Origin of the sequence: Imperialibacter sp., from assembly GCF_040222385.1 — a bacterium.
Lineage (GTDB): Bacteria > Bacteroidota > Bacteroidia > Cytophagales > Cyclobacteriaceae > Imperialibacter.
This window is the reverse complement of sequence record NZ_JAVKDF010000040.1, coordinates 57,672-173,014: the sequence shown is the minus strand read 5'-3', so window position 1 is coordinate 173,014 and position 115,343 is coordinate 57,672. Positions and strand designations below refer to the sequence as shown.

General features: G+C 44.9%; 93 protein-coding genes and 1 riboswitch (1 of these 94 only partly in view). Of the genes, 51 read left to right on the top strand and 42 right to left on the bottom strand.

Annotation, left to right across the window (positions count from 1 at the left end; all coding sequences use genetic code 11):
• Positions 1 to 193: 193 nt before the first annotated feature.
• Both RIG68_RS21930 and RIG68_RS21925 read right to left on the bottom strand, forming a co-directional pair.
• Positions 194 to 1,213, bottom strand: a complete 1,020-nt coding sequence (locus RIG68_RS21930) for a patatin-like phospholipase family protein (protein ID WP_350127274.1) — start codon at positions 1,211 to 1,213, stop codon at positions 194 to 196.
• An 11-nt stretch (positions 1,214 to 1,224) separates the two neighbouring features.
• Positions 1,225 to 1,890, bottom strand: coding sequence for a C40 family peptidase (locus tag RIG68_RS21925; RefSeq protein WP_350127271.1), 666 nt, complete (start codon positions 1,888 to 1,890; stop codon positions 1,225 to 1,227).
• A 424-nt stretch (positions 1,891 to 2,314) separates the two neighbouring features.
• Here RIG68_RS21925 and RIG68_RS21920 point away from each other — a divergent pair, with 424 nt between their 5' ends.
• Positions 2,315 to 2,710 (top strand): tellurite resistance TerB family protein, encoded by a 396-nt coding sequence (locus RIG68_RS21920; protein WP_350127267.1) that lies wholly within the window; start codon positions 2,315 to 2,317, stop codon positions 2,708 to 2,710.
• 93 nt (positions 2,711 to 2,803) lie between these two features.
• On the opposite strand, the gene RIG68_RS21915 is transcribed toward RIG68_RS21920, so the two are convergent.
• Positions 2,804 to 3,898, bottom strand: coding sequence for a glycosyltransferase family 4 protein (locus RIG68_RS21915; RefSeq protein ID WP_350127264.1), 1,095 nt, complete (start codon positions 3,896 to 3,898; stop codon positions 2,804 to 2,806).
• Positions 3,899 to 4,076: 178 nt separating this feature from the next.
• Between RIG68_RS21915 and RIG68_RS21910 the strand changes: the two genes are divergently transcribed.
• On the top strand, positions 4,077 to 4,940 hold the full coding sequence (locus RIG68_RS21910; RefSeq protein WP_350127261.1) for a hypothetical protein: 864 nt from the start codon (positions 4,077 to 4,079) through the stop codon (positions 4,938 to 4,940).
• Here the strand turns inward: RIG68_RS21910 and RIG68_RS21905 are convergent.
• A complete protein-coding gene (locus tag RIG68_RS21905; protein WP_350127258.1) occupies positions 4,930 to 5,694 on the bottom strand; it encodes an arylamine N-acetyltransferase family protein in 765 nt (254 codons plus the stop codon). The two genes, RIG68_RS21910 and RIG68_RS21905, sit on opposite strands and share 11 nt — an antisense overlap.
• Before the next feature lie 84 nt (positions 5,695 to 5,778).
• Positions 5,779 to 7,098, bottom strand: a complete 1,320-nt coding sequence (locus RIG68_RS21900) for an amidohydrolase (RefSeq protein WP_350127255.1) — start codon at positions 7,096 to 7,098, stop codon at positions 5,779 to 5,781.
• A gap of 170 nt (positions 7,099 to 7,268) precedes the next feature.
• On the opposite strand from RIG68_RS21900, the gene RIG68_RS21895 reads away from it, so the two are divergent.
• Positions 7,269 to 9,665 carry a penicillin acylase family protein gene (locus RIG68_RS21895; protein WP_350127252.1) on the top strand — a complete coding sequence of 799 codons (2,397 nt, stop codon included), beginning with the start codon at positions 7,269 to 7,271 and terminating at the stop codon, positions 9,663 to 9,665.
• 570 nt (positions 9,666 to 10,235) lie between these two features.
• Here the strand turns inward: RIG68_RS21895 and RIG68_RS21890 are convergent.
• On the bottom strand, positions 10,236 to 12,611 hold the full coding sequence (locus tag RIG68_RS21890; protein WP_350127249.1) for an ABC transporter permease: 2,376 nt from the start codon (positions 12,609 to 12,611) through the stop codon (positions 10,236 to 10,238).
• A gap of 152 nt (positions 12,612 to 12,763) precedes the next feature.
• Between RIG68_RS21890 and RIG68_RS21885 the strand changes: the two genes are divergently transcribed.
• A complete protein-coding gene (locus RIG68_RS21885) occupies positions 12,764 to 14,188 on the top strand; it encodes an amidohydrolase (RefSeq protein ID WP_350127246.1) in 1,425 nt (474 codons plus the stop codon).
• A 26-nt stretch (positions 14,189 to 14,214) separates the two neighbouring features.
• Here the strand turns inward: RIG68_RS21885 and RIG68_RS21880 are convergent, their stop codons facing one another.
• The 3 genes from RIG68_RS21880 to RIG68_RS21870 all read right to left on the bottom strand — a co-directional run bounded on the left by RIG68_RS21880 (position 14,215) and on the right by RIG68_RS21870 (position 16,650).
• A complete protein-coding gene (locus RIG68_RS21880) occupies positions 14,215 to 15,192 on the bottom strand; it encodes an alpha/beta fold hydrolase (protein WP_350072798.1) in 978 nt (325 codons plus the stop codon).
• Positions 15,193 to 15,356: 164 nt separating this feature from the next.
• Positions 15,357 to 15,845: a methylated-DNA--[protein]-cysteine S-methyltransferase gene (locus RIG68_RS21875; RefSeq protein WP_152001260.1), complete on the bottom strand. Its 489-nt coding sequence runs from the start codon at positions 15,843 to 15,845 to the stop codon at positions 15,357 to 15,359.
• Between the two features lie 4 nt (positions 15,846 to 15,849).
• Positions 15,850 to 16,650: a hypothetical protein gene (locus RIG68_RS21870; protein WP_350127243.1), complete on the bottom strand. Its 801-nt coding sequence runs from the start codon at positions 16,648 to 16,650 to the stop codon at positions 15,850 to 15,852.
• Between the two features lie 257 nt (positions 16,651 to 16,907).
• Here RIG68_RS21870 and RIG68_RS21865 point away from each other — a divergent pair, with 257 nt between their 5' ends.
• The 4 genes from RIG68_RS21865 to RIG68_RS21850 are packed head-to-tail and all read left to right on the top strand — an operon-like array spanning position 16,908 to position 21,300.
• The gene (locus RIG68_RS21865) at positions 16,908 to 18,446 is read left to right on the top strand and encodes a hypothetical protein (RefSeq protein ID WP_350127240.1); all 1,539 of its coding nucleotides are present in this window, start codon (positions 16,908 to 16,910) and stop codon (positions 18,444 to 18,446) included.
• A gap of 45 nt (positions 18,447 to 18,491) precedes the next feature.
• Positions 18,492 to 19,487: a sensor histidine kinase gene (locus RIG68_RS21860; RefSeq protein ID WP_350127237.1), complete on the top strand. Its 996-nt coding sequence runs from the start codon at positions 18,492 to 18,494 to the stop codon at positions 19,485 to 19,487.
• Positions 19,484 to 20,536 carry a histidine kinase gene (locus tag RIG68_RS21855; RefSeq protein WP_350127234.1) on the top strand — a complete coding sequence of 351 codons (1,053 nt, stop codon included), beginning with the start codon at positions 19,484 to 19,486 and terminating at the stop codon, positions 20,534 to 20,536. The genes RIG68_RS21860 and RIG68_RS21855 overlap by 4 nt, the downstream gene beginning before the upstream one ends.
• Entirely contained in the window at positions 20,533 to 21,300 is a 768-nt protein-coding gene (locus tag RIG68_RS21850; RefSeq protein WP_350127231.1) for a LytR/AlgR family response regulator transcription factor, read from the top strand. The genes RIG68_RS21855 and RIG68_RS21850 overlap by 4 nt, the downstream gene beginning before the upstream one ends.
• A gap of 3 nt (positions 21,301 to 21,303) precedes the next feature.
• Here RIG68_RS21850 and recG read toward each other — a convergent pair whose 3' ends face one another.
• The 5 genes from recG to mutY are packed head-to-tail and all read right to left on the bottom strand — an operon-like array spanning position 21,304 to position 26,958.
• Entirely contained in the window at positions 21,304 to 23,397 is a 2,094-nt protein-coding gene (gene recG, locus RIG68_RS21845; protein WP_350127228.1) for an ATP-dependent DNA helicase RecG, read from the bottom strand.
• A gap of 29 nt (positions 23,398 to 23,426) precedes the next feature.
• Positions 23,427 to 24,008, bottom strand: a complete 582-nt coding sequence (gene gldD / locus RIG68_RS21840) for a gliding motility lipoprotein GldD (RefSeq protein ID WP_350127225.1) — start codon at positions 24,006 to 24,008, stop codon at positions 23,427 to 23,429.
• Positions 24,009 to 24,017: 9 nt separating this feature from the next.
• Positions 24,018 to 25,376 carry a gliding motility-associated protein GldE gene (gene gldE, locus RIG68_RS21835; RefSeq protein ID WP_350122094.1) on the bottom strand — a complete coding sequence of 453 codons (1,359 nt, stop codon included), beginning with the start codon at positions 25,374 to 25,376 and terminating at the stop codon, positions 24,018 to 24,020.
• 26 nt (positions 25,377 to 25,402) lie between these two features.
• Positions 25,403 to 25,834 (bottom strand): single-stranded DNA-binding protein, encoded by a 432-nt coding sequence (locus RIG68_RS21830; RefSeq protein ID WP_350127220.1) that lies wholly within the window; start codon positions 25,832 to 25,834, stop codon positions 25,403 to 25,405.
• 50 nt (positions 25,835 to 25,884) lie between these two features.
• Complete coding sequence (gene mutY, locus RIG68_RS21825) at positions 25,885 to 26,958, bottom strand: A/G-specific adenine glycosylase (protein ID WP_350127217.1); 1,074 nt, start codon at positions 26,956 to 26,958, stop codon at positions 25,885 to 25,887.
• A gap of 137 nt (positions 26,959 to 27,095) precedes the next feature.
• On the opposite strand from mutY, the gene RIG68_RS21820 reads away from it, so the two are divergent.
• The 3 genes from RIG68_RS21820 to RIG68_RS21810 all read left to right on the top strand — a co-directional run bounded on the left by RIG68_RS21820 (position 27,096) and on the right by RIG68_RS21810 (position 29,936).
• Complete coding sequence (locus tag RIG68_RS21820) at positions 27,096 to 27,386, top strand: HU family DNA-binding protein (protein WP_317489087.1); 291 nt, start codon at positions 27,096 to 27,098, stop codon at positions 27,384 to 27,386.
• Positions 27,387 to 27,414: 28 nt separating this feature from the next.
• Positions 27,415 to 28,236 carry a tetratricopeptide repeat protein gene (locus RIG68_RS21815; RefSeq protein ID WP_350127214.1) on the top strand — a complete coding sequence of 274 codons (822 nt, stop codon included), beginning with the start codon at positions 27,415 to 27,417 and terminating at the stop codon, positions 28,234 to 28,236.
• A gap of 146 nt (positions 28,237 to 28,382) precedes the next feature.
• On the top strand, positions 28,383 to 29,936 hold the full coding sequence (locus RIG68_RS21810) for an Rne/Rng family ribonuclease (RefSeq protein ID WP_350072774.1): 1,554 nt from the start codon (positions 28,383 to 28,385) through the stop codon (positions 29,934 to 29,936).
• Here the strand turns inward: RIG68_RS21810 and RIG68_RS21805 are convergent.
• On the bottom strand, positions 29,933 to 30,574 hold the full coding sequence (locus RIG68_RS21805; RefSeq protein WP_350127211.1) for an outer membrane beta-barrel protein: 642 nt from the start codon (positions 30,572 to 30,574) through the stop codon (positions 29,933 to 29,935). The two genes, RIG68_RS21810 and RIG68_RS21805, sit on opposite strands and share 4 nt — an antisense overlap.
• Before the next feature lie 122 nt (positions 30,575 to 30,696).
• Between RIG68_RS21805 and gldB the strand changes: the two genes are divergently transcribed.
• On the top strand, positions 30,697 to 31,686 hold the full coding sequence (gene gldB / locus RIG68_RS21800; protein ID WP_350086349.1) for a gliding motility lipoprotein GldB: 990 nt from the start codon (positions 30,697 to 30,699) through the stop codon (positions 31,684 to 31,686).
• Here gldB and RIG68_RS21795 read toward each other — a convergent pair.
• From RIG68_RS21795 to RIG68_RS21780, 4 genes are read right to left on the bottom strand one after another with little or no spacing between them, the layout of a single operon-like run.
• A complete protein-coding gene (locus RIG68_RS21795) occupies positions 31,683 to 32,843 on the bottom strand; it encodes a glycosyltransferase family 4 protein (protein WP_350127208.1) in 1,161 nt (386 codons plus the stop codon). The two genes, gldB and RIG68_RS21795, sit on opposite strands and share 4 nt — an antisense overlap.
• 3 nt (positions 32,844 to 32,846) lie before the next feature.
• On the bottom strand, positions 32,847 to 33,497 hold the full coding sequence (gene nth, locus RIG68_RS21790) for an endonuclease III (RefSeq protein ID WP_350127205.1): 651 nt from the start codon (positions 33,495 to 33,497) through the stop codon (positions 32,847 to 32,849).
• Positions 33,498 to 33,507: 10 nt separating this feature from the next.
• Positions 33,508 to 33,747, bottom strand: a complete 240-nt coding sequence (locus tag RIG68_RS21785; protein WP_350127202.1) for an anti-sigma factor — start codon at positions 33,745 to 33,747, stop codon at positions 33,508 to 33,510.
• The gene (locus tag RIG68_RS21780; protein ID WP_317489080.1) at positions 33,722 to 34,321 is read right to left on the bottom strand and encodes an RNA polymerase sigma factor; all 600 of its coding nucleotides are present in this window, start codon (positions 34,319 to 34,321) and stop codon (positions 33,722 to 33,724) included. The genes RIG68_RS21785 and RIG68_RS21780 overlap by 26 nt, the downstream gene beginning before the upstream one ends.
• Positions 34,322 to 34,598: 277 nt before the next feature.
• Between RIG68_RS21780 and uvrA the strand changes: the two genes are divergently transcribed.
• The gene (gene uvrA / locus RIG68_RS21775) at positions 34,599 to 37,424 is read left to right on the top strand and encodes an excinuclease ABC subunit UvrA (RefSeq protein ID WP_350127200.1); all 2,826 of its coding nucleotides are present in this window, start codon (positions 34,599 to 34,601) and stop codon (positions 37,422 to 37,424) included.
• Positions 37,425 to 37,430: 6 nt separating this feature from the next.
• Positions 37,431 to 38,477, top strand: a complete 1,047-nt coding sequence (locus RIG68_RS21770; RefSeq protein ID WP_350127197.1) for an alcohol dehydrogenase family protein — start codon at positions 37,431 to 37,433, stop codon at positions 38,475 to 38,477.
• On the opposite strand, the gene RIG68_RS21765 is transcribed toward RIG68_RS21770, so the two are convergent.
• The 3 genes from RIG68_RS21765 to RIG68_RS21755 are packed head-to-tail and all read right to left on the bottom strand — an operon-like array spanning position 38,478 to position 42,357.
• A complete protein-coding gene (locus RIG68_RS21765; RefSeq protein ID WP_350127194.1) occupies positions 38,478 to 38,879 on the bottom strand; it encodes a hypothetical protein in 402 nt (133 codons plus the stop codon).
• 60 nt (positions 38,880 to 38,939) lie between these two features.
• Positions 38,940 to 40,916 carry an FAD-dependent oxidoreductase gene (locus tag RIG68_RS21760; protein WP_350127191.1) on the bottom strand — a complete coding sequence of 659 codons (1,977 nt, stop codon included), beginning with the start codon at positions 40,914 to 40,916 and terminating at the stop codon, positions 38,940 to 38,942.
• A gap of 1 nt (position 40,917) precedes the next feature.
• Positions 40,918 to 42,357, bottom strand: coding sequence for an aldehyde dehydrogenase family protein (locus RIG68_RS21755; RefSeq protein ID WP_350127188.1), 1,440 nt, complete (start codon positions 42,355 to 42,357; stop codon positions 40,918 to 40,920).
• Positions 42,358 to 42,611: 254 nt separating this feature from the next.
• On the opposite strand from RIG68_RS21755, the gene RIG68_RS21750 reads away from it, so the two are divergent.
• Positions 42,612 to 43,433, top strand: a complete 822-nt coding sequence (locus RIG68_RS21750; protein WP_350127185.1) for a hypothetical protein — start codon at positions 42,612 to 42,614, stop codon at positions 43,431 to 43,433.
• A 317-nt stretch (positions 43,434 to 43,750) separates the two neighbouring features.
• Here the strand turns inward: RIG68_RS21750 and RIG68_RS21745 are convergent, their stop codons facing one another.
• The 10 genes from RIG68_RS21745 to tpiA form a co-directional block, all read right to left on the bottom strand.
• On the bottom strand, positions 43,751 to 45,832 hold the full coding sequence (locus RIG68_RS21745) for an OmpA family protein (protein WP_350072753.1): 2,082 nt from the start codon (positions 45,830 to 45,832) through the stop codon (positions 43,751 to 43,753).
• Positions 45,833 to 45,870: 38 nt separating this feature from the next.
• The gene (locus tag RIG68_RS21740; RefSeq protein ID WP_152001286.1) at positions 45,871 to 46,605 is read right to left on the bottom strand and encodes an OmpA family protein; all 735 of its coding nucleotides are present in this window, start codon (positions 46,603 to 46,605) and stop codon (positions 45,871 to 45,873) included.
• Positions 46,606 to 46,673: 68 nt separating this feature from the next.
• Complete coding sequence (locus RIG68_RS21735; RefSeq protein ID WP_350127182.1) at positions 46,674 to 48,965, bottom strand: patatin-like phospholipase family protein; 2,292 nt, start codon at positions 48,963 to 48,965, stop codon at positions 46,674 to 46,676.
• Positions 48,966 to 49,045: 80 nt separating this feature from the next.
• Positions 49,046 to 50,341 carry a peptidoglycan DD-metalloendopeptidase family protein gene (locus RIG68_RS21730; protein ID WP_350127179.1) on the bottom strand — a complete coding sequence of 432 codons (1,296 nt, stop codon included), beginning with the start codon at positions 50,339 to 50,341 and terminating at the stop codon, positions 49,046 to 49,048.
• A gap of 9 nt (positions 50,342 to 50,350) precedes the next feature.
• The gene (locus tag RIG68_RS21725) at positions 50,351 to 52,378 is read right to left on the bottom strand and encodes a protein-disulfide reductase DsbD family protein (RefSeq protein WP_350127176.1); all 2,028 of its coding nucleotides are present in this window, start codon (positions 52,376 to 52,378) and stop codon (positions 50,351 to 50,353) included.
• Between the two features lie 84 nt (positions 52,379 to 52,462).
• Positions 52,463 to 53,845, bottom strand: a complete 1,383-nt coding sequence (locus RIG68_RS21720) for a dipeptidase (RefSeq protein ID WP_350127173.1) — start codon at positions 53,843 to 53,845, stop codon at positions 52,463 to 52,465.
• A 221-nt stretch (positions 53,846 to 54,066) separates the two neighbouring features.
• Complete coding sequence (locus RIG68_RS21715; protein ID WP_350127170.1) at positions 54,067 to 58,833, bottom strand: hypothetical protein; 4,767 nt, start codon at positions 58,831 to 58,833, stop codon at positions 54,067 to 54,069.
• Positions 58,834 to 58,907: 74 nt separating this feature from the next.
• On the bottom strand, positions 58,908 to 59,747 hold the full coding sequence (prmA, locus tag RIG68_RS21710; protein WP_350127167.1) for a 50S ribosomal protein L11 methyltransferase: 840 nt from the start codon (positions 59,745 to 59,747) through the stop codon (positions 58,908 to 58,910).
• A gap of 29 nt (positions 59,748 to 59,776) precedes the next feature.
• Positions 59,777 to 60,121 carry a 7(1) septoil knot domain-containing protein gene (locus RIG68_RS21705; protein ID WP_350127164.1) on the bottom strand — a complete coding sequence of 115 codons (345 nt, stop codon included), beginning with the start codon at positions 60,119 to 60,121 and terminating at the stop codon, positions 59,777 to 59,779.
• The gene (gene tpiA, locus RIG68_RS21700) at positions 60,122 to 60,886 is read right to left on the bottom strand and encodes a triose-phosphate isomerase (protein ID WP_350127161.1); all 765 of its coding nucleotides are present in this window, start codon (positions 60,884 to 60,886) and stop codon (positions 60,122 to 60,124) included.
• Positions 60,887 to 61,094: 208 nt separating this feature from the next.
• A riboswitch (SAM riboswitch) is annotated at positions 61,095 to 61,205 on the top strand.
• A gap of 251 nt (positions 61,206 to 61,456) precedes the next feature.
• Here tpiA and RIG68_RS21695 point away from each other — a divergent pair.
• Both RIG68_RS21695 and RIG68_RS21690 read left to right on the top strand, forming a co-directional pair.
• On the top strand, positions 61,457 to 62,764 hold the full coding sequence (locus RIG68_RS21695; protein ID WP_350127158.1) for an O-acetylhomoserine aminocarboxypropyltransferase/cysteine synthase family protein: 1,308 nt from the start codon (positions 61,457 to 61,459) through the stop codon (positions 62,762 to 62,764).
• Positions 62,765 to 62,863: 99 nt separating this feature from the next.
• Entirely contained in the window at positions 62,864 to 63,901 is a 1,038-nt protein-coding gene (locus tag RIG68_RS21690; protein WP_350122050.1) for a homoserine O-acetyltransferase family protein, read from the top strand.
• Here the strand turns inward: RIG68_RS21690 and RIG68_RS21685 are convergent, their stop codons facing one another.
• The 4 genes from RIG68_RS21685 to RIG68_RS21670 are packed head-to-tail and all read right to left on the bottom strand — an operon-like array spanning position 63,902 to position 66,721.
• Positions 63,902 to 64,357: a PIN domain-containing protein gene (locus RIG68_RS21685; protein WP_350072733.1), complete on the bottom strand. Its 456-nt coding sequence runs from the start codon at positions 64,355 to 64,357 to the stop codon at positions 63,902 to 63,904.
• The gene (locus RIG68_RS21680) at positions 64,350 to 64,571 is read right to left on the bottom strand and encodes a UPF0175 family protein (RefSeq protein ID WP_350072731.1); all 222 of its coding nucleotides are present in this window, start codon (positions 64,569 to 64,571) and stop codon (positions 64,350 to 64,352) included. Before RIG68_RS21680 ends, RIG68_RS21685 begins: the two co-directional genes overlap by 8 nt.
• A 26-nt stretch (positions 64,572 to 64,597) precedes the next feature.
• Positions 64,598 to 66,052, bottom strand: coding sequence for a pyridoxal phosphate-dependent decarboxylase family protein (locus tag RIG68_RS21675; protein ID WP_350127154.1), 1,455 nt, complete (start codon positions 66,050 to 66,052; stop codon positions 64,598 to 64,600).
• A 24-nt stretch (positions 66,053 to 66,076) separates the two neighbouring features.
• Positions 66,077 to 66,721: a DUF4230 domain-containing protein gene (locus RIG68_RS21670; RefSeq protein WP_350127151.1), complete on the bottom strand. Its 645-nt coding sequence runs from the start codon at positions 66,719 to 66,721 to the stop codon at positions 66,077 to 66,079.
• Positions 66,722 to 66,893: 172 nt separating this feature from the next.
• Here RIG68_RS21670 and RIG68_RS21665 point away from each other — a divergent pair, with 172 nt between their 5' ends.
• From RIG68_RS21665 to RIG68_RS21580, 18 genes are all read left to right on the top strand, one after another.
• Positions 66,894 to 69,920: an AsmA family protein gene (locus RIG68_RS21665; protein ID WP_350127148.1), complete on the top strand. Its 3,027-nt coding sequence runs from the start codon at positions 66,894 to 66,896 to the stop codon at positions 69,918 to 69,920.
• 91 nt (positions 69,921 to 70,011) lie between these two features.
• Positions 70,012 to 71,310 (top strand): acetyl-CoA C-acyltransferase, encoded by a 1,299-nt coding sequence (locus tag RIG68_RS21660; RefSeq protein WP_350127145.1) that lies wholly within the window; start codon positions 70,012 to 70,014, stop codon positions 71,308 to 71,310.
• Positions 71,310 to 72,734 (top strand): DUF4403 family protein, encoded by a 1,425-nt coding sequence (locus tag RIG68_RS21655; protein ID WP_350127142.1) that lies wholly within the window; start codon positions 71,310 to 71,312, stop codon positions 72,732 to 72,734. Before RIG68_RS21660 ends, RIG68_RS21655 begins: the two co-directional genes overlap by 1 nt.
• Before the next feature lie 110 nt (positions 72,735 to 72,844).
• Positions 72,845 to 74,980, top strand: coding sequence for a 3-hydroxyacyl-CoA dehydrogenase NAD-binding domain-containing protein (locus RIG68_RS21650; protein WP_350127139.1), 2,136 nt, complete (start codon positions 72,845 to 72,847; stop codon positions 74,978 to 74,980).
• Between the two features lie 190 nt (positions 74,981 to 75,170).
• Positions 75,171 to 75,509, top strand: a complete 339-nt coding sequence (locus RIG68_RS21645; protein WP_350072718.1) for an SCP2 sterol-binding domain-containing protein — start codon at positions 75,171 to 75,173, stop codon at positions 75,507 to 75,509.
• Between the two features lie 96 nt (positions 75,510 to 75,605).
• Positions 75,606 to 76,253 (top strand): hypothetical protein, encoded by a 648-nt coding sequence (locus tag RIG68_RS21640; RefSeq protein ID WP_350127136.1) that lies wholly within the window; start codon positions 75,606 to 75,608, stop codon positions 76,251 to 76,253.
• Between the two features lie 313 nt (positions 76,254 to 76,566).
• Complete coding sequence (locus RIG68_RS21635; protein WP_350127133.1) at positions 76,567 to 77,109, top strand: RNA polymerase sigma factor; 543 nt, start codon at positions 76,567 to 76,569, stop codon at positions 77,107 to 77,109.
• A complete protein-coding gene (locus RIG68_RS21630; protein WP_350127130.1) occupies positions 77,096 to 77,893 on the top strand; it encodes a zf-HC2 domain-containing protein in 798 nt (265 codons plus the stop codon). Before RIG68_RS21635 ends, RIG68_RS21630 begins: the two co-directional genes overlap by 14 nt.
• A 38-nt stretch (positions 77,894 to 77,931) precedes the next feature.
• Entirely contained in the window at positions 77,932 to 78,792 is an 861-nt protein-coding gene (locus RIG68_RS21625; protein WP_350127128.1) for a DUF4097 family beta strand repeat-containing protein, read from the top strand.
• A gap of 7 nt (positions 78,793 to 78,799) precedes the next feature.
• Positions 78,800 to 79,468 carry a DUF4097 family beta strand repeat-containing protein gene (locus tag RIG68_RS21620; protein WP_350127125.1) on the top strand — a complete coding sequence of 223 codons (669 nt, stop codon included), beginning with the start codon at positions 78,800 to 78,802 and terminating at the stop codon, positions 79,466 to 79,468.
• 160 nt (positions 79,469 to 79,628) lie between these two features.
• Entirely contained in the window at positions 79,629 to 80,237 is a 609-nt protein-coding gene (gene cysC / locus RIG68_RS21615; protein ID WP_350127122.1) for an adenylyl-sulfate kinase, read from the top strand.
• Positions 80,237 to 81,142, top strand: coding sequence for a sulfate adenylyltransferase subunit CysD (cysD, locus tag RIG68_RS21610; RefSeq protein WP_350072704.1), 906 nt, complete (start codon positions 80,237 to 80,239; stop codon positions 81,140 to 81,142). Before cysC ends, cysD begins: the two co-directional genes overlap by 1 nt.
• A gap of 10 nt (positions 81,143 to 81,152) precedes the next feature.
• Complete coding sequence (cysN, locus tag RIG68_RS21605; protein WP_152001312.1) at positions 81,153 to 82,415, top strand: sulfate adenylyltransferase subunit CysN; 1,263 nt, start codon at positions 81,153 to 81,155, stop codon at positions 82,413 to 82,415.
• Entirely contained in the window at positions 82,415 to 83,197 is a 783-nt protein-coding gene (gene cysQ / locus RIG68_RS21600) for a 3'(2'),5'-bisphosphate nucleotidase CysQ (RefSeq protein ID WP_350127120.1), read from the top strand. Before cysN ends, cysQ begins: the two co-directional genes overlap by 1 nt.
• 139 nt (positions 83,198 to 83,336) lie before the next feature.
• Positions 83,337 to 85,937: an SLBB domain-containing protein gene (locus RIG68_RS21595; RefSeq protein ID WP_350127117.1), complete on the top strand. Its 2,601-nt coding sequence runs from the start codon at positions 83,337 to 83,339 to the stop codon at positions 85,935 to 85,937.
• A gap of 6 nt (positions 85,938 to 85,943) precedes the next feature.
• Positions 85,944 to 87,014, top strand: a complete 1,071-nt coding sequence (locus RIG68_RS21590; RefSeq protein ID WP_152001314.1) for an exopolysaccharide biosynthesis protein — start codon at positions 85,944 to 85,946, stop codon at positions 87,012 to 87,014.
• Between the two features lie 368 nt (positions 87,015 to 87,382).
• Positions 87,383 to 88,495, top strand: a complete 1,113-nt coding sequence (locus tag RIG68_RS21585) for an O-antigen ligase family protein (RefSeq protein WP_350127114.1) — start codon at positions 87,383 to 87,385, stop codon at positions 88,493 to 88,495.
• Positions 88,492 to 89,433 carry a class I SAM-dependent methyltransferase gene (locus RIG68_RS21580; RefSeq protein WP_350127111.1) on the top strand — a complete coding sequence of 314 codons (942 nt, stop codon included), beginning with the start codon at positions 88,492 to 88,494 and terminating at the stop codon, positions 89,431 to 89,433. The genes RIG68_RS21585 and RIG68_RS21580 overlap by 4 nt, the downstream gene beginning before the upstream one ends.
• Position 89,434: 1 nt before the next feature.
• Here the strand turns inward: RIG68_RS21580 and RIG68_RS21575 are convergent, their stop codons facing one another.
• The 4 genes from RIG68_RS21575 to RIG68_RS21560 are packed head-to-tail and all read right to left on the bottom strand — an operon-like array spanning position 89,435 to position 92,867.
• Entirely contained in the window at positions 89,435 to 90,601 is a 1,167-nt protein-coding gene (locus RIG68_RS21575; protein WP_350127108.1) for a glycosyltransferase family 9 protein, read from the bottom strand.
• Positions 90,582 to 91,724: a glycosyltransferase family 4 protein gene (locus RIG68_RS21570; RefSeq protein ID WP_350127105.1), complete on the bottom strand. Its 1,143-nt coding sequence runs from the start codon at positions 91,722 to 91,724 to the stop codon at positions 90,582 to 90,584. The genes RIG68_RS21575 and RIG68_RS21570 overlap by 20 nt, the downstream gene beginning before the upstream one ends.
• 23 nt (positions 91,725 to 91,747) lie before the next feature.
• The gene (locus RIG68_RS21565; RefSeq protein ID WP_193218024.1) at positions 91,748 to 91,912 is read right to left on the bottom strand and encodes a hypothetical protein; all 165 of its coding nucleotides are present in this window, start codon (positions 91,910 to 91,912) and stop codon (positions 91,748 to 91,750) included.
• Positions 91,905 to 92,867 (bottom strand): glycosyltransferase family 2 protein, encoded by a 963-nt coding sequence (locus tag RIG68_RS21560; RefSeq protein ID WP_350127102.1) that lies wholly within the window; start codon positions 92,865 to 92,867, stop codon positions 91,905 to 91,907. The genes RIG68_RS21565 and RIG68_RS21560 overlap by 8 nt, the downstream gene beginning before the upstream one ends.
• Before the next feature lie 73 nt (positions 92,868 to 92,940).
• Here RIG68_RS21560 and RIG68_RS21555 point away from each other — a divergent pair, with 73 nt between their 5' ends.
• The 3 genes from RIG68_RS21555 to RIG68_RS21545 all read left to right on the top strand — a co-directional run bounded on the left by RIG68_RS21555 (position 92,941) and on the right by RIG68_RS21545 (position 96,660).
• Positions 92,941 to 94,062 carry a glycosyltransferase gene (locus RIG68_RS21555; protein WP_350127099.1) on the top strand — a complete coding sequence of 374 codons (1,122 nt, stop codon included), beginning with the start codon at positions 92,941 to 92,943 and terminating at the stop codon, positions 94,060 to 94,062.
• 41 nt (positions 94,063 to 94,103) lie between these two features.
• Positions 94,104 to 94,718: a hypothetical protein gene (locus RIG68_RS21550; protein ID WP_350127096.1), complete on the top strand. Its 615-nt coding sequence runs from the start codon at positions 94,104 to 94,106 to the stop codon at positions 94,716 to 94,718.
• A gap of 232 nt (positions 94,719 to 94,950) precedes the next feature.
• Positions 94,951 to 96,660, top strand: a complete 1,710-nt coding sequence (locus RIG68_RS21545) for a capsule assembly Wzi family protein (protein ID WP_350127093.1) — start codon at positions 94,951 to 94,953, stop codon at positions 96,658 to 96,660.
• Here RIG68_RS21545 and RIG68_RS21540 read toward each other — a convergent pair.
• Together RIG68_RS21540 and RIG68_RS21535 are read right to left on the bottom strand one after the other, a co-directional pair.
• Positions 96,621 to 97,532, bottom strand: a complete 912-nt coding sequence (locus tag RIG68_RS21540; protein ID WP_350127090.1) for a glycosyltransferase family 2 protein — start codon at positions 97,530 to 97,532, stop codon at positions 96,621 to 96,623. The two genes, RIG68_RS21545 and RIG68_RS21540, sit on opposite strands and share 40 nt — an antisense overlap.
• Positions 97,533 to 97,546: 14 nt before the next feature.
• The gene (locus RIG68_RS21535) at positions 97,547 to 98,977 is read right to left on the bottom strand and encodes a flippase (RefSeq protein WP_350127088.1); all 1,431 of its coding nucleotides are present in this window, start codon (positions 98,975 to 98,977) and stop codon (positions 97,547 to 97,549) included.
• 185 nt (positions 98,978 to 99,162) lie between these two features.
• On the opposite strand from RIG68_RS21535, the gene RIG68_RS21530 reads away from it, so the two are divergent.
• From RIG68_RS21530 to RIG68_RS21470, 13 genes are all read left to right on the top strand, one after another.
• Positions 99,163 to 99,978, top strand: coding sequence for a class I SAM-dependent methyltransferase (locus RIG68_RS21530; RefSeq protein WP_350122022.1), 816 nt, complete (start codon positions 99,163 to 99,165; stop codon positions 99,976 to 99,978).
• 249 nt (positions 99,979 to 100,227) lie between these two features.
• Positions 100,228 to 101,877 carry a capsule assembly Wzi family protein gene (locus RIG68_RS21525; RefSeq protein ID WP_350127085.1) on the top strand — a complete coding sequence of 550 codons (1,650 nt, stop codon included), beginning with the start codon at positions 100,228 to 100,230 and terminating at the stop codon, positions 101,875 to 101,877.
• 197 nt (positions 101,878 to 102,074) lie between these two features.
• On the top strand, positions 102,075 to 104,867 hold the full coding sequence (locus RIG68_RS21520; protein ID WP_350127082.1) for an SLBB domain-containing protein: 2,793 nt from the start codon (positions 102,075 to 102,077) through the stop codon (positions 104,865 to 104,867).
• Between the two features lie 10 nt (positions 104,868 to 104,877).
• The gene (locus RIG68_RS21515) at positions 104,878 to 106,020 is read left to right on the top strand and encodes a GumC domain-containing protein (protein ID WP_350127079.1); all 1,143 of its coding nucleotides are present in this window, start codon (positions 104,878 to 104,880) and stop codon (positions 106,018 to 106,020) included.
• A gap of 373 nt (positions 106,021 to 106,393) precedes the next feature.
• The gene (gene gmd, locus RIG68_RS21510; RefSeq protein ID WP_350127076.1) at positions 106,394 to 107,539 is read left to right on the top strand and encodes a GDP-mannose 4,6-dehydratase; all 1,146 of its coding nucleotides are present in this window, start codon (positions 106,394 to 106,396) and stop codon (positions 107,537 to 107,539) included.
• Entirely contained in the window at positions 107,540 to 108,391 is an 852-nt protein-coding gene (locus tag RIG68_RS21505) for an ABC transporter permease (protein ID WP_350127073.1), read from the top strand.
• A complete protein-coding gene (locus RIG68_RS21500; RefSeq protein WP_350127070.1) occupies positions 108,391 to 109,659 on the top strand; it encodes an ABC transporter ATP-binding protein in 1,269 nt (422 codons plus the stop codon). Before RIG68_RS21505 ends, RIG68_RS21500 begins: the two co-directional genes overlap by 1 nt.
• Positions 109,660 to 109,665: 6 nt before the next feature.
• Positions 109,666 to 110,991: a capsular polysaccharide export protein, LipB/KpsS family gene (locus tag RIG68_RS21495; RefSeq protein ID WP_350127067.1), complete on the top strand. Its 1,326-nt coding sequence runs from the start codon at positions 109,666 to 109,668 to the stop codon at positions 110,989 to 110,991.
• Between the two features lie 11 nt (positions 110,992 to 111,002).
• The gene (pseB, locus tag RIG68_RS21490; RefSeq protein ID WP_350127064.1) at positions 111,003 to 112,013 is read left to right on the top strand and encodes a UDP-N-acetylglucosamine 4,6-dehydratase (inverting); all 1,011 of its coding nucleotides are present in this window, start codon (positions 111,003 to 111,005) and stop codon (positions 112,011 to 112,013) included.
• Position 112,014: 1 nt separating this feature from the next.
• Entirely contained in the window at positions 112,015 to 113,220 is a 1,206-nt protein-coding gene (gene pseC / locus RIG68_RS21485) for a UDP-4-amino-4,6-dideoxy-N-acetyl-beta-L-altrosamine transaminase (RefSeq protein WP_350127061.1), read from the top strand.
• Positions 113,217 to 113,891, top strand: coding sequence for a class I SAM-dependent methyltransferase (locus RIG68_RS21480; protein ID WP_350127058.1), 675 nt, complete (start codon positions 113,217 to 113,219; stop codon positions 113,889 to 113,891). The genes pseC and RIG68_RS21480 overlap by 4 nt, the downstream gene beginning before the upstream one ends.
• Entirely contained in the window at positions 113,875 to 114,750 is an 876-nt protein-coding gene (locus RIG68_RS21475) for an aldo/keto reductase (RefSeq protein ID WP_350127055.1), read from the top strand. Before RIG68_RS21480 ends, RIG68_RS21475 begins: the two co-directional genes overlap by 17 nt.
• Positions 114,741 to 115,343 carry the 5' portion of a cytidylyltransferase domain-containing protein gene (locus tag RIG68_RS21470; RefSeq protein ID WP_350127053.1) on the top strand. Its footprint extends 159 nt past the window's final position, so the window shows 603 of its 762 coding nt (coding positions 1-603); its start codon is at positions 114,741 to 114,743; the stop codon falls past the right edge of the window. Before RIG68_RS21475 ends, RIG68_RS21470 begins: the two co-directional genes overlap by 10 nt.

Below are 115,343 nucleotides of genomic sequence, written 5' to 3'. Positions count from 1 at the left end.
TCTCCCCAACGAGAGCCTGCTCATTTTTAAGATCCTTAGTGCCTCGCAGACGCCTTTCTGGCTCGAATCGAATTGACGCTGGATAAGGTAAAGAATTTCCGGGAGAGAATGATCAGACTTTACGGTAGTGGTTGTGCGTACCTTTTGCTTTAAAAAACAATTAGGAAATGGTATGATGAAGAGAAGCTATCGCTCAAACCACCGGATGATCCTTCCACGGGCTCTCTGCCTTGATAAACCTCCAGTCGAAGTAGTCTTTCACCGCCTTGGTGCCGCTTTTGGTTAGCTCGTCAATTTTGTGGGCAGGCAGGCTGAAATCTGAGGTGCGTACGTCGAGGGTATCGATGAACACCGTTCTGTTCCAGTCCTCGCCCTGGAGGTGGGCTTTGTTGGCGGCTTCCATCATAAAGTCGAGCAGGGCCACGGCGTAGGTTTTCAGGTTTTTGACATCAGCCGGTGGTGTGGCCCAGTCACGTTTCGCATAGGTGATCACGTCTTTACTGTCGAGGCGGAAGCCAAGCGTTTCCATGTTAAGAATGCTTCCGTCCTTACCGGCCAGGGAGTTAACAGGGTTGGAAACGTACTCCGGCTTGTCGAACAGGTTAACAGGGTAGTTATAGCTCACCCCGCCATCTACCATCACGTTGCTGCCATTTTTGAACGCCGCAAAAAACACCGGCAGTGACATCGACATGCGCACGACCCTTCTCACAGGAATCGACTTATGCGCCTCATTTTCATGAGAAAAAACCTCTGCTTTTTGCTCCGACAGGTTGGTCACGGCCATGTAGAGGTATTTGAAGGCCGTGTTCCCGCCTTTGATGGCATCGTCGAGGTCGCCGAACGTGAAGTCTTTGGTGCCGGTCTGCTTTTTCACCACCTCGCCAATCCAGTCCATAAAGTCGTCGCCTTTGTACCAGCCAAACTTATTGAACATGCGGAGGGCGTTGCCAATCAGGCCATTGCCGTCCTGAAAATCGGCGAAGTTGGTGGTGCTGATGAGTTCGCCAACCTGGGCAGGCGTACAACCGAGGGCCAACGTGCAGGCATTGATAGCACCGGCAGAGGTGCCAGCCACCCGCTGCAGGTGATCCAGCATGCCCAGCTTTTGCAGCTCATCGAGCGCTCCGCCATAGGCGATGCCTTTAACGCCGCCGCCTTCAAATACGAGGTTTCTAAAACCAAATGAGGTTGATTTGTTAGTTGTTGCCATGATTAAAAAATTTAGGACTGTAGAAGAGATTCGAGGTAATCTTTGGTTTTTGCGCCATACACGCCGTCAATTTTGAGGAAGCCGCTTTGGCTTTGCACCAGGCGCAGAGCGTCGGCCGTTTTGTCGCCAAAAAAGCCATCGGAAGTGCCGGCATCGAAGCCAGCGATTTTGAGTGCATCCTGCAGCTGTACCACGGCTGCTCCTTTGTTGCCCTTTTTGAGAGGAGGCTTGGGAAGGATGAACTGCTTTTCGGTGGTAAGCCTGCGGTAGCCCAGCACCTTGGAGGAGTCGAAGCCGGAAATGGACACCATATTGGCCTGGTTGCCGCCCAGTGTGTAGCAGCGGCTACCATCGGAAGAGGTGCCCATGTAAATGCCCACATGGCCTTCCCACGATTCGATGGCCTTGCGCCAGTAAACGATGATGTCTCCTGGCTCTGGTTGTGTAATCACCGTGCCGACGGCCAGCCAGCTCCGTGCATTGAGTTTGGTGCTCCGCTTGAGGCCCGCCTTCAGGCAGCACCAGCTCAAAAAGATGCTGCACCAGGCAGTTTCGTCGTCTTTTACGTCCTGGAACCCCGCCTCGCTGGCGTACTGGAGAATGCGTGCATTGTGTGCCTGTCCTGGAATTTCTTTTACTCCAATCTCAGCACAAGCGATTTTTATCAGCTCTTGCATGGTATTGATTTAAAATAGTAACAGAAAATTAATCGTTAGCCAGTGCTCCCTGTATCGGATATCAGGTCAAAAAATTCTCTCGAATCTGGCAAGTCCTTCGCCTTTTTACAGGATGAAGGCTTGCTGCGCTATTCATGGGAAGCACCTCCACAGGTCAGAGAATGAATATACCACAAAAATCAGAATTAGTTAACCAACGCCGTGTGTTTTAGGTGCTTTACTTATGAAAACAAAGGTTTTATGTCAAAAATCAGAATATCTGTTTTATTATTGTAAGAAGAAGAGCGATTAGAGGGCCCAGGTTAACCAGTGCAAATCGATCCTCTACAAACTGAATGTTGTGTACTTCAGGGTTTTTATTTAATTTGAAACAGCATAAAGGCTTACCACTCAAAACAAGTTATTTACGAATCACATTTAATCCATGAGTATCAAAACACACATAAGTGCACTAATCCAACTGGCCTCAGCTGATGACGATTTGGCTGATAAGGAAAGAGAGTTGATTTTTTTAATTGGTGAATCTGGTGGACTAAGCCACAAGCAGATTGAAGAGCTACTGGAAAATCCTTTGGATCTGAATATACCAGACAGCCTTAGCGACGACGACAGATTCGAATTGCTCTACAACGTTGTGCAGCTGATGAAAATCGACAATGAGGTATTCCTGAGTGAGATCAAGTTTTGTGAGGACGTAGCGGAGAAGCTTGGCTTCGCCAGAAAAGTGATTTCTGAGCTTTCTGCCAATATCTATTCTGACCCCGCTATTACGTCTGACAGGGCATTGCTGAGACAAAAGGCAATGAAATACAAGAAATAAACTAAACTAACCTATAGCCAATTAAAAGCCCGTCACTGACCGGGCTTTTTTTGTGCCCAAATAAAGTACAACTGACTAAAAGAAACGCAAAATTCAGCGGGATTGTTTGTTGTCGACGAGGGCGTTGAAAAAACCCTCGTAGTGGTCTATTGTTTTTTGAATCGAGAACGTTTCGAATGCGGTTTTTTTTCCGTTTTGTATCAAAGTATTGCGTAAGGAGTCTTCGTCAAACGTTCTCATTATTTGCCTGGCAAGGCCACTGATATCACCATTTTCAAAAAGAAGCCCATTCACTTCATTTTTAACCACGTCCTTAATCCCGTACGCATTGGTAGCGACCACTGGCACTTCCAGCGCCATCGCTTCCACCAGCACCAGGCCAAAGCCATCCATTGTTGATGCCAGTACATTTACCTGAAACAATTTATAGACGTTCAGTACTTCTGTTCGGTCAAGTAGGCCAGCATAAATGACCTCATTTTTTATGCCATAGGTATCAATCCATTTATCGAGGCTGCCTGGTTTTATTCCGGCAAACACCACCTTGATATCGGATGGCAGCAATGAGAGTGCCTGAATGAGCTGGGGCTGTTCTTTCATTCGGGACACGCAACCAATTACCCTGTCCCCCTTTTTCAAGCCAAACCTCGTTCTCAGCTCCTCCACCTTTTCGGAGTGCACAACATCATATTGACTGGCTGGGGTGCCGTTGTAAATCACTTCGAGGTGATCTGGTGGATATCCGTTTTCGGTAAACACCTTCTTCAGTTCGTCGCCCACCACCACAACTTTATCTGTTCCCTTAACATAAAACCAGTTCTGAATAGATCCGCCCATGCTTCGGGGTCTTTGCCGACGGGTATGAACCACTATCACCTTCTTTGCCAGTAGCCATCGGGTAAAAATGGAGATGTATCTGTCTTTGCTGGACTGTGCATTAATTATGTGAATGTTGTGTTGCTGAACCACCTGCTTTAGAAAAAGAACGTCTTTGAGGCTGAATCTGCCACGAAACTTCATTGGGACTAAGTTGACATCTGAATTTTCAAGAAGGGCGTACAAAAGAGATTCCCTTCTGCACCCTACGTAAACGTTATGCCCTTTTTTGGCCAGGCCAAGTGCCAGAAAGGAAATGGAGTTGGTGGAGCCCGCCATTTTGCCTTCATAGGTAAGTAACAATATGTTCATCACTGACAGAGAATAATATGGACTTTTCCTGCTGCTGCGTATTAGCACAATAACGGAAGCTTTTGCCAGTAAGGTACTGGATGAGAGGCATTGGAGTATAACCGAACGGCATTGTTGACAATCAATTAACAAATGCTTGATTTTGAATCAATAACCGATTCGTTAACTTGTCGTGAATATGGATACCATTGCGTGGAAACCGCTAACCTACCAAAATTTTGAGGCCTTAAGTGTTGCCCGAAAGCAGTTACACCAGGCCGTTCAGCAGGTGTCTGTGGTGGGGCGAATATACCTTCCCAAGGCAAAGGACGACAAACATGCCAATCTTGTGTGGGTGCCGCAATTTCAACGGCTGGCCGGTAATTGGGTGGAGGGTTCAACCAAGTTTCGGGTCTCACTTGACCTGGCGAACCTCACCATTCATTTAGTCGACGATGAGGTAAGGACGATAGGCGAATATGACCTCAAAGGGAAAACCCAGGCGCAGTCGATGGTTTGGCTCGAAGAGCAGTTGGAAGGACTGGGTCTGGACACCGGCCAATTTGCCATCAATCTTCCCTATGAAATTCCAGACTACCCCACGGCACATGGAAAGCCATTTGAGCAAAAGGATGCTGAGGCTTTTGAAGAAATTGCGAGGTATTTTCATAATGCTGACCATATTTTGAGGCCGCTGAAAAGGGAGTTCCCACAGTCCACCGACGTGAGATGCTGGCCTCATCATTTCGACATAGCAGCACTTATCATTCTGAATGACACAGGCGACCCGGAAACGACCAGCAGTATTGGTATAGGTATGTCTCCTGGCGATCAATTCTATGATCAGCCATATTTCTACCTTTCTCCCTGGCCATACCCTTCCAGAGACAAGCTCACACCTATGAGTCATGGTAAATGGCACGAGAAAGACTGGCTGGGCGCAGTGTTAACAGCGGAGTCCCTTTTTGACATCGAAGATCCGGTTCAGCAGCAAAAGAGGGTATATGCATTTTATAAAGAAGGGCTTGATCAGTTGGTAACGCAGCTAAAGCCTAATTTGTAGAGCGGCGAATATTAAAGTGTTCTTCCAGCTTGATGTAAAAATCATCCTGGTTGAGGAGGTAATGCTCAGTTCTTTTCCCTCGACTGTTCACGATCAACATTTTTTCCGTCAGCGTTTTGCGGCCCTCTGGAGTGGCCTGCGTGATCATTTTTCCATTTCTAAAATGACTTTCAGGGTCAGTTTGTTGATAAAGGCAGCGGGGGATAAACTCTATAAGTCTTCTTCTTTTTGGTGAGAAGAGGTATTTTTCCTCAAAGGATTGACCGTCATCCGACTCATCAAGCCACCAGCCCTCGTCGTCTTTCTTCCTGATTCGATAAAATTGGTTGAGGCTCATTTGCATATTCTCTTCCAGCACTTTGAGGGGATAGACGGGCCCTTTGCCATAACCCACGTCGCAAAGAAACACCTCACCGGCCAACTGCACCAAAATACACATGTGCTCGAATTCAGGGGAGAGGTTTCCGTCAGGCTTTGGCATTCTGGCAGAGGCCATGTAGCAGGTAAACCCCAGCTGGGTAAGCAAACTGTAAAAAAGACCGTTGAGCTCGTAGCAGAAACCGCCTCGTTTTTGCTCGATTATCTTTTTATACAACCTTTCAGTGTCAAGCAGAATTTCCTTGCCCCAGTGGATATCAAGGTTCTCGAATGGAATATGTAGTAAATGCTGATAATGAAGGTGCTTGAGGAAACGGGCACCTGGAGCCTCCCTGGCTGAAACGTCTATCCGGTGCAAGTACTTATCAATATCCATTTGAAGAAGCTGTTGTTTCAAAAGAGAAACCTTGTGAGGGAGTCCGGCTGCGGTAGGTTTTTTCCACCGCAGCCGGACTGAAACCTATTTCGGGCTTTCCATGTAGTCAAGCGTTAGAGCGCAAAGAGACTTTATACCCAGCAGCATTCCTTCATCGTCTACATAAAAATCAGGCGTGTGGTGAGAGGCTACTTTTGAAGCGTCCTGCCCCTTTGGCATGCCCCCCAGAAAAATGAAAAAGCCCGGGACTTTCTCCTGAAAGAATGAAAAGTCTTCGGCACCTGTGCTGGCCGCCGACAAAATCACATTTTCTTTGCCAGCCACCTCCTCAAGGCTCGGTAGCATCTTTGCAGTCAGTGCCGGGTCGTTGTAAGTAATGGGATATCCCTTGTCGATCATTACTTCGGCGGTGGCGCCCATTCCTTCGGCAGTATGGGTGGCAATGGAGCGCAATCTCTCGTGAATCTGGTCTCTCATGCCATTGTCCAGTGCCCGGATAGTGCCAACGAGTGTCACTTCTTCAGGAATGATATTGCTTCGAACACCACCATGTATACTGCCAAAGGTGACAACGGCAGCTTCCTTGGTCAGCATCATATTTCGGCTCACGATGGTTTGGGCGTTGTTGATGATCTGAGCGGCGGTTACTATTGGGTCGATGCTGCTCCACGGAGCAGATCCATGTGCCTGACGGCCTTTTACCTTGATGGTGAAGCTGTTGACGCTGGCCAAAGCTCCTCCTGGCTTATAGCGGATGCTGCCCACTTCAGTGGCTGAGTTGATGTGCAACCCAAAGATGGCATCCACTTTTGGGTTTTCCAGCACGCCTTCCTTTACCATCAGTTCGGCGCCACCCTCTTCACCTTCCGGCGCACCTTCCTCGGCTGGTTGAAAGATGAACTTCACAGTGCCTTTTAATTCGCTTTTCATTTGGCTCAGCACTTCGGCAACGCCCATGAGGATGGCTACGTGGGTGTCGTGTCCGCAGGCGTGCATCACGGGAACTGACTGGCCATTATACTCACCCATTACCTTTGATTTCCAGGGAAGGTCATTTCTTTCAGGGACAGGAAGGGCGTCCATGTCGGCCCTGAGAGCGACTACCGGGCCGGGCTTTCCTCCCACCAGTGTTCCCACAACGCCGGTAATAGCCACACCGGTTTTTACCTCCATACCGAGGCTTTTTAGGTGGGCTGCAATTTTTTCGGCAGTTTTAAACTCCCTATTTGATAGTTCGGGGTGCTCATGTATGTCGTGTCTCCAGTCGATGACCTTAGGTTCTACCTTTTCGGCTAGTTGATAGGCCTTTGTTTTCAGTTTCGACCCGGCGGGCACCGGCGAAATCCACGATTGGCAGGTAAGCATTAACAGGGCCAGAAGGCCAGTGTATATAGTTTTTTTCATACATGGGTTGGTTTACTTTTGGAAGATAGACAAAAACGTGGTCGTTTATGCGCTTGAATTTTTTAGCGGAAGTATTATTTGACAGGTAATATAGACCTCTCTTTTCAGCAAATAGTCGGGAGACTGATGGATTAAATTCAAAAACCCTTAAATTTCAAAAAACCACCTGCATGAAAACCATCAAGAGGCTACTAAAAGGCATCCTGGTCTTAATTATTTTACTGATCATCTCCTTATATTTTTATCTGCAGCACATTAAGCCAAAATACAAGGGTGAATTGACCCTAAGCCCGCTTGAAAACAAAGTGGAGGTGTGGTTTGACAGCTATGGCATTCCGCACATTTATGCGGAAAACAAAAGTGATCTCTATACTGCCATGGGCTACCTTCATGCACAGGAGAGGCTGTTTCAAATGGAGCTGGTAAGGAGAATTGCGCCAGGGAGGTTGTCGGAAATACTTGGGAAAGACCTTTTGCCGACGGACAAGTTTTTTCGCACGTTGGGGATACATCTTTCCTCACAAGAAGCTGCGCAGAAGCTACGAACTCAAACAAACAACCCTACGCTGGCTGAAGCAGAAGCCTATCTGAGAGGCATCAATGAATTTTTGGAGAAGGGCCCAACGCCGTTGGAATACGAGCTTCTGGGCATTGAGAAATCGCCTTTTACCCTGGAGGATATTTATAATGCCGTGGGATACATGTCGTTTAGTTTTGCGGCGGCCCATAAAACTGACCCATTAGTGAACTTCATTAATTCAGAGCTTGGGCCTGGCTATCTGAAAGACCTTGGGCTAAAAGCAGACACCACAAGGCAAATGATCCCGAGCTATTTTGGAGACCCCATTAGCTTGAATGAAAGCTCCTCTGCAAAGCTGCTGGAAATACTTAACCACCTACCTGTTTCTCCATTTATAGGCAGCAACGGCTGGGTATTGGGGCCGTCAAAGACAAAGTCAGGAAAAGTGCTTTTTGCCAATGATCCTCACATTGCTTTTTCTCAGCCCTCTGTGTGGTACGAGGCGTACCTGGAAACCCCCGATTTTCAGCTTTATGGTTACCACCTTGCTGGCTATCCCTTCGCAATTTTGGGGCACAATCGTCAGGTGGCGGTCGGCTTGACAATGCTCGAAAACGATGATGTGGACTTTTTCAGAGAGCAGGAAAACGAAGCCGATAGCAATCAGTACCTGTACGAAGGAGAATGGAAAAGCTTCGACTATCGGGACGAAATAATCAAGGTAAAAGACGAGGGAGACATAGTTTTTCAGGTCAAAACGTCGTTTCATGGCCCCGTTATCAATGGAGTATTGGGCGAGATAGTTGGCCCTGATCCGGTAGCCGTGTGGTGGACATATAACAAGCTGCCCAATCAGGTGCTAGACGCCACACGCAAGCTGAACAATGCTCAATCCTCTGCTGATGTTACCGACGCACTTTCGCTTATTCATGCACCCGGCCTTAACGTGATGTATGGAGACGCCAAAGGAAATGTGGCCTGGTGGGCCACCGCACGATTGATAAAAAGACCTGAGCACGTCAACTCTTTCACCATTCTTAATGGAACCAAAGGAGAAGATGACCCGATTGGATACTACGAATTTGCAGAAAACCCTCATTCTGTGAATCCGCCAGCGGGCTATGTATTTTCTGCCAACAACCAGCCTGACAGCGTAAACGGACACTATTATCCGGGTTATTATCTGCCGGAGGACAGGGCCACAAGGATAAAGCAACTGATCGATAGCAAAAATGATTGGGATAGCGAAGATGTAAAAAAAATGCTGATGGATGAGACTTCGCCGGCTGTGGTTCAAAATATCGGCGTGCTGCTATCGGCAATGGAGAACGCATCTTTAGCAGGAAATGATCAAAAAGCGCTAGAACTACTGCAATCCTGGGACGGCAAGTTTGACGGGCAAAGTGCTGCGCCCATTATTTATACCAGATGGCTGTACACCATTTTGGAAAAAGCAATGAAAGATGAGCTTGGCCCGGACAAGTTTGACCTCTTCATGTCGACTGACCTCAGGAAGCGAACCTTTCCACTTTTGATTGCCAATGACAGCTCTTCCTGGTGGTACAATGCGGATAAGAAAGCCGTTGAACCCCGGCAAGAGGTGATTTACGGAGCGCTTGTAAGCGCCGTCACCTCGCTGGAAGGCGACTTGGGGAAGAACATTGACAAATGGAGATGGGAGAATATCCATACACTTACGCATAATCATGCCCTGGGTGTGGTACCAATGCTGGGAAAGGTTTTAAACGTAGGCGATTTTCATGTCTCTTCGGGAGAGGAGGTGATCAATAACTGGGGTTATCCGATCACAAGCGAAAATAGATACCGAATATCTTTTGGGCCCAGCACACGACGAGTTGTCGACTTTTCAGACATAGAAAATTCGGAGAGCATTTTACCTACCGGACAAAGTGGCGTTTTTCACAGCAGGCACTACGACGACCAGGCTCAAATGTATGTGGAGGGGAAATTCAGGAAGATGGCCATTAACAAAAAAGAGCTCACCACTAGTGGCAAGCTCCTTATGCTACTTCCCGACAAAGAATAGCTGCCGGTAACCTATCGGTTTACTTCATTTGAGAGTAAACCTTTGCCTGAGATTGTGGAGTTTCTTTAACATTGATGGCTAAAGACACGATTAGTACTCCTAAAAGAATAGCCACAAGGGCCGAAACATTTTTTCTGGAACCAAACATCTTAATAACTCCCTTCGTCTTCTTATTTCCTGTTGACTGTTGCCAACCATTGTTGTTTAGCGTTGCGCCAAAATTCATAAACACCTCACTCTTAATATTACAATCAATCTAACGAAACAGCACATCGTTTTGTTTCAGTGCAAAATTACTAATACAAACAGAATAATTATAAATAATGTAAGAAATACTCAAAACAATTCATTGCAATCGTTTGCTTCAACTTATGTGAAGCATAGCTGAGACAAAATAATTTATCCACCTCTTTTTCAGAAGGTTGCATAAGACTGGTTAAAGCATGATAATCCTCCGATTTAACGATTTACACCATAAATGATCCAACCAAAGCACCCAGCTCTTGTTGGAATATAAGGTTTGGCCTACAAGGGTCGGTTTAAGGACAACCACCTCCGTAGAGAGTCGGTCTATTCGTACCTCAAACTATCAACGGGGTTTTTCCTTGCCGCAGCAAAAACCCTTAGAAAAGAAGTAGAACCCGCAATACTGAGAATGATAAGAAATGGCACAAGAAAGCTGACCAACCCAATTGGTTTGTAGAACTTAAAAATGGACTCGATCAGCATGTCTGTAAGATAGTAGCCGCCTACAGCGCCCAATGCGCTGGCGACCACCACCATCAAAAGAAAGCTTTTGCTTATGAGCCAAAGAATCTGCGGAATTTCGGCCCCCATCACCTTTCTTATACCTATTTCTTTCACCCGCTTGATCACATTAAGTGATATGAGGGTAAATAGGCCAATCACTGACAGTAACACGCTGACGACGCCAAGAAAAACGAAGATGATGACAATATTTGCATTGACTTCATGGGCTTCTTTGAGAGTATCCTCCTGATAAAAGCCGTTGAAAGGCTTGTCGGGAAACAGGTCCAGCCAGCTTTGTTCCATGGCCTTGTAACTCTCTACAATTTTGTCTCCCGCTACCCGGGCGATGAGAAAGTTGACATTATCTTCCCTGGAAAGCCTGAAGGCATAGGGCTCAATAGGGGAAAAGAAGTTGTCGGAATAGAAATTTTTGATCACGCCAACCACAGTTAAGTGGAGCGTGTCGCTGATGGATACTCTTTGGCCGACAGCCTCCTTCCAACCGAACGCCTCCACAAACTTTTCGTTGACAATGATGGACCCAAGTCTGTCGCTTTCGGCAAGGTCTTTTCCAAAAGGTCTTCCTTCTGCCATCTTTAAATCCATAGTTTCGAAGTACTCGGGCCCAAAGTCCATCATCATTACTTCTCTTTCCACATCACCCGATTTGATTGTTCTGCCGTAGTTCCAAAAACCTATATGACTGGCAGAGCCCGACATGCTAATGACGTCAGGGTTCTTTTCCATCGCCGACCGTAGCGTGGTGTACTCCTGTAGCGAGCTCACCCTGGCGCCCACTACGCTTTCTTTTTCAAATCCCATATCGGCATTCTCCTGAAAAATGGCATTTTGGTAAAACGCCATACTTGCCACCAGGGCCATAATGGTGAAGCCAAATTGCATCATCAACAGCCCTCGTGAAAGAGAACTTGTGGTACCTACTTTCAGGCTGCCTCTCAAGATTTTCACTGGTTCGTAGCGGCTTACATAAATGGATGGATAGGCTCCAGCGATAATCGCTGTCAATATCATAAGGCCAACCAGAAACAGGTAAATCTCGGTGTTTTGAGAGAGATCGAGCTTTAGCGTCATGCCCTCCCACATAGCGCTGTAGGCAGGAACGAGAAAAGAAGCGAGGCCCAGAGCAACTACAATAGCCAATAAGCAGAGAGCAAGGTTTTCAGCCATAAACTGGATGATGAGTTGTTGCCTGTTGCCGCCAATTACTTTTCTGATGCCGATCTCCTTAAGCCGCTTGCTGGAAGTAGCTATGGAGGTGTTGGTAAAATTGAAGCATGCGATGAGAAGTATGAGTGCCGACATTACGATCGGAGCAATGATGGCTGCCGGATGCATCGCCTGCGGAAACCAGTAGGAATAGATATCCCGGCCGGAGAAAGGCATGTCCGGCATGTGCTCCAAGTAAAACGATCCTATCAGCCAATCGGGTCGGGCCTGATTTTGTTCCGGCACGTATTTGGTAAGAAGGGAAGCTACTTCTTCAGGAGCAAAACCATTTTTTGAGAAGAGAAATGTGCCCCCGACAAAGCTAGTCCAGCTATTATTGGCTATTTTGTTGAGATCCAGGAAGTTTTCAAAAACGGTGATGGCGTCAAACTGAAAGGTTGAGTTCTCAGGCATGCTTTCGAGCACTCCACTCACAATAAATTCTCTGTTCTTTTCATCGGATGTTACCAGGGTAATGATTTTACCGGTGGCGCTTTCGTTACCAAAATAGGCAGTAGCCATTTCTTCAGAAAGGAGGAGTTGCGACTTATTGTCAAAATTGTCGAAAGAGCCCTCCTTCATTTTGAAAGAGAAAACGTCGAAGAAGTTGGGGTCTGCAAAAGTGATATGCCTGTTGAAAACCTTCCGATCTACCTTCAAAATGTAAGAGTCACCAGTAACCCTCACCACTTCATCCACCTGGGGGATGTCCTGCGCTATTCTTGGGCCCAAAGCTACAGGTGTGATTCCATAGGGAACTGGCTGCCCTTGTACATCCTTGTTGATTTGCACCTTGTAGATGTTTTCCCTGTTAACATGCTGCTTGTCAAAATCATAGGCAAACCGGGTATTCAGGTAGGCGATAATGCAGCAGGCCATGGAGATTCCGAGCCCTAACACGTTAATGAAAACGTAAAGCTTGTTGCGACGCAGGTTTCGAACGGTAAGTTTGAGGTAATTCTTAAACATGATGAGTCTTTGATGGAAATAAATTAATGACGCCAAAATATGCCCGGGGTTGCATTGGCGCCTTGTATTTATTTTTTTGACCATAGACCAAAGGGCTACTTTTTGGTGCGGCTTTTCCTGCTTATTTTATCCAATCAATTAAACCCATCACTATGAAGAGGATTCTACCAGTCTTTTTTCTTTTGTCGTTAGCCGTAACAGGCTTTGCTCAAAAAGACAAGGATAATATCATGCGCAGCATTGATCAGAAAGAGGATTTATACAGTAAAACTGCTATGGACATCTGGTCGTACGCTGAAGTTGGCTATCAGGAATACAAGAGCTCAGAGGCTTTGCAAAAAGTCTTGGCAGACGCCGGCTTCAAGGTCGAAAGCGATGTAGCTGGCATTCCGACTGCCTTCACGGCTAGTTTCGGAAATGGTAAACCCGTGATAGCCATACTTGGCGAATTTGACGCCCTGCCAGGGCTTAGCCAGGCGGCTGTACCGGAGAAGTCTCCAATAGAGGGAGGAATAGCTGGCCATGCTTGCGGGCATCATTTGTTTGGGGTGGCATCTGCCGCTGCCGCTATTTCTCTTAAGGATTGGCTAGCTTCCTCCAAAACTTCCGGAACCATCAGATTTTATGGTACGCCTGCCGAGGAGGGTGGCTCAGGAAAGGTGTACATGGTGAGAGAAGGCTTATTCAACGATGTGGATGCAGTCATTAACTGGCACCCTGCAAGTGTGAACAGCGCCAGCCCTGGCACATCATTGGCCAATAAAACTGGCAAGTTCAGGTTTTATGGAATTGCCGCTCATGCGGCGGCGGCTCCCGAAAGAGGGCGGTCAGCGTTGGATGCAGTTGAAGCCATGGACATGATGGTGAACATGATGAGAGAGCACATTAAAGAGGACGCAAGGATACATTACGTGATTACCAATGGTGGCACAGCACCGAATGTTGTTCCTGATTTTGCAGAGGCCTACTACTATGTTCGCCATAAAGACAACGATGAGGTGAAGGACATGTGGAGCCGCCTGGAAAACGCCGCTAAAGGGGCTGCTCTTGGCACAGATACGAGGGTCGAAATAGAAGTAACCGGAGGCGTGTACAGCCTGCTGCCCAACGAAACGCTGGCCAAAATAATGCAGACTAACCTGGAAAAAATAGGAGGCTACACTTACTCTGCTGAGGAAAAAGCTTTTGCTGAAAAACTATCTACTACGCTTGGCAAGAGTGCCATGTCGTTGGATTACACGCAAAAAATCATGCCTTACGAGATGAGGGCAGGAAGCGCTTCTACCGATGTAGGCGATGTTAGCTGGAACGTGCCCACTGTAGGCCTTGCCGCTGCTACCTGGGTGCCGGGCACTGCGGCACATAGTTGGCAGGCGGTTGCCAGTGGCGGCACGTCAATCGGTGTTAAAGGAATGATGGTGGCTGCAAAGGCGATGGCCATAACAGGCTACGATTTGTTCAAATCCCCTAAAGTACTTGAGCAGGCGAAAGCAGAATTTAGCGGCAAACGGGGCACTGACTTTGTTTACGACCCTTTGTTGGGTAACAGGCCGCCGGCACTAGACTACAGAAAATAACTTTTTTGAAATGGTAGTTTTTCCTATCAATTATTACCTCTTCTCACTTCCTGAGAATTAGCAAAGATGAAAGGGAAGTGGAATGGAGAATCTTCCTGAAGAAACTGAATGGCGTCGGCTACGGTTTCCTCAGGAATTTCTTCCATAGGAACGTGACCGGCATTCTCGTAGACCTTAACAACTGAATGAGAAATACTTGTGGCAAAGGAATCTGCAACGTTGTACGGAATCCATTTGTCATGCTTTCCCCACTGGATCAACGTTTTCTGCTTTATTTTCGAAAGCTCATCACTTCTATCTATATGCGCAGTATTCATTCTATATATGAATGCCCTGCGATTGCCTTCTCTGCGGCAGAGCGATTGGTATCTTTCCACAAGGTCTTCGTCAATTTTCGAGTCGTCGTAGTACACCTCTTCAAGATTGTTTCTTACCATGAATCTTGGTGTCGAAAACCTCAGAAATGTGTTGAAGCCAGGTGCTTTGGCTAGCCTGAAAATAAATGGCGGGGGAGCATCATTCGGGTAGCCCGCTGCGTCGATCAGAATAAGCTTTTCAACCCTTTCCGGGTAATCTATGGTAAAATTCCACGCAATTTCACCACCCAGGGAGTTACCGGCAATATAGCAGCGGCCTAAGCCAACGGTACTAATGAATTTCTCCAGAAACTCACTGTAGTGCTTCATGGAGTAGTCATTGTCAGGAAATGGGCCAGTTAGTCCAAAGCCAGGGAGATCTATTCGCACCACCTGATAATACTGCGAGAGCTCCTGCGACCACTTATCCCAGGTTTGCAGCGATGAGGCAGTGCCATGAAGAAGAATGATCGGAAATCCTTTTCCTTCCGATTTATAGTGAATAGGCTGGCCATCAATTTTCACGAATCGGGACGTTCTTCCTGCATACTTTATCGATAGGTCTTCAAGCGACAAGTCGGCACGGAAAAGCGCCATGAAAACGCCTATCGTGAATAGTACCAGCGAAACTAAGGTCTTTTTAAACATACCGTGATCCTTTACTTAACCCTTTCTGCACTAATAATGCCAAATTAATTCATTCGAAAACGAATCGCAGGAAGCAGGTAGATTTTCATCAAAAATACTTGAAAACAAGTATAGCTGGTCAAATATTGGTTCAAATGTAATCAAAAATATAATGCTGCTAACGGTTAAAACTTAATCATACCCTGTTTGTACAGGTAATTAGGGTGTTTTTCATGACCTAAAAGCCACTCTTTTCGCCACAGCCCGCCACCAAATCCAACCAATTTTTGATCTGTTCCAATCACCCTATGGCAGGGAATAACGATTGGCAAAGGGTTTTTTCCGTTGGCACTTGCTGCTGCTCTGATACACTTCGCATCTCCCAAAAAAGTAGCTTGCTGAAGATAAGACCAACTGGCACCGTAGGGTATCTTGCCCAATGCCTCCCAAACCCGCAACTGAAAATCAGTTCCGATAGGCTTCAGCGGCAGATCAAAAAACTCAAGCTTACCATTAAAATAGGCTTGAAGCTGCTTAACAGACTCTTTTAACAGAGAATCGGTTGGAAGAGAACAAACCTCCTGCTCATTAATAAAATCAATCCGCAATAGGTAACCCCCAGAAGAAGAAAGCTTTAGTTGACCAACCGGGCTTTGAATGACACAATGATTCAATAAACTACAGGATTATAGGGCTAAACTCAGTGAATGACCCTTCCGGAACAGTTTCCAAAACGCTTATCTCGGTGATTTGCCGCTGACCTCTGTCACCCGACAGAAGAATTTTACCGTAGGGCTTGTAGTTGACCCATGGCAGCACAAAGTTGGGCTCGTCCTGATAGGCATCTTTGTAGTAAGCCCATTGAGTTATAAGGCTTTGTTCCATATCAACATATACTTTGTAGCCGTTGTCGGGCGTCACACCCACACCTTTAAACAGAAGGCTTAGCACATGGGCGTTGCGGCCATCCATTGTTGTGTCTTCGCCAACGTATTGCAGGGTTACCCCGCTGTCTTTTAGTTTAAATGGCATGAAAAGCCAGTAGGAGTCATTGATCCACCAGGACTTGCCTCTCTCAAGATATTTTGAAAGGGAGTCGGGGCTGGTAAACTCCTGGCCTTTCTTCATTACCCGACCTGTCATGGTATTGATGTTCATCAAAATAATCGTGGAGTCTCTCGGCGCCTCAATTCTCACATCGCCAGTTTGCTTGTCCCAAAGGTGCTTGCGGGCACCAAAGAAATTCCAGGCGAGGAATCGGGTGTCGTCCCAGTTGTTTCGCCCTCCCATGCTGGTCATCACATCATCGGCAAGTTTAATGGCAATGGCGTCAGAGTTTTTTTCATCGAAGCCGTCAGCCGGTGGGTTCTCGACAAACTCACTTTGGCCGTCATTGGTCTCTTTTGTTGAAGGAGTGCAGCTGGTAATGTACCCAATTACGACAGCTGAAAATATGGCAAGCTTAATTGTGTTTTTCATTTCGTGACGTGCTTAGTCGGTGGTTCGAATTTGGAATTTTCATTTAAGATAGGCCAAAATCCAATGGCACTGAAAACTTTGATATAAAAATGAATAATCGAATTGAACGGTTGGCTACAAACATTCTCCGGTTGGCTACATCGCCGTTTACTTTCGTCGGTCATTTACCGTTCATTGTATCATCAACTCAAAATGAATTTCCAAGAATTGCTTCCCGTCAAAATTATTGGAGAGGGAAGCTTAAAAAGGACAAGCTTATGAAAACGCTAATGATGAAAACTTTTACAACTGTGGCAGTATTCTGCTTTGCTGTTGTTGCAGCCCAGGCTGGCGGGGAGGATTCCCTCAAAACAAAGACCTACAGAAACGACTTCAAAATTGTTGGGAACGCCTCCAGCCTTGAAATAAAAGTAAGAGGGTCAGTCAAAGTAAATGAAGCTGATACAGAGGTGACGGCCATTACCCCCGGCGGCTATCTAACAATAAGAAAAACAACTTTTGGCAACAAGAAGGAACTCACGATCAGCAGCAACGACGCAGGGCAGCTGTCTTACGAGTTTTATGATAACAGAACCCAAATCAACTTTGAGCCGGAAGGAAGAAAATGGCTGGCCGATGTTCTCCTCGATGTGATTCACTCCACCGGCGTGGCTGCCGAGGATCGGGTAAAGAGGTTCTACAGGAAGGGCGGCGTTGATGCAGTGATTGACGAAATAGAGGAAATCAATAGCTCAAGCGGTAAGGGAGAATACTTTTCGTTCCTGTTAGAAACCAATGGGCTCTCTGAAGCCGGGCTGTCTAAAATTGCGCTTGCCATTGGCAGAGATATTCCCTCCAGTTCAACCCGTGGCGAGTTACTTAGGGAGTATGACTACAAGTTTTTTTCGAACAGCAAAAGTGCCGCGGCCTATTTCGAGGCAGTGAACAATATTCCGTCGAGCTCAGAATCGGCCTACACTTTGCGCCATGCGCTACAGAAGCATCAATTGGAGACCTCAACTAAAATCGCACTGCTGGATGCGGTGGATCATATCCCTTCGAGTTCCGAGCGGGGCTCTGTGTTGAGGTTATACAACAGGCAGTTTGATAAAGATCAGCGCATACAGGATAAATACTTTGACGTTGTCGATAATATTCCTTCGAGCTCCGAAAGGGGAAATGTTTTGAGAGACTTGATGAAGGACGAGAACCTGGAAGCTTATACTTTTAGCAAAGTGTTGTCATCTGTCAGGCATATCCCTTCCAGCTCCGAACAGGGAGAAGTGCTTAAATACGCTATTGATAATTCCAGCCAACTTTCAAATGAGCTGTTTGGTGAACTCGCTTCTACCATCAGCCGAATTGCCAGCAGCTCCACACAGGGCGAAGTTTTGAAGTTCGCCATCATCGAAAAAGAACCAACACCGTCGCAGCTGGTGCCATTGATCAAAGCAGTGCAGAGTATTGCCAGCAGTTCTACTCAGGGTGAGGTTCTGAGAGCGGCGTCAGCCAAAATGCGCAACGACCCCCAGCTCAGCGATCTTGTTTTTGAAACAGTCACAAGGATACCAAGCTCTTCGGAACAAGGAAATGTTTTGCTAACTTTCATGAAAGACGGTAACGTACATCCTGATTTTCTTATGAGAGTAATTGACGCTTCTGAGCATATCGCTTCCTCGTCATCAAGGGGAGACGTGCTGGTTAAAGTAGCTGAAGTTATGCCAAGAAATGACACATTCAGAAAAGCTGTGTCGGAAGCTGCCTCTAAAATACCTTCGAGCAGCGAGTACCGCAGGGTGATGGAGAAACTTTATTAAGCCCCAGAGCCACCCATGAGAAAATGGTTGTTGAAATCATCAGGAATGGCATTTATCGCAGTAGGGATATTCAACTATCTCTACTACGGTAAAACCGGAGAGCTTCCCGACCTTGCTGGCCACCTTGGTGCGTATTTGTTGGTAGTGGCCATGGGTGCTGTAGCTGGCATTTCAATAGTCTACTCCAACATCAGGTTAAATGCAGTCATTTCCTGGAGGAAGTCGCTGGGCGTCCGGTTTCTTGCTGGATCGCTTGTGCAGGCTGCAATATTGGCTGGCATTGTTCTCCTGGGCCTTGAACTGTCCAAAGGACTTTTTCCAGAAGCGGTTTCTTTCGAAACGCTGAAGCCTGAAATGATCAAATTAGCGCTGCTTCTTTTTGTTCTGATCATCGTTAATGGAGTATTTGACCTGTCGTACTTTAGTTTCAGCGAATACTCTAAAGGCCGACTCAACCAGCTCAAGCACGAAAGAGAGCAGCTTGAGCTTCAGTATGAACTCCTGAAAACACAGCTTAGTCCCCACTACCTGTTCAACAGTCTCAACACCATCTCCTCTCTGCTTGACGACTCTTCAGAGCAAGCCGAGCAGTTCATTCGACGGCTGGTTCAGTCTTACCAGTATCTTATTGCGTCTCAGGACAAAAAGCTGGTAACTGTGGAGGAGGAGCTGGCTTTTGTAAGAGCCTATCTTTTTCTCCAAAAGGTAAGATTCGGCAATGCTCTTACCCACACAATTTCAATCGGGGCCAATAAATTTTCTGCCAACATACCGCCGCTTACAATACAGCTACTGGTAGAAAACGCCATTAAGCACAACGACTTCTCGGAGCTGGATCCGATGGAGATAGTGATTCAGGAAGAGGAGGGTAACTATATCTGTGTGACCAATGAAAACCGGGGCATAGTGGATGAGGCAGAGTCGCTACAGGTGGGTTTGGCCAATATCCAAAAACGATATGTTTTTTTTACCGATTTACCTGTTCGGATTGTAAACGACAAGCTGTTTAGCGTCTCCGTTCCTTTACTTCCTCATTTATGAAGCGTAAACTTTTTTATAATCACTTGATATCACGGTTGTTTGCCCCTCTCCCATTGGGTATGCTCATTTACATGCTTGTGCTGCTTGTGTTTGATAACCTGGGCTCACTTGGTGAGGTGTTTTTCGAAAAGGAAGCTTTGTTGTGTATAGGAACCACCTATTTGGTTGCTGAATTGCTGCGGGCCATTGTCAATGGCTTTGTGCCACGAATAGAAAGCAGTGACTTTATTAAGCTCTCGTTTGGCTTGTTGTTCCTTGCAGGGTTGCTGGTGACCCTGCTTGTGGTGTTCGCTAGCATAAGTGCTTACCTGGTGTGGGAGATAGGCTATAGCTTTGGCACCTTCACCACCGAATTGTCTACCTTTCTGTCCATCTACGGATTTATTTATATCCTCTACTTTATAGTGCTCGCCTCCGTCATTTTGTTCACGCTTGAAACAAACAGGGCGTTAGACAAAGAAGGAGTGCTGAAAAAGAATATAGACTTGAAGCTGAGGATTTTTAGCAGGGTAATTAATCCGGAGTTTCTTTATAAGTCGCTCGAAACCCTGATTTCTATTCTTTACAAAAAGGATAAAGCGGCTGACAAGTTCATCCAGAAGCTTTCGCATGTGTACAGAAGTGTGCTCGACAGCCGGCACGAAGATCTTTCGGAGATGAAGTCTGAATTGACGATCGCTGAAAGCATAGTGTATCTTTACAACCAGCAGTACGATGGGAACATTCATTGGCTGCCAGAAAGCGAAGCTATTGAAGAAGAGGCGTACCTTTTGCCCGGAAGTATGATGATTGTGATGGAGTGGGTCATCGCTTCGAACATGATCAACCAAAGCCGACCGTTGAAAATAATTGTCAGAAGAGAGGAGGACTATTTGACCATTGAATACTCCCTGTGGGAAAGGTTAATGCCGACGGTGGAGGGCAAGGAAAAGATGATGGAGTTGCTCCAGTCGTTTGAACATTTCACCGAACGACCCCTGCTGATAGTGAAAGCTGACAGTAAGGGATTTGTAAAACTACCTCTTCTAAAACTCGAGAAAGCAGCATGAAAACCATCCTTATAGAAGACGAAAAGCCGGCATCCGATAAGCTGAAGAAAATATTGGCCGAAATCGCACCTGAAATTGAGCTGATAGGTGAAGCGACAACAGTGGTGGCAATGTTGGAATTGCTGGAAAGCAAGGGAGACGAGATAGAACTGATACTGACGGATATTAAGTTGAAAGACGGACTAAGTCTGGAGGCTTTCAAACAGCATCCCGTCAACGTGCCGGTGATTTTCATTACTGCCTACGATAATTATGCTTTGGAAGCATTTCGGTCGAACGGAGTAGACTACCTTCTCAAGCCCATCGACAGAGATGCAGTGGAGCAAAGCATAGAGAAGCTAAGGCTCCTGAAGAAAGGAGCCACCGTACAACCTGCGAATGCCATTGAAAACGTACTCAAAAGCTACCTTCAAAAAGACTTCAAAAACAGGTTTATGGTGAAGGTTGGCGAACATATCCGTTCTGTGAAAACCGAAGACGTGGCCTTCTTTTACGCCGAGGGGAGAAATGGCTTCATTGTCACCAATACGAAAGCGAGGTATGTGATAGATTATAAAATGGAGACCTTGGAGGAGATACTTAACCCGAAATCCTTCTTCAGGGTCAACAGGACTTACATCATCAACATCGATGCGATCAAAGATGTGCTGATCTACTCAGTTACAAGGCTTAGAATAGTGCCGACGGTGGATTGGCCAGAAGAGATTGTGGTGAGCCGGGAGAAGGTAAGTGCGTTCAAAGACTGGTTCAATGATGCGGGCTGATTGCTAGCTGATCCGGCTCCAGTTCGTCACTGACTTTTTGAGCGAAGAAATGTGTGACTTGATCACCCGGTGCTTGTCCAGTGTTAGCTTGGGGTCGTTGTCAATGATTTGTTGGGCTTCTTCCCTCGCTGCCTGAAGTATTTTCCCGTCTTGCACCAGGTCGGCAACCAAAAGATCCATTACACCACTTTGTTGGGTGCCCATCAAGTCGCCCGGCCCTCTTAGTTTTAAATCGACCCGGGCAATTTCAAACCCGTCGTTGGTGCCCACCATGGTTTGAATACGGGTTCTGGCCTCCTGGCTTAGCTTGTCTTTTGTCATCAGAATGCAATACGACTGGTCGGCACCCCGGCCTACTCTGCCCCTGAGCTGATGCAGCTGGGCCAGCCCAAATCTCTCCGCATTTTCTATCACCATCATACTGGCATTGGGCACGTTGATGCCTACCTCAATCACAGTTGTTGCCACCATTATATGTGTAACGCCCTCCACAAACCGCTGCATCTCAAAGTCTTTGGCCTCGGGTTTCATTTTGCCGTGCACAATGCTGAGCTGGAAGTCAGGAAAAGCCCTTGCGATGCTTTCATAGCCATCCATCAGATCCTTGAGGTCGAGCGACGCCGACTCCTCTATAAGCGGATAAACAATGTAGGCCTGTCGACCCAACTGAATTTGTTCTCTGATGAACCCAAACACTTGCAGCCTGGCAGCATCGGTTCTATGAATCGTTTTGATGGGCTTCCGGCCGGCTGGCATTTCATCGATCGTGCTGGTATCCAGGTCACCGTATACAGTCATGGCCAGCGTGCGGGGAATGGGGGTGGCCGTCATCACCAGCACGTGAGGATAGAACTCTTCGTTTTTCTGCCAAAGCTGGGCCCGTTGTGCTACGCCAAAGCGATGTTGCTCATCAGTGATGGCCAGTCCGAGGCTTCTGAATTGCACGGGCTCTTCCAGTAACGCATGAGTGCCCACCAATATGTGAATATCACCGGAAAGCAGTTCTGCCAGAATCCTTGTCCTCTCCTTCTTTTTGGTGGACCCGGTAAGTTTGGCAATGCTCAAACCCATTTTGTCGGCGTACTCTTTGAGCCCGGTGTAGTGCTGACCGGCCAGAATTTCAGTCGGTGCCATGAGGGTAGCCTGGCTGCCGCTGCCTATAGCCAGCAGCATGCAAATAAAGGCCACCATGGTTTTTCCACTTCCCACATCGCCCTGCAAAAGGCGGTTCATTTGCTTACCCGATCTCATGTCGAGGTAAATTTCCCTGATCACCCTTTTTTGGGCGCCAGTCAGCTCAAACGGCAAATGGTCATTGTAAAAAGTGGTGAGCAGAGAGGTGTCGGCCAGCACCAGGCCTTTGTACAAGTCTTTTCGGGAGCCCTTAAGGCTTACTAACCTGAGTTGAATGTAGAAAAGCTCTTCAAACTTCAACCGCTTTCTCGCCCTTTCTAACCATTCGCCACTCTTCGGAAAGTGGGCATTTACCATCGCCTCTTTTTTGCTCACCAGGGCAAATTTCTGCAGCAAAAAGTCGGGAAGCGTTTCGTGGATATACGGCAAAGCAACCAGCAGTAGCTGCTCCTGAAACTTCGAGATCACTTTGCTGTCGATAAAGCGGGCCTTGAGCTTTTCGCTGGTGTGGTAAATGGGTTGCAGATACCCGCCTTTTCTGTTATCAACCGTCAGTGGTTCAATTTCCGGGTGAGCGATGTTGAACTTGCTGCTAAAAGCGGAAGGCTTGCCATACACAAGGTAGGGGGTATTTACCCGAAGCTTCTTAGAAATCCAGGCAGCTCCCTGGAACCAAACCAACTCCATTTCTCCGGTTTCGTCATAGAAATGAGCCACAAGCCTCTTCTTCCCGCCAATACCAACAGTTTCCATTGATCGGATTTTCCCCATCACCTGCACAAAGGATTCCTCGTCTCTTATGTCTTTGATTTTGTGAAAGGTTGTGCGGTCTTCGTACCTGAACGGATAGTGCTGGAGTAGGTCGCCGTAGGTAAAAATAGACAGCTCTTTGTTTAGCAGCTCCGCTCTTTGAGGGCCAACGCCTTTCAGGAACTCTATTCTGGTTTCAAAAAAGCCGGACATGCGATGGGTAATGGTTCTCTACTGTATGCCTATTTCCACTCAAGGGTGTTGAGCATGTGGATGATATCGAACTTAATGTACTCAATAACCGGCTTTAAAGAATCGTTTTTTGTGGAAGTCTCAAAATAGAGTGCTCCACGAATGAAGTGATTGGCAGAATCAGTGGCGTGAAACTGAAATTGGCTGGGCACTTCTCCGGTCAGCTCCGACACTACGGCCCACCCACCATTTGGTATAACCAAGTCCATCTGCTCAATGGAATACGCTTTAATATTGTGCTTGGAAGTGAGTTTGTAGGAGTCTTCAAAATACTCTCTGAGCAAGGTGGTATCATGTTTCACAGGCTTATAAGTAACCTGCACCAATGCTTCCATCGTGGGGTAGTACAAATCAATCCAATACCTTTCGGCCATCCACGAAGAGTCCTTCAGCAGCTTTGCATGGGCAGAGTACTGGAACTGATAAGGAAATGAGTCTGGCAGAGCAACATACTCACTAGGCGGAAGGTCGATACGATTGTATCCCTTGGGCTTTGGCAAATAAGTGCTTTCGCAAGCAACACTCAAAGCAAGAATGACCGGGAAGAAAAAAAGAAAGAATTTAAGCTTCATGCCTTTAAATTACTTATCCTTTTGGAGACTTTCCGCCTGGAACGAGGGGTTTATGAAAACCCGCACTCTTTTGATCCGCTTGTTATCTGCCGACACTACCGTGAAAACAAATCTCTCAAAGCGAATTTTCTCTCCAACATTGGGAAGCTTAGAATTGATCTCTAGAATCAGCCCTCCAAGGGATTCGCTGTCGCCTCTCACTGTGTCAAAGATGTTGCCTTCCACACTCACTACTTTGCAAAAGTCGTTCAGCGAAATCTTGCCTTCAAACACGTAAGTATTGCTGTCGAGTTTGTTGTAAGCGATCTCGTCTTCGTTGTCAAACTCATCGTTGATCTCCCCAACGATTTCTTCGATCAAGTCTTCCAGGGTCACAAGCCCGGAGGTGCCACCATATTCGTCGACAACGATGGCCATATGTACCCGCTTCTCCTGAAAGTCTTTAAATAGCGCATCAACTCTTTTGCTTTCGGGAACAAAAAACGCCGGACGCATCAGGTTCTGCCACAGAAAGTTCTCGTCTTTGTCCACAAAAGGAAGCAGGTCTTTGATATAAAGCACCCCTTCTATTTTGTCGACCGTTTCCTTATATATAGGGATTCTGGAGTAACCCGTCTTATTGATCTGATCCATCAGCTCATGGAAGTCGGTCTCAAAATCAATTGCCGTGATGTCTACCCTGGATCGCATTACCTGAGTCACGGTGAGTGTGCCAAAATTTACGATCCCCTTTAATATGCCTTTTTCTTCCTCCGTGGCTTCAGTTTCGGCGGTTAGCTCCAGCGCATGATTGAGCTCATCAATCGACACGTTATAGCCCTTTCTTTCTACCCTCTTCTCAACTATTGAACTGATCGACAGCAGCAACCACGACACAGGCCAGAAAACAGTATCGGCTACATTCAGCAAGCCCGAGGTGCTTCTGGCGAAGCTAAGGTTGTTTTGATTGGCATATACTTTTGGTACCACCTCTCCAAAAAAGACAATAGCCAGCGTTGTGATCACAGTCAGCACAGCCACAATGTATCCGTCGGCCGATTTCGAACCAACTATTTCCCAGGTGACATAGGTCGCCAATGTCACAATCGTGATGTTGACCAGGTTGTTCATGATCAAAATGGTAGCCAAAAGCCGCTGCGGCCCCTGAAGCAGGCTCATAATTCGCTTATCCTGAGAGCTGGCTGAGGTTCGGCACGTGGCAAGGTCGCCATGACTCAGCGAAAAGAAAGCTACTTCCGACCCTGAAATAAGGGCCGAAAGGTAGAGCAGCAACGCAAATAGAACGCCGCTAAAAATGTAAAAGGAGACATAAGTGATACCTAAGTCTCCAATTAATGTCAAATATATACTGGGGTACGGGTCTTCCATTGATGGATAAAAGCTGCAATATAGTGCTAAAACGGCAAATCATCCAGATCGGTTGGCTCTGCTGCTACTGGAGCTGGCTGAGAGGATCCACTATTTTGTTGTTCGGACGAGCCTCCGCCGCCGTCTGGCCTTCCGCCGACGAGGGTCATTTCCCTTCCTACTACTTCAGTAATGTATCTCTTGTTTCCGTCTTTATCGTCGTAGGAACGGGTTGTTATTTTTCCTTCTATATACACTTGGTTGCCTTTTTTCAGATACTTTTCAGCTACTTCTGCAAGAGGCGTCCACAAAACTACATTGTGCCACTCGGTGTTAGTCACTTTGTTGCCTTCTTTGTTTTTGTAAACTTCGCTAGTGGCCAATGTGAAGTTGGTCACAGCCCGACCATTCTCCAGGTGTCTTATCTCTGGGTCTTTTCCAAGGTTTCCAAGCAGAATCACTTTATTTACTCCTGACATAAAGATTTGTTTTTTGTAGTGTTTTGATAGATAGGGATAATAAAAATAACTTAAAATAAGGTATCATTCAAATAATTGGTAATCAATACTGGCTTCGAAATTCCGGCGGTGTCACCAACACTAATTGGCTTCAACTTTGTGCTTTGAATTAACGAAACGAAGTCATCAGACTGAAAAATACGCACCCTAAAAAAACGGGCATAAATAATCCTGTGAGTCAATACATGTTTATAAGTTGCTGAAATATCGATTAGTTCCCAATTTGCAGTGGAAATCAAATTGCTGACCTCTATAAGAGCCGTTTCCTCATCAAACAGCTCTTCTCGTTCAATGTTAAAGAAATCGTGAAGGCCAAGCCAGATATCTTTATCTTTTCTTGACCCCATAAGTACCTGTTCGCCGAATTGAAAAACAAAATAGTTAAAATACCGATTGAGCACCTTCACTTTTTTTGTCTTTACAGGTAAGTTGGCCACTTCGTTGTTTCGGAATGCGAAACACGAGTGACTGAAAGCGCAACTTTTGCAGTCTGGTGCTGACGGCGTGCAATGAAGCGCACCAAACTCCATAATGGCCTGGTTGAATTCGCCCGGCGCATCGGATGGAATAAGCGATGCGAGTCGCTCTTCAAATACCTTTCTGGTGGAAGCATTCGAAATATCGTCGTGTAGCCCAAATACCCTGGAAATCACCCGATAAACATTTCCATCGACTACAGGCACAGCTTCGTTAAAGGCGAAGGAGGCAATGGCGGCGGCTGTGTAGCCACCTATGCCTTTTAGTTGCAGAAGCTCCCTATAGCTGGTCGGGAATTTCCCATCGTATTGCGAAGCCACCGTTTGAGCACATGTATGTAGGTTTCTCGCTCTGGAGTAATAACCAAGACCCTGCCACAGCGCCAGCACCTCCTCCTGGCTTGCCTCCGCCAGCGTGCCGACAGTGGGAAACCGGTCGATAAATTTCTGAAAATACGGAAGGCCCTGAGCAACACGTGTTTGCTGAAGTATGATCTCGGAGAGCCAGATGGCGTACGGGTCTTTCGTTTCACGCCACGGAAGATCCCTTTTGTGCCTTTCGTACCATCTTATTAAAATCTTTGAAAACGCCTGATTACTTTCGGCCACGATGAGAGAAATACTTTCGTTGAGGGCACAAAATAAGCGCTTTTATTTAACTCTTTCTTTTTTATTTCTACCCCGCTCATTTAAATTTGTGCCCATTAAAAAATCGAGTAGCAAAGCATAATTAAAATATAGAAGAGGTGACTAAAGCAGACGTAATAAACGAAATTGCAGAGAAAACGGGGATTGATAAAGCAGACGTGCAAACTAGCGTAGAAGCTTTTTTCACTGTGGTAAAAAGTTCGATGGCAGATGGTAGTAATATTTACGTTCGTGGTTTCGGAAGTTTTGTAAACAAGAAAAGAGCCAAGAAGATTGCCAGAAATATTTCTAAGAACACGGCTATCGTCATCGATGAGCACTATGTGCCTAGCTTTAAGCCGTCGAAGGTTTTTATTGAGAAGGTAAAAAGCAGCAACAAACTGAAATAGGAAGTCCTATTTCCAGCAAACAAACTTCATGTCAAAACAACAAATTGTCTTAACCATATTAGGGGTTGGGCTGATCATCGTTCTTTTCAGTCTTCCCAAGGTAGTCGTAGACAATGACAGTGATATGGCTGAAGTGCCGTCAGCCACGCAGGAAGAAAATGCAGGAGCTGAAGAAATACCAGGAGCCCACGAAGTAGAACTGTCTGATTCTGACCAGCAAAAGATACAATATTTCAAGGAGCAGTTAAAAAATCCAAACAATTCAGCTATCTTTGCAGACTCTTTGGCGAACACCTTCCTTTTGGTACAACAATTGGACAGTGTTGCTAAGTACGCTGACCTCCTTGCGGAGGTCGATCCGTCGATAGAGGCAAAGGAGAAAGCGGGTAATTATTATTACGAAGCGTTCGGTTTTGCGGCGGATGATGCCAGGGCCAAAAAGCTCGGAAGTAAGGTTCAGGAATTGCTTGGGGAGGTTTTAAAAGCCAATCCGGACAATTTGAGTGCTAAGTCAAAAATAGCCATGACCTACATCTCTTCACCGAATCCCATGCAGGGAATTTTGATGTTGAGAGAAATTCTGGAGAAGGACCCTGACAACAAAGAGGCCCTTTACAATATGGGCATTCTTTCGATGCAGTCGGCACAGTACGATAAGGCAGTTGAGAGACTTGAAAAGCTCTTGACAATTGACCCTGAGAACATCCAGGCCATGTTTTATCTTGGTGTAAGTTATAAGGAGTTAGGCGACAAGCAGAAAGCTAAAGCCTGGCTTATCAAAGCGAAGGAAACGGAAAACGATCCGGCAGTAAGCGCCGCAGTTGACTCTTACCTTCAGGAATTGAATTAAAAAAATTGTTTAACAAATAAAGACATTCGCATATGCCTTGCGGAAAGAAAAGAAAGAGACATAAGATCGCTACTCACAAGAGAAAGAAAAGACTCAGAAAGAATAGGCACAAGAAGAAGTAATTTACTTTTTAAAACGGAATCAGTGTGAGCAATGAATTAATAATAAATTCGACTCCACAGGGATCCCGGATTGCCTTACTAAGAGACAAGCGATTGGTAGAGTATCATCAGGAAAGTGATGATCATCAATTCAATGTTGGAGATATATATTTAGGCACTGTAAAGAAGATCGTACAGGGCCTAAATGCTGCTTTTATTGATGTCGGCTACGAGAAAGATGCATTTTTGCATTACCTCGATTTGGGCCCGCAAGTTCAGTCGTTGAATAAGTTCACACGGCTTGTACTTACAAACAAAAATATAAGCCACAAACTTGCAGGTTTTAAACCCGAAAAAGATATTGATAAGCTTGGCAAGATCAGCCAGGTACTTACCAAGGGTCAAAAGATACTTGTACAGGTTGTAAAAGAACCAATCTCCACAAAGGGCCCCCGGCTTTCTTGTGAATTGTCCCTTGCGGGACGGTACTTAGTTCTTGTACCATTCTCAAATACTGTCAATGTTTCCAAGAAAATTGACAGTAGCGATGAGCGCAAACGGCTTGTTCGTTTGGTGTCGTCCATAAAATCCGAAAACTTTGGTGTTATCATCAGGACTGTCGCTCAGGGCAAAGATGTTGCCGAGCTCGACAAGGACTTAAGAAACCTTGTTTCCATTTGGGAAGAAGGGATGAAAAACCTGAAGACAGCCCAATCGAAGGACAAGATCATCGGTGAAATGAGCAGGACAAACTCTATTCTCAGAGACGTCCTGAACGAATCGTTCGATGCTATTCATATCGATGACAAAAAGACGTTCGGGGATGTTCGTGCCTACGTTAACAAGATAGCACCCGACAAAGAAAAAATCCTCAGACAATACACCGGTAAGGTTAAAATATTTGAGCATTTCCACGTAGAAAAACAGCTCAAGATGTCGTTTGGCCGTTCCGTAAGTGTAGCCGGAGGAGGCTATTTAATCATTGAGCATACAGAAGCGCTTCATGTAATTGACGTTAACAGCGGCAACAAGTCGAACGCCGAAGAGGATCAGGAGTCAACCGCTCTGCGGGTAAACATGGATGCAGCGTCGGAAATCGCCAGGCAACTTCGCCTGAGAGACATGGGCGGTATCATCGTGATAGATTTCATTGACCTCAAAAAGCAGGATAACCGGAAGAAGGTTTATGAGAGGATGAAGCAGGAGATGAGCACCGACCGCTCCAAGTATACTGTGCTTCCTCTTTCAAAATTTGGTCTGATGCAGATCACCCGGCAGCGGGTAAGGCCGGAGATGAATATCAGCACGAGAGAGGTTTGTCCTACGTGTAATGGTACCGGCAAAATCACGGCGTCAGTAATAGTGGCCGATCAGATTGAGAAAAACATAGAACACATCTTTGGCAAGCAAAACGAGAAGAAGCTAACCATTAGCCTTCATCCGTATCTTTATGCTTATTTCACCAAAGGGATTTACTCCAAGAGAGTACAGTGGTTCATGAAGTACTACAAGTGGGTTCACCTGATCGAGGACTCATCACTAGGCCTGACGGATTTCCACTTTGTTAATTCTACAGGAGAAGAAATAGAGCTGGTTTAAAACTTTAAACCAAGCTCCAATTGGAAGTAATCGCTCTTGACAATGGGTTTTGCGTCAAGAGCGATTGTTTTTGAGGCCATGTTGGTCAACCCCCGGTTATAGCTCAAGCCCCCAAACACAATCGTGGAAATCCCAAGCTCCACATCCGTACCAACACCCAGCACTGCCGACGCATCCACTGGCAAAAACTTCTCTATGAATACATAGTCATTGTTTTCAGGTGAGTCAAATATCTTGACGTCGATCATGGCACCCACATGAAAGTATATCCTGCTGCCCGGCAGGTAGTCGTCGGTATACAGTTTCAACAATACGGGAATCTGGAGATACTGTATTTTATACTCTTCGGTGGCGTTGGTATATGATCCGCCGTTTTCTCCGGCAAAATTGATCCCAACACTTTTTGGCGCAAAAGCAAGCCCGGTTGTGAAACTGTAGGTATCTGTGAAGGCAAACTCTGTTACTATACCCAGTACCATTTTGAAGGTTGCCTGCTGTGGCGATAGAATCAACGTGTCCGACAAGCTTGATACCCGGTTGATATTGTAAGAGGGGGAAAACCTAAGCCCGATTTTCACCTGAGAAAAGGCAACACCAGAAATGAGACAAAAAATAGAAAGGATAAAAATTCTTTTCATAAATGATCGTTTCTTTACGCAAAGGGGCAAAGTTGCTAGCCTTGCTGAAAAATACTTTAATTCAAGGTATCCCAGTTTTTTCAAAGAGGGATAATCAATAGTTTTAGTCCAAAGTTGATACGATGAATCGAAATTATGCATTTCTACTCATTTTCTTTGCCTTCGCTGCTTGCGAAAACAAGGAATGTGAGATCGATCCCGAAATAGCTGCAATACCCATGGAGGTTTCCATTGAAAGGAAGGAAGTTCCGCTATTTGAGTCCACTACTTCTGGTGAGGTGAGAGCGTTCCTTGAGGGCAATCCGACGTTAGCGGACTATTTTTTGGATGCCAATCAGTATCCGTCCGACAGTGTGCTGGCCAATCAAATGATCAGGCTAATCCCCCACCTCGACTCTTTGCAAATGGAAGTCGATAGGAAGTTCGGAGATATAAGTTGGCTCGAGGCGCAGTACGTTTCTGCGTTTCAACACCTTAAGTATTACTACCCAGGCGCTAAAACTCCCAGGGTTCAAACAATGGTCACTGGTTTTTATAGGGATATTTATTTTTCCGACAGTCTGTTGGTCATCGGGTTAGATTTCTTCATTGGTAACGACTCGAAGTATAAGCCCGACAATGTACCAGCCTACATTGCCCGCCGTTTTAAGCCGGATTATATAGTTCCGGCTTCGTTTTTCTTTTTATCCGACTACTACAACAAGGTTGACTACGGCGATAACACACTCCTGAATGAAATGATAACCGCTGGTAAGACTTACTATTTTACAGAGCGAATGGTGCCGTGCGCACCCGATTCTATTATTATCGGGTTTTCGGAGGAGGAGCTGAGAGAAGTGCACAAGAATGAGGACGTCGTCTGGGCGAATTTTGTGCAAAACCAGCTTTTGTATGAAACTGAGCCTAAGCTCATCAACAAGTTCATGGGAGAGAGGCCCAATGTGTATGAGATTGGTGAGAAGTGCCCGGGACGAATCGGTGCCTGGGTGGGCTGGGAAATTGTGAGGTCTTATATGGAGAACAATCCTAAGGTCACCTTGCAGGAGCTAATGGAGGAAGATGACCCTAAGAAGATTTTCACTTTGTCGAAATACCGGCCTAACCCGCACTAACGGGAAAAGAGGGATAACCATTTTGGGATCTGTTTGTCAAGAGCGTAGCTCTTTTCAGCTAGTGTACGGGCATTTTCACCCATTTTTTTAAGTGCACCGGGCTTCTGAAGCGATGCCCAATTAGTTTCGAAAAAAGATCTGGGATCAATCGGATTATAGGTAATACCACATTTTTTGGCGCTTATTTCCTCGGCTATCCATCCGCCGAAATTGCAGAGAATGGGTTTTCCAATCGCCAGGGCATCGAAGTACTTGTTCGGGCTACCCTTCCATAACTTGTCATATGGCCCAAAAGACAAATAGGCCATTGAAGCACTTTTGAGCACATTTATAGCGGTCGGCTTAGCGGAGTGCGGCAAAAGGGAAACATTAGAGAGCCCTCTTTCGGCGATCATTTTTTTGAGCAAGGGCTCCTCCGCACCTTCACCCATAATAATGCATCGGAAATTCTTCAAACCTCTTTTTTGAGCTTCTTCCGCCAAATCAATCAGGTAGCTTAGGTGGTTTGCTTTGCCCAAAGTGCCTATATAGGCGACTGTAAAACTGTCCGTCCGTTCTTTCTCATGCGAGGGGGTGTTGGTAAGAGTAAGGTCAGAAAAATTAGTGACGCATATTGTTTTATTGCCGTGGCCCAAGTCGTTAAAATAATCTACCATTGCCGGACTCATGGCCACTATAGCCTTCGCTGATTTGTAGGTGGAAAGCTCCAGGCTCTTAATGATTCGAATCAATAGCGGATTGCGCAAATACCCCATTTGTGCTGGCACATCGGGCCAAAGGTCGCCGACCTCAAACAAATACGGAATGCTTTTTCTCCATCGGATCCACTTGGCCAACGCTCCAATACTCAAAGGAGTGCTGATAGCGTAAATGAAGTCCGGTCGGGATAATGAGTTCACTTTCTTGTAGGCAGCAACAAAGAAAGCAGTGAAGGACCAAATCCGCCTAAAAAAACCCAGATCGTTAGAGTAGTGCACCGAAAGATAGTGAACCGGGTAGCCGTCAACTGATACAGTTTCGGATTCCTCCTTGTTCCACGCTGTCACTACCTGCACCTCATGGCCAGCTTCCTTTAAGGCCCGGCACAAGTACCACGAACGAATGCCTCCGCCTTCTTCTGGCGTTTTATAGTACTGATGAAGAAGGATCACCCTCATGGCTCAGCGTTGTTTCAGGGAGCTTTCGTAGTAGCTACAAAAGGAACTGATGGCACAATCCTCGCATTTGGGAGTGCGGGCCAGGCACGTATATCTGCCATGAAGAATCAACCAGTGGTGGGCTTTTGGAATGTGTTCTTCAGGAATGTATTTTACAAGCTGTTTCTCTACTTCAAGTGGTGTGTTGGCAGATTTTGTCACTAGCCCCAGCCGCTTAGATACCCGAAAAACATGGGTGTCTACAGCCATTGTAGGCAGATTGTATATCACCGATGCTATAACGTTAGCAGTTTTTCTCCCCACACCCGGCAGGGTTTGAAGGTCCTCAATTGTGCCAGGCACTTCCGAATTGAAGTTCTCCACTAGCTTTTTTCCCAGCCCAATCAGGTGCTTGGTCTTGTTATTGGGATACGACACACTTCTTATATAGGGAAAAAGCTCGTCGAAAGTAGTGGCGGCCAGGTGGGCAGGCGTCGGGAAATCCTTGAAAAGAGCAGGCGTTACCAGGTTGATCCTTTTATCTGTGCACTGGGCACTCAGAACCACTGCCACCAGTAACTCGAACGGGGTGCCATAGTGCAACTCCGTTTCTGGTTCAGGAAAGTGCTCAGTAAAGAAATTTATAAAAGCCTCGTAGCGCTCTTTGCGTGTCATTAGTCTCTCACTATTTAGCGATAGACTGCAAATTTAGTTCTTTGGCTTTATCAAGGATGTTTTTCACCGAGTTTTCAGAAGGAAAATAATTGACGCCGCTAAGCTGCTGAGTAATCTCCAGCAGTTGAGCAAACTGTTCCTGCACTCCACTATCGCATAGCAAAGCACTTTCGATTTCGTTATTTTCTATTTCTGAAGTCTCTCCATATACATACCGTATCAGGTCATTTTCTGTAAATGTTTTTGTCATAGGCTATACTTGTTTGCTGCATTCTCTTCCTCAGATTAATGAGAGCATACCGCATTCTGCCCAGAGCGGTGTTGATACTAACACCCGTTGAATCAGCAATGTCCTGAAAGCTCATCTGCATGTAATGACGCATAATCAATACTTCCTTCTGAGCCTCGGGCAACTCCTGTATCAACTGCCTGAGCATTTGATGGGTTTCCATCTTAATCTGTTTATTCTCGATCGGATCTTCAGCAAACTCAAGGGTGTTGAATACCTTGGAGCCATCCTCCATCACTACCACAGGGTAGCGCTTCTCCTTTCGAAAATAATCTATGGCCAAATTATGGGCTATTCGAAGTATCCATGGCAGGAACTTTCCTTCTTCATTATACCGGCCAGACTTTATCGTCTTTACGGCCTTTATAAATGAATCCTGCAATAAATCTTCAGCCACATAACGGTCTTTTACAATTAAATAAATCGTTGTATAAACTCTGTTCTTGTGCCTGTTTAACAGTGTACTAAAGGCTTCTTCGTCCCCGTTTCTGTACAGCGTTACTAATTGGCTGTCACTAATTTCATTCTTGCTCATCAAACTTCACTTTTAGTAACGTAGAGGTTTATGCCATATTGTAACAGTTAGAGGTTTAAAGTGGTTAATCCTATGTGCTTCGTGCACGATTATTTCTATGTTAAGATGTGAATTTTAGTCATTCATTTCCGCACATAAAAATTTTTTGCACAAAAGTTTTGTATAGATAATAATGTGTGGATAAGCTTCGTTTATCTTGGTTTACCTTAAATGAAACAATTGAACTGCAATTCACCATTATAGACTTAAGTTTGCGTTGTAATACCCCCAGGAATAAATGGAAGTAAGCATATTGAATGACAAGGCAGTGGCCTTTGATGACCTTGACCCACGTAAGTATATCATCATAAAGGGTGCCAAAGTAAATAACCTGAAGAATGTTAGCGTCGCCATTCCGAGAAACAAACTTGTGGTCATCACCGGCCTGTCCGGCTCCGGGAAGTCTTCTCTGGCATTCGACACTCTTTTTGCGGAGGGGCAAAGAAAATATGTAGAAAGCCTTAGCTCCTATGCCAGACAGTTTTTAGGTCGGATGGAGAAGCCTGAGGTGGAGTACATAAAAGGAGTTTCCCCGGCGATTGCTATCGAACAAAAGGTGAATACCCGCAACCCACGGTCGACTGTTGGGACAACAACGGAGATTTACGACTACATGAAGCTGTTGTTCGCCAGGATAGGAGTGACCTATTCGCCAGTAAGTGGTGAGGTGGTTCGAAGAGATTCGGTTACCGACGTAGTGGACTGGATATATAGTCACAAGGCTGGGGCGAAGCTGGTAATCACTTGCCCGTTGCGTTTGAAAACGGAGAGGAGCCTGGATGATGAATTTCGGATTTTGCTTAGTAAAGGATACACCCGATTGGTTCTCGATGGAGAGATACTTCAAATTGAAGATTTGGTGGAGAAAAAAGAGGGTCTGGAAAAGCCTGAGAAACTTGAAATACTTATCGACCGGGCGTCGGCACAGCCAGAAGATGAAGACAACCAGTACAGGCTTTCAGATTCCATACAAACGGCTTTTTTCGAAGGAGAAGGAACCTGCTATGTGGATGTGCTGGGAGTGGGGAGGCGTGAGTTTTCAGATAAGTTTGAGCTTGATGGCATCCGGTTTGAAGAACCAAGTGTCAACCTGTTTAGCTTCAATAACCCATACGGAGCCTGTAGAACCTGCGAGGGTTTTGGAAAAATTCTTGGTATCGACGAAGACCTGGTAATTCCAGACAAGAGTATGTCCGTGTATGAGGGAGCGGTGGCCCCGTGGCGTGGCGAAACCATGCAGGCCTGGGCACAACCCCTTTTGAAAAATGGGATCAGGTTTGACTACCCCATCCATAGGGCAGTTAACGAGCTGACACCCGAGCAGTACCAGTTGCTGTGGACGGGCAACAAATACTTTGACGGGCTTAACGCCTTTTTTAAGTGCCTGGAGGGACAAACTCATAAGATTCAGTACAGGGTGATGCTCAGTAGGTACAGAGGCAGAACTGTGTGTCCTGACTGCAGGGGCACAAGGTTGCGAAAAGATGCGGCCTTTGTGAGAATCGACGGCCACTCTATCACCGACCTCGTGCTAATGCCGGTTTCACAGGTGCTGCAGGTTTTGCAGGGCCTTGAGCTTACCGAGCACGACAGAAAGGTGAGCAAACGCATATTAGCGGAGATAATCAACAGGCTAACGTACCTGGATCAGGTAGGCCTTGGTTATTTGACTCTCAATCGCTTAACCAGCACACTTTCGGGTGGTGAGTTTCAACGAATAAAGTTGGCTACGTCACTCGGCAGTGCACTAGTGGGTTCCATGTATATTCTGGATGAACCGAGCATCGGTCTGCACCCCAGAGATACCTCGCGGCTTATTGAGGTGCTGCTGACTCTTCGTAACCTTGGTAACTCTGTGATAGTGGTGGAGCATGAGGAGGAGGTAATGAAAGCAGCCGACCAGATCATCGACATTGGGCCTGGCGCTGGCAGCCATGGGGGAGAGCTTGTCTTTCAGGGTGACTGGGCAGAGATTCTGGTGGAAGATGTATCTCATACTGCTCGCTTTCTGAATGGTAGGGATGTAATCGAGGTACCCAAGAAGAGGCGAAAGTGGAATGAGTCGGTATTGATTTCCGGAGCCAGAGAAAACAACCTCAAGAACGTTAAGATGGAGCTGCCGCTCGGCGTGATGACGGTGGTGACTGGAGTGAGCGGCTCAGGCAAGTCGACTTTGGTAAAAAGGATTCTTTACCCGGCGATAGGGAAGATACTCGGCACTGTGAATGAGGCCACCGGCAAGTTTGATAAGCTCGAAGGAGATTATAAGCGCATTACACAAATAGAGTTCGTAGACCAGAATCCGATTGGAAAATCCTCACGATCCAATCCTGTGACCTACGTGAAAGCGTACGACGTGATCCGCCAGCTGTTTTCGGAACAACCACTTGCTAAGCAAAGAGGCCTGAAACCTGCTAGCTTCTCTTTCAATGTTGAGGGGGGCCGTTGCGAAACTTGTCAGGGAGAAGGGGAGGTAAAGATCGAGATGCAGTTTATGGCCGACATCCGCCTCTTGTGCGACACCTGCCATGGTAAGCGGTTCAAAGATGAGGTGCTGGAAGTAAAATACAAAGACAAAGACATAGCTGAGGTGCTTGACCTTACGGTGGAAGAAAGCATCAGCTTTTTCTCAGACAAGCCGGGTATTGTAAACAAAATGAAGCCTCTTTTAGAAGTTGGACTTGGCTACGTGAAGCTTGGGCAGTCCTCCAACTCTCTTTCAGGAGGTGAAGCGCAGCGGGTCAAGCTTGCTTCTTTTATTGGAAAAAGGAATGCAGGTTCCAGTGAACACATCCTGTTTATATTTGATGAGCCAACCACAGGTCTTCACTTCCACGATATCAAAAAGCTGCTCGACGCACTCAACGCCCTGGTGAACCAGGGCAACTCAGTGCTGATAATTGAGCACAACATGGAGATTGTAAAGAATGCTGACTGGATCATAGATATCGGTCCCGAGGGAGGAATTGACGGAGGGATCATTGGTTTTGCTGGCTTGCCGGAAGACATGGTGAAGCTGACGGGCAACCATACAGCACAGTATTTGAAAGAAAAGCTTAACTAAGAGCCCATGAAAGCCATTACATTTCAAGGGAAGGAGAAGCTGAGCTTTGAAACGGTCAAAGATCCAACGATCGTTCATCCAACAGATGTAATAGTAAAAGTAGAGCTCACTGCTATTTGTGGCTCTGATTTACACGTTTACCGGGAACATGAAAAGGGACTGGATTATGGAACCGCCATGGGTCATGAATTTTTTGGGGAGGTTGTTGAAATTGGAAATGCCGTTAGGAGCCTTAAAATGGGTGACCGGGTGGTAAGCCCTTTTACCACGAGTTGCGGCCTATGCTATTTCTGCAAGATCGGGCTTACGTGTAGGTGCCAGCACGGGCAGCTCTATGGGTGGGTGGAGCATGGTCATGGTCTTCATGGAGCGCAGGCGGAGTATGTAAGAGTGCCACTTGCCGACAGTACGCTGGTTAAATCTTCTGAGGGGCTTAGCGAAGAGCAGGTTCTGCTCACTGGCGACATTTTTAGTACAGGGTATTTCTGCGCTGAAAACGCTGGCGTCAGGCCAGGTGGAAGATATGTGGTGCTGGGGTGTGGGCCGGTCGGGCTCATGGCTATTTTGGCCGCCAAGATTCAGGGAGCGGATGAAATCTGGGCTGTTGATAGCATTCCGGAGCGTCTGGCGATCGCTGAAAGATATGGAGCTATCGCTGTAGACATGGCAAAAACTGATGTAAGGGAGCTGATTCTCCAGCAAACAAAGGGGATCGGTGTTGATGCCGTCATGGAAGTGGTGGGGAATCCTTCTGCTCAGCAATTGGCTTTTGATGCGGTGAGACCGGGGGGTATTATTTCTTCAGTAGGTGTACACACTGCCACTAACTTCACGTTTTCGCCCGTTGATGCCTACAACAAGAACATTACTTACAAGACCGGAAGGTGCCCCGCCAGGCACTACATGTCAAAGCTGCTTCCCTTGCTTTTTGATCAGAAAATTGATCTATCAGCGATTATTTCGCACAGGCTGCCATTGGCGCATGGGGTGGAGGGCTATAGAATTTTTGATCAAAAGCTGGATAAAAGCTTGAAGATCATCCTGCACAATTGATTATCTGGTGAGATCCAGAAAGATATCTCCCATCAGTACCAACTGGATATGGTCATCAGACTTCTCTTTCATTAAGTAGGCTATTCCATGTAAATCGCCTTCATTGAGTAGCTCCAGCGTATCGTTCCTCATAGCCCATTTTTGTGAGTGCTCAAGAGTGTCTGCCGAAAATATGCAGCCCGGGTAGCCGTAGGCCGTGATAGTTACTTCATCAGCATTGAATTCAATCCACCCTTCCATGGTCATGGCGATGTCATCGCTCACATCGGGGAAGGCTTCTTTGCTTGTCGTCCAGTTAGCTTTCCATTTTCCCTGAAGGGCCCTTTGGGTTTTGTCACCTTCAGAGCAGAAGGTAAGGGTAAGGCCAACAAATATGGTGGAGTATTTTAAAAGACTGCGCATATGGTTTTGATCACAATTGGATGAACGAAATTATAAAAATGGAATTGCTTTTGCACGCATCTATTTTAGCCCCTGAGCTGTGTGATGAGCAAGCGCCATAATGCTCAGCATCGGATTGACACCACTAGCAGATGGGAAAGCTGACCCGTCGCCAATGTAGATGTTGGGCACTTCATAAAGGCTGCCATCAGGTGCTGTTGGGTGCGTCTTTTTGTCTCCCCCCATTCGGCAGGTGCCCATTTGATGTGCACTGTAAAGCGAAAACTGATTTGGCCTCCAGCCCCAGACCGGCAGGTTGTGGACAAACTTTTCTAGATCGGCTCGTTTGCCTGTGTTATTAAAGCGATGATTACCGAAATGCGGATAGATAATCTGCTTACAATCATTGGCAAAATGGAGCCTGCTCGCTTCTTCCATCCCTTTGATGAGATGCTTCAAATCGAACCCGTGAAGTTTGTAATGCACAATGGGTTGGCCTTCCCTGTCGATAGTGATGTATCCAGGAAACTTGTCTCGTACAATGGCTATGAAAGAAGCAATGTGCGATGCTTTCAACATGTCTTCTTTGAATTGGCGGGCACCTGACCAGGGAAGAGACATGGCAATGAGACCGGGATGAGTGGGCGGTGTCTCAAGCTTGAAGCCGTAGTTGCCGTCCGACCGGGCGAATTGATCATTGACTACAGACATCATTGGCCCAAACCAGGCTTCTGATTTTTGAGCGTAGGTGGCGCTGATACCTACGGTGGGGTGAAGGTAAAGGTGTTTTCCTATGTGCTCATCTTTGAGCCCACTTCTTTTCAGCAGCGCTGGGGTCTGAATTGCCCCGGCGGCCACTACAATTTTCTCGGCATGTATAAAGACCTTTTTCTTTTGGCCTTCAGGTGAATAGTAAACCGCTTCGGCACCAATTGCTCTCCCATTTTTTATCGATATTTTTTCAATTTGGCATTTCGAAAGAAGGCGTGCTCCCGCATTTACAGCTTTTCGAATATAAGTCTGAGCGGTGCCTTGCTTAATCCCGTACCTGTCGCCCAGGCTGCTAAAGCCAAGCTTTCGAAAATCTTCTGCGCCAGGCTGTTGTTCATTTCTTGGAATGAGTTCAACTTGCTGACCTAGTTTCCTGGAGCCGTCCAACAGAAGTTGGTTTTGCAGGTTGTGAAGGGAGTAATTGGTGTTAACGCCTATTTCTGTTGCAACAGCATATAAGCTGTCCTGAAACGATTGGGAAATTGGGAAGGGCACACCATGTTCACTGGCCCATTCCTGAAGAATATAGTCAGGCGTCCTGAAGCTACCAGCCCAGTTGACGGTAGTGCCACCACCTACGCAGCTACCAGCAAAAATACTCACCTGACCGTCGGAGGACGTGATGGCACCCTTCCCGTCGTACAACGTCTCAATCATCTTACCCTCCTCCTGAGAGAAGTCAACGCCGTGTAGGTAGGGGCCTTTGTCGGCAATGATAACGTCTTTGCCTGAGCCGGCCAGCTCACCTGCTACCACGCCACCCCCCGCACCGCTACCAATCACGAGTACTTCGCAGGTTAGGATACTATACTTGTCAATCTGGAATACCGGAAGTCGGGGGAGTTTGTCTGCTTCGCCCAGCAGCGGGCCGGGATACTGAATGGCCTTGAAGTCGGGGTGGTAACCATCTTCGGTGGAGCTGAAATAGATGAAAGTTGAAAGTTTTTTGAGAGAAGAAAATGCCTTCCGGAGTTTTTTTAGCGGGCTATTGGACCAGGTGACGAAAAGTTTTTCTCTTTGTTGAAAAGTCAGGTCGAGAAACTTCTTCATAGGCCCCGCCCAGGTCATGCCGAGCAAGTTGCTGTCCAATATTTTCATTAGCTGGGTGAATTCCTCACGTGCAGGCCGGGGCTGGGATGCAATCACCTCCGCAATTTTGCCTGGGGCAACCCTGTCGGCTCCTTTCGAGAACCAAAAACCTTTATGCTCGCCACTTGTGTTGTGGGGAGCGATGAAGGTGTTGGCCACTTCCTCCAAAATGCTGCACTGTCTTTCTGTAAGCTTCATTTCAGAAATACTTCATAAGGATATCGAGAATGCTCTTTTTTGTGGCTGAATAAGGTGGATAGAGCAATTTGGCTGAGGTAAAACCGATCCTTTGTTTCAACCACGCTTTTTCATTTGAAAAGGCCAGAAATCCAAAATGTCCATGAGACTTGCCGATACCACTTTCGTTCACTCCACCAAAGGGAAGGTGCGGGTGCTGGAACTGGACTACCACGTCATTCACACAAGCTGTTCCTGACGAGGTTTCCAGTCTATACCTTTTTTGAATGTGCTTATCCTTCGAAAACAGATAAAGCGACAAGGCTTTGGGTTGTTTGTTGATGTATTGGATGACTTCGTCATGATTTTTGAACGTATTAACCGGAAGGATAGGCCCGAAAATCTCTTCTCTCATTAGCGTGGTGTGAAGAGGCACATTGTCGAGGACGGTAGGAGAAATGAAGTTGTCAGTTTCATCAACGTCGCCACCGCAAACAAGACTCGCCCCGTCCTCTATGGCGGTGCTCAAGGCCTCACATAGCCGTTGATAGTGCTTTTTATTGATAATTCGGGCGTAGTTGGGCGACTCTTTAAAACTTTCCTCAGGTTGCTTGAAAAGGACATCCAGAAAATGCTTCATGTGGTGTAAAAACGGCTCCTTTACGCCTTCGTGAATGAAGAGGTAGTCGGGTGACACACAAGTTTGGCCACAGTTAAGAAGTTTTCCCCAGACGATTTTTTCGGCAGCGTCTTTCAAATCTGCTGTTTTATCAATTACAACGGGAGATTTACCTCCCAATTCAAGTGTCACCGAGCTTAGGTTTTTGGCTGCTGCCTCCATCACTATTTTGCCTACAGCCGAGCTTCCGGTAAAAAAAATGTGATTGAATGGCAGCCGAAGAAGTTGTTGGGTTACTTCAGGCCCACCCTGATACACCGCCACTTCCTCCTGGGGAAACAACTCGCCTACCATTTTCGCAATAAGCTTCGAGGTGTTGGGAGTCAATTCAGATGGTTTTATAATAGCGGTGTTGCCCGCAGCAATAGCCGAAACCAACGGCCCTATGCATAAATTGAACGGATAATTCCATGGAGAAATAATTAAGCAAACGCCTTTCGGCTCGTAGACGACAGATGCTGAAGAGCCGAAATAGGTTAGCCCGGCAGGCAATGATGTAGGTCTTGTCCATTTTTTAAGACTTTTCAGTGCCAGATTGATGTCTGCCAGCACCACAAAGGTTTCAGAGAGGTCAGCTTCAAAGCCAGGCTTTTTGAAGTCGCTGTATACGGCATCACGAATTTTCGCCTTGTTGGCAAGTATCCAGGCCTTGATCTTTTTCAGCCGGTCAATTCTCAGCTTGTAGCTTTCTTTCCTGAGCAAAAGAGCTTTCTGTGACTGTTGCAAAAAGACCTCGGACAGATCAAAGTCAAGCGTTTTTGTTTGGTGTTTCTCGTCTATCAATTTCAGGTGGTGTTAATCCTTACTAACAAATTACCACAAATAAGCCTCATTGTCTACCGGAAGATAATCAAAAACTATTTGCGGTAACATTGACGTAACATTGAACAATGTGTGGCATCAAATCAAAGGGCATTTATCCACTACTCCGACGAATTCGTCGAAAAAAGCTGAGAGAGGCATACGTTATATTAATTTAATGTTAACTTTATGTTATGTCGTCTCGTATTTAGACAAGAGTTAATAGAAAATAACTGATGAGTGCAAGGATTTACATACTTATTCTTCTAACCGGATGGGCTTCAAGAGGCTTCGGTCAGGGGATTAGTGTGTCTGATTTGCGCTTTCATTCAGAGTTTGAAGAAAAGGTACTGTTCAATACCTCCAGCGAACCAGCTTTGAGTTTGTTACTGGTTGCCGATGAGTCAGTTGATCAACAACGTGCCGAATCTGACTTAACCACCTACGAAACCAATCTTGCTTTCTATCAAAGTCAGCAACGGAAATACAAGAGCGAAGAACAGTTCTTGAAATTCTTTTTCTACAGGGTTCACCGGAAGGAGCTGAAAAACTATGAGCAGTATGTGAGTCTTGCAGATCAATTCGAGACCGGACAGTATGATTGCCTCACTGCTACATCGCTTTACTTTTTGTACCTCACTGATTTGGGGTACGAGGTGAATTTGGTGGAAACGGATTATCATATTTACTTGAAGATCAACACTGGCGAAAGAGCCTTCTTGTTTGAGTCTACTGATCCCATTGCAGGATTTATTTCTTCTCAAAATGAAATACAGGAGAAGGAAAGAGAGTATCTCAGCGCACAGCGTCAGAGCATATCGGGCATTTCGTCGAACACCAGAAGCGGCCAGAAAAGCTATATTCAGAACAGCATGCTTACCAAAAAGCAGTTAGCTGGGCTTAACTACTACAACAGGGCCATTGCAGCCTGGAATGCCAAAGAGATCGTAAAGGCTGTTGCTTTGGTAGACAAGTCATATTTTCTTTACCCGTCTGATCGTATTTCGAATGTAAGAGATTACTTCCGGGGACAAAGCGAATTGCTTGCCAGTAAATAAAGTGCCGCCGTAAGGTTAAGCTCCTTCTTTAGTCAACCCCTGGACTGCCTCTCAAGCCCCTCCCATCAGGAAATTTTGCCTCCCTCTATCGAGACAATATGTATCTATGACTGACATTTCTTAAAACGATGATACACCTAGCATTTGAAAAGTTCCCAGGAAGTGTTTTGAGGGGGCTGCGGTGAGTTAGATTTTGGTAAGAATCTCAGCGCAGTTGCTTTTTCTCATAGCAGCTTTCACCAGAGGTGCCAAATAAAAATGCCCGGACGAAGCCGGGCATTTTTGATTTTATCTAAAGTCGAGCAAAAGCACCTGATTTACTCCATGATTTTGAACTCTACCCTTCTGTTCTTCTCACGGTTTTCTCTTGTGTCATTCGGTACCTTAGGCTTGGTTTCACCATACCCCACCACAGTCAATCTTGCTTTATCGATGCCATTGTTGACAAAGTAATTGTATACCGCTCTGGCACGAAGTTCAGATAGTCGTTGATTGTAATCTTCCGGGCCGGAGGTGTCGGTGTGGCCAGAAACCTCAATCTTTCCAATTTTCTGTGCTTCAAGCATCTCTTTTACTCTTTCAAGTTCCGGGTATGAAGCGGTCTTCAGCTCATATTTTTCAAGATCGAAAAATATGTTGTTGAACGAAATCTCCGCACCCTTTTCCAGCTTAACCATAAAAAGATCAAGTTGCCTCGTTTTTTCTTCAGGGTTAGGCTGATTAAGATCTAGATTTCTATCAAGAGAAATATAGCCGGCGGCTTCTGTGATAACGCCATAGTGAGCACCTCCTCTGAGGCTGAAGTGAAACTCGCCCGTTTCAGGATTAGTCTTCACTGCGCCAATATCAACACCATCAGGAAGTCTTTCTATCATAATTGTGGCTATAACAGGCTTTTGAGTTTTCTCATCAAGCACTCTTCCATTTAGCGCAATCACAACGTCTCTCGGGTTTAGCTTCAGATTTTTATTCTTCGCACCATCCAGCTCGGTAGTAGCCAAAAGTTTGTCGGACTCGATGAAAAACTCCTGGATTTCGAACCTGTAAATATCAGTGTCCTCATTTTCATCTCCTCTTGAGAAATAGGCATGCTTGCCTGAAGTGGGCATATTGAAATAGATGTCGTCACTTGCAGTGTTAATACCTGCACCGAGGTTTTCGGGCTCCGACCAGTTTTGCCATGTGTCATCCAGCCTCGTGGTTACAAAGATGTCCGCACCACCGTATCCACTGATGCCTTTTGTAGAGAAGTAGAGGGTTTTATTGTCGTTGGTCAGGAAAGGTGCCTGCTCATCAGAAGCATTGTTGAGATCCCCACCAAGGTTTTTAGGCTCCGACCAGGTGCCGTTGCCTTTTTTGAATGATACATAGAGATCTCGCCCGCCGTAGGTGTCGTCCCTCTCCGATGAGATAATCATTGCTTTGCCGTCTGCCGAAAGCGAATAGTCTACTCTGGAATTGTAATTGTAGTCATTCTCAATCTCGATGTTCTCAGGTTCGGCCCATTCACCATTGACAAGCTTGCTCATTGAAGCACCAGCAAACATTTTGCCCTTTTTACCATATTGGTTACCCAATAAAAGTATCATCTCTCCATTTTCCTGAGTTATGGAAGAAACAAAGTTTGGCCCTTTTGTATTCAATGGTGGGCCCGCATTCTTAGCAATGTTCCACTCTTGCTTTTCTTCATTCCATTCTGAATACCAGATGTCCTCGGCGTCATCCACGCCTCCAACGTTTTGTGGATGGTACTGACGGCTAAAAAAGAGGTATTTTCCGTCAGGAGATATAATTGGACTGTGCTCTACGTAGGTACTGTTTACGTTTTCTCCCAATTTCTCAACTGTTTCCAGGTTTTGGTTTACATTCTGGGCGATGTTGACCAATACTGTAATAGGAATGTTTGAGTCACTTATACCAATAGCATCGATACTGTTAAGCCCTTTGATAGAACGCCCATCAATAACGAGCCTGATGCCGGCAATCTCATAACTGGTTCTTTCGAAGAAAAGGTTGAGCAGCCTGCTTTCTATAGGGATGGCTCTGGGAGTCAGCTCAAACAACAAAAACTCATTGAAGGAAGCATCGTAGGCATATACCTGCGAAATGGCACCCGGGTTTTGCGACTCAGCGATTGCAATTTGCTGTGCTCTAATAGGCTTTTCGAAAGCAACAGTGATAAATTCGGTTCTGTCGGCCTTGTTGGGGGTCCAGGCATTGGGATTGTCGCCTCCATTGGGCAACACGTTGGGCTTGTGAAGCACCTGCATTGCTGAGTATTCCAGTGGGGACATCTCTGACGAAACTTCAATGACTCTACTGGCCCAGCTAACAGATTCCTGTGCTTTCAGGCTTATGCCAATTGCAAAAGAACATAATACTAGTAGAATTCTTTTCATATCAAGCCGATTCAATAAGGTTTAGGATTAGGGATAAATTATTCTCGAATGACTCGTACCTCAACACGGCGATTCCTTCGTTTATCTTCATCAGTTCTTTCAAGCGTAAGTGGTTGAGTGCCCCCAAAAGCTTTTGTTTGCACTCTGTTCTTTTTTATGTTTTTAGAAATTAGATAATCTTTTACGGCATTTACCCTTTCTAACGACAACTCCATATTAGCGGCATCGCTGCCCTCAAAGTCGGTGTGGCCTTCAAGCTGAATAACCATGTTGGGCCTCTCGTTAAGCCAGTCCACTAAACGATCCAGCTCTTCAAAGGAGCTTGAGCTTATCTTTGACCTACCTCTTTCGAAAATAAGATTTTCGAGAGTGATCATTTGATTAGCCCTGTCAGGGGTAAGGCGGAACTCCAAATTAAAGGCAGAATCGCCTGCCTGTAGCCCAACCTTAAATTCTCTGTCAACAGCATCATACCCATTTGCCTTAATTTTCATGGTGTAGGAAGTGTTGTTGAATAGGAATAGCTCAAAAGAGCCATCTTGCTGCTTGCTCTTATTCGATCCCATATCATCATAATAGGGAAGCTTTTCATAGAAAACAGAGGCGACAATAGGTTCTCCGGTTTTATCATCCACAACTTTTCCAGACACTTTAACTAAGGAATCCTTCTGCTGATAAAACCCTGCTGTTGATAAAAAACTAGCATTAGCTTTAAGCTGCCACGCACTTGCTATAAAAAACAGGGCAAGATATGCTGCCGGTGTTATTTTCATGGTAAGGTCGATAGTAATTTTTCCAATAAAAGTAAGCTTTTTCGAAGCTAATAAAAAAAATTATTGAATTAATCAAAGGCTCGTTCATTGAACAGCAAGTAGCCCAAATGAAACAGTGCTCCCCATTTTTGCTCTTCATCATCATAGTAGTTAGCAGCAAAGGCAATGGGGCCTATTGGGCTTTGAAAGACTACACCTGCTGATGCAGCGAAAAATATCTTCCTGGTGTTTTGTCTATATACAGGCATTTCATTTGGCAACTTCTCAAGCAACTGGAGTGGCGCAAAAAAATGTCCCTCCATCCTGAAATGAAGGTTGTCACGAACAAAAAACATCTGCTTCAGACCGCCAGCAGCAAACTTATTGGATCTGAAGTTTTCCAGAATGAGAGTACGGCTGTCTTGAAATGGGTAGTAGCCGCCACCGGCAACTTGAGTTCCCCGGTAGCTGCTTAGGGTAGGGAATGTTGAAAAATGGCCGACCACCTGATAGCCGATTCCATACCAGCTAAGCAACCTGTTGTATTTTTCGTAGGAGATTTTCGCCGTTAGCCAGGAGTGGCTGGCCTCTCTGTAAGCAAGCCCGGAGGTGCTTCCCGGAAAGTATTTTTCTGAAGCGTGGTATCCGCCAACAGAACCTTCAAAGGCCTCTCCCTTTGTCGGGTATTGATAGAAGTTGAGGTTACTCTGCCTCACTTTTATTTTGCCCATAAAACCCTTGAGTCGCAGTTCGTCAAGTACATCGCTGGTATTAACTTCCGGGATAGCGGCGAAATTATCTCGGGTGTAAAAAAGGCCCGGGCTGAACGTCAGTTTGTGGTGAGTGCCCAGGGGAGTACTGATGTTGAAGGTGAAATTTCTGTCCACCTGATTGACAATTGTGGGAGCCTTGTCCTTCAAAAGTATTTCAGTAGAATTAATAAAATCCCACTTGTTGTAAACGTATTTTGGCTCCAGATAGAAGGGGATATATGTTGGAAAGTAAAGCCTGGCGCTGGCTTTGGCAGATTGGTAAAACCTGCCGGCATTGATGGCACCGTCGAAGTGGGTGAATACCTGGCCAAGCCGCTTGTATTGTGCGCCAACCAACAGGTTAGAGGTGCTTCGGCTGGTCATTGTTCCTCCCAAAATCATTTTTACCTTCCTGTGAGGTGAGCCAGTCAGCTTTAACTTGTAGTTGTCGCTAGTTTCGCTCTTTGTGATTTGAGGATACATACTTCTGAAGTAGTCTTCAGAAACGATTTTGTAGTAGCCTGACTTTATCTTTTCCAGCTCAACAATTTTGTTCTTTTTCTCCAGAAGATTGTCGAGGTATTTTGTTTGTCTGGAATTAAACCCCTCGACCTCCACTTCACTGAAGTCGAGCGGTACAAAATCTGATTTAAATGAGTTTCTGCTAGAGGCGATTTCCTCCTTCTCAACACGACGACTTATTTTCGACTTGATGAACTCCATTTGCCTCATAGTTTCCACATAGCCACTGTCGGTTATACTTTTGACTCTTGCAAAATCAGTTGAACTGAGCCCTTCCAGGTTGGGCTCGATGTAGATGTTACCCTCCAGTCTGGTTGGGTCAGACTTATCAAGCATAAGAAAGAGCAATTGCTCGTTTACAAGGTGGTCGGCTTCTTTGGAGGGGTATTCCTTGTAAACCTTTGAGGCTACATTAACACCAATGATGATGTCGGGCTTAAATTCCTCGATGGCAATGTCCACGGGAAAGTTGTTGTAAATGCCACCATCGAAAAGATACTTTCCATCAAACTTTATAGGGCGGAAGAAGAAGGGAACCGTCATTGAAGCCCTGAGTGCATCCGACAAGTTTCCATCACTCAGCAGCACTGCCTGCTGAGTGAAAACTTCTGCGGCCATTGCCCTGAAGGGCACAAAAAGGCTGTCGAAATTGTAGCCAGCCCTTCGGGATGCCTGTGCCAGGTGTTCGGCCAGGGCGAAGTTCAGCGCATGATCCTCAGCTATATTGGCACTGAAAGAGGCCGTAAAGGCAGAGTCAAGTGACAATTCAACCGACATCCATCGGGCGTCAGGATCCTTCTGGGTATAGTAGTAGTTATAGTCATCTCTGATCACTCCCTTGACCCAGTTTTGGATGTCTTGTGATAGAGCTATTTCCATGATTTGGTCTGCACTGTATCCGGCGGCATAGAACCCACCTACGATGCTGCCCATTGAAGTGCCCACTATGTAGTCGATAGGGATGTTGTTTTCCTCGAGGGCTTTGATTACCCCAGCATGTGCCAGCCCCTTGGCACCACCGCCGCTAAATACAAGCGCCACTTTTTGGGAAAAGCTGCAACAGTAAATGAGTGACATTGAAAGGAGTAAAGCCAGCCTTTTTCCCATAGATGTCTGTTTTGGAGAATTTCGTGAGAATATACTGTCTAAACTACTGTCAACAAATTAAAGTGTGCAGGAAGAAAAAGTTAATCTACAGAAGCGTTGAGAACGGGCTTTTCTGATATAAATGAGATTGTATCAATAGCTGAAAGAATCTTGTCCCTTTCTTTGAAATAGGCTTCTTTGTATGCTTCCGCAATAGGCTGCGAAGGGGGAATTTCGACAGAGAAAGGATCGACCTGAACGCCATTGCGCCAAAACCGGAAGCAAACATGCGGCCCCGTAGCCAACCCTGTGCTTCCCACGTAGCCAATGACCTCACCTTGCTTCACCGCTTTGCCGGGCCGCATGCCGCTGGCTATTTTACTCATGTGCAGGTATTGGGTAGTGTAGGTGGCGTTGTGTCGTATTTTCACATAATTCCCGTTTCCTGAATGGTAGGTGGCCTCAGTAACGACACCGTCTCCAACGGTATAAATCGGTGTGCCCTTTTGTGCTACATAGTCTGTTCCCAGGTGAGACCGGTATCTTTTCAGCACAGGATGAAATCGTCTACCAGAATACCTTGAGCTTATCCGACTGAAATTTACCGGGGCTTTAAGAAAAGCTTTTCGGAGGCTATTTCCCTCCTCATCGAAGTAATCCAGCCCGTCTCCCTGGTTGTAGTACACTGAATAAAAATCACGGCCAGCATGATAAAAATAGGCCCCCACCACCCTTGGGATGTTTACTACCTCTCCGTCGATTAATTCTTCTTCAAATATGACTTTGAAGTAATCGTTGGCATCAATATGAAAAAAGTCGATTTGCCAGGCGTACATATCTACCAGTTTCGAAACAAGCATAGGTGAAACATTGGCGTTGATGAGCGTTTCATAGAGCGAAGACTCAATTTTGGCAGCAATAGCCCGAACTTGAAGCGCTTTTTCCTTTTGTACTCGCTCTGTATAAACAGAGTCGGACATGTGGAAGACCACATATTCGGTTTTGTCCGGTTCGTAAGCCATGGCTACGACCTTCGCCGCAGAGTCTTTTGTGGTGAAAACGGTGTAGCTTTTTCTGTAGCCAATTTTCCTTACATCGAAGACTTTTCTTGAGCTAGTGGCCACCTCATAAATTTTGGTGGGGTCAATATTGTAGGTCTTCAGAATATCAGACAGTGTCTGATTTCTTTTAACGATGTCTTCGTAAACGTTAAAAGAATCCAAATTAAAACCGTAGAGTCTTTCGGGTTCGTAGACCGTTGTGACTGTGTCTACCGTAACCAATTCCGTTTCGCCGGTGTATTCAGGTTGGTAGGTAGCTTGCTGGTGTTTATATGCGAGGAAAAATAAACAAGAGATTATTACTAAGATGGTTCCTGCCAGAACGTATTTCTTCATCAGGTCGAATCAGGGGTTTATGGTCGAAAAAACGGGTTTGTTCTTCGTCATAGAAGAACTCGCCTCATCCAGAAACGTTACAAAGTTAGCAATATTGAGGTCATAGGCCTTAGGAGCGGCCAAAAGGTTCTCGTTTGGATCCAAAATCACGTAAAAAGGCTGGGCATTGTTGTTAAACCTAGTGATCTGCAAGTCTGCATTTTGTTTCCCAATGGATTTTTTGATTTTACCATCATATTCCGACTCATACCACTGTGATTCGGGGAGCTCGGTCTTTTCGTCCACGTAAAGCGCCACTAGTACAAAGTCATTTTTTAGTCTTTCGAGCACCTGAGGGTCAGACCATACCCTTGCCTCCATTTCCCTGCAGTTGACGCAGCCATGTCCGGTAAAATCGATAAAAAGCGGTTTCTGTTGTTCCCGTGCGCAGGCAATGGCCTGGTCGTAGTCGAAATAGCCAGTGAGACCATGAGGGAAGTGGAGCATGTCGGCGTATTTTGGCGGTTCGCAGATGCTGTTGGATGCAGTGCCTGAATTGGAAGAAGCTCCCTGCTGACGAACAATGCCAGGTAAGTCAAAATCCATCGTGGACTGTGGAGGTAAATATCCGGCCAGGGCTTTCAAGGGGGCACCGAACATCCCTGGGATCATATAAACCACGAATGTGAATGTGATTACTGCGAGAATTAGTCTTGGCACTGGAAGCTTCTCCATTTTGCTGTCGCCGGGGAGCTGTATTTTGCCTAGCAGATAAAAACCCAATAAGGTAAACACCACAATCCAGATAGCCAGGTAGATTTCTCTGTCGAGGATATTCCAGTGATAAGCCTGGTCGGCAATGCTCAAAAATTTGAACGCCAAAGCGAGCTCCAGAAAACCCAGCACCACTTTAACGGAATTGAGCCACCCGCCGGACTTTGGCAATGTGCTCAGCCAGTTCGGGAAAAAGGCAAACAATGTAAATGGCACTGCAAAAGCCATCGAGAATGCCGCCATACCCAAAATTGGTTTCAGGATCATGCCGCCCGCAGACTCTACAAGGATGCTACCAACGATTGGGCCGGTGCAGGAGAAAGAAACCAACACCAGCGTAAAGGCCATAAAGAAAACGCCGATCATACCACCCTTGTCGGCATTGCGATCCATGGCGTTGACCCATTTGTGGGGCAACGTGATTTCGAAAAGCCCCAAGAAGGACAGGGCGAAAACAATGAAGACCAAAAAGAAAATGACATTAGGCACCCAGCCAGTGGCCAGGTCATTGGCGATTTCAGGCCCCATAAACGGCGCAACCAGCGATCCAATAAGGGTATAAATAAGCACGATGCTGAAGCCATAAAACAAGGCCATGCCCTTACCACTTTTCTTGTCTCCCTTTCCGGTAAAAAAAGTAACCGTCATGGGAATCATAGGAAACACACAGGGTGTGAGCAGCGCCGCAAGTCCGGCTAAAAAGGCAACGACCATAAAGCCCCAGAGTGAATAGGCATCCGTGGAGTCTCTTTTGTTCAGGACTGCCGTTTCGGTGTCATTAGAACCTTTTTTTACTTCTACGGAGCTTTTTCTGGAATCTCCGGAGAAGGTGGCGTAGGTAAAATCTTCGTCTAAGTTGATGCACTTGCCATCTACATCGGTGCAAACCTGATAGAAAAAACTGCCCGAAAGATTAATTGGCAGGCTATTGACGAGAATGGTTTGACGAAATTCAGCATGCTCTCTAAAATACGTGTACTCCCCTTCCCATAGGTCGTCGTACTTTCTTTTGGCGCCGATAGGTCTGATGCTGTCAACTGCCTCGTATGACGGGTCGTCGATGAAATCAAACTCTGCTACAATTGGACCGAGATCAGGGTCGAAGTCTGAAGAATATAAATACCAGGTATTATCTATTTTAGCTTTGAAAACGAGGCTAAGCGTATCGCCTACCTTGGGGTCTTTATTGCTCAACTCATAACTCCACGATATAGGCTTTTGTACCTGCCCAAAGGAGGCAAAAATGGTAAAAACTCCAAACAGACCTAGTAGTATTCTTTTCATCAGTTTCTTCTTTTTCCAGAAAGAGAAAGGGCCAAATTTCACTCCTTAACGTATTCCCTTCGCAGAGAGTTTGTTTGCTTGTTTTTATTTCGCTTTGCTCAAAGTAGCAAAGTGTTTATAAAACAGCGTGATGGTTTCAATTCCTTTAATGTAGTTGAAGATACCATAGCTCTCATTAGGCGAATGGATGGCGTCTTCATCCAATCCAAAGCCCATCAGCAAAGAGTCGAGGCCCAATACCTTCTGAAACAGTGCTACTATGGGTATGCTCCCCCCTTCCCTGGTGGGGATCGGGGCTTTTCCCCAGGCTTCTTCCACCGCCAATGCCGCTGCCTGGTAGGCTGTGGACTTGGTGGACACCATAGCGGGTTCGCCTCCGTGATGGGGTGTTACTTTTACCTTTACTGTTTTAGGGGCTACGCTCAGAAAATAGTCCGTAAACAACTTTGTGATTTCGTCAGAGTTCTGATTTGGCACTAGTCTCATGCTGATTTTGGCGTAGGCTTTGGAGGGAAGCACCGTTTTGGCACCCTCGCCAATATAACCTCCCCAAATGCCGTTGACGTCGAAGGTCGGCCGAATCCCTGTCCTTTCTATTGTGGAAAAGCCTTTTTCTCCAAATACGTCGGCTATGTCGAGGTCTTTCTTATATTTTTCGAGCGAAAAGGGCTGCTTCGCCATAGCTTCCCTATCTGCTTTTGACAACTCCACGACTTTATCGTAGAACCCGGGAATTGTGATGTGACCATTTTCGTCCTTCATTTTGTGGATCATTTCACAAAGAACATTGATGGGGTTTTCTACAGCGCCACCGTACATACCCGAATGAAGATCTCTGTTTGGCCCTGTTACTTCCACTTCCACATAAGTGAGACCACGAAGCCCAACTGTGATAGAAGGATGTTCATTGCTGATGATGCCCGTGTCAGAAATCATAATCATGTCAGCCTTCAGCTTCTGTTTGTTGGCTTCAGTGAAAATGCCCAGATTGTTGGAGCCCACTTCTTCCTCACCTTCGATCATGAACTTTACATTGCAGGTGAGCGAATTAGTGCGCATCATCGTTTCAAATGCCTTGATATGCATGTACATCTGGCCTTTGTCGTCGGCAGAACCCCGGGCATAGATTTTCTCGTTTCTAATGGTGGGTTCAAACGGAGGGGTTTCCCAAAGTTCATAAGGATCGGCAGGTTGCACGTCGTAGTGCCCGTATACGAGAACAGTTGGAAGTGCGGGGTCAATTATTTTTTCTCCATAAACAATGGGATGACCAGCGGTAGGGCAAATTTCAGCCTTATCGACGCCAGCTTCGACTAGCTTCTTCTTTATAAACTCCGCTGCTCTTTTTACATCGTCCTTGAACTTTTTGTCGGCACTCACCGATGGAATTCTCAACAACTCAAAAAGCTCATCTAAAAACCTTTGCTGGTTTTCCTCGATGTAGGGAATCTTGGTTTTAACACTCATGAAATTTTAATTTATCGGGCTAATGTTTTAAAGGTTGCTGTGCTGCATTTCTTCGGAATGAAACATCAGTGTGTTCATCAGGTAAAAGTAAGGAATATTACTAAGACGCTGCAAAGGCAAATCTGCTATGTATCAATGGTATTTATAAGTGGAGGGGCGGAAAGCGGATTAGGGCCAGGCCTATCATAGCGTCAAACTTTTCTACGTTGACAGTAACTGGATTAGAAACCGTCTTTGTCTTTTTCAATCGTATCGAAGCTGTCCTTTCCAAAGGCAGGGTCGGTAGTGAATTGTAGTTTGAAAGGTTTGTCGATATTATAGTAGTTTTTGCGGAAATTATTGATAAAAGTCATCGTTTCGGACTCCTCGCCAAGTCCAAGAGCAAAAGCACCTAGTGCGGCTTTTTCAAGTGTAGAGGAGTTTCTTATCTCCTCGTTAAATTTCTGGTTGGAAGAGAGAATAAGGAGCCTGTTCTGGTCGAACCTGAAGTGGTACCAGGTGGCTTCTGAAAACATGATGAAAATATTTACGATGTCTCCAAGGGGGTCTCTTTTAATTTCAACAAAGCCGTCAGCTTCTGCATTTATGTCGTTTCTGAAAATGTTTGAAATGCCAATCTTGCCATCGTTGTACCAGGCCTTGTGAGTAGCATTCCATTGCAGGTTGACCTCCGAGAGAGACAGTGCTTTTTGAAGCTCTGGTGACACAGATACCAACGGCACGTAATTTTTCAAAGTGTTGTTTTCATAGCTTTTGGCTATCTGATCGCTGGTAAGGTTGGCGAGGAGATAAACCAAGTCACCCTGTATGTTATTTGCCTGTGGAGCCCCCAGGCGCTCAATAATGTCAACGAGGTCTTTCGTCATAACCTCGGTTGCGGCTGGGCTAATTTTGAAGTCGGCCGTTAAAAAAGCTGTCATTTTGAAGTAGGAGGAGTCGAGTCGGCCAATCCCTTTTGCAGATGCCTTCAAAGTGAAATCGGGGCTGTTTTTTATAAAGGTTACCGGGCCTTCAAAGATCACACTATTGGTGTTTTCGGAGTAAATGAACGTGCTACCAGCATAGGAATTCCCGTCTGACTTGGCTTGGTCTTCTATTTTGTAGAAATCCCCCTCAAGATTATAAGAAAGGGTGCCATGAGGTGTAAAAAGATCAAAGTCAATCGGGTCGTTTTTGTCGTTAATGTAGGTCAGGTATATAATGTCGTCAAATGAGTCATAGTGTAGGCCTGCGACTAGTTTCTGACCTGTTTCCGCTGTTGAGGCATCAAAGTTGACAAGCACTTCAGGGTTTTCGGTTTTGTTGGTGTAGCTGATCCACTGAGAGTCCCTTTCTTTCTTCCAGTCGAGCTTCACTCCGCCAATCAGCTCAAGCGCCCTCCGGTCTGCATACATTTTCGCCCGACCTTTGTACAGAAATCCCGGCGACATCACAAAATCCTGATCTTCCAGCACATCGCCTTCGGACACCGTCATTGTCTTGAACCTGTTCTTAGCGATAGGCACATTCTGAAGCTCAAATTGATTGAACTTGATCGTAAAAGTGTCCTGCGCCGCATTGACGAGCTGATAAAAGGCACTACCGGTGAACTTGTTTCTGTCCACAATGGTAATGAGCCCGTTGGTCAGGGTATGGTAACGATTGGCAGTATCGATCCTGACAATGGCATTTTTAAGCTCCTGTAGTGTTGAATTCTCAAGGATTGTAATCTCCTCGTTTTCCGGCGTTATTTCCGCATCCGCCACCGTGATGTACGGAATGCCCTGCAGGTTCAACTCGTAGCGGTTGATATCGTAAATACCCGCTGTTGCGTTAAACGCCAGCGAATCGAGGTCGGGCCGGGTTGAGTAGAAGTAGGAGTCTTCAATAGCAACGTTGGCCGGCTTGCTCATCGTAATCTTTTGGTCGTTTAGGTTCCAGATGGCGTTGGTGATTGACGTCTTCATTTGCGCATAAGGGAAGCCTATGGCCGCTACACCGGCCTTTTCAGGGTGCACGTCTGCAATGTTGCTGGCGAGGTCAAAGTTCAGCGCAATATCCTCTCCAGCCATGGCTGGCTTCTGTGGGTTGTCAGTCAAAATTTCAAACGCTCCATGCCTGGCGCTGAATTTTGTTTCTGAAAAACTGAACTGCTTCGATTTCACCCTCGACCCACGTGTCTCCAGCGTGCCAAGCCCAAAGGCCCCTTTGGCAGTAATGTTTGCAGCCCCCTGAAGCTTGGCTGTGCCATTGTACAACTCAATGGGGTCACCGATATTTTTGAGAAACATACTGTCTTTTTTGGGCAGCCATTTCATTCTCAGGGCTCCCATTATTCCTTGTGGGAAGGACGCCGACCCTAAGTTGCCCGGCCTGATTTCGCCACTTTGAGCAATGGCTGAAGTAGAATCCAAATAGAAAATAAAGTCGTTAGAGTATACGGTAGTCGTTAAATAGTCAATCTTTCCATTTGACCTCAAGCCCTGGTAACTCAGGCTTAGGTTGTTGTAAAGTGTTCCAGTGCCCCCATACAGCTTGTAACCGCTTTCAGGTATTTTATGCTCAAAGCCCAGTGACTTATCAGGTTGAATAACAAGCTTCTCCTCAAATGGCTCCAGTATGTCTCCAGCATGGAATGTGCCCTCAAAGCTTATACTTGCCCCATCGCTCCTATTGGAACTGTCGATTTCGAAAGGAGGTATCACAAACCTCACTGTTTTGTTATAGGCTCCTTTAAGAATCTCTTTAGAGTCGAAGAAAACAACAGCCTCGGAATCGGAAGTAAAGTAAGGGTACTGGAGGTTTTGCTTTTTACCTGACTTGTTGTCGGGGCTTTCTACAAATAGGGTTCCGGAGGTAAGCTCAAGGTGGTTATGCAAGGCCGTCTTTTCTTCACCGCCTTCAACTTTAAGCGAGTCTGGCACCGGAATCTGAATCCTGATGGAGTCAATTGTCGGCATGGCAAAAAGATTGTCCGCATATTGAAACTGAAAATCCTTTCCTTTGTATACGAAATCTCCGGCATTCACCATTCCATTAAACAGCAAGTCCCTACCCTCCAGAATTTTGACTACACCGCTGTCTGGTTCCATGTAAACCTTCAGGTCGGTAGTAATGTATACCCTGTCAACGCCCCTGAGAGTGAGTTCTTTGGTGCCAAAATTAAGCGTGCCGTTAGGATACCGCTCGGTAAGAGAAGGTACGATAAGGTTATCGTAGTCTTTCTTGTTCTGATTGGATAGAATGTAGTGAAAAGATTTGTCCTTCACCTTTATGAACCCCGTTTCAGCCAGGAAATTGATGAAGCCATTTTGGTAAAGGAAATTCATTGCCGCAAGCGCCTGATTGTAGTCAAGCTTATAGGCCGTTGTCATGTCGCGAAGGTAAAATTCACTTGCTCCTGAATTCCTGGCATACCGAACCACGGCCATGATAGGATGATATCCGAACAAGCCCGGGTACATTGAAAACCTCTTTTCGCTAAAGTAGTCTTGAGACTCGAAAACCGCTGGGACACGATTTCGAGCATTCATAATAGAGATATCGAGGCTGTCGGTCTTCAAATCCCAGCTAATTTTGTCGGCGCTAAAGTCCATCACGAAAAACGACGAAGAGTAAGGCGTGCCTTTGAATTTATTCTGGTCTCTGTATAGAGTGAGTAGGTTTTTGCCCTCATCAAAAACCAGTTTATTCTGCGGATGGAAGATCGAATCGCCATTGTGGTAAATAGCGACCATTGCCTTGTCCGACGTTATCAAGGAGTCCTCGAAGGCGTACTTGACGCCCCTTGCTGTAAAAGAACGACCGAAGTCATCTCTAATATTTAGTACAGATGGTCGCTTAAGGGCGGACGTGCCGTAAAATTTGTTTCCTATAATAGAAAAGCCCCCCGTATACGTAGCATTTGGCGCTTTAAGTTTTAAAGTGATGTCGGCATAGTAGGAAGTAAACTGGGGAAAATACAGCTCCTCTTTGTCTGTTCTCTGATAGCTCTTGAAGTCGAAAATTCCCTCTGCTTCTCCGTCAAACCAGGCAGGGAAGCTGAGACTGACCTTCTCCGCACTTATTCTTGGTTTAGTGATTTCAAAGCTGTAATCAGTAAAGGTAACTGAGGCCGCTTCGGCACCATTTGCTTCGCCAGGCCAGTTAAATTTACCCCCGCTGCCCACGAATACTTTGTCGTGGATGACAACCGAGCCTGACGTGTTTTGGATGCCGACGGAGTCATAGGGTGTTACTAACCTGAAATTCACATTGTTGAGCTTTATTACAGGGCCGCTCACAGGGGGGAGCATTGCCTGGTTAACCACCTCTGCCACAAAAGCGTCAGTAGCGGGCTCGGGCTCGGCTACCGGGTCGTTGCCCCATCCTGAGTCATTGCCCCACCCACTATTGGAGGGCGTGCTCCAACCATCGTTGCTGGTGTCGGCAGTTCCCCAGCCACTATCGGCCGGAATTTCTTCAACAATTTCATCTTCAATGGGAGGCTCTTCAGCTGGCAACACATAGGCTGGCTCCGCCTCGTCCAATTCAAAACCATAAGTGCCTCCCTCGGCATATAGTTTGAAGTATTTGGTGTAGTACAAAGCCCTTCGGGCAAAAAATTGATTGAGCATGAGCAAAAACTCGCTGTACTCCTTGTTGCGATAGCTATCGACTACCTGATTGTTGATCTTGAGAAGATTTGTGAGCTCGATGGAGCTAATATTTTCCTTTTGAATGGCGTAGGCAATGTAGGCACCGAAGAATTCGAAGTATGGATAGGTTCGCATTCTCCGATCCCGCATTTTGACGGCAATGTCAATAATGATTTTCTTCTGGTCGGCGTTGATCTGACCTGAATTCCACACGGTGACAAAGTCTGCGGCGATCTTGGCCGCACCTTCATTGTCAATTTGCCTGATGCCGTTTGATAAATCTTGCCCGAATGTATTTGGGTCAGTTGAAAAGGTAAACTGTTGAGCCCATAGGTGTGACGACAGCAATAGGAATATTGCTAAGAATCTCATTTTGAGAGATAACCGTTCCCTTAAAAACACCTGCATAACTTCAAAGGTAACGAAAAATGGGGGCCTGTTACTATCTATTCAACCGCCTTTTTTTCGAAAGCAGCTGCCACCCACGCCTCTCGTACCTTATGGGTGGTCTTGCGAAAGCCAAGCGACGAGGCTTTTTCCTCAATTACTGGTAGGTCAGCTTCGTAGAAGCCGCTGAGATACAGCTTGCTTCCTTCGGGAAGAACAGCGGCATAGTCTGGCATTTCTTCCAGCAACACATTTCGATTGATATTGGCGATGACCAGGTCGTAGGAGGGGTTCTTTTTAACCTCTTTCACTGCGCCTAGCTGGATTTTAATATTACTGCAATCATTAATGGCAATGTTTTCCATGCCGTTTTCAATGCACCACTCATCGATGTCGCTGGCGTCGACGTGCGCTGCGCCAAGTTTAGCGGCCAAAATGGCCAATATGCCAGTGCCAGTGCCAAAATCAAACACCGACTTTTCCTTGAGGTCGCTATCAAGCAGTAGTTCCATCATGAGATAGGTGGTGGAATGATGCCCTGTGCCGAACGACATTTTTGGGTTAATAACGATTTCCAACGGAAAAGATGGGTCGGGTTTATGAAAAGAAGCCCTGACCCTGCAGCGACTTGGGATTTCGATGGGGTGGTAGTTTGTTTCCCAGCTTTGGTTCCAATTCTCCTTTGGAATCTTTACAGTTTCGTAGCTGGCGATGCCAAGGAAAGAATACTTCTGAATAATTTCTTTGACATCAGCCTCTTTGAAGCTCCCTTCCAAAATATAAGCATTAAACCCCTCGTCAGTTTCCTCAAAGGTGTCAAAGCCAATTTCTCCCAGCTCGGCTATGAGGATATCTGCAAGATCCCTGGAGGTCTTAATTTGCAATTCGATAAAGTCCATAGTTGACCTGGATTAGGGTGGTTAACTGCCTATCTGCAGCCGGCAAATGACTCGGTATCAGTGAAATTGACAGAAAAGTGTTGCTGGCCTTTTTCTTTGACATAATATATCGTGAAGTCGGCCAGGCCCCGGTTTTTGGTGAAGTACCAAATCCCCTGCCTGTCAGCAAAAACCCTGCTGCTTTCTTTGAAGATCAGCATGTCGGCAAAAGCTTCGTTCTCCTCTTCAAAAACGATGTAGTCAGCTCTTCTTCTATCGGTTTCCACGAAAATGGCTCCATAAACGCCACAGAAATCCTGATCTACAGCAACTACGGGCTTTTCGACAGAAGAAAGGCTTAAACTACTTAAAGCGAGGAAAACGCAAATGTTCATTTACTTCATTGCTTTTACAATGTCGACAAAGTCACGGGACTTCAATGAAGCGCCGCCGATCAGTCCGCCATCCACGTCAGGCTGAGCAAATATTTCAACTGCATTGTCCGGCTTCACACTGCCGCCATATTGTATGGTAATCTCTTCGGCAACATTCTTGCCATATTTTCCAGCCAGGTGAGCTCTGATTTCAGCATGCATTTCCTGGGCTTGTGCGGAGGAGGCTGTTTTACCGGTTCCGATGGCCCAAACAGGCTCATAGGCGACCACTACTTTTTGAAGGGCGTCTGCTGAAAGGTGAAAGAGGGCTTCAGATACCTGCGCAGTTACCAGCTTTATATGATTGTTGGCTTCACGCACTTCCAGTTTTTCGCCGCAGCAATAAATAGGCGTCATGCCAGCTGCCAACACCGCATCAACCTTTTTTGCAAAAAGAGCATCGGTTTCTCCAAAGTATTCTCTTCGCTCGCTGTGGCCAATGATGACAAACTGAGTGCCGACAGACTTGAGCATCGAAACTGACGTTTCGCCCGTGTAAGCACCTGATGCATGTTCACTACAGTTTTGCGCACCAAGCATAACGTTTTTACTTCCTGCCAAAAGTTTGCTGATAGAGTTTAAATGAATAAAAGGGGTACATAAAACCACCTGCACGGCGCTGGTCACTTCGTCCTTCACCATGTTAACTACCTCGGAAGTCAGCTGATGTCCTTCTTCAAGGTTCTTATTCATTTTCCAGTTTCCTGCTACAATCTTCTTTCTCATGATTTTCATTTTAATCGGGCCCAAATATAGCTGAATATGAATATTTAGAAGACCGCATTTGAGTTAATTGTCGGAGGAACACAAAATAAAATGCGTCATTTTCGAGGCAATACCTTCAAAATCAGCACTCAGGAAATTTTTTGCAAAATGTTTGGAAACATAATTCGGCATATCTACGTTTGTGCCTTCAAGTCAATTCTTAGCAATTGATTTATAAAGAAGCGTGGAGAGACAGGCTCTATGAAGCGCTAGCAACCGGCCACTCAAGGTGGTAAGGTGCTAAATCCTGATCTCGGCAAGTGTCGGGAGAATATAAATTGAGAGCAAAATGAAAAATCAGGAATCTCTTCTAGCGACAAGCGCTATCTCATCGTACGGCCGTTCATCGGATCACGCATTTCATGTATTAAATTTTTCTATCGGGGCGGCTTTTGCCGGCTGTTGTTGCTGTATGTGCTGCTAGGCGCTCTTGCCTTTGTCGCTTAGCAGCAAACGACGGACTATTGGCCAGGTTGCCAACCCGTTACAGGCAATTTTTATTTCAACTTCAATTTAAAAACACCTTATAATATGTCACAATTAAGATTTGAAACACTGCAATTACACGCAGGTCAGGAAGTAGATTCAGCCACACAGTCGAGGGCGGTGCCTATTTATCAAACCACCTCCTATACGTTCAAGAACTCAGAGCATGGTGCCAACCTGTTTGCCCTGAAAGAATTTGGGAACATCTACACGAGGATAATGAATCCGACGACGGATGTTTTTGAGAAGAGAATTGCTGCTCTGGAAGGAGGGGTTGCTGCAGTGGCAACAGCGTCGGGCCAGGCCGCACAGCTTTTGGCCTTGCACAACATTTTGGAAGCAGGCCAAAACCTGGTATCTACCAACCACTTGTATGGAGGCACTTATAACCAGTTCAAAGTTGCCTTCAAGAGGTTGGGTATTGACGTGAGGTTTGTAGAAAATGACTCACCGGCCGAGTTTGAAAAGCTGATCGACAAAAATACCAGAGCACTCTACCTTGAAACGATAGGCAATCCGGAATTCAACATTCCCGATTTTGAAGAGATAGCAGCAGTAGCGAAGAAGCACAATATTCCTTTGGTGGTTGACAATACCTTTGGTGCCGGTGGCTACCTTTTTCGTCCGCTGGAGCATGGAGCCAACGTGGTGGTTGAATCTGCCACCAAGTGGATTGGTGGTCATGGCACAAGTATTGGAGGGATTATTGTTGACGGTGGAAACTTCAACTGGGGCAATGGAAAGTTCAAGCAGTTTTCGGAGCCATCTGAAGGCTACCATGGACTGAACTTCTGGGAAGTTTTTGGTGAAGGAAACCCACTTGGACTGCCTAATATAGCTTTTGCTATCAGAACAAGGGTGGAGGGCTTGCGTGACCTTGGCCCAGCGATAAGCCCTTTCAATTCTTTCCTTTTGCTCCAGGGCATTGAGACACTTTCTCTCAGACTGGACAGAACAGTGCAGAACGCCCTTGAGTTGGCGCAATGGTTGGAAAAACACCCTTTGGTTGAAAGTGTAAACTACCCAGGTTTGGCCAGCAGCAAATACCACGCATTGGCCAAGAAATACCTGAAAAGGGGCTTTGGTGGTGTGCTGTCATTCAAAGTCAAAGGCGGTAAGGCCAACGCAGAGAAGTTTGTTGATTCGCTGAAACTTGTAAGCCACCTGGCCAACGTGGGAGATTCGAAAACGCTGATTATTCACCCAGCGTCGACAACTCACCAACAGTTAAGCGAACAGGAACAACTAAAAGCTGGGGTTGACCCTAATCTATTGCGACTGTCGGCTGGTACCGAACATGTGGACGACATTAAAGCAGACCTGACACAGGCTTTTGACCAGCTAAAAAAGTAAATTTTAGTTAATTATATATACAGGTTAATTGATGACTTACCTCCCGGTGGTGACAGATGCTCCCGGGAGGAATTTTAACCCAAGAAAATTGAAGAAGGAGTGAAAATAGCTGAGGATATATACAAATCAACCGAACCACTAAAGCTTGAATCTGGTAAGCAATTGTCCGAATACCACTTGCTTTATACGACGTTTGGTAAGCTAAGCCCAGAAAAAAATAATGTGGTTTGGGTTTGTCATGCGCTGACTGGCAACTCCAACCCTTCAGAGTGGTGGCCAGGGTTGTTTGGGCCCGGAAAAGTGTATGATCCCGAGAAGTTCTTTGTGATTTGTGCTAACATGCTGGGGAGCTGTTATGGCTCCACTAACGCACTCGACAAAAATCCCTCCACAGCCAAACCCTACTTTCACGATTTTCCCACGCCCACCAACCGGGACATAGTTGGCGCTTTTATTCAATTGAGAAAATCCCTTGGCTTTGAGAAAGTCCACACCCTGATTGGGGGCTCTATGGGAGGGCAGCAAGCACTGGAGTGGGCCATTATTGAGCCTGAAGTTTTTGAGAACCTCATTGGAGTTTCCACCAACGCCCATCATTCACCCTGGGGTATTGCTTTCAACGAGTCACAAAGGATGGCGATTGTGAACGACGCTACATTTAAGGAAAGCAAACCAGATGCTGGGCTTGAGGGAATGAAGACTGCCAGAACAATTGCCCTGCTTTCCTACAGGCACTACCTTACTTACCAGAGAACGCAAGAGGAGGACACGACTGAAAAAACAGATGACTATTTGGCGTCGAGTTATCAGCAGTATCAGGGAGAAAAGCTGAAGAAGCGATTCAATGCTTATAGCTACTGGAGGCTGTCAAAAGCAATGGATTCGCACAATGTGGGCAGAGGAAGAGGCAGCATAGAGAAAGCACTTTCGCAGATAAAAGCCAACTCTCACTTTGTTGGTATCAGATCCGATATTTTGTTTCCTATTGATGAACAGGTGTTTTTGGCCTCCCACGTCGATGATGCCTCACTGGACATTATCGATTCGCTTTACGGACACGACGGGTTTCTGATAGAATGGGAGGCCATTGGCGCTTCCATAGAGAAGTTTTACAGGAGGGTGATGGTAGAGGTGTAACTATTCTTCGCCTGCTTCTATTAAAAGCTGTCGGACTATGTGTGTGGAAAATCGAAATTTTTGTTCAGAAAGCTGACCCACTACCTCACGCACACTGGGAATGATCTTTTTATCTTTTGCTAGGACGAGGATTCTTAGTGAGCCTATAATTTCCAGGCCCAGGTCGGCGGCAACTTTCCTTCCTTTCCGCTCGTCAAGAATTAGAATTGAATCAGGCGTTTTTAGAGCGAGCGAAATTGAACTTGCTTCTCCTAAATCGAGCGTTTCAAGAATGCTATGACTAAACAGGGTCGGTGCTGACTTGACCTTTATCCATTTAGGAACAGCTTTGCCAAACTCAGAGAGAACCTGCTCAGTAATGATCAACTCATGAAATAACTTTTGAAGGATGTCGAGTCTGTCAATTCGTTGATAAGCTATTAGGCAGCTTGTGTCCGAGATAATCACCTCAGCCATGAGGAAATGGCTTCTTCAGGTCGTCTGCGGTTTCTCCGAAAATAGACACTCCATAGTTGCCGACAGTTTCAATAAACTCTCTTTTGGAGATGCCAACAAAAGTAGCAGCCTGGCCAGACGACAATATCCCTTTTTCAAAGAGTGATGATGCAACGATCATCTTGACCTCTTTCTCGTCAGTCTCTTCTGGAAGATTGAGCGTAATTGTTTTCATGTAAAACAAATATAATATAAAATCAACTAGATAAGAGTAGACAGTGCCTTCTCACCCAATTCCCTCAACACTTTCAGCAAAAAGTCGATATCAGCTTTCGTCCTGCGGTAATTGTTACAGTTGATACGCAAAGCAGGCCTGTTACTAATACGGGTGCCGGCAAAAAAGATGCGTCCGTCTTCTTCTATCAGTTCGAGTATCCGTTCGTTTACTGCGTCAATTTTTGTCTGGTTACTTTTTATTCCAATGTCATCTGAAACATATCGAAAGGTGGCGATCGACAAATTGGCTGGCCCCAACATTTCGAAGTCTCCGGAGGCATTTACCAAATCCTGGAAATACCTCACTACTGCAATGTCGTTCTCGATAGCCAGTCGTAGCTTTTTCGCTCCGTAGGCCTTGAAAGTCATCCATACTTTGAGTGCTTTAAAGTCTTTGGTGAGCTGTAACGTCAGATCCATCAGGTCTTCTCTGTCCGTCTTTTCCAAACCTCCCCGCAGGTAGTCCGGCACCAGGCTGAAAGTGTTTTTGAGGTGCTCTTTTTTTCTCACAATAACAGCAGCCACCTGAAAGGGCACGTAGAGCCATTTATGAGGGTTAACAAGAACGGCATCGGCCTCATTCATTCCCCTAAAAAGATGACCAGCCAAAGTGGTGCCTGCCGCAGGGCCACCGTAGGCGGCGTCGACCATGTACCACAACTGATATTTCTTGGAGAGGGTTGACAGTTCATCCAATTTGTCGATGGCGCCGTTGTTGGTAGAACCTGCAATACCGATAACGCCAATGGGAAGCAATCCTTCGTTCAGGTCTTTCTGAATGGCCTCTTCCATCAAATCTACCCTCACCTGAAACTGTTCATCCACGGGAATTTTCCGAAGATATTCTTTGCCCATGCCCAGCAGATCCATGGCTTTGTCGAAGCTGGAGTGACCCTGACTAGAAACATAGACCGTCATAGGTTTTTGGCCATAAAGGCCCCTCTGAGAAAGAGAGGCAGGCCCCATCACTTTTCGCATGACGGCGAGGTGCAGGAAGTTACCTTCCGAGCCACCACTCACCAGCACGCCTGAGCTATCATCAGGATAACCCATGAACTGGCAGAGCCATTTGATGACTATTTTCTCCATTTCGGAGTTGGCTGGGGCGTTGTGCCACTTCAGGTTGTTTTGGTTCAACCCAGCTTTTAGAAACTCAGCTAGCATGCCAACTTGATTGCCTCCTCCGGTGATATACCCGTAATAATTGGGGCTCGGGTTGAAGTTCGACATCTCGAAAACGTCGGAACCAACGCTTGCCAGCAGCGATTCCATAGATGTTTCGTCCTCTGGAAGAGCTTCATTAAATCGCTCCTGAATTTGAGCTGGTGTGTAGTTGCGATAGATTTTGGAGTCTCTGAGGTGCTTTAACCAGCCGAAGTAGATGGCTACTGCTTGCTCGGTGTATTGCCGGAATTCTTTTTCCTGAAAGTCTAGATTCATTTGATGTAGAGAATTTTTTACGGCTTAGTTTAAGCGGATAACGTCCTCCTCTTTGAAATAAATGATTACAGGCCGGGACGCAACTTTATTGAGAAGCGGCAAGAGAATTTTGTAAGCCATTTCCTCTGCCTCCTCAAGGATGCCACCATCGAGGGCAGATTTCATCATCTGAGCCTCGGCCTGAGCGTAGGTAGTGTCAATAAACTGGTTGAACTCTTTGTCTTCCAGGCCAATGCCCCTTTTTAAGTCGTAAAACCTGCTTTTGCTGTGGTCAATTTTGTGGTAGCAAAGCTCAGGTTTTGGTAGTTGAATTACCAGTGTGTCGCCGTCGATAATGTCAGAAGTCGTCACTTTTAAAAGATCGATGCATGCGACGGCTTCTCCTGCAGCAATCAGCACCGCTTTCGAGTCGCCACCGTCCTGAATCCTGAAAATGCCCAAATCCAGGTAGCGCTTGCTGAGTCTCTCTATTTCCACCACATCCTGAATCCGGTACTTCACCAGCTCCAGCTTGCCCAAAGCTTCGATTTCTTTCAGCAGCACCTGGTGTCGCCGGTTCACCGTGGCTGGCTCAACAAACAACCCACTGTTGAACCACAGCACTACTCCGCCGACCAGCAAGAGCGCCCATAGCAGTATTCTGAAGATTATTTTGGGTGTAAAGATCATTGTTTGTGAAAATTATAAATTCAATAGATGCTGATGCATAAACATCATAAATAAATCATGTCCTCGTTATTATCATTCAGCATTCTAAATTGTTAATTTGCATCTAATTACTTCAAACGAAAACGTAATATATACGGGTAATTGTCCTTTCCGAATTTAAAATCACTCAGCCATGAAAAAGTTTCTATTGATTGTTGGTGGATTCATTGTAGTAGTGCTTTTGGCAGCAGCCATACTACCATTCATCTATAAAGATGATATTAAGGCAGCGCTCGACGATGCAATTGCGGAGAATGTTAACGCCAAAGTCTATTTTGATGAATCACGCTTTGGCCTTACACTTTTCAAAAACTTTCCCAATCTAACAGTAACACTCGGTGGCCTGGGGGTTGTTGGCATAGATGAATTTAAGAAAGACACTCTGGCTGCGGTCGATCAGGTAGACGTGGTGGTCAACATCATGTCTGTGATCAACGGCAACTACCGTATCAGCGGCTTGTACCTCAACGAGCCAAATATTTACGTAAAGGTGCTGGCCAATGGCAAAGCCAATTATGATATAGCCAAGCCCTCGGAGGAACCGGTTGCCGAACAAACCCCAACAGAAAGTGGTGATGTTCAGTTTGGCATCGACAAATGGGAGATCAAAAATGGCAACATTGTTTATGACGACGCTACCATACCTTTCTACATGGCGATGAAAGGCATGAACCACACGGGAAGCGGCGACTTTACGCTGGAGGTGTTTGATATGGACACTTATACAGAAATAGAAAATCTGGTTGTCGCCTATGATGGTGTAGAATACATGTCCAATAAAAGGCTCAAAGCCGACATGGCTCTGAATATGGACTTAGGCCAGATGAAATTTACCTTTAAGGACAATGTGGTGTCGCTCAATGACTTCGGCCTCAACTTTGACGGGTATTTTGCCATGCCAGAAGAAGGGTACGACATGGACATTAATTTTTCATCGCCTGAAAATAGCTTCAAGTCATTGTTGTCGCTTGTGCCTGGCATGTACAGTGATAGCTTCACCGGGCTGACAGCCTCTGGCGACACCCAATTCAGTGGGTTTGTAAAAGGCATCTACAACGACACTCAAATGCCAGCGTTCAATTTTGGCATGAAGGTAATAGACGGCAATTTCAAATATCCTGATCTGCCCTCAGCAGTGAGTAATGTGAATGTTGATATGTTGATCGACTGCGCTGATGGCAACTTAGACAACACGGTGGTTGACATCAAACAGTTCCACCTCGACTTTGGTAGTAATCCGGTAGACGCCAAGCTAACCATCAAAAACCTGGTGAATTACGACATGGTGGCTGACATTCAGGCAAAACTAAACCTCGGTGAGCTGGCCACCATGTTCCCAATGGAAGGTCTTGAGATGAAGGGCATGTTCAGCATGAGTGCCAAATCTCAAGGCGTTTATGACAGCATCGCCAACACGATTCCAACAATCGACATGGAAATGGGCCTGGCGGATGGATTCATCAAATATGCTGACTACCCAGTGCCCATGGAGCAGATCAACATGCACACTACCATCAAAAACGAAAGCGGCAAAATGGCTGAAACGGTGGTGTTGATGGACAAATTTACCATGTTGGTAGATGGGGAAAAGCTTGAATCAACACTACGGTTTGAAAACCTCGATGACTATACCTGGGATTTGGCTGTGAATGGAGGTGTTGATCTCGAGAAGATCATGCAAATCTTCCCAATGGAGGGCATGGAGTTGAACGGCAAAATCGCTGCCAACATGCTGACGAAAGGCAAAATGTCGGATGTAGATGCCGAGAGATACGACAAACTGGCTACAAGTGGAGGGATGACCGTAAGCAACTTCTATTATGCAGATGCCGACTTGCCCCAGGGCTTTGCTATTTCTGAGTCTGAACTTAGCTTCAATCCAAAAGAAGTTCGCCTGAGTAAGTTCAACGCTACGCTTGGCCGTAGCGACATGGCCATGACCGGCGCAATTACCAACTATATGGCCTATGTGATGAACGATGAAACCATCAAAGGCGAGCTGAACTTTTCTTCGAACTCGTTTGACCTGAACGAGTGGATGACCGATGAAGACACCACTGCCACTGTGGAGGCCGACACGGCTGCCCTTGAAGTAGTAGAAGTACCAAAGAATATAGACTTCATTCTTAGATCAAGCATTACCAGTCTGTTGTATGACAACATGGAGATCAAAAACATGAAGGGCAATATCATTGTGAAAGACGGTGTTGTAAAACTTGATAATGGTAAGTTCAACCTGATGGATGGCCTGTTTGCAATGGACGGGGAGTACGATAGCCGTGACCTTGAGAAGCCAATATTTGCCTTTGATTTTTCAATCACCGATATGTCAATCAAAGCAGCGTACAATACATTCACGACAGTCCAACAACTGGCTCCGATAGCTGAGAAGATGGAAGGAAAGTTCTCCACTGACTTTGTGATGGCTGGAGGCTTAGGCCAGGATATGATGCCGGTCATGGAGTCGATCCTTGGCCAGGGTGTGGTAAAGGTAGCTGAAGGAAAGGTAAACGAGGTGAAGGTATTGACTGCACTCTCTTCGGTATCGAAGCTTGGCGATGACTCAGGGACATTGAGCCTGAAGGACGTGATTATGCAGGCAGAAATCAGGGACGGAAGAGTGTGGCTGAAGCCCTTCGATGTAAATGTAGGCAAATACAAAACCACTATTGCTGGAAGTAATGGTATTGATGGTACTATGGATTACGTCATGGCGATGAACGTGCCTGCGGGTGCCGCATCGGCGGCCGCCAATCAGGCGATAGCATCTGTCACCGGAGTGAGCTCGGCTGTCTCCTCTAATATTGTTATGAACTTCGGTGTTGGGGGCACTTATGATGATCCAAAAGTGACATTGAAAAGCGTAGATGCAGGCGAAGGTGGAAAATCAGCCACCGATGCTGCCAAGGCGAAGCTGGCTTCAGAAATGGATGCCAAGAAGAAAGAGGCGACACAGAAAGCTGATGAAGCAAAAGCTGAGGCAATTAAGCAAGCCGAAGAGAAGAAAGAAGCCGTTGTGAAAGAAGTGGAGGAGAAAAAAGAGGCAGCCAAGGAAGAAGTGAAGGAACAAGTCGAAGAGAAGAAGGAGGAAGTGAAGGAGGAGGCTGCCGACAAACTGAAAGGGCTGCTTAAGAAGAAAAAAGGAGGAGGAGGAGAATAATTCCTGCTCTCACGAGACGTTTCAAACCCTCGGGATGTTTATTGTCCTGAGGGTTTTTTGTATAATTATGTTCAATTAAACAGCCCCAGATATGGCGAAGCAATCATATGTCGGAAGGAAAGTAGTAGTAGTCGATGGCACCCGAACGCCTTTTCTAAAGTCGGGCACGGGCTACAGGGATCTTATGGCTTATCAACTTGGTGCAGTAGCTATTTCGGGCCTTTTGAAAAAAACCTCTCTTGATGCGGCTCAGGTTGAAAGGGTGATTATGGGCACAGTTGTCCACAATATTGTGACATCAAACGTGGCCAGAGAGTGCGCCCTCACTGGAGGTATTCCTTTCACTACTCCAGCCCACACAGTTTCTCAGGCTTGTATTTCCGCCAACCAGGCCATTGCCCAGGGAGCTGACCTGATCAGGCTTGGTCATGCCGATGTGGTTGTTGCGGGTGGAACCGACTGTGTGTCGGATATTCCGATAGGCTTTCCCAAGAAAATGAGAACCAAGCTCTTCGCTTCTCAGAAGATTCGCTCGACCGGTGAATGGCTGAAGTTTGTGTTGTCTCTCCGTCCGTCAGATTTCAAACCAGAGGTACCGCAAATCGCAGAATACTCCACCGGCCGCACTATGGGTCAGGACTGTGAACTGATGGGCACCCGATTTGGTGTTACCCGGGAAGAGCAGGATGAATTTGCAGCCCGGTCGCACCAGTTAGCTGCAAGGGCCGCTGAAGAAGGGATATTGGCCAGTGAGATTACTCCCGCAGAGTTTCCGCCATCGTTCAAGGCGATCAAAGAGGATAATACCTATCGTGGTGATACGACGGTTGAAAAACTTGCTAAGCTGCGACCAGCGTTCGATAAAAAGAATGGGACAATAACGGCAGGCAATGCCTCTTTCCTTACCGACGGAGCAGCTGTGGTGCTTCTGATGAGCGAGGAAAAAGCCAAAGCCCTGGGCTACGACACATCCGTTCAAATCAGAGACTATGTGTTCACGGGTCAGGATCCCAATGAAGAGCTTCTGCTGGGCCCGGCATATGCCACCTATAAATTACTGCAACGCCAAAGCCTCACTTTGAAAGAATTGGACGTTATAGAGTTTCACGAAGCTTTTGCGTCCCAGATTGTCACGAATCTCAAAGCACTGAATTCCGACCAGTTTGCAAAAGAGAAAATGGGATTGACTGCAAAAGCTGGCGAGATAAACATGGACAAATTTAATATTCATGGAGGCTCACTTTCTTTGGGTCACCCTTTTGGTGCCACTGGAGCGAGATTGGTAACCACCGCCATGAATCGGCTAAAAAGGGAGAATGGCAAGTTGGCCTTGCTTGCAGCGTGCGCTGCCGGCGCTCATGGCCACGGTATGATTCTGGAGAAAATCTAATGTATATCTTAAAATGCCTCGCCGTTACCGTCGCTTTGGGTTTGACCCTTGTTTCCTGTAAAAAAACTAAAACCAAGGCTCCCGAAAGAACATCGCTAGACTCAACGCTCGCCCCGCCGATCTCAAGACTGACCATCCCTCTCAGCTTTAGCCTCGATAAGGTAGAAACCCTTATCAATGAAAAAATTGATGGCACTTTTTTAAAAAAAAGAGTAGCGGTCAATGCTAACGATAGCCTTTACTTTGAGCTTACGAAGCAACAGCCGATTATATTAAGCTGGAAAGCACCAGACCTTCGCTATCGGGCTCATCTGAAAGTTTCAGGTCAATACAGGAAGAATATTTTGGGCGTGAAAATCCAAAATCAAACGCCGATAGAATTTGAATTGGAACTGCTCTTTAAAACGGAGCTTGGTTTTGAAAATGACTGGAGCATCAGACCGAGAACGGTTATTGAGGAGATCGTCTGGAAAAGCGACCCCGTGATGAATCTGGGAATTACTACCATCAATTTCCGAAAACCTGTCGAGAAAGCGCTGAACGACCACCAGGACAGCCTTACACTGAAGCTGGATGGTTTTATGAAAGAGACCATCGACACGAGAAAAATCATTGAAAAAATCTGGAGCGACTTGCAGCAACCGATCCGACTAAAAAAGGATGAGCCAAGGATTTGGCTGCTGGCCAAAGCCGAGACGCTGAAAGCAAGATGGACTCGTGGCCCTGAAAGACAAATTACAGCTCAGGCTGAATTAATGGCTCAAATATCAACCCTCGTGGAAGGAGATGACCTGACCGTTGCGCCTGTGCCATTACCTGAGTTTAGTTTTCAAACAGACCATCAGGACAGTCTGGTGGCAAGTGTGCTGTGTACGCTTCCATTTGACAGGGTCAACAAATACAGTAGAAAAAAACTTGTAGGAATGAAGATCGATTCGGCAGGTTATTCGGCGCAAATCAAGGATGTGGAGGTATACGGCACGAAGGATGGCTTGGCCGTGAAGCTGGGGTTGACAGGCGATGTGAGGGGCGACGTGTATCTTCAGGGAAGGCCTGTGATAGACAGGGCATCCAAGAGCTTTCGGATAGAAGACTTTGACTTTGTTGTAGATTCTGATGATGCCGTTCTGGCTTCTGCCGACTGGCTTCTCCATAGTTCCATAAAGGCGATGGTGGAAATGCAGCTTACCTATGAACTCCAGCCCTATGCCGACATGATCCCCATGCTCATCACAAGCGGGATAGAAAAGGGAAAGCTGGCGGAAAAACTGGAGGTGTATATTGATTCATGGGAGATTATGCCACTGGCTACCCTTATTACTTCTAAAGACCTTCAAATGATTATTCAGGTGAGAGGCATGGCCGAAATAAGGCTACAGGAAATACGAAAAGATAGTACGCAACAAAAGGCGATCAGCCAATAGAGAACTTCGTGTTTATTTGCCTTACATAATCCTAAATAAACGTCTATATTTACTCTGCATGCATACTAAAGGTCTGGGGCGTTTCCCGGCGATTCTTAATTCAATTTATCATGGCTTCAAAAGCACAACACTCCTTTCTGACTCTTGAAAAACACGGCGACGTAGGCGTGATCTGGATGGATTTGCCCGGAGAAGAGTGGAACAAGATTTCCATTGACACTGAGGCGCAATTTCGGGAGGTAATGCAGCAGATTGAGGCAGACACAGGCCTTAAAGCCTCGGTGCTGATAAGCCGGAAGAAGGGTTTTATGGCTGGTGCCGATATCGAGAAGTTTCTGAAAATGAAGCCAGGCGAATCGAAAGCAACTGCGCAGGCTGGCCATGCTATGCTGCGTGACCTGGAAGACTCCAAAAAGCCTTGTGTGGCAGCCATTCATGGTGCTTGTATGGGCGGGGGCTTGGAAATCAGCCTGGCTTGTGCCGGACGAGTGGCCAGTAACCACAGCAGCACTATGATGGCACTGCCAGAAGTAAAGCTGGGTCTTTTGCCCGGCCTGGGGGGCACTTACCGGCTCCCAAAACTCGTAGGTGTGCAGAATGCCCTTAGCATGATTCTGACGGGAAGAAATGTTTACGCTTTTCCAGCCCTGAAAATGGGGCTTGTGGATGAGCTGGTTTATCAACCAAAGCTACTTGATGCGGCTGTCAAATTTGCCAGAAAGTTGGCGACTGGTCAGTACAGGAGAAAAAGCAAAATGCCCCTGGCTTCAAAGGTGCTTGAAAGCAACCCGCTGACCCGGGGAATTATTTTCAGCCAGGCAACAAAAATGATGCTTCGCCAAACTAGCGGCAACTACCCTGCTCCTTACAAGATACTCGAGTCAGTTAAGTACGGATTGAGCCATACCCGGGCGCAGGCTGCCGAAAAAGAGACTGAACTCTTCGATCAACTGCTTCAGTCTCCAGAAGCTTTTCAGCTGATCAACATCTTTTTTGCGATGAATGCGCTGCGCAAAAACCCGATGAAAGCGCTTGCCAGGCCAGTGAAAACTTTAGGAGTTTTGGGTGCTGGCCTCATGGGCGAAGGCATAGCTGAAGTCACAGTTCAAAATGGCACCGATATATTGCTGAAAGACTTACAGGAGCCAGCATTGGCCCAGGCCAAAAAGAACATATGGGCGGTGCTGATGAAAAAGATGAAAACAAGAGCTATCACCAAAGCAGATGCCGAAACCATAATTAATAAGGTACACGCAACGACTACATACCAGGGATTCCACAAAGCGGATGTGATCATAGAGGCTGTGTTTGAAGACATTAATATTAAGCACAAAGTGCTGAAAGAGACTGAAGCCGCTATTCGCAAGGATTGTGTTTTTGCTTCCAACACTTCCGCATTGCCGATTACGAAAATCGCTGAAGCCTCCTCCCGGCCGGAGACAGTCATCGGCATGCATTATTTCTCGCCAGTGCCCAAAATGCCCCTGCTGGAGATAGTTGTTACGGGTAAAACAGCCGATTGGGTAACCGCCACAGCGCTGGAAGTTGGTGTGAAGCAGGGCAAAACTTGTATTGTAGTGAAAGACGGCCCGGGCTTCTACACTACCCGTATCCTGGCTCCCTTCGTCAATGAAGCGCTGCTGCTCATGCAAGAAGGAGCCGATCCGCTACAAATGGACAAGGCAATGAAGAAATTCGGCTTTCCTGTCGGACCGATTACATTGATAGATGAGGTAGGTATTGATGTAGGTGCTCATATCAACAAAGGCGATTTGGAAGCTTTCTTCAACAAACGGGGAGCGAAGAGTTCGGACTTACTGAATAAACTTGCAGAAGCTGGCTTCAAAGGGCGCAAGAACCGAAAGGGTTTTCTGCAATACGATGAAAAAACCGGCAAGAAAGTGAGAGGCAAAGTGAATGAGGAGGCATTGCGGTTTATTGAAGGCCGGGGAAGCAAAGCCTTTAAAGATTCCGAAATACAGGATAGGCTGTCGCTAATTATGATCAACGAGGCAGTCTACTGCCTACAGGATGGCATCCTTACAGCCCCACGAGATGGAGACATCGGGGCTGTTTTTGGGTTGGGCTTCCCTCCTTTTCTGGGTGGACCGTTCCGGTACATTGACGCAAAGGGGGCTAAGGCCATCCTGGAAAAGATGAGGCAGTTAGAAAAAGAAATAGGTGCCAGGTTCAAGCCAGCGGGATTGCTCGTGGAGCAGGCGGAGAAAGGTAAGAAGTTTTATTAGCAGATAAGGTAGATAGTTCAAGTGTCTCGCTTGGACTTTGCGTACGTCGTACCCACAGCGAAGGCACGAACTGGTGGCACGACGAACAAAGTACCGAAAGCTGAATTGAACTTGATCCAGGCGGACGCTTGAATCATTGGGGAGAATTTATATAAGAAAGACAAATAGCATTAGATACCTACAAGAAACCATGGAAACCAAACCAGAGATAGCACGGGAAATAGTTTTGTCACTACAGGATCGCTTCAGGCCTGAAAAATTGGAAGAAGGATTTGAAACGGTATTTCACTTTGATATTGAAGGAAAGAATGGTGGGCAATTTACCGCAGTAATAGAAAAAGGAGCCTGCCGTGTCAGCCAGGGACTGGAGGGCGAAGCCAAATGCACGATAAAGACAAGCGATGCTGTGTATGAAGAAATTGAGCTGGGAAAGCGCAGCGCCGAAATGGCCTTCATGATGGGTAAAATCAAGGTCAGTGATCTGAACGAGATGCTGAAGTTTACGAAGCTGTTTAGGCGGCTGTTTTAGGCAGCCAAAGCAGCGGGAGGGATTTGAACCTAGTACTTTCCTGAATAGACTTTTATATTGAAACGAACTTATCGTTGTAATCTAGAATGAGCACCTATGTTGTTAAACGGCATTAAAGCCACCCTTCTTTTCTCGACTCTAATTCTGCTGGTTAAATGCCAACCTAAGGAGGAATTAACTGAATTGATATACACCAACCAGTTTGACCAAACCGAATTGGGTGATATCGAAGGAGGTAAATATTTTGAATTTAACGGGGATGGGGTTGTTGGCCCGTATAACAGAGATGGTTTTAGTCTCGACCTCTCGGATCTTCCGAAGCATGATTTTCTGGAGGTAAGCTTTACTTTGTTGTTGCACGATTCCTGGGACGGCAATGCGGGTGGAGACGATGGGCCGGATCGGTGGTATATGGAACTTGACGACGCTCGTATCATGGATGTCACTTTTTCCAATAGCCCTTGCGTAAGCACATACTGTCTTTTTCAATCCTACCCAAAGCGCTTCCCCGACTTCAGCAATCCCAGAACAGGCGCCAGTTATTTTTTACCAGGCTTGTGTCATAGAGCTGATCTGTCTGACGGAACCAGCGTGTATCAAATAACAAAGACTATAGCACACACTAGTAAGACAGCCTTCTTTCAGTTTTATGACCGCTTGGTGCAAACCAATACCGACTATCCGGCCTGCGATGAAAGCTGGTCAATGAGCAGCCTGGAAATCAGGACTGTTAGGCTAGAATGATAGGGAAGGACAGCAAGCTAAACTAAATACATATCTAGTTTAACGGTATGTCTTCACACCGGCCAAAGCCATGGCAATAGATCGCTTTATCTTAACGCAGTCTTTTTTTGATGCAAAGGCACAACTCCAAACCGCCACTTACTGTAAATTCCTTCATATCAATCTATTCCTATTTTTCTTATATCCTCAAGTCGGGTATTTCCAACTTTCCCAAATAAATCTTTTTCCCTCCTGTAACCTTCCGTACCTTTTTTGGTAACCAAACCAAATCGATCGGAAAAGCTTGCAAAATCGCCTGACCAAAACTGTGGAGATGATAACTGACGAGTGGCTGATGGTTCAGGTGCAGAACGATGACCTGGATCATTTGAAAGACCTCTTTGAGCGGTACCAGGTACGGCTGTACAATTTCTTTCTCCGCATGACCTTCGATCAGGATGTAAGCGACGATTTGGTGCAGAACGTGTTCATGCGGCTAATGAAGTACCGCAAGTCATTTAACCCGGAATACAAATTTAAAACCTGGGTGTATCAAATGGCCCGCAATGTGCATCACGATCACTACAGGAAGAACAAGCAGCTCACTGACGATTTTAAGAAGGTAGAAGATGTCGCCGACCTGCATCATAGCGATGAGGAAGACGAAATAACCAGGGAACGGGAGTCGGTACTTTTCCAGGCGCTCGACAAAATGCCGGAGGAAAAGAGGGAGCTGATTGTGCTTGGTAAACTGGAAGGAATGAAGTACGAAGAGATAGCAGAAATAAGAAATACTACGGTTGGCAATATCAAGGTGCAAATGCACCGGGCCATCCAGCAACTGAGAGAAATATATTTCAATCATGCAGAAAACTAACAAACATATAGAGGAGCTTTTGCCGGAGTACATCAGCGGAATGCTTTCAAAAAATCAGGAGGAAGCAGTGAAGCTTCACCTTGATGAGTGTGAAAGTTGTAGACAGGCCTATGAGCAGGAATTGAAGCTGGAACAAGAGTTTTCTCTGGTGAAGCCAGCTCAACCGGGCCAAAAACTCAAAAAGGATGTGTTTGCCATGATTGAGGAGGAGAAGAAAGGCTTGCATTCAAGTCCGAAAGCGAGACAAGCGTTTCTCTTCTCCTGGCAAACCATGTCGAGAGTGGCTGCAGCGGTGTTGCTGGTAGCCATGGGTTATTGGTGGGGAAATAAAGGTGAGCCGCAAGTAACCGATAACAATCAGGTAGCCGAAATGAAGGAAGAGATTGGCGAAATAAAAGAAATGCTCATGTTAGCCAATCTGAAAGCGCAACACCCAAGCGAACGAATACAGGCGGTGAGTCAGGTCGAAAGCTACAACAAGGTTGACCCAAAACTCATCGAAGCACTGGTGACCACACTGAATACCGATGCCAGCCCCAATGTGCGGCTGGCGGCAGCCAATGCTTTGCAGAAGTTTGCCACTGCCAACAGCACAGTGAGAGCCGAGCTGGTTCGCTCCCTGGAATTTCAGACGGAGCCGATTGTTCAGATCTCCCTCATCAACATGATGGTGGAACTCGAAGAAAAGAGTGCGGTGAACAAGTTGAAATCGCTGATTGACAACACAGAGACGCTACCTGAAGTGAGAAAACAAGCCCAGTTGGGCATAGAAGTATTGATATAAAGCATTCAATAATTGATAAGCATAAAAAATAAAGGACAATGAAAACAATCAAATTATTTACAGCAGTGTTGGCGCTGACAATGGTTAGTCAGCTTCCAGCAAAATCTCAGGAACTGGCGAGGCTGGCCAAGGTCGACAGACGAGACATGAGCCCCTTCGGTGAGAGAGAAGGCCAAACCAAGGAATTCAAATTTAAGGTTCCAGGCTCTCCAGAGCAGTACACACTGAAAGTGTCCAACCTACAAACCGATATTAGCTTTGAGGCGTATTCGGGGACGGAGTTGGTCATCACGGCTCTCGACTATGAAGGAATTCCGGAAAAGGCCAAAGGGCTGAAACCACTTTCAGCCACCGGGCCCGACAACACGGAGATAGGGTTAAATATCAAGACGGAAGGGAATGTCATCTTGCTTTCAGGAGCAGGCAAAGCGGCCAGCGACTCTGATTACATCATCAAAATGCCAACTGCGATGGGGCTCTCCTATGAGCAAGAATCATGGCACGGAGGGGGAGACTTTGTGGTGAAGGGTCTTAGTGGCGAAGTTAATGTGCAGTCGAAAAACTCCGACATCATCTTGACCGACGTATCGGGCCCGATAGTGGCAAACACAGTGAGTGGAGACATCAATATAGTCTTTACCAAAATGAATGCGACTAAGCCAACTTCGCTTGCAGCCACCAGCGGCGACATTGATATTACCATGCCCTCCGATGCCAAAGTAAATTTCAAGCTGAGCGTAGTGTCAGGAGAAATATACACAGATCTTGACTTGAAATTCGCTGAAAAGGAAGGCCTCAAGTCGTGGGGAGGCATGAATGCCAACCCAACATTCAACGGCGGCGGTGTTGAAATATCGCTCCGGGCGGTAAGTGGTGATATTTTTCTAAGGAAGAAATAATTCAGCCATGAAAGCCATAACAATGGGTTTGGTCATGTTTCTGGGAAGTATGACCTCCCTCCTGGCCCAATACACCACCGAAGCCAATAGCCCGGTGAGAGCAGGCCAGAAGATATACCTTGAGTTTGATTTCTCGTCGGTGATAAAGATTAATCACTGGGATCAACAGGAAGCAAAGGCAGTGTTAAGTGTGGAGGAAAAAGAAGACTGGCCCACTCCTGAGTTTACGATCAGCGTAGACAATACTACCTCGGCGGTGAGCATCTACATGAAGAAACAACAGTTTGAAGACTACTGGAAAAAGCAAAGAGGTGGTCGTGAAAACTGCTACTGTTCCAGCCCCACTATGACAGTAGAGGTGTGGTTACCAAAAGGGGTTGACATAGCTGTGAAAAGCATCAGCGCCGACATTGAAACTACCTTTGAAGGCGGTGAGCTGACCCTTGAGACCATCTCTGGTGATGTAGACATCAAGCTGCCAGCCTCACAAAACGTTTCGTTGAAGGCGTCAACTATTTCTGGCGACATCTATAGCGACCTGACCTTCGAGTACCTTGATGGCGGGAAGGGGCTGAAAGAGATTGTCGGAGTAAAGCTGGACGCCAAACTGAACAACGGAGGGAAGAACCTTCAGCTCAAGTCGATCAGTGGAGACATACTTCTTCGGAGACTGTAGCACATTTACATTGATAAGCATTGATAGAGGGCCTTCACGGCCCTTTATTGGTTTATGGGGGTTTTCATCTTGTTTTCGGGAAACCTTCAATTATCTTTGTGCCTCAATTCTATACTAACCCAATAGAGAATATAGTTAATTCATTTTTCCGGCTTCAAATATGTCTGCTGATTCGGTTTCAGAAAATATAATTCCGCACAAGCACAGTATCACTCATGTTGACAGAGTAGAGCGAAATGGCTACAGACCCGTGCTGGTTTGGTTAACTGGCTTGTCGGGTTCCGGCAAGTCAACATTAGCCAGTGAAGTGGAAAAGGCTCTTTTTACCCAGGGGCTTAATACTTACATTCTCGACGGAGACAATATTAGGTCAGGCCTCAACAAAGACCTGGATTTTGGTGATGACGCACGCAAAGAGAACATCCGCCGCATTGGTGAGGTATCGAAGCTTTTCATCGATTCGGGCACTATTGTGCTCACGGCATTTATCTCGCCGTTTATTGATGATCGAAAGCAGGCCAAAGACCTGGCTGGGGCGGATAACTTTATAGAAGTATTTGTCGATTGTCCGCTGGAAGTGTGCGAGCAAAGAGATGTGAAAGGGCTTTATAAAAAGGCTAGAGAAGGGAAAATCAAGAACTTTACCGGGATCGACTCACCTTTTGAGAAGCCCAAAAGTGCAGATGTGGTAGTAAAAACCAACGAAGAGTCGCTGGAAGTGTGCACAAAAAAGATTTTGGAAGTAGTTTTGAAAAAAATTAAAAATTAATGGCGAGGTACAATCTTACTCACCTGAAGGAACTGGAAGCAGAATCCATCTTTATCATCAGAGAGGTTTTTGCTCAATTTGAAAACCCCGGGATACTTTTCTCCGGAGGGAAAGACTCTATAGTGGTGACGCATTTGGCCAGAAAAGCTTTCTGGCCGGCCAAAATCCCATTTCCTCTCGTTCACATCGACACGGGTCACAATTTCCCTGAAACGATAAGCTTCCGGGACAATCTAGTGGAGGAGCTAGGGGTAAATTTGGTGGTGGCATCTGTGCAGAAGTCTATTGATGCTGGTCGGGTTCGGGAAGAAACCGGAAAAAATGCCAGCCGCAACTGGTTGCAGATTACCACCTTACTGGACTCTATCGAAGAAAATAAGTTTGATGCCCTGATGGGAGGTGCCAGAAGAGACGAAGAAAAGGCTCGTGCCAAGGAGCGCTTTTTCTCACATAGAGATGAGTTTGGTCAGTGGGATCCAAAAAATCAGCGCCCGGAACTTTGGAACCTATTCAATGGCAAGAAGAACCAGGGAGAGCACTTCAGAGTATTCCCTATCAGCAACTGGACTGAGATGGACGTTTGGCAATATATTTTGTCAGAAAACATCGATATACCTTCGCTATACATTGCCCATGAAAGAGAGGTAATCAGGCGTGACGGTACATGGTTGCCCAAATCAGAGTTCACGCAGCTTCGTGAAGGAGAAAAAATTGAAAAGAAGAAGATCAGGTTCAGAACGCTGGGCGATATCACGATCACCGGCGGTATAGAGTCTGATGCCGATACGCTGGAGAAGATTGTATTTGAGGTGTCGGCGCTAAGGCAGACAGAAAGAGGCAACAGATCGGATGATAAGCGATCTGAAACCGCTATGGAAGACAGAAAGAAAGAAGGCTATTTTTAATTAGAAGATAATGTCAGACGGATATTTGGACATGGAACTGCTCCGGTTTACCACAGCCGGAAGTGTAGACGACGGGAAAAGTACCTTGATAGGAAGGTTGCTTTTTGACTCAAAATCGATTTTTGAAGACCAGCTACTTTCAGTCGAGAACTCCAGCAAGAAAAAGGGACTTGGTCACGTGGACCTTTCGCTTTTGACTGACGGCTTGAAGGATGAAAGAGAGCAGGGAATCACGATAGACGTAGCTTACAGGTACTTTGCTACTCCAAAAAGGAAATTCATTATTGCCGATACGCCCGGACACATCCAGTACACCCGTAACATGGTGACTGGCGCATCTACGGCCAACCTGGCACTTATTCTGGTAGATGCCCGAAAAGGGGTGATTGAGCAAACCTGCCGTCACAGTTTTATTGCCTCCCTCCTGCAAATCCCACACATTATAGTATGTGTGAATAAAATGGATCTTGTCGACTACTCCGAGGAAGCCTACGACAAGGTGGTGAAGCAGTATGAAGATTTTGCGGCCAAACTCGATGTGAAAGACATCAGGTTTATTCCTATTAGTGCCCTTCACGGCGACAACGTAGTAAACAAGTCGGAGAAGACTCCCTGGTTTCACGGCGGAACGCTACTCCACGAGCTGGAAACAATCCACATCGCCAGCGACGAAAATCATATCGATTGTCGTTTCCCTGTGCAGACGGTCATACGCCCTCATTCTGATGAATATCATGACTACAGAGGCTATGCCGGCAGGGTTTCTGGCGGCATTTTCAAGCCTGGGGATGCTGTAACAGTGTTGCCATCAGGCCTTACTTCGAAAATCAAATCGATCGACACGGCGGATGGCCCGATCGCAGAAGCGTTTCCTCCTATGTCGGTTACTTTGACGCTGGAAGATGATATTGATATCAGCCGTGGCGACATGATCGTGCGTGACAATAATCAACCCAAAGCAGTCCAGGACATAGATGTAATGCTATGCTGGATGAACAATAAAGGGCCATTGCCAAGAGCTAAGTACACATTGTTTCACACAAGCAATGAAGTGAAAGCGATCATCAAGGAAGTGCAATACAAAGTGGACATCAACACACTCCACCGTATGGAGGAGGACAAAGACATCAAGTCCAATGAAATAGCCAGGGTTCAACTCAGGACGACCAAACCGCTATTGGTAGATTCCTATAGGAGAAACAGAAACACTGGCAGTATCATTTTGGTCGACGAGGCCACCAACGAAACCGTTGCAGCGGGGATGATTATCTGATGGAGCAAACTAAAATTAAGAGCCTGATAGGTATAGCCAAAGAAGCAGCCATCGAAGGTGGAAAGGCCATTCTCAAAATTTATGACACAGAAGATTTTGGTGTGGAAACCAAGGGCGACAACTCACCACTTACGAAGGCCGACAAGGCAGCTCATGACGTGATCATGAAACATCTTGAGAACACCGGCATCCCGGTGTTGAGTGAAGAAGGCAAAGGGATAGATTTCAGCGAAAGATCAGGCTGGGGTCATTTCTGGTTGGTTGATCCTCTCGATGGCACAAAGGAGTTTATAAAGAGAAACGGTGAATTTACAGTCAACATTGCCCTTGTTAACAAAACTGAGTTAGTGGCAGGCGTGGTGTACACGCCTGTGCAGGAGAAGTTGCATTGGGGAGTCATTGGCCAGGGAGCTTTTCTGGAAGAAAAAGGTCAGACGACTCGGCTTGATGGTGGAAAATCGTCTGGATACTTAGGCTCTGTACGAGTAGTGGCCAGCCGGTCTCACATGAGCGAAGAGACGCATGAGTTTATCAGTCAATACGATAAGCCTGAAATAGTATCAATGGGCAGTTCGCTGAAGTTTATGGTGCTGGCGGAAGGTGGTGCCGATGTTTATCCCCGTTTCGGGCCTACCATGGAATGGGACACAGCAGCAGCGCAGGCAGTACTGGAAGCAGCAGGTGGCTCGGTGATAGACAACAAAACAAACGAGTCCCTTAGGTACAACAAAGAGGTATTGCTCAATAATTTTTTCATAGCAAAAGCAAAAAAAGAGGATTAACAGGTCCTCTTTTTTATTTTCTTAGCACACCAACTATCCTGTCGCCTTCGTTGTCAGGGCTGTATTCCTATTTAGTAAGCTAATTAATTATCCTATCTTGCGCATTATTTCTCGAAACCAGACTAAGCAAAAAGGTATCATGACCTTTTCGAACGCAAAATACCGTCTCTTCACCGTTTTGTTTCTGGCCATTTTCATTGGCCTCTCTCCAAAAGCAAGTAGTCAGGCCATCCCTGATCTTTCAACTATCAATGTTGACAACCTCTCTGACGCTCAAATAGTCGAGCTAATGAGCAAGGGCACGTCTATGGGGTACTCGCCAGACCAGATGCTACAGTTGGCACAGAGCCAGGGACTTTCTGCTGCTGAGGTAAACAAACTCTCAGGCAGGGTCAATAAAATTAGTTCGGCTCGGGTGAGCGATGGAAAACCGTATCCAAGCAGTCAGATAAGAGGGCAGCACGATTGGGATAAAATTATGGGCCCCAGGAAGCATGCAGAAAAGGAGGAAGAGGCCCCACTTGAGGAACGTATTTTCGGCTATTCACTTTTTAACAACGAAAGCCTCAAGCTGACCTTTGAACCAAGCCTCAATATGCCTACGCCACAAAATTATGTGCTAGGCCCCGGCGACGTACTCTTCATAGATATTTACGGTGCTTCAGAGCAATACTTCGAAGCAAGGGTTAATGCAGAAGGCAAGCTCGTCATTGCCAACTTTGGGCCGATTTCGGTGAGTGGTCAGACGATAGATCAGGCTAAAAAGCAAATTACCGACAAACTTGCCATAGCCTATACTGGCCTCAAAGGAGCAACACCCAATACTTTCATCAATGTTTCTTTAGGTCTGGTGCGCACTATCAAGGTGAATATGGTAGGTGAGTTGAGACTACCGGGTACCTACACGCTGAGCTCACTTTCCACAGTTTTCAACGCCTTATATGCTGCGGGCGGAATTACAACTAATGGAACTTTCAGGAATATAAAGGTCTTCCGCAAAAACAAGCTTATTGCCACCGTCGACGCCTACGATTTCCTGATAGGAGGAAACGCTGAGAATAATATAATGCTGCAGGAGGAAGATGTGATCATTGTTGATCCGTATACCTCCAGAGTGGAAGTCAAAGGGGAGGTAAAACGACCTGGCATATTTGAGTTAAGCGGCGATGAGTCGTTTAAAGACGTGCTACACTACGCTGGAGGCTTCACCGATCAAAGCTACAAGGATCGGGTAAATGTGACCAGAAACAATGACACCGAAAAAATGGTGGCAGATGTTTTTAAAGACCAGTTTGAAATATTCACACCGAAAAGTGGGGACGTGTACAGGGTTGGAAAAATCCTTGACCGCTATGCTAACAGGGTGCAGATAAAGGGTGCTGTCTTTAGATCTGGCTCTTATTCTCTTTCCGACGGGCTCACCTTGACTGAGCTTATCAAAAGGGCCGACGGGCCCACCGGAGATGCATATGCCTCCAGGGCTACGATTACCAGAACACTGGATGACTTGTCGACAGAAACGATATCGTTCGATCTTGCGAAAGTTCTGTCTGGCGAAAACGAAGATATTGCTATCCAAAGGGAAGACATTGTCACCATATTTTCAAAATATGACCTCAAGGAAGAATACTATGTTACGATTACTGGAGAAGTAAATCAGGCGGGAGAGTTCTCCTATTCGGAAAAAATGACGGTGGAAGATCTTATCGCTCAGGCTAATGGGCTGAGAGAGGCTGCTGCGGAAATGAACATTGAGATTACCAGAAGAGTAAAAGACCTCAACTCTAAAGACATCTCTGATATAATAGTGATTCAGGTCGACAAAAGCCTTGGCATGACGTCCACGGGCACAGTGCTGGAGCCATTTGACCATGTAGTTGTGAGAAGAAACCCCAACTATCGTATCGAGAGGTTTATCCAAATTGACGGTGAAGTGCTGTATCCGGGCAAGTATGCCATTAGGAATGTGAATGAGAAGATTTCTGACGTTGTCAAGCGAGCTGGTGGACTTTCAGAATTTGCCTATCCCAAAGGAGCAACACTTATTCGCCGGACAGAGTTTTTCAACGAAGAGCCTGAGCTTTCACGAAAGATGAAAAGCTTAGAGGGCGTGCAGGAGAATATCGAAGGCAGCCAGAAAGACCGTACAGAGTCTGAGAACCTTTTGTCCAACAAAATTGATGAAGAGCTCTACGAGAAGGCAGCCGATCTTTCCTCTAATGAGGATCTTTCCAGTTTTGCTAAACGGGAACGGCTCGCCGAAATGGGACTTACTAATCCTTTTTTGGCTGGCGGAGGGCTGAAGGAAACCGAAATTATAGGAATCAATCTGGAAGAAATAATGTCGAATCCGGGATCAAAGTATGATTTGATTTTGGAAGAAGGTGATGTGATCAGTATTCCGAAGCAGCTACAGACAGTAAGGTTGAGGGGGAGGGTACTTTACCCCACCACCGTACGATATGAAAACAGCAAGTCTGTTAAATATTTTATTGACAGGGCGGGTGGGTTCGACAGCCGGGCGAGAAAAGGCCGTACTTATGTGGTGTATGCTAACGGGGAGGTGGCTAGAACCAAAGGATTTTTGTTTATGAGAAACTACCCAAATGTTGAGCCTGGCGCTGAGATAATAATACCAGTTAAGCCATTAAAGATACCTTTGAAGCCGGGTGATCTTATTGGTGTTGCTACGGGCTTAGCTACCATTGCTTTGGTGGTTAGTCAAATTACTTTCAAGTAGAACCTCATGGCAAAAGAGAAATATATTCAGGAAGATAGCATTTCACTTAGAGAGCTTTTGTTACGAATAGCAGCTCTGGTGAACTATGTGTTACATAAATGGAAAATCATCGCCTTGGTCGTTGTGGTTGGGGGTGTCTTAGGCTATCTGTATACGCTGCGTAAGCCGACTTATACAGCGCAGACAACCTTCGCACTTGAGGAGTCTAGCAGTTTGAGTCAAATCTCCGGACTTGCTTCTTCACTTGGCCTAAGCCTTGGATCTCTCGGAGGAGATGAGGAAGGGCTATTTAAGGGAGAGAATATTTTGGAGCTCTACAGGTCGAAGAGAATGCTAGTAGAGACGCTGCTGACTGAGGTAAAACACAATGGAAGCAAAGAAAGACTCATTAATACATTTGGAAGGGAGTCGAAATGGGACAAGTCCTGGCAATCAAAGAGCTATCTTAAGGGATTGTCCTTTGATGTGGATCGTTCGCAGTTCACAGCCAGTCATGACAGTATTTTGATTGAAGTAGTTGAGCAACTTAAGAAAAGCTACATAACAGTCGACAAACCGTCAAGGAGACTCAACATTATTAGTGTGCAGGTAAATTCTAAGGATCCGTTTTTTTCAGCGGCCTTTGACACGACTTTGGTGAAAAAAGTGAGTGACTTCTACCTCTATAGTAAAACAAGAAAGACGACCGAGACAGTGGCTACTCTACAGCATCAAGCAGACAGTGTAAAGAAAGTGCTTGACAGTTCCGTTCTTGATATTGCAACAAACCTAGAGAGAACGTTGAATTACAATGTGTTGAACCGAAAGCAAAATGTACCTATTCAGCAAAAGCAGATGGATTTACAGTCATCCTTCGCTGCATATTCAGAAATTGTGAAGAATCTCGAACTGGCGAAGCTAAACCACTTGGATCGGCAACCACTGATTCAAATAATTGACAGACCTATGAGGCATCTTGAAAACAACAAATGGCGCTGGTATAAAGGCCTAGTTGTAGGCATGTTCGTCTCTGGATTACTTTCGACAGGGTTTTTTGTTGTGAAGTTTTTCTTTGCACATGCGTTGCAAGCAAGGTAGAACTCTCAATGAGAATTTCGGCCAGGGATGAAAGACAGATCGACCACGCTTTTTAAGACAAGAGTCAGTAACCAATGATCTTATTTCTGTTGTTTTTCTTGGCCGCACTTTTGGCTATTGGCTATTCATCTTATAAAATCCTTTTTAAGGGTGGGAGTGAGTATGTGATTGTTTTTATGTGTCTATACCTGCCGGCATATATTACCATTCTAAGTTTAGTGTACAAGCAAACCGGATCAACGGCAGCCGTTGTTTTTTTCCAATATGCAAAAGAGCTCATTGTCCTGTTTGCATTTCTCACCTTCATTTTTTTTAAGAGAGACTTTTTTTCCTGGAGTTATAAGCTTCTAAGTATTGACATAGTATTTATGTCCTTCCTTCTACTTGCTTTTACATATGTAATATTGCCCCTCGGAGGGGCTGGGATTACAGAAAAGCTGGCCTATTTTAAAAACATTCTTATGCTTGGGATCATGTACTTCTTTGGGAGAAACTTCTCGAAAAGTGGTCGTGATACCACAATCGTTACTAACGTCATACTTTTCGTAGCGGTTATAGCATTCTTTTTTGTTGCCGTGGAAGCCGCAATGGGAACGCACTTTCATAGTTTTACCGGATATGCTCAGTATAACAAAGCCTTAAATGAAATAGAACCAACTGGCGAATATATGCTTTCATGGACTTTTGAAACTGCGGCCGGCCATAAACGGTATTCTTCCTTTTTTTCTACCCCATTAGAGCTCGCAAGTGCTGTAGTACTTGCCTTCCCTCTTTCGCTCATTTTGCTGTTAAATGCGACAGAAAATCTGTCAAGAGGGAAATATGCCGCATTAATAGTTTTGCTCCTGATTACACTTGTGCTAACATTTTCCCGGGCCTCTATGGCATCGCTCTTTGTTGAGCTTGTATTCGTCACGATCATATTTAGGTATTACAGAATGATTTTTGTTGGGGTCGGATTGTTGGCACTCGCTGGCTTATATTTCTATTTTTGGGCTCCAAAGGATACAGTCGATCTCATTTACGATACAGTTACTTTTCAAGAGCCGTCCACCCTGGGTCATGCCATAGAATGGTTTGAGGGAATTGATAGTATGATTGCATCACCTCAGGGCATAGGGCTGGCGATGAGTGGGAATGCCCGAGGTGTCGTAGAGGGTCTTCGTGTTGGCGGCGAAAACCAATTCATCATATTTGGCGTTCAGCTGGGAGTTTTAGGGCTTTTTCTTTATTGCCTTTTACTAGTTATGTCGGTCTGGTATTCATTTAAGGCTTATAGGCTAGCGAATTCTAAAGAGCATCAAGTAATACCGTTTACAGCTGCTACGGTGAAAGTGGGTATGTTTTTGCCACTTTTTACCTCCAATGCCGAGATATATCTTTATGTCGCCTTTGTATCGTGGTGGATGGTGGGATATAGTGTTTCAGTTTATCAGATCAACAGAAGGCCCTTACTTCGACCCAAGTTAAACACCATATGAAACAAGCTTCCTGTCCTTTGTGTTCAACCAAGCCAGATGCGTTGGTATTGGAGAACGGAATGAAGATTTCAGAAGATTTCACAATAGTGACATGCAGAATATGCGATCACAAGTACACCTATTTTCTTGTGAATGTTTCTGAAGAAGGAATCTATAGGGATGAGCGGTATAGAGTGATTGACAATCGAAATTCGATATTTGACAAAATGCTTTCTTTTGAGTACAATCGAGTGGTTGGCAAGATTAAGAAGAGGTATGGCTCGGAACCCGCAGTACTTGATTTTGGAAGTGGGAAGGGTAAATTCCTCTCCTTGTGTAAGGAGGCTGGTTTCAGGACAAACGGAGTGGAAACGTCGGAACCAAGAGCTGACTTTGCCAGGAAATTTTATCAGTTAGAAATAGATTCCAGCTATTATTCCAAAGGCAAACTTTTGGGCGCTCCTTTTGATGTGATAAGTTTATTCCACGTTTTAGAGCATTTAAACAAACCCCACGACCTATTTACGAATCTTATAAGCGATAATTTGATTCGAGGAGGACTGGTAGTTGTGGAAGTTCCCAATATAGATAGCTGGCAATCAAAGTGGGCTGGCAAGAATTGGCTGCAATTGGACGTTCCTCGTCATATAAATCATTTTAGCCAAGACTCTATTATCTCTCTAATTGAGTCTTGTGGCCTTCGCCCAGTCGAAATTAGCTACTTCTCTTCGCACGTGGGCCTACTGGGAATGTTGCGTACTTGCCTGGGCTTGGTGGGCTACAAAGGAGACCTTATTCACAGTCTAAAAAACAAGAAAAATATTCCTCTTTATCTGTTAGTAGGACTGTTACTACCGGTGTCGACAGTTTTGGAAGTGGTGGCAAGCTTGTTTCAACGAGGCGGAATCATAAGGATTTATGCTGCCAACAACTCACATACGGAAGGAAATAATGGTTGATTTATATGCTCTGAATAGCTCTTATTACGGCCTGTGGGCCTAGTTCAAACATGCATCTTGCATAGCCATTAACTTGACTATCACACTTTGCGTGGGTGAGTTGATCGCACTTGCATTCACCACTATCCACTACTATCGAAAATTTAGAATAAGGCCGGTATTCACAAGAGCGTGTTGGTCCAAAAATGGCTATGATCGGAGTGTCAAAACAAGACGCTATGTGCAGAACACCGGTGTCAACTCCAACCACAAGTGTAGAAATTAACGTCATACAAGCTAGCTCATTAAGACTTGTTTTGCCTGCCAAAGAGTACACTTTTGAAGGAAAAACACTCGCAAGTGATGCAGAATTTTCCTGGTCTTCCCTTGTTCCAACTATAACAACTTTGTAATCCAGGGTTAAAAGGTGCTTGATAACTGCTTCAAAGTAAGGTAGGGGCCAGGACTTAATATCTTTTGAAGAGAAAGGAGCAATCATAGCAAGTTTTTTTAGCGAGCTTGTACCCAGAAGCTCCTCTAAATGTTTTGTTGCCAGAAGCTTCGCTTCGTCTGAAAGAAATATCTCAGGGTGACTCACTATAGGAATCTCCCCGAAACAGGCCAATACATCTAAAGTCCTCTCCAGTTCGTGTTTTGAGGCATCATATTCCGATGCGTAGTCCAGCATGAATTTGTTTCCTGACCTTGAGTTACCAACCAGCACCTTTGCGCCTGTAAAGAAGCCGAATAGTAACGCAAACCTCATGTCTCCTCGAAAATCTACCATCAAATCGAATTTCTTTCTTCTTAGGCGAAAAACGAGGTGGAATAACTCTTTGAATAAGGAAAAGCTAAATCGGTTATTTGCTCTCAAATGCCCCCAAGGCCAATTAAAAGTATCGATTTCGTCAATCCTTGGGTCTTTACTAAAAAGCACCTTGGCGGAAGGGTTAGTCAATAGCGTGATTTTGGCGTTGGGAAACCGGTGCCTTATAAATGAAAAGGAGGGGCTCGTCATAACTACATCACCTATGTAGTCTAGCCTTACCAATAGAATTTTCTTTGCTGGCAAGGACTTAAACTTCACACTTTTGCCAAACACATTCTTAGGCAGAAAAAATAGCCATAGAACAGCATTAACCGCATATAGCAGTAGCCTTTTCTTTTTGTTATGTATCAGCGCTGACATCTGTTTTATTCAAAAAGGATGTGATTTTTGCTAGCACTTTTGAGCCGAATCTTTCCCACGTAAACTCCTTCACTCTTTCAGTACCGGCGGTAGTTAGCACTTGGCGAAATGCCTCATCGAAAAGTAGCCTTTCAAGTTTGCTGCTGATATCGTCTATTTCGTAAGGATCGATCAACAAGGCAGCGTCTCCAGCTATTTCTGGCATTGAACACAGATTTGAGGTTAATACAGGTACATTGCTGGCAAACCCTTCTATTATCGGGAGTCCGAACCCTTCGTGCAAAGATGGAAACGCCACAACCTTAGCGTTTTGGTAAATTATTGGCAGCTCAGCGTCGGTCACATACCCGCAAAGTATTACGTCGTTCGTTAGATTTAGGCTCTTAATCAGCGATCGTATTTGCCGAGTGCTATCGGAGTGCTTCCCGGAAGCAGATTGCCCTACTATCGCCAACTTTAATTTTTGAAGTGATTCGGTGTGTCTGATTTTCAATATGCTAAAAGCTTCAAGAAGCCTTCCGATATTTTTTCTTGCTTCAAACGTGCCAACGAAAAGAATATATTGGTCTGCTACAAGTCCACCGGGAAGCTTTGAATTGAGCTTAGGTGTACTTTTAAAAAATAGTTGATCGACTCCGTTATATACTACATGAACTTTCCTTTCGTCCAAACTCATTAAATCAACGATTTGTCTTTTAGCAAATTGTGAAACGGTGAATATCAAGTCAGCTCTTCTGATGGCAACTTCTATAAATGGAACATAGTAGAAATAGAACCATAAAGTGCTGGTAAACTCTCGCTGAGCCCGCATGTGAGCATCGTGGGCAATCACAGCTCGTGGACAGGTTGTGAAAAGTGGGGTATTAAATTCAGGAGAAAGCAAGAAATCAACCCTATGTTTAGCGCACAGAAACGGCAGTTGAATATGCACCCAAAAAAATCGAAGTGCGTGGCCTCGGAGTTTGACGAGTAGACCGGAGCCTTTTTTTACCGTGTATCCTGGCTGAAACTCGAGCAGCTCTGTATTGGGCGCTGCTTTTAGTTGCTCAAGCAAATTTTCGGTCACTCTCCTGGTGCCTGCCTTTTCAGTAAGAAGATGGTGAGTATCAATTGCCAGTTTCATCCGGATTGCATTTTTTCATATTATCATTCAAAAGAAGATGGTCGATTGAAGAGATCATAAACCTGTCTCATCTCAGGCTCCTCACTTCCTCGTTTCCTGATGAGAAGATCGAGATAAGCCTTGGAAGGAAGCATGGCCTGAAGCGGCTTGTTGGTGGATTCCTCCAGTATTGTTTTGACTCTACTCATTTGTCACGCTGTTTTGAGCGTTGGCTTGCGAAATGCTAGTAAGGTAGGAACGAATCAGTGACTTAATATCGTTACCCATCCTGCCTTTTAAGAACTGAACCAGTATTTGAAAGAAAATAAGCGTCTTTACAACTGGCAAATAAGCTGCTGGGTACGACTTCTTATAATAATAAAGTTTACTTCTTAAAAGCACTTCATGCTTAAACCTGTTGAAGGTATTAGATTGACTATTCCCTACTGCCCCACCTTCAAAATGAATAATTTTGGCTTCTGGGAGTATGTAAGAGGTTAACCCCAGTTTGCTGAGGCGAAGAAAAAGGTCAGTTTCTTCATAGTACAGGAAGTAGTTTTCGTCGAAGCCACCCACCTTCCAAAAGAGTTCATTTCTTATAAAAACATCTGCGCCTACAATATATGGAACCTGTAATTTTCCACTCCCATGCACTTTAGCACCAATCGCTATTTTTCTTTCATAGTATCCATTCAGAAGAAAACTAAGTCCAAGCCCTATATTACAAACTTCAAGCAGTATGCCGGGGAAGTTACCATAAGAATGATTTGGCTGAAGGTTTTTTGTTAGTAGGCCTCCTCCGCATGCAGCTACGGTGGGCCCAGAATCCCTCATAAAGCTGACGAAAATTTCGAGAACATCGTTCAAAATCAACGTGTCTGGGTTGATAAAGAAAAGATATTTTCCCGAAGCATGTTTTGCCCCTAGATTGTTAGCTTTGCCGAATCCGAGATTTACCTCAGAAAATATAAGTCTGATATTTTGAGTCTTTTTTTTTTGAGACGCTGACCTTAAAATCGATTTTTCTTTTTCGTTGGAGGCATTGTCGATGATTATAATTTCGAAAGAAGACGAGACGCTTTTTTCAATCAGCGAGGATGCCGATTCCAGCAAAAGGGCTGAGGTGTTGTGATTAACGTAAATAGCTGAAACTATCGGATTCATGAAAGATTGTTACAATGCAATAATGCGCAAAAGTGAGATTCTTTTTGATAAAAAATAAAACTTGATTTTTCGAATGAGGGTTGCAATCATTGGTTCAAGGGGTTATCCATACGTTTATAGTGGTTATGAAACCCTTGTAAAAGAACTTTCTGAAAGGTTGGTCGACAGGGGCATCGAGGTTACTGTCTATTGTCACAAAAATCTTTTCAAAGATAAGCCTAAAAGGCTCAAAGGCATCGATTTGGTTTACCTGCCTTCATTGGAGACAAAAGTGCTTAGTCAGCTAACCCATTCCTTTCTTTCGGTTGTACATGCATGCTTTAGTAACGTAGACGTGATATTTGTTGTTAACTCTGCAAATGGGCCATTTGGCCTACTAACCAGGTTGTTCCAAAAGAAGACCGTTATTAATGTTGATGGGTTGGAATGGCTGCGCCCGAAATGGAAGGGATTAGGTGCCAGCTACTTTTATTTTGCATCCTGGCTTTCCACAAAGCTATATGATCAGTTGGTCAATGATTCTGATGAAATGAGGAGGGTATATCTAAATCTGTTTAAAAGAGAATCAGTTGTTATTGCGTACGGAGCGAATGTTAGAGAATCTATTGATCCCTCTAAAATATCGAAGTGGGGCCTTACTAAAGGAGAATATTTTCTAATTGTAGGCCGTCTTATACCTGACAACAACGCTGACCTCTTGGTAGAGGGTTTTCTACGCTCGAACTCTGAAAGAAAACTTGTCATTGTTGGTGACGTGCCCTACAAAGACAACTATGCCAAAAACATTAAATCAATGGCTGAAAGTGATGACAGGTTACTATTTACAGGATATGTGACAGATCCAGAGGAATTGGCCGAGCTTTATCACAATGCCTTCGTGTACTTGCATGGTCACGAATTTGGAGGAACCAACCCCACTTTACTCAAAGCAATGGCCTATGGATGTTGTATATTGGCTTTGAATACGCCATTTAGTCGAGAAGTACTTGGTGTAGACAAGTATGGGCTTTTTTTCGAAAAAAACGCTGACTCAGTGGTGGAAAAAATAGAAGTGTTGGATATGGATGAAAAGCTGGCGAATGAGTTTAGGGTCGTTGTCCGGCAAGGGCTGACAGCTAAGTACAACTGGGACAATGTGAGCAACCAGTACATTGAAACTTTTAATAAAGTTGCAAAAAAGAAGCTGCGGAATTAGTTATCGGGACTATGTCACTATCAATTAAATACTCTTGGTGGATGGGTTTTGCGATCTTTTTTGTTTCGTGTGAACCCACGGTGAAAAATGACGCTATTGTATTTTTCAACGATTTTGAGAGTACCAATATGGATAATATTGTCGGAGGTAAGCTAATGAATTATAATGGAAATCAGGTAATTGGAAATTACTTTGACGATGGATTTTCTGTAGAACTGGACAGCCTTCCCGAACATAATTATGTAACTATTTCCTTTGACCTGTTTATTCATGATTCCTGGGATGGCAATTTATCGTATCCTGCTGGGCCAGATTGGTGGTTGATGCTGGTTGACGGGCAGTCAATCATCGAAACCACTTTTTCCAATGGGATATGTAATGCTTTATGGTGCATACAACAATCTTATCCTCAAAACGGATGGAGGATGAATGACCCGAAGACCGGAGCTTTTAAGACTGACCTCCCGTTGCTGTGTTACTATTCTGAGCTCAGTAATGGAACTAGTATTTACCAAATCAGTAAAACGGTTGGTCATTCAGGAGGTAAGCTGGAAATCAGATTTTTTGATAGGCTCACCCAACCTATTCCAAATGACATATGTGACGAAAGCTGGTCTCTAGACAATTTGACTTTGAAAACGCTTACTTTAAATTAGACCATATTGAAATGATTTACTATTCTTCTTTCTACTGGGAAATATTTGGTGTGAAAGCTGGAGGCTTAGTGTGTTTGTTTTGACATACAAGTAGTTAAAAGAGAGTAAGCACTCGTACTGTTACGAATACATCAAGATGAGTCTTGCTACTATTGAATGAAGATGAATAGAATAGATATTTTAATTGTTATGCCAGCTCATATAGTAGCATCATGCCCAAAGTACATTTAATGTGAGAAAGTATCTTTTCTGGCTTCTGAGTTTATGTTTGTTCAATCAAGTTTTTGGGCAGTCGATTCCTGTTGTGGGTTATGGTGCTGTCGAGGACTATTTGAGACGAGGCCAATTACTGGGAGAGATTTCGGATAAGTACTCTTTTTCCAGGCGATCACTGTCTTTTATAAATGACGATTCGTCTTACATTAACGATGTCCGGTATCTGTGGGAAGGGAATTCGGTTTTTGATCAAGAGAAATTTAAGGTAGCTGTCCTTCCTCTGCAAAATCGCTTTCAGAGCAACACAAAAATTCCTTATGGTGGCAATGATGGAGCTATTATACCAGCTGTCGGCGCTCAAAATCTTCTAAGCTTCGGGCTGCATATTAAGTATGGACGATTGACTACTCAATTACGGCCGGAATACATTTTCGCACGGGACCTCGACTACGATGGGTTTCCTTCGGTGCACTACGACATCATTTGGATGTGGAGGTATATTTGGTGGAACAGAATAGACCAACCTGAAAAACTGACAAACGGAAAATACAACAAAATTCTTCCGGGTCAGTCCCTCGTGAAATACAGCTTTGACCACTTTTCCGTGGGTATATCAACCCAAAACCTATGGTGGGGGCCTGGTCATCGAAACGCAATAATATTGAGCAACAATGCGCAGGGATTCCCCCATTTATTTTTGGAAACAAACGCACCGGTGGTTACTGCAATCGGCAATTTCGAAGGGCAATTTATTGCAGGGAAAATAGAAAACTCCGGAAAACCCCTGCCGCAGCAGGCCAGAACATATTATGGAGCAACTCTTTTTTCTCCTAAAAGAAATAAATGGAGATATATTTCGGGGATTAACTTTTCGTGGCAGCCAAAATGGGTCAAAGGGCTTTTCCTCGGCTACAATAAAACAAAGCAGCTCTATCATGACGATTTAGCGCACTTTCAAGATTTTATTCCAGTCTTTAACAGGAAAGAAAACCCCTTTGAGGCTCCAATAATTGGGCAATCAAACAGTAGTCAGCAATCTTCTGTTTTTTTGAGGTGGGTCTTTCAACCAGAATCAGCAGAGATCTACGCTGAATACGGCAACCATGGGAAACCTAGAAAATTCAGGAGATGGCTTGAGGAGCCCGAAAAAAACAGAGGCTATACTCTGGGTCTCACTAAGTTGTTCCCCTTAAGGAACAAACAGTACTTGCAGTTCCAAATAGAGGTCACTCAGTTACAACAATCACAAAGGGAAGGAATTTTTGATGCGGATAGTTGGTATTCCGACGACTATATTCGTCAAGGGTTTACTAACAAGGGCCAGCTTCTCGGCGCAGGAATTGGGCCAGGGGGCAACTCGCAGTATTTGGATTTCAGTTGGATAAGGGGGATTAATAGAATAGGTATCCAGTTAGAAAGAATCACACATGACAATGACTGGATGCTATATGCTTTTTCCCGAACAGGCGATTATAGAAGACATTGGATCGATTTTACAGCAGGGCTACATATCGATTGGAAAATTTCTAACATATTGTTATCCGCAAAAGCTGTCTATGTCAGGTCAATTAACTATCAGTGGGAACTAGTGTTTGACCCTGATTTGCCTTGGTTCCGCAATGGACGTGATGTGACAAATTTTCACCCTGCTATTTCCTGCACAATCCCGCTCCAGTGGAATAAGAACTACTTCTCTTTTCTTCCCGGGCCGCGAAGGGCCAAATGAAGTGAAACTTTCTTTTTCAAGAAGGAACGTCCTCTTAATTGTGAGAGAAGGAGTAACAGAGTATGATGTTTTTTTGACAGTAATGGTTTGAACTTTTCTAAAAAAAGCGAAGCGATTGCTATCTCACTCTTTAAATAGTTTTGATCCCCGGTAACTAACAATTTAAGATTTTGTAGTCGTCGTCTGAAAGCAGTTTTTTTTAAGTGAGAAGCTGAAAAGGCAGCATTGCTGCCATGTTTTCTATACTTTACAAGCGGCAGGTCAATTTTGGATGCTGTGCCGAAACTATATCCAATTAAAGCCATCCAATGGTCGTGCATTGGTGCGGAGGAGGGCATTTCGAGAAATAGCTTTCGCATTGGCGGATTTATCAACATGCTACAGCCGGTAACAAAATTTCCGTGTAACAGTGTTTCGAAACAGTGAACATAGGTGTCCTGTCCAAGCTCGTTCCAAAACGATTCTCTAATCACTTTACCTTTTTTGTCAATTACAGCCAAGTCTGAATACACCAAGGCTGGAGTGGTTCCATCGTCTATTTCGCTCATGCGATGTAACAACATCTCCAGCTTGTGCGGCATCCAAATGTCATCCTGATCCGAAAATGCAATGTAGTTTTGAACTTCAGTTAGGGAAACGGCCTTTTTGAAATTTTCAATAATGCCGAGCCGCAATTCGTTGGGAATGTAGCGCAGGTAGCCTGACGATTCGTAACTCTTAAGAATTTCCGCAGAGTTGTCCTGGGATAAGTCATCACAGACTACAATTTCTGAGGGGGGTAGGCTTTGGTTGACTATCGAGTTAATCTGTTCGGCCAGAAATGCACCGCCGTTAAATGTCGCCATAGCCACAGAAACTTTTCTTGCTTTCATAACCCTTCGAGGCATCAGAGGTTAAGCTTTTTCATTACGGCCTGCCATAAATCCATCATGAGCACGTTCTTTAGCACGAGCATTTGCAAAGTCATGTAGACAAGTACACAGGACCCTATTGACAATGTTAGTGTAAGTGCCGCACTTAAAGATAACAGCCGTAGCCCAAATATAATGGGGACAAACAGTGAAGCGCAGAGAATCGACTTAAGGGAGGGCATCCAGTTAAATGAAAGGCGAAAGTTCCTTTGAATAAAATAAAGGTAGGAACAGGTGACAACCACTTCGGTTAGAACATTGGCAATTGAAGCGCCGACTTCCAGAAAGGCTGGGATCAAAACAAAATTAAGGGCAAGGCAAAGGCCCAAACCGAGTGCTACGGAGTAAAACACTTCTTTGTGAAAGCCAGCAGGAACCAAAATAACAAAGGCAAATAGATGCCCGAGACCAACAAGAAGAGGTAATATTGAAAGTATTTGCATGCTTGGCACTGCAGGTAAAAATCCCTCACCTGAAAACACTTCAATAAATTCGGGGGCCAGCAGCAGAAGTCCCACGCTAATTGGTATAGCCAGAAGTAAGACAAAACCAAAAGCTTTGTTGACCATTACCTTCATGTCTTCCTGCTCATTTCTTGCAAGTGCCCGTGCAACCTGGGGCACTAATATGGCACCCAATGAAATCACGATCGGAATAGTGATCCTTGTCAGCTTGACAGCAGCTGTGTATAGACCAACAGACTCGTCGCTTGTTAGGAAGCCAAGGATGACCGTGTCAAGCACAGTATACATGCTTGCGGCTACGGTAGTGCTAAAGATAAACAGAAGAGGTTTGAGATGTCTTTTTAGATTTAAACCTGAAAATGACAAAGAGACTTTTCCTCTCAGCAAGACCACATTCAGGAAGTGACTTCCCTGTATTGTGAATAGAACAATAAGTAAATAGGCCAGGTAATCGTCAGCTTCCTTTATGAACGTGAAAGTAAGTACAAGTGCTATCGATTTTATGACGACGGATCTGACAGCAATGGTCTTGAAATCTTCGAGGCCTGAGTAGAACCATTCGATTGAAGTAAAACTCAGAACCACTATTAAACCTGCAAATAGAAACAGTTGAAACTGGTTGCCAAAAAAAGGAACCGAAAAAATTAGGGCAAAATAGGCTAATGAAAGCAACAAACTGGTAATTATGTATATGCTTGTCAACTCAGAAAAGACCTTTGAAAGTTTAAAAAAATCGCCTTTTGCCGCTGCAATTACCTGAATACCGTATACGGGGATGCCCAGCGCTGCTATAAGAGTAAAGTACTGAGAGAAGGAAGTGACAAACTGCACCTTTCCAATGCCAGAGGGCCCCAATATCCTTGACACGTACGGAAAGGTTATGATAGGAAAAAGGATATTCGAAAATGAAAAAATAAGATTATAAAAATAGTTTCTTTTCATAGCTAGAGGAGGCGACTCCCAACCCGACATTAGATGAAAATCTTTCAAGGAAACTGAATAGGTCTGTTCTCTCAGACTACCATTGGATCATCTATTTTCAATTTAAGTCACATAAATACAAAAAGCTTTAGATATTTACCCTCACAAATTATTTCCTTGCGGGATAAACTTTATAAAGCAACTTAATGAGGTCAGTTATTGACGTCGAAAAAGCAATAGAAGAGGTGCATTCTCAACTTGCTGAAGAAAAAGAAAGCGACCTGGAATATTTCAATTACCACAAACGCAGGTATCGGAGAATGGCGTCTTCGGTAGTAAAGGTAATGCCGCCAGGCAGCAAAATTTTGGAAATAGGCAGCCACTATTTACATTCTTCCATGATTCTTACCAAACTGGGCTACCAGATAGACGCTATGGATGTAAGTCCTTTTTGGGATCTTGAATTTGTCAGGAAGAGAGAAAAAGGCTTTGGGATAGTAGGGATAGTTGAAAACGATCTCGAACAGTTGACGTCCATGGAAGGCGTTGATTCCAGGTACGACTTGATTCTTTTTACCGAGATTATGGAGCACATAACATTCAACCCCATTTCATTTTGGAAGAGTGTTCATAAGATAATAAGGCCTGGAGGGATCATTTATATATCGACACCTAATTCTTTGACTTTGATGAGCATCGTCAGAAGCATAAAAAACTTATTGACTATGACGGGGATTGGTGTTGGCGTTGGGGAGATATTTGAGAGGGTTACGTATGGCCACCATTGGAAAGAGTATTCTGCAAAAGAGATAAGAAAATACTTCCACCTTTTGTCGGATGACTTTCACGTGAATATTAAGAGGTATCACTATAAGCAGTATTCATGGGAAACCCCTGTTGAAGGCATTTATAAGATCCTCTCATCAATTGGAAATACAAGTTATATTTTCTCTGAAGAGCTTGAAGTGTTAGTTACAGTGGCTAAGGAGGGTTCCTGGAAGCTGGAACCACCAAAATACTGAAAGTTCTGTTATAGTTTGATGAAACCCATCTGCCATTGTTGCTTTCAAATTTGCCCGCCGGAAAGGTAGATGACAATATCGTCTAAGCTTTTCTGTGGGATTTATATCTTGGCAACGCTAATTTGAAACAAGGTCGGTGCACATGAGTATCTTGAGGTGTTTTGCTTCAATACTACTTAGCAGGAAAGACAGGCAAAGTTTGAGGTTTTGGTGGCATTGCTTTTCAACACGCTAACGAGAAATAGGCTAATGAAAAAGGGAATAAAAGTTTTTGGCTTCATAGTAACGTTGGCTATTTCCTTTGTAGTCAATGCTCAAGATATGCCTACTGGCTTTAAATCCTTTGAGGAGCGAATACGGCGTCTACAGCTATTGGGAGATACTTTGATTAGGCCATCCTTTAATATTCGGCCATTTAGCAGTAAGGTTTATTTAGCAGATTCAGCGACAAAGCTCTATGCATTTAGTGGTATTGTTTTCAGTGGGAAGAAGTCTAAGGCTCGCATAGAGTTACTCCCTTTTGAATTAACTACTCAATTGAACACTACTAATCCATATGGGTGGAACGATGGTTTGATGATCCCTTCCAGGGGCTTCCAGTCTTACATCTCAGGAGGATTTTATCTTAAAGCTGGGCCCTTTCAAGTGCAGCTACGTCCTGAAGCAGTTTGGTCGGCAAACCAAGCGTATCAAGGTTTTACCAACCCCTATGTGCTGCCCTTTTACTACCGGTACACCTATAATTATATAGATTCGCCTGAGAGATTTGGTCAAGGCGCTTACTATAGGTTTCACCCTGGACAAAGCTTTGCTGGTCTCAACCTGGGGCCAGTTTTTATTGGAGCTTCTTCTCAGAACATCTGGTGGGGACCGGGAAAGAGAAACGCCTTGATTTTCAGCAACAATGCCCCTGGCTTTTATCACTTGGGGTTAAAAACCACCAAACCAATCGAGACATTGATAGGAACCTTTGAATTTCAGACACTGGTGGGAAAGCTCGAAGCCTCTGGCTATTTGCCAACGCAGATTGTCAGTCCGCTTTATTTGAATCCGATAGATGATTGGAGGTATTTATCTGGATTCACCTTTAATTATTCTCCATCGTGGTTCTCTGGCTTTCACTTTGGAGCCTCCAGAGTTTTTCAACAATACTTTGGCGACACCAAAAGGAACAAAGATTATTTTCCGGGCATACTAAATATTTTTAAAGCCAACGATCCGGTTTCCGACGATTTGCTTAACAGGGATCAAATGATTTCAGTGTATTTTAGATGGGTTTGGAAAAAGGTGCAAGCTGAGTTGTATGCAGAATACGGCCGCAATGACGCATCCTGGAACCTGAGGGATTTTATTATGACTCCTGAGCACTCAAGGGCATACATCCTTGGTTTTTCTAAGCTTTTTGCATTGCCTGGGAAGGATCGTTACCTTCAACTGAATGCAGAGCTTACACAGCTGCAGCAGTCCAGCAATTATATCAATAGAGATGCGAAGAGTTGGTACCTCCATTCGCAAGTTACCAACGGCTTTACGCATCTTGGGCAAGTGATTGGCGCTGGAATCGGGCCTGGGAGTAACCTACAGTCGTTGGAGGTAAGTTGGGTAGGTGGATTAAATAAGATTGGAATGCGAATAGAAAGGCTTACTCATAATAACGATTTTTATAATGTGGCGTTTAGTTACAATCCTCTTCATTCTCCATGGGTAGATACCTCAGCTGCGCTGCTCTTTGACAGAAGCTTCAACAGGTTCTTCATAAGCACCAACCTCTCCTTTGTCAATTCCAACAATTATCAATGGGGCTTTCGGCCTGGCGAAGAGAATGCAGTGCTTCCGAGGGGCGAGAGAAAGTTTAATGCCTTTGTAAATGTCAATACCGTTTACCGTTTCGGCAGGTAGGCTTACCAATAAATTGCCATGTAATTTGGTTGCAGCAACTTCGCACATCTTCGATGCGCTCCAATTGAAATTGAAGAGAAGAGTAAACTCGGAAGAGCTGAGACAACCCGTTCGGACACAATGGGCTAATTTTGCGCCGGCAGATTGAGGGCAACTTTGACCAGCGAATAAGGTAAAAGCAATGAAACCTCAGAAATATGGGAATTCTGCGCACTCTTGTTATAATTATTTATATTTGCGACCGTTTACAACCAGGCATTGGTAATAAGCCCTGCTCGGCAGAAATAGAAAAGAAAGTGTTTCTCTTAAACGAAAACTCAAAACATTTAATGAAATTAGTAAAATTAGGTATATCCTTTTCTCGGTTGCAAGGGTTGTTTAAATTAGCTTCAATAATCTTTCTTCTGATCGTCATTCTGGCTCCAAACGATCTGAAGTCGCAGTCCTTTGGGGATTTGGGCTCGATTAAAGTCGATTTGCTGACTGATCAACAAATTGAAGATCTTTTGATAAAAGCGGAGAGCTTGGGCGTTTCACAAGATCGATTGATTGCTTTGGCACGCCAAAGAGGGATGCTCCCTGCTGAGCATGCGAAATTTGAAAGAAGAGTAATACAAGTTAGCAATGTGAGACTCAGAAGAGAGAAAAGACAAGAATCTTCAGCCGAAGCATTGCGGAAGACTCAAAGGTTTGGCAGCGATAACCTGTTTGAATCGATAACGGGTCGTGATAGCTTGGGCTACGAACTAAACGACCTTGAGAAGAAGATTTTTGGATATTCTATTTTTCACAATAAGCCCCTCGATTTTTCTCCGAATTTGAATATGCCTACGCCTAAAAACTATATTTTAGGGCCTGGAGACGAGGTTATAATAAATATTTACGGTGCGACAACGGATAGCTTCAAAGAGATCATTACTCCGGATGGCAAAATCAACATGAAATTTATCGGGTTGATACATATCGGCGGTTTGTCTGTTGATGCCGCTATCTCATCACTTACTGGTAAACTAGGCAGCTATTATTCGGGGCTGAGAGGAAATAATCCTAACACATTTCTGTCACTAACGGTCGGAAATGTAAGGACGATCAAAGTGAATATTGTTGGAGAGGTGAAGAGTCCTGGCACTTATTCACTGCCCTCCATGTCTACAGTATTCAACGCCCTTTATGCAGCTGGTGGCCCGACTACCAATGGTACATTTCGTCATATTCAGGTGTACCGATCAGGTAAACTCGTTACCGAGGTCGACACATACCCATTCTTAACCAAAGGCGACGACAGCACTAATGTAAGGCTGGAAGACAATGACGTCATCCTCACAAGACCCATTTCAAATAGAGTTGAAGTTATAGGGGCTACCAGAATACAAGGACTTTTTGAGATGAGGCCTCATGAGACATTGGAGGACTTGATTTACTTCTCGGGTGGCTTTACTGAATTGGCTTACACTGATATGATAACCGTTACCAGAATGGGCGAAGAAATGAAAACCGTTGAAACCCTTGACAAGGCCCTACAGCAACAATTCTTTCCCAGAGATGGAGATGTTTTTACCATCGGAGAAATCCAGGACAGATTTTCAAACCGTGTTCAAGTGCAAGGCCCTGTCGTTCGTCCGGGACAATATGAATTAACTGAAGGATTGACCGTCTCACAGCTAATAAAGAAAGCAGGGGGACTGCAAGGGGATGCGTTTTTAAGCCGGGCAACCTTATACAGGACCTCCGAGAACTTCACTCTGAAAGCTGCTTCCATAGATTTGGGTGCCATCCTGGAAGGGCTAGCTGACGACCTTACTTTACAAAACGAAGATTTGCTGAGTATTGTGAGCATTTTTGACCTTCGGGAAGAATACTCTGTGGAAGTTAGCGGCGAGGTTAATAAAGCGGGAAACTACCCATATGCCGAAAACATGACAATCGGTGATTTACTAATTAGAGCAGGGGGTTTGAAAGAATCAGCAGCCAACTCAATTATAGAGATTGCTAGAAGAGTTAGCAACGATAATTCTGGAAAAATAGCCTCAATTATTACTCTTCCGGTCAACAATAATTTGTCAATTGCCGATGAAGAAAGAGAGATTACTTTAAGTCCGTTCGATCATGTTTTTGTTCGAAAAAGCCTTGGTTATCAGGAACAAAAGTTGGTGACCATTGAAGGCGAGGTTAATTATCCGGGAGAATATGCTCTCGACATCGTCACAATGAGAATATCAGACCTTGTAAAGCGAGCTGGCGGTTTAAATCAATTTGCTTATGCCAAGGGTGCAACGCTTCTGAGGAGGACAGAATATTATGAGCCTAAGCCAGAAGAAGAAATAAGGTTGGAGAAATTGACGGATTTGCAGGCAAACACCGTTAGAAAGGATGCGGAAAATATCGAATCTGAGAGGAAAATGCTCGAGAGAGTGGATGCAAATGTCACCAAGGGTAAAGAAGCCCTATTGATGAGTGAATTAAATCAATCCGATGACGAGCTTCTCGAACAGGCCAGGACAGAAAGACTTATTCGTACCGGTGCGGTCAAGGAGAAGGAAATGAAAGCAAAAGAGGCAGAATTGGTGGGGATAAATCTTAATGAGATTATTAAGAACCCGGGTTCTCCTTATGATTTGATATTGAAAGATGGCGATCTACTAACCATTCCAAAAGAGTTACAAACTGTGCGACTAAGGGGTGAAGTACTTTACCCAACAACAACTCGATATGAAACTGGTAAAGGATTAAAGGGATATATTGGAAATGCAGGCGGCTTCTCGGAGGTAGCTAGTAGAAAAAGATCTTACGTTGTTTATGCAAACGGAGAAGTAAAGCGAACAAAAAGGTTTTTCGGGTTTAGATTTTATCCTCAAATTGAGCCAGGAGCAGAAATTATAGTTCCCCTTGCGCCAGCACGTAGACCTATTTCGATTCAGGAAATTGTAGGCCTGTCTACAAGCTTCCTGACGCTTTATTTACTGATAAATTCTCAGGTGCTTCGCAATTGATAAGCTTTTTATGAGGAATAAAAAAATTACCGTTAGAGAGACGTTTTCTGGAGAAGAAATTGCTCTGCTTGATGTTTTCTGGCTGTTTTATAACAGAAAGATTTACCTGGCAGTTTCGATAGTTCTTTTTCTAATTATAGGAGTGATTGTCGCAAATACCACACCTGTAGAATACGAGGCTACAGTTGAAATTTTATCGGAAGGGGGTGATGATGGATCTGCTGGCGGGCTTAGTGACCTTATCGGCTTGGCAGGCGTTCGAACAAACCGAAAGTCCAGCGGCGGAGGCTCTGGAGGTTTGGAGTCCGACATGTACCCTCAGATTCTTCGAAGTAGTCCCTTCTTACTGGAATTAATGGACGAGGAATTCCAGTTTGGAAGAAAAAGGAAGCTGTCTCTTTACGAATTTTTCCTTCAGCCAGAGCCAAAGCACTTCTTTGCTACAGCAGCAGACTATTTGAAGGACTTCCCTTTAAACGTCAAGATTCTTCTGGGATTTGCAAAGAAGAAAAAGCTCGTAACTCCCAAACATGTCAGAAAGAAAATGGAAAACTATCCTTCCATACTGATTTTGTCTGGAGAGGAAAAAAAAGTTATGGCTCAACTTAAAAGACGGATAAGCATTGCTAGCGATGGAAGAATCATTTCGCTAACAGTTAAAATGCCTGACAGAAATGTTGCCGCACAGTTGAACACTATAGTGATTGAAAAACTCATAACTTACCTTTCCAACTACAAAACAGAAAAGCTTCGGTTAGACTTGGAGTTCATTGGTGAAAGAAAAGCGGAGGCGGAAATCGAATATTTAAAGGCCCAAAAAGAGTTGGCAACGTTTCGGGATTCCAATCAGGGCAGGATGACCAAGCTGGCAGAATCAAGAGAGCAATATCTTACTTTTGAGTATAATCTAGCCTTCAATATTTACAATACTTTGTCCAATCAACTTGAACAGGCTCAAATTCAAGTCAAAAAAGAAACTCCTCTTTTTTCAGAGTTCGAACCCGTTTCAATTCCCGGAAGCCCGTCGGAGCCTAAGGCGAGCAAGATAATTACTCTTTATACAGGAGTTGGCGCTGTGTTCGGCTTTCTTACACTGGTATTGATGTTACTTGTTTCCTATTTCAAAGAGCTGGCAATCTCGAAGACAAATTGATTCATGATGTGAAAGTTTCAATACTATTGGATTGTTTTAACAATCGAGTAATTTTGTTACTCAAAAATGCTAGAGCCATGGTCTCACATCACTTCGAAAACCAATTTGAGCCCTTTGATTAAGTTTTTCAGCAATTCCGACACAGAAGCACATCTTCAAAACTTAGCCGAAGAGTTGGGTACATTTTTCAGTTCGGTTTATATCAAACCTTCTGAACGAGGTTACGGTTTTAAAAACAAACTTGACAACGATTCCAGTGATTCTAAAAGTGAAGACTTTTGCACTAATTTTGGATAATTAAGGGCCGGTGTAACACGACTCCGAATTTCGATTCCAGCTTAATATTCATGATGATAAGAAAAATAGTTTTTTGATGAAAAAGGCATTAATTACAGGAATAACCGGTCAGGACGGAGCCTATCTCGCCGAACTGTTGCTCAAAAAAGGGTATGAGGTTCACGGCATAAAAAGGCGAGCTTCGCTGTTCAACACTGACAGGATAGATCATCTGTATCAAGACCCTCATGTTGACCATCCTAAGCTTATTTTGCACTATGGTGATATGACGGATTCGATGAATCTGACAAGAATTATACAAGAGACGCAACCAGATGAAATATATAATCTGGCAGCTATGAGTCATGTGAAGGTGAGTTTTGACACACCAGAATATACCGCTAATGCGGACGGCATTGGGACGCTTAGGATTCTTGAGGCCGTGAGGCTTCTTCGACTTGAAACCAAAACAAGAATATATCAGGCTTCTACTTCTGAATTGTACGGATTGGTTCAACAGGTGCCTCAGTCTGAAACGACACCTTTCTACCCAAGGTCTCCTTATGCCGTTGCCAAACTTTATGCCTACTGGATAACTGTGAACTACAGAGAAGCATATAATATGTTTGCGTGCAATGGAATTCTATTCAATCATGAATCCCCCCTTCGTGGTGAGACCTTCGTTACCCGCAAGATCACACGAGCCGTTGCTAAGATCGTTCTTGGCTTACAACAAGACTTATTCGTTGGTAACCTTGATGCGAAAAGGGACTGGGGACATGCTAAAGACTATGTTGAAGCTATGTGGAGAATTCTTCAACAGGACGTTGCCGAGGACTATGTGATTGCCACCGGAGTTACTACCAGTGTAAGAGACTTTATTAAAATGTCGTTTGCTCACGTCGGGCTCAACCTGAATTTTCAGGGAAATGGCTTAAATGAGGTTGGAGTTCTTGAATCAATTGATTCTGATACGTTGATGAAGAAAGTTGGGAATTCAGACCTCCCTGAAGGATTAAAATTGGGGGACACTCTGGTAAAAGTAGATCCACGATATTTTAGGCCAACTGAAGTTGAGCTTCTCATTGGAGACCCTGCAAAGGCTCATAGCAAGTTGGGGTGGAAGCCGAAATATCAATTGAAAGGTCTTGTGGAAGAAATGATGGATTCGGATGTTAAGCTTTTTCAAAGAGACATCCATTTGATTAGCGCAGGACACAAGGTTTTAAAACAGGCAGAGTAAGTGAAAGAGACCGAAGAAAACTGGGACTTAGTAATCAGACCGACATCTGGCTTACTCGACTTAAAGCTAAAGCAGGTTTGGAAATATAGAGATTTGCTCTGGATGTTTGTAAAGAGGGACTTTATATCTTTCTATAAACAGACAATTCTCGGGCCAGTTTGGTTTTTTATACAGCCACTATTCACCATGGGAGTTTATATGTTTGTATTTGGCTCATTGGCTGGAATATCGACTGATGAACTTCCTCAACCACTCTTTTATTTGGCTGGCATAACAGCTTGGACATATTTCTCCGAATGCCTTACTAAAACATCACGTGTATTTATTGATAATGTACACATATTCGGCAAGGTATATTTCCCAAGGATAGTGATGCCTTTGAGTATAATCATTTCGAGTTTAATAAAACTGTCGGTACAATTGAGTCTGCTTCTTGTGATGATGGCCTATTACTTTATTCAGGGCGCAAACTTCAGCCCTTCAATTTATATACTATTGTTTCCTATTCTTTTGCTCTTAATGGCTAGCCTGGCCCTTGGCCTTGGCATGATTGTCTCCTCTCTTACAACAAAGTACAGAGATTTAGTTTTTTTGATCACTTTCGGCGTCCAACTATTGATGTATTCAACTACAGTTGTATACCCGCTATCTAGCTTGTACGGGGTTTATCGACTCGCCATTCTTGCTAACCCAATGACCACTATTATAGAAGGTGTGAGACTAGGCTTTTTAGGCCAGGGTTCGTTTACATGGCTTGGCTTTTTATATACCTGCGGTATCACAGCGCTAATCTTGTTCATAGGAACATTGGTATTCAATAAGGTTGAGAAAAATTTTGTAGATACGGTTTAATGAGCACAGCAATTAAAGTAGAAAATATATCTAAGGCATACCAACTCGGGCAATTCAGCACCGGTACTCTTTCAAGAGATTTGGAGCGCTGGTGGGCGCTAGCAAGGGGGAAAGAGGATCCTTATTTGAAGCTTGGAGAAACCAATGTTCGATCCACGAAGGGCGTATCCAATGTCGTTTGGAGCCTCAAGGACATTTCTTTCGAAGTTGAAGAGGGAATGGCGATCGGGATAATTGGGAAAAATGGAGCCGGAAAGAGCACCTTATTGAAACTTCTATCCCAAGTCACCACCCCTACAACCGGCCAAATTAAGGTTAGGGGACGAATCGCCAGCTTGCTCGAGGTTGGGACAGGGTTTCATCCAGACTTGACTGGAAGAGAAAACATTTTTCTTAACGGTGCCATACTTGGCATGCGCACTAAGGAAATACAAAAAAAATTCGATGAAATTGTGGATTTCTCAGGGGTTGAAAGATACATAGATACTCCAGTAAAAAGATACTCATCTGGCATGTACGTAAGACTTGCCTTTGCTGTAGCGGCTCATTTGGAATCTGAAATTCTAATTGTTGATGAAGTTTTAGCAGTTGGAGATGCTGATTTCCAGAGAAAATGTTTAGGTAAAATGGGTGAGGTGAGCAAAGGAGAAGGCAGAACTGTTCTCTTTGTCAGCCATAACATGGAGTCGGTTTCAAAACTTTGCAGTGAAGGGATATTGCTGGAAAACGGCACGTTAAAGTACCAAGGTGCTATGACGGATATTATAAATCAATATCTCTTATCTGGATTGAACGGAAAAGAAGCATTGGTGGACTTAAAGCCTTATAACCTGACGGCTTCGTACAACACTGGAACGTTAGTTTTAGAAAATTTAATGTTTGAAAACTCTATTGAGGGGTCTAATGTCTTTGCTTGGAACAAACCCATTGAAATTCGGGTGGGGTTCAAAGTGTTGAAAAAAGTAGACAATCTTGTTATTGGATTTACTATTGCAACAGCAACCGGCGTCAATGTTTTCACTGCCAACAACTCGGGTAGCGAGTTTTCATTTGAGGCGAACACTGAAGTAAAGATCAGAATTAAAATGGATCACAACTTAAGACATGGTTTATATACTTTGCATCTAGGTGCTTTGGAAGGAAGCAAGGACATATGGTGGCACACCGACATTGCAAATCTCGAAATAACAAATCTTACGCCTGGGATCGATTACCCTACAAATAATTCAGGCGTCGTTTTATGTGACTCTATCTGGACAATCAATTAGCCTTGGATGAGCAGTCTGAAAACTATCATATGGGGGTTTGAAGGCCAGTCTGGTCTGAGTATTGTAAAAGCGATTTCCGCTGATTCAGATTTTGAAGTGATTCATACCGTTAATGACTTTGGAGGTTCGGAAAATATATTCGATTACCTTCGTTGTGCTGAAAATTTACACGTCATAAGTTTTGATGAAAAAATTTATAAGTCCGTATATGATAGAGGCCTTAATAAATTTGCCAATATGTTTTCAAGGCATTACCAAGACTACTCATGGACTTACCATGATTTCGTCGATGCATTTAATATTCTTTTTAACAGACTTTTTAACCTTTTATCTGAGAGGAAACCGGATTTAGTGATCTTTTCGAATATTCCTCACGAAGGCCCGGACTATATTTTATACCTTCTTGCTAAAGAGTTGGGAATCAAAACACTTTTATTTTATCAATCCTTGTTCAAAGAGAAGTTTTTCATAGTAACAACGCTTGACGATTTTGGACAATTTAATTCCGTTGGCAACGTTTCGGTTGAGCAGAAGATCAAGATTGAAAAACGGCATGAGGACGAATATTTTTATATGAGCAATGTGGCTCCAATTGCTTTTAGAAGGCCCCCTTACCTTAAACTTGCTAAGCTTGTAGTATCAAAGAAATTGTTTGTTGTAGGAATAGAACTAGTTAAGAATTATAGATTCAACCAATTTGTCGACGCCATAAGAAGGAACGAAAAAGATTTGAATCTACATTTAGCCAAATATGTCTATTTTCCTTTGGCAATGCAGCCCGAGTTGACAACTTCTGCTATTGGCAAGTTGTACAACGATCAACTTTTGGCAGTTGAACGTCTGGTGCATATTTTGCCAGCTGATTGGAAGGTGGTCGTGAAGGAGAATCCGAAGCAGACAGATTTTCAACGGGGGCACCTATTCTTTCAAAGATTAAAGATGCTTAAGAATGTTGTACTCGCTCCAGTTTCATATAATACTCATGAGCTCACCAGACATTCGGAATTTGTTGCAGTTGTAACCGGCACAGCAGGATGGGAGGCAATAAAGGGAGGTAAGAAAGCTCTGATATTTGGGAATGCATGGTACCAGAAGTTACCAGGAGCCATCACATATAAAGATGGTTTGAAAATCGAGGATGTTTTGAGGTATTCTTTTGAACACAACAGCTTGGAGAACGAATTTTCAGCGCTGATGACTAAATGTGGTATCGGACTGGTTGACGACGCATACAGTGTAGAGCTTGAAACTTTTGATGTTTACAGTAATTCAACCAAAGTGCTAAATTCAATTAAGAACGTTGTTAGTAGTGAAGATACCGTTTGGGAATAATTAAAGGAAATATGGTAAACAATAAGAGTGTTTTAATTACTGGAGGTACAGGCTCACTTGGGAAAGCGCTAACAAGGGAAATTTTCACCAAATGGCCTGAAGTTAAGAAAGTAATAGTTTTTTCTCGTGACGAGCAAAAGCAATTTCAAATGGCACAGGAGTACCCTGAAGACAAATTTCCACAAATTCGGTTCTTTATTGGCGATGTCAGAGATGAAAAAAGGCTAGTTAGGGCATTTAATGGCGTGGACTACGTGATTCATGCAGCGGCAATGAAGCACGTCCCTATTGCTGAGTACAACCCGGATGAATGTATAAAAACAAATATTGGCGGAGCTCAAAATGTCATACACGCAGCTTTTGAGGCTGGAGTAAAAAGAGTGGTAGCCCTCTCAACAGACAAGGCCTGCGCACCTATTAACCTTTATGGGGCTACTAAACTTACGTCGGATAAGTTGTTTATCGCTGCAAATAATATTAGCGGTAGCAATCCAATAAAATTTTCAGTGGTTAGATACGGTAATGTAATGGGTTCAAATGGTTCCGTTATTCCTTTTTTCCTTAATCGAAGGACTGAGGGAGTATTGCCAATAACGGATCCAGACATGACTCGGTTCAACATATCACTAAAAGGAGGGGTTAACATGGTCATGTATGCTCTGGAGCACGCATGGGGAGGAGAATTATTTGTTCCCAAAATCCCTTCGTATCGTATCATGGACGTAGCCGAGGCGATCGGACCGGATTGTGAGAAGCCGATTGTTGGAATAAGACCTGGGGAGAAGGTGCATGAAGAAATGATCACCGCATCAGACTCTTATAACACTTATGACTTGGGCAAATACTACGTTATACTTCCGAGCACTCCTAAGTGGAAAATTAGCGACTTTGTTAACCAATTTAGCGCAAAAAAGGTTAAAGCCGGGTTCAATTACAATTCGGGCGAGAATCACGATTGGGAGACAGTAGACAGCCTGAGGAAGTTGATCAGTGAACATGTAGATTCAACTTTCAAATACTAGCATGAAGCAAATCCCTTACGGCCGGCAGCATATAACTGAGGAGGATATTCAGGCAGTAGTTCACACTCTTCAATCCGATTTTCTAACGCAGGGGCCGAAAATTATGGAATTTGAAGAAGCATTCGCAGCTTACGTCGGTAGTAAGTATGCGGTTGCCGTTTCAAATGGTACGGCAGCGCTTCATCTTTCAGCCCTGGCGTTGGACGTAAAAAACGGAGACAATGTAATTACAACCCCGATAACTTTTGCGGCGAGCGCCAACTGCATAAGATACTGTGGCGGAAATGTGGTTTTCTCTGACATCGATCCAGAAAGCTATCTACTGGATGTTGATAAGGTAAGGAGTTTGTTGGAGAGTTCCCCTAAAGGGACCTACAAGGGAATTGTTCCGGTTGACTTTGCAGGAAGGGCTATTAACATGCAGGAAATAGCCGAATTGGCTAAAGAACATGGCCTGTGGATAATTGAGGATGCTTGTCATGCTCCGGGCGGATATTTTACTGATCACGACGGTACCCAACGTAAATGTGGTAGTGGACAGCTTGCTGACCTGGCTATTTTTTCATTCCATCCTGTCAAGCACATTGCTTCCGGAGAAGGTGGGATGATCACAACTAATGATCATTCTCTGTACAAAAGACTTCTCATGCTTCGTACTCATGGCATTACCAGGGAAAGTGCACTCTTTAAAAATACAAAAGCCCTTGCCTTGGGTGAGGTTGAGCATATGAGCTCTGCTGTTAATGGTGATTGGCCGGGCTGGTATATGGAAATGCAGGAATTGGGATATAATTGCCGTTTGACAGACTTTCAGGCCGCTTTAGGGCTCAGCCAATTGAAACGTGCGGACGGTGGTCTCCAAAGACGGCGGGAGATCGCCAAGAGATATTATGAATCTTTTATTGATAAGGCATTTATAAAAGGGCAGTCAAGGGCAGTTGAGGGGCATGCGTATCACCTTTATATCATCGAGATTGAAGATAGAATTGGGCTGTATAATCATTTGCGTACTAAGAATATTTTCCCTCAGGTACATTATATTCCATGTCATCTAATGCCATATTATCAGTCACAAGGGTGGAATGTTGGAGATTTCCCAAATGCAGAAAGATACTATACTCGCTGCCTCAGCTTGCCCATGTACCCGACGCTGACAGATCAAGAACAAGATTTTGTGATCAAAGAAATTAAGAACTACTTCTCATGAACAAGCAAGAACAAAAGTCTGCTTTCCTATCGTACGAAGCCAATGCCTGGTTCAGTAGGAACAAATCCAAGCTTGGGAATTATAATCCAGAAGAGGATAGAATCATCACGCTTCTTAAAAATTACAAAATTAATCCGCATAGCGTCCTTGAGATTGGTTCGAGTGCCGGATATAGATTAAATGCTATAAAAAACTATTTTGGCTCCGAGTCTGTGATTGGGGTGGAGCCCTCAAAAGATGCTATAAATTTTGGTAAAAAGGAGTATCCAAAAGTGAGTTTTATTCATGGAACGATGGATGATATTGATGATGTTCCTGATTCCTCTTGTGATTTGGTAATTGTGGGATTCGTGTTTTATGTCGTCGATAGAGCCCTACTCTTGAAAAGCGTGGCGGAAATCGATAGAGTTTTGAAAAACAGTGGGATGTTAGTTATTACCGATTTTTACTCTGAAAAGGCACTAAAAAACAACTACCACCACATTAGTGAATTTAATGCGTATTCTTATAAACAAGACTATTACAAGATATTTGAGTCCACCCACATGTATCATTTGCTTGATAAATCCACCTACAATCACGCCACAATGGAATTAAATGGCCAGGATGATTTTCATGACCTTATTTCTATCACGGTTTTAAGGAAAGACGTAGATGCCTCTTATCGATAAGCTAATACTGGGAACTGTTCAAATGGGCATTCCCTATGGCGTTAATAATAAAGCAGGACAAATCCCCGAGAGAGAAAGCCTCAATATTCTAAGACTGGCCCGAGAGTCGGGAATTGACAGCTTGGACTCTGCTGAAGCCTACGGGTCTGCTCATCAGATTATTGGAGGCTATAATAGAGAAAACCAAAAAAAGCCTTTCAAAGTAATAACCAAAATTTCAGGCGGCATTAACACCCATACTGTGGAGGAAAAGCTCCAAACTATTCTCAGGGAATTGCATCTTGAAAAACTTGATGGCCTTATGTTTCACTCATTTGGAGCATACCAAGAACATCTTCATCTGATGGATCGGCTAAGCTTGATGAAAGCAAAAGGGGTCTTTCGCCAATTGGGAGTGTCGGTCTACAATAATGAGGAAATTGCTACTCTCATTTATGATGATAGGGTTGACTTTGTGCAACTTCCTTTCAATTTACTTGATAACATTTCGCAACGAGGCGAAATGATTGAGCGGGCAAAAGAGAAACGTAAGGTTATCCACACAAGATCCACTTTTTTGCAAGGCTTATTTTTTATGGAGACAAGCTCGAAGCATCGAATAACAGAGGCATTGGCCCCACAATTGCTCACGATTCGGGAACTGGCATCGGAAGAGGGTGTTTCTATAAATACCCTTGCTCTTGGCTATTGTCTTGCACAGGAGCATATTGACAATGTACTAATAGGTGTTGATTCGGTAACTCAATTGAAAAAGAACCTGGAAGCGGCTAGCTTTGTCCTAAGTAAAGACACCATGAATTCTATAAATAGTTTGATAGTCAAAAATAAAGCCCTCCTAAATCCATCTTTATGGGGTTAAACACTCTCTTAATTACACAGGCAAGAACCGGCAGCACAAGGCTTCCTGGAAAAGTTTTGAAAATTATTTTAGGCAAGACGCTTTTACAAATTCATTTGGAAAGATTAAGTAAATGCAAACTTGTTGATGCTATACTTGTCGCCACTACTAGTTCGCCTGATGATAACGTAATATATAAGAACGCCATAGACTGGGGATATTACTCCTTCGCAGGATCAGAAGATGATGTCTTGGACAGATTTTACCAGGCTGCTTTGCCACATTCACCGACCTGGGTAGTTCGGGTAACTTCAGATTGTCCTTTGATTGATCCAGCATTGGTAGATAAAGTTGTGAGATTTTCTATTGAAAAAAATGCGGACTATTGTTCTAACACCCTTTTGGAGCACTATCCTGATGGGCAGGACATAGAAGTGTTTAAGTTTGAGGCTCTCTCAAAAGCTTGGAAACTTGCAGACAAGAAATCAGAAAGAGAACACGTAACGCCCTTTATTAGAAATAACTCCGACTTTAAGGGAGGTCAGAATTTTGTCGCCGTGAATTTCCCATGCGAAAAGAACTATTCACACATAAGAATGACGGTTGATGAGCAA

Excerpts from the sequence above, each read along its gene's own strand:
- RIG68_RS21930 (WP_350127274.1), bottom strand. The coding sequence starts at position 1,213 with ATGGCAACAACTAACAAATCAACCTCATTTGGTTTTAGAAACCTCGTA.
- RIG68_RS21925 (WP_350127271.1), bottom strand. The coding sequence starts at position 1,890 with ATGCAAGAGCTGATAAAAATCGCTTGTGCTGAGATTGGAGTAAAAGAA.
- RIG68_RS21920 (WP_350127267.1), top strand. The coding sequence starts at position 2,315 with ATGAGTATCAAAACACACATAAGTGCACTAATCCAACTGGCCTCAGCT.
- RIG68_RS21915 (WP_350127264.1), bottom strand. The coding sequence starts at position 3,898 with ATGAACATATTGTTACTTACCTATGAAGGCAAAATGGCGGGCTCCACC.
- RIG68_RS21910 (WP_350127261.1), top strand. The coding sequence starts at position 4,077 with ATGGATACCATTGCGTGGAAACCGCTAACCTACCAAAATTTTGAGGCC.
- RIG68_RS21905 (WP_350127258.1), bottom strand. The coding sequence starts at position 5,694 with ATGGATATTGATAAGTACTTGCACCGGATAGACGTTTCAGCCAGGGAG.
- RIG68_RS21900 (WP_350127255.1), bottom strand. The coding sequence starts at position 7,098 with ATGAAAAAAACTATATACACTGGCCTTCTGGCCCTGTTAATGCTTACC.
- RIG68_RS21895 (WP_350127252.1), top strand. The coding sequence starts at position 7,269 with ATGAAAACCATCAAGAGGCTACTAAAAGGCATCCTGGTCTTAATTATT.
- RIG68_RS21890 (WP_350127249.1), bottom strand. The coding sequence starts at position 12,611 with ATGTTTAAGAATTACCTCAAACTTACCGTTCGAAACCTGCGTCGCAAC.
- RIG68_RS21885 (WP_350127246.1), top strand. The coding sequence starts at position 12,764 with ATGAAGAGGATTCTACCAGTCTTTTTTCTTTTGTCGTTAGCCGTAACA.
- RIG68_RS21880 (WP_350072798.1), bottom strand. The coding sequence starts at position 15,192 with ATGTTTAAAAAGACCTTAGTTTCGCTGGTACTATTCACGATAGGCGTT.
- RIG68_RS21870 (WP_350127243.1), bottom strand. The coding sequence starts at position 16,650 with ATGAAAAACACAATTAAGCTTGCCATATTTTCAGCTGTCGTAATTGGG.
- RIG68_RS21865 (WP_350127240.1), top strand. The coding sequence starts at position 16,908 with ATGAAAACGCTAATGATGAAAACTTTTACAACTGTGGCAGTATTCTGC.
- RIG68_RS21860 (WP_350127237.1), top strand. The coding sequence starts at position 18,492 with ATGGCATTTATCGCAGTAGGGATATTCAACTATCTCTACTACGGTAAA.
- RIG68_RS21855 (WP_350127234.1), top strand. The coding sequence starts at position 19,484 with ATGAAGCGTAAACTTTTTTATAATCACTTGATATCACGGTTGTTTGCC.
- RIG68_RS21850 (WP_350127231.1), top strand. The coding sequence starts at position 20,533 with ATGAAAACCATCCTTATAGAAGACGAAAAGCCGGCATCCGATAAGCTG.
- recG (WP_350127228.1), bottom strand. The coding sequence starts at position 23,397 with ATGTCCGGCTTTTTTGAAACCAGAATAGAGTTCCTGAAAGGCGTTGGC.
- gldD (WP_350127225.1), bottom strand. The coding sequence starts at position 24,008 with ATGAAGCTTAAATTCTTTCTTTTTTTCTTCCCGGTCATTCTTGCTTTG.
- gldE (WP_350122094.1), bottom strand. The coding sequence starts at position 25,376 with ATGGAAGACCCGTACCCCAGTATATATTTGACATTAATTGGAGACTTA.
- RIG68_RS21830 (WP_350127220.1), bottom strand. The coding sequence starts at position 25,834 with ATGTCAGGAGTAAATAAAGTGATTCTGCTTGGAAACCTTGGAAAAGAC.
- RIG68_RS21815 (WP_350127214.1), top strand. The coding sequence starts at position 27,415 with ATGTCAAAACAACAAATTGTCTTAACCATATTAGGGGTTGGGCTGATC.
- RIG68_RS21805 (WP_350127211.1), bottom strand. The coding sequence starts at position 30,574 with ATGAAAAGAATTTTTATCCTTTCTATTTTTTGTCTCATTTCTGGTGTT.
- gldB (WP_350086349.1), top strand. The coding sequence starts at position 30,697 with ATGAATCGAAATTATGCATTTCTACTCATTTTCTTTGCCTTCGCTGCT.
- RIG68_RS21795 (WP_350127208.1), bottom strand. The coding sequence starts at position 32,843 with ATGAGGGTGATCCTTCTTCATCAGTACTATAAAACGCCAGAAGAAGGC.
- nth (WP_350127205.1), bottom strand. The coding sequence starts at position 33,497 with ATGACACGCAAAGAGCGCTACGAGGCTTTTATAAATTTCTTTACTGAG.
- RIG68_RS21785 (WP_350127202.1), bottom strand. The coding sequence starts at position 33,747 with ATGACAAAAACATTTACAGAAAATGACCTGATACGGTATGTATATGGA.
- RIG68_RS21780 (WP_317489080.1), bottom strand. The coding sequence starts at position 34,321 with ATGAGCAAGAATGAAATTAGTGACAGCCAATTAGTAACGCTGTACAGA.
- uvrA (WP_350127200.1), top strand. The coding sequence starts at position 34,599 with ATGGAAGTAAGCATATTGAATGACAAGGCAGTGGCCTTTGATGACCTT.
- RIG68_RS21770 (WP_350127197.1), top strand. The coding sequence starts at position 37,431 with ATGAAAGCCATTACATTTCAAGGGAAGGAGAAGCTGAGCTTTGAAACG.
- RIG68_RS21765 (WP_350127194.1), bottom strand. The coding sequence starts at position 38,879 with ATGCGCAGTCTTTTAAAATACTCCACCATATTTGTTGGCCTTACCCTT.
- RIG68_RS21760 (WP_350127191.1), bottom strand. The coding sequence starts at position 40,916 with ATGAAGCTTACAGAAAGACAGTGCAGCATTTTGGAGGAAGTGGCCAAC.
- RIG68_RS21750 (WP_350127185.1), top strand. The coding sequence starts at position 42,612 with ATGAGTGCAAGGATTTACATACTTATTCTTCTAACCGGATGGGCTTCA.
- RIG68_RS21745 (WP_350072753.1), bottom strand. The coding sequence starts at position 45,832 with ATGAAAAGAATTCTACTAGTATTATGTTCTTTTGCAATTGGCATAAGC.
- RIG68_RS21740 (WP_152001286.1), bottom strand. The coding sequence starts at position 46,605 with ATGAAAATAACACCGGCAGCATATCTTGCCCTGTTTTTTATAGCAAGT.
- RIG68_RS21735 (WP_350127182.1), bottom strand. The coding sequence starts at position 48,965 with ATGGGAAAAAGGCTGGCTTTACTCCTTTCAATGTCACTCATTTACTGT.
- RIG68_RS21730 (WP_350127179.1), bottom strand. The coding sequence starts at position 50,341 with ATGAAGAAATACGTTCTGGCAGGAACCATCTTAGTAATAATCTCTTGT.
- RIG68_RS21725 (WP_350127176.1), bottom strand. The coding sequence starts at position 52,378 with ATGAAAAGAATACTACTAGGTCTGTTTGGAGTTTTTACCATTTTTGCC.
- RIG68_RS21720 (WP_350127173.1), bottom strand. The coding sequence starts at position 53,845 with ATGAGTGTTAAAACCAAGATTCCCTACATCGAGGAAAACCAGCAAAGG.
- RIG68_RS21715 (WP_350127170.1), bottom strand. The coding sequence starts at position 58,833 with ATGAGATTCTTAGCAATATTCCTATTGCTGTCGTCACACCTATGGGCT.
- prmA (WP_350127167.1), bottom strand. The coding sequence starts at position 59,747 with ATGGACTTTATCGAATTGCAAATTAAGACCTCCAGGGATCTTGCAGAT.
- RIG68_RS21705 (WP_350127164.1), bottom strand. The coding sequence starts at position 60,121 with ATGAACATTTGCGTTTTCCTCGCTTTAAGTAGTTTAAGCCTTTCTTCT.
- tpiA (WP_350127161.1), bottom strand. The coding sequence starts at position 60,886 with ATGAGAAAGAAGATTGTAGCAGGAAACTGGAAAATGAATAAGAACCTT.
- RIG68_RS21695 (WP_350127158.1), top strand. The coding sequence starts at position 61,457 with ATGTCACAATTAAGATTTGAAACACTGCAATTACACGCAGGTCAGGAA.
- RIG68_RS21685 (WP_350072733.1), bottom strand. The coding sequence starts at position 64,357 with ATGGCTGAGGTGATTATCTCGGACACAAGCTGCCTAATAGCTTATCAA.
- RIG68_RS21680 (WP_350072731.1), bottom strand. The coding sequence starts at position 64,571 with ATGAAAACAATTACGCTCAATCTTCCAGAAGAGACTGACGAGAAAGAG.
- RIG68_RS21675 (WP_350127154.1), bottom strand. The coding sequence starts at position 66,052 with ATGAATCTAGACTTTCAGGAAAAAGAATTCCGGCAATACACCGAGCAA.
- RIG68_RS21670 (WP_350127151.1), bottom strand. The coding sequence starts at position 66,721 with ATGATCTTTACACCCAAAATAATCTTCAGAATACTGCTATGGGCGCTC.
- RIG68_RS21665 (WP_350127148.1), top strand. The coding sequence starts at position 66,894 with ATGAAAAAGTTTCTATTGATTGTTGGTGGATTCATTGTAGTAGTGCTT.
- RIG68_RS21660 (WP_350127145.1), top strand. The coding sequence starts at position 70,012 with ATGGCGAAGCAATCATATGTCGGAAGGAAAGTAGTAGTAGTCGATGGC.
- RIG68_RS21655 (WP_350127142.1), top strand. The coding sequence starts at position 71,310 with ATGTATATCTTAAAATGCCTCGCCGTTACCGTCGCTTTGGGTTTGACC.
- RIG68_RS21650 (WP_350127139.1), top strand. The coding sequence starts at position 72,845 with ATGGCTTCAAAAGCACAACACTCCTTTCTGACTCTTGAAAAACACGGC.
- RIG68_RS21645 (WP_350072718.1), top strand. The coding sequence starts at position 75,171 with ATGGAAACCAAACCAGAGATAGCACGGGAAATAGTTTTGTCACTACAG.
- RIG68_RS21640 (WP_350127136.1), top strand. The coding sequence starts at position 75,606 with ATGTTGTTAAACGGCATTAAAGCCACCCTTCTTTTCTCGACTCTAATT.
- RIG68_RS21635 (WP_350127133.1), top strand. The coding sequence starts at position 76,567 with ATGATAACTGACGAGTGGCTGATGGTTCAGGTGCAGAACGATGACCTG.
- RIG68_RS21630 (WP_350127130.1), top strand. The coding sequence starts at position 77,096 with ATGCAGAAAACTAACAAACATATAGAGGAGCTTTTGCCGGAGTACATC.
- RIG68_RS21625 (WP_350127128.1), top strand. The coding sequence starts at position 77,932 with ATGAAAACAATCAAATTATTTACAGCAGTGTTGGCGCTGACAATGGTT.
- RIG68_RS21620 (WP_350127125.1), top strand. The coding sequence starts at position 78,800 with ATGAAAGCCATAACAATGGGTTTGGTCATGTTTCTGGGAAGTATGACC.
- cysC (WP_350127122.1), top strand. The coding sequence starts at position 79,629 with ATGTCTGCTGATTCGGTTTCAGAAAATATAATTCCGCACAAGCACAGT.
- cysD (WP_350072704.1), top strand. The coding sequence starts at position 80,237 with ATGGCGAGGTACAATCTTACTCACCTGAAGGAACTGGAAGCAGAATCC.
- cysN (WP_152001312.1), top strand. The coding sequence starts at position 81,153 with ATGTCAGACGGATATTTGGACATGGAACTGCTCCGGTTTACCACAGCC.
- cysQ (WP_350127120.1), top strand. The coding sequence starts at position 82,415 with ATGGAGCAAACTAAAATTAAGAGCCTGATAGGTATAGCCAAAGAAGCA.
- RIG68_RS21595 (WP_350127117.1), top strand. The coding sequence starts at position 83,337 with ATGACCTTTTCGAACGCAAAATACCGTCTCTTCACCGTTTTGTTTCTG.
- RIG68_RS21590 (WP_152001314.1), top strand. The coding sequence starts at position 85,944 with ATGGCAAAAGAGAAATATATTCAGGAAGATAGCATTTCACTTAGAGAG.
- RIG68_RS21585 (WP_350127114.1), top strand. The coding sequence starts at position 87,383 with ATGTCCTTCCTTCTACTTGCTTTTACATATGTAATATTGCCCCTCGGA.
- RIG68_RS21580 (WP_350127111.1), top strand. The coding sequence starts at position 88,492 with ATGAAACAAGCTTCCTGTCCTTTGTGTTCAACCAAGCCAGATGCGTTG.
- RIG68_RS21575 (WP_350127108.1), bottom strand. The coding sequence starts at position 90,601 with ATGTCAGCGCTGATACATAACAAAAAGAAAAGGCTACTGCTATATGCG.
- RIG68_RS21570 (WP_350127105.1), bottom strand. The coding sequence starts at position 91,724 with ATGAAACTGGCAATTGATACTCACCATCTTCTTACTGAAAAGGCAGGC.
- RIG68_RS21565 (WP_193218024.1), bottom strand. The coding sequence starts at position 91,912 with ATGAGTAGAGTCAAAACAATACTGGAGGAATCCACCAACAAGCCGCTT.
- RIG68_RS21560 (WP_350127102.1), bottom strand. The coding sequence starts at position 92,867 with ATGAATCCGATAGTTTCAGCTATTTACGTTAATCACAACACCTCAGCC.
- RIG68_RS21555 (WP_350127099.1), top strand. The coding sequence starts at position 92,941 with ATGAGGGTTGCAATCATTGGTTCAAGGGGTTATCCATACGTTTATAGT.
- RIG68_RS21550 (WP_350127096.1), top strand. The coding sequence starts at position 94,104 with ATGGGTTTTGCGATCTTTTTTGTTTCGTGTGAACCCACGGTGAAAAAT.
- RIG68_RS21540 (WP_350127090.1), bottom strand. The coding sequence starts at position 97,532 with ATGAAAGCAAGAAAAGTTTCTGTGGCTATGGCGACATTTAACGGCGGT.
- RIG68_RS21535 (WP_350127088.1), bottom strand. The coding sequence starts at position 98,977 with ATGAAAAGAAACTATTTTTATAATCTTATTTTTTCATTTTCGAATATC.
- RIG68_RS21530 (WP_350122022.1), top strand. The coding sequence starts at position 99,163 with ATGAGGTCAGTTATTGACGTCGAAAAAGCAATAGAAGAGGTGCATTCT.
- RIG68_RS21525 (WP_350127085.1), top strand. The coding sequence starts at position 100,228 with ATGAAAAAGGGAATAAAAGTTTTTGGCTTCATAGTAACGTTGGCTATT.
- RIG68_RS21520 (WP_350127082.1), top strand. The coding sequence starts at position 102,075 with ATGGGAATTCTGCGCACTCTTGTTATAATTATTTATATTTGCGACCGT.
- RIG68_RS21515 (WP_350127079.1), top strand. The coding sequence starts at position 104,878 with ATGAGGAATAAAAAAATTACCGTTAGAGAGACGTTTTCTGGAGAAGAA.
- gmd (WP_350127076.1), top strand. The coding sequence starts at position 106,394 with ATGAAAAAGGCATTAATTACAGGAATAACCGGTCAGGACGGAGCCTAT.
- RIG68_RS21500 (WP_350127070.1), top strand. The coding sequence starts at position 108,391 with ATGAGCACAGCAATTAAAGTAGAAAATATATCTAAGGCATACCAACTC.
- RIG68_RS21495 (WP_350127067.1), top strand. The coding sequence starts at position 109,666 with ATGAGCAGTCTGAAAACTATCATATGGGGGTTTGAAGGCCAGTCTGGT.
- pseB (WP_350127064.1), top strand. The coding sequence starts at position 111,003 with ATGGTAAACAATAAGAGTGTTTTAATTACTGGAGGTACAGGCTCACTT.
- pseC (WP_350127061.1), top strand. The coding sequence starts at position 112,015 with ATGAAGCAAATCCCTTACGGCCGGCAGCATATAACTGAGGAGGATATT.
- RIG68_RS21480 (WP_350127058.1), top strand. The coding sequence starts at position 113,217 with ATGAACAAGCAAGAACAAAAGTCTGCTTTCCTATCGTACGAAGCCAAT.
- RIG68_RS21475 (WP_350127055.1), top strand. The coding sequence starts at position 113,875 with ATGCCTCTTATCGATAAGCTAATACTGGGAACTGTTCAAATGGGCATT.